Genomic DNA, 115,343 nt, shown 5'->3' on the forward strand with positions numbered 1-115,343 from the left:
GCTTTCCAGTGTATCCAGTTCCGCCTCCGGAATCGGTGAAGCCAGCAGGATGCTTTCATCGTCGTCCAGAGACTTCTGCTGTTCTTCCGTCAGTTCCGGGAGGTTCACCAGAGCCGTCATGGACGGGCCGTGAATCGTCAGCTTGCTCAACCCCAGCGAAGGATCATTCTGATGACTGCTGCAAAGCGACACTGCCTTCTCGATCCGGGTCAACAGTTCCGTATCCACTTCCAGGTACACATACGGAGCGTCCGTATCGTATCCGCTCGTGGAACGCAGTTGCGCGATGATGGGCATCGTCTTCATGTTTCGTTCTCTTCCTTTCCTGTCAGAGTTACTTGCAGAAGAAGGCGATGACGCCCAGGATCAACAGCACGGCGAGCAGATACGGAGCCACGGCCACCAGAGCCGACAGGATGCCGACGACGACCGGCCCCAGCAGACACAGCAGTACGAGTGCCACCAGGGCGATGAGGAGGTCTTTCATGTTCATGGCCGTGCCTCATGCGGTAACCCTTGCCCGTGATGATCGACGAACCGGAGCGGCGGAGGACACCCATTGCCTGAGCGCCTGCCGTCCGGCATAGGTAATCAGCCAGCAGTCGGGATGAAGCAGGAATTCCTCTTCCTTCGTGCGGATGATGAACTCCCTCCCGGCCAGATCACGGACAGCGTGCCTGACGCTTTCCCGTTCGATGCCACGGCATTCCTCCATGATTTCCTCGTCACTGCGTTCGAAATCGCCGTGAAGGTACAGCAGAATGGACAGCTCCAGCCCGGTCAGGGACGGAGTCCGTCTCATACGCTTCACCCTCGGATGATGTTTTCTTCTCATGATTGTCTCAAGTCAGTTGTTCAGGGTATAGCTGTCAGCCAGATCCCAGAGCTCCCGGTTCAGACGAGTATTGCCGTCGATGCCGTTGAGCGCCCGCAGGGAACGACGACGATAAGCACCTTCCTTCTGTGGCTTCAAGGGAACGCCTCCCCTGATCAGGTTTTCCTGAACCCGGTTGAAGCACTGCCAGACGGTAGCCGGTCCTCCCGCCGTAAAGCCGATGTCGTTCCAACGCCGGGGAGACAGAAGGGCTTCGGGACGTATCCTGTCTTCGTAGGCGTCTCCCATACGCAGCTGTGCCGCCTCATGAACAAAGTCCACCTGACGCTTGTAAGGGAGTTCGACTCCCTGCATCCGGTGAATGTCGTCCATGATTCGGGGTGTTTCTCCGGCCAACCGGAGACTGGCGGCAATCACATCCTCCCCGGTATGGCCCATGTGGCGGATGTTGATGGCGGCGATGTGTGCCCCGACAATCAGACCGTTGGTACAGACCAGCCGGAAGATGCCTGCCATGAGCCGGTAGGAACAGCTGCCGTTGTGGCTGTTGATCATGACCACTTCGATGCGCTGCTCACGGTTGTATTCCAGCACGTCCCGGTGAGCGAAGCGAATCAGGTGCTTGCGGGTGGGAGTGCCGTCAGGTTTTCGTGTGCGTTGTTCCTGGGCTCCAACGACGAGGAACCCGGCTTCTTCCATCTGGTCGAGCAGGGAGTCGGAGGAAACGAAGCGGTATTTCTTCGAACGGCTGTCATCTTCGCGGTGGGCGAAGACGGAGGGTGCGACACGCCGGACCTGGTTTCTATCCAGCGGGCTGTTGTCGCGGTTGCGATAGAGTTCGCGTGTGGATGTATGAGTATTCATGTTCATTGATGATTGGTTTGTTGCAACAAAAAGCCCGCCTCCCGGAACAAAGCCGGGAGGCGGGCACTGGCAGGAAGCAGAGAATCTACTTCCTCATGGATATATGACGCGGGGAGAGAGGGTTTTTCAGATGAGTGTATTCAAAAATGGATACTTATTTTATTGTGCAATAACGGCGTAATGCATCAAAATAACCGTTAAGTGCCCTTAACGAGGTGATCGTTCCATTAGACTGAGTTCTGGATGTCGATGTTTTGCAGGGTTTGAGAACTCTATCCATGAACTGCTGGCTTTAAGTAGCTTGTATCGGAAGACAGGTTCAATCGGTTTTTCCTGATTTTTCCAAGCATCGATCCACTCTGGCAGCATGGCTTTGAGTCTTTTTCTGCAGGGTGGGTCCATGGCAAACAAGAGTTTTTTTGAGAATTTTGGGCTCTCTTGTTTTCAGAAAATAATTTCTGCTGCGTTTCTCTTTGACGGGCTTTTCTTTTGTCGTGGAGAGAGCTCTGATAATTGTCTTAGTGACTTATGCTAGCCCTTGTCTCCCGCTAATGCTCGTCATTTTTGAACGACATGCTATTGATTTTATTTAACCCACTCAGAAGACAAGGCTTCTGCCTGCTGAAGTACCGTTTGTACCGCAGAATCCTGAAGGTCGGGAGGATAACCATATTTGCGTAATATTCGCCTGACCAAGACACGCATGCGAGCGCGAGCCGATTCACGGTGCGCCCAATCCACTGACACGTTTTCACGTAGACTCGTTAACAATTCTTGAGCGATTAGGCACAGCTTCTCGTCGCCCATCATTTGCACGGCGCTTTCGTTTTGGGCAAGCGCATCGTAAAAGGCGATTTCTTCATCAGACAAACCGGATTCCTCACCTCGCTGACGAGCTTCGCGAATGTCTTTGGCCAATTGGATCAGTTCTTTTAGCACCTCTGCGGTAGTGATCGCGTTGGCATGATAGCGCGCCACAGCGTCTTCCAAACGTTCTGAGAAAGCCTTGGTTTGAACTACGTTGGTCTTGCTGCGAGAGCGAATGCCGTCATTGAGCAATTTGCGTAAAGCTTCCAGCGCAAGGTTCTTTTTCTCCATTTGCTGCACTTCGGCCAGGAATTCGTCAGAGAGAATGGAAATATCCGGACTCTGTATACCTGCTGCAGCCAGAATATCGACAATCTCGGTTGAGACCACCGCCCGGCTGACAATTTGCTGGATGGCCAGCTCGCGCTCTTGATAACTTATTCCGGAACCGGTGCTGCTCTTGACCAGTGCGGCGCGGATAGCTTGGAAAAAACCGACTTCCTCCCGGATTTTCCGGGCTTCATCAGATGCGGATGCCAGGGCGAATGCTTTGGAAAGAGCCAACACGGCATCTTGATACCGACGATGCGCGTTCTTCTTGCCTTCCTCGGTATTTTCCCGTGCGGCCAGTTTTTGTTGCAGGTCGAGTATCCACTCAATAGCTCCGGCCATCATGACTAGTCGCTCCTGGGGGGTTCCATTAAGCGCCGAGAGGTAATCGAAGCCATGATACATATCCCGCAGAATTTCGTACTTCTCCATCATCACCGTGACGGCTTCCGCTTCGTCAACGCCAGTGTTTTCCTGGTCTTTTTTCGAATATTGCTGTAGTGCCGATTTCAGGCTCTGCGCAATGCCGATATAGTCCACAATCAGGCCGGCGGGCTTGTCCTTAAACACTCGATTTACGCGAGCAATGGCTTGCATTAGCCCGTGTCCTTTCATGGGTTTATCCACATACATGGTGTGCATGCTAGGAGCATCAAAGCCGGTAAGCCACATGTCTCGGACGATTACCAGTTTGAGCGGGTCGTTCGGGTCGCGGGCACGTTTGGCTAGGAGGTCGCGCCGTGCCTTATTGCCAATGTGCTGTTGCCATTCCTGCGGGTCACTTGCCGAGCCGGTCATCACAATTTTGACCGAACCTTTTTCATTATCAAGACTATGCCAGTCGGGACGGAGTTTGATGATTTCTCTATACAGATTCACGCAAATACGGCGACTCATGCAGACCACCATGGCCTTGCCTTCCAAGGCAGCTACACGGTCTTCAAAGTGGGTGACCATATCTTTTGCCACCAGGGCAAGACGTTTGTCGCTACCCACCAACGTTTCTACCGTTGACCATTTCCTTTTCAGTCGTTCTTGCTCAAATTCTGGGGAATTCTCTGTGAGTTCTTCAACTTCGGCATCGATTTTTGGCTTTTCATCTTCGTCAAGTTCGATCCGTGCCAATCGCGATTCATAATAAATCGGCACGGTAGCTCCATCCTCAACTGCGCGGCTAATGTCGTACACATCGATATAATCACCAAAGACCGCCGGGGTATTCACGTCGTCTTTCTCAATAGGCGTGCCGGTAAAGCCAATAAAGGATGCGTTGGGCAAGGCATCCCGCATGTACTTGGCAAAGCCATATGATATTTCGCCGGTCTTCGCGTCTACTTTAGCCTTGAAACCGTACTGGCTGCGATGCGCCTCATCTGCGATGACCACGACATTGTCTCTTGTAGTGAGCGGTTCCGCAATTTCGCCAAATTTCTGCAAGGTTGTAAAAATCACCCCGCCCGATGCCCGATTCAAAAGCTGTTGCAAATGTTCACGGCTGTCAGCCTGTACGGGCGTTTGACGGATCAAGTCGCGGCACATGGAGAATGTCGAAAAGAGCTGGTCGTCCAAGTCGTTACGGTCGGTAAGCACAACCAGGGTGGGATTGGCCATGGCCGGATGTTTGACCAGTTGCCCGGCGTAAAAAGCCATGAGCAAGCTTTTACCTGAGCCCTGAGTATGCCAGATGACCCCGACGCGCTTGTCTCCTTCTGGCGCGGTAGCCGCCACCGTGCTGTTAACGGCATGTCGTACCGCGTGAAACTGGTGGTAACCAGCAATAATTTTGACCAATCCTGAGTCCGTCTCACCAAAAACCGTGAAGTTGCAGAGCAGATCAAGGAGACGGTTTTGCTCAAACACACCTTCAATCAATGTAGGAAGTTCCGGTACGCCTTTGGGTGCTACGGATTGACCGTCAGTGGTGCGCCAGGGCATGAATCGTTCAAGATTGGCGGACAATGACCCAACCCGAGCGGCGGTGCCATCCGAGATTACCAGTAGAGCGTTGGTGCTAAAGAGCGCCGGGATCTGCTGCTTGTAGGTTTGGAGCTGATTAAAGGCCCCGGCAAGGGTTGCATTGAGGCTGCCCGGCCCTTTCAACTCAATGACGCCGAGGGGAAGACCGTTAACGAACACAACAACATCGGGTCGTCGGTTGCACTCTCCGCTGATGACGACAAATTGACTTACGGCCAGCCAGTCGTTTTGTTCCGGGTGTTCAAAGTCAAGAAGCTTAACATTCCCTGAAGTCAGGGTGCCATCCTCCGCGTAGTATTCAACATCCACACCTTCAGTCATCAGCTTGTGAATGCGGCGGTTTTCTTCAAGCAGGGAAGGCCGTTCAGATTGGATCACCTTCTGCACAGCATCATAACGGGCCTCTTCGGGCACACCGGGGTTTAGACGGGCAACAGCCTCTTCAAAGCGTTTCTTGAGAATAGTCTCATCATGGCTCTCGCGCTCAGGACTCCTTCCATCAGGGCCGATATTTTCTTCCCTCTCGATACAATATCCTAGGGATTGTAACTGCTCCAACAACACGTGCTCCAATTCAGCTTCCGATAAAAACGTCATTATTCGTCTCCTTTCTCTTGTTCAAACTCCACGTCTACAGGCTTCGCTCCACGTGCGGCATTCAACGCTTCGACATAGGCTTCACGATCCAGTTGGTAAAGCAAGCGGCTTGCCTCAATGTTTAAAGTTATAATATCTGTGGAAGGCAGCATTACTCTTACGATAAGACTTCCTTCCTCGTCAATCTCGCATCCCAATGAAACATGTGAATCAACATGCGCATGCAAATGTTCAAAGCGCTCGTAGGGTTCGCGAGTCCGCACCAAATCCAATTCAGCTTCCAAATACGCCTGATGCAAAAAGGTGACGATAGCATCAGCGGACAATACAGCCGAGCGACGGTGGTGCACAGACAACCGATTCAGAAAGCCATCGCGTCCATGACTGACTGGGCCAGCTGCATTGCGAAGATCACCAAGAGCAGTAGTCAGTTTGTAGTGCTGCGAAACCAGCTTAAGGAATTTGGTATTCTGGCTCTCGCCAATCTTTAAAACGCGTACTGCTGAAGCCACCCATTCGCCAAAGTCTGGACATGCACCTTTGGGTTTTACAGGATTGAGTGGTGAATCTAATTCATCAATTATGACTCGACAAATCACCTCAACGATAGCCTTGGCACAATCAATAGAGGCATCGTTATTCTCCTCCAAAGAGAGCTCCAGAGCCTCAAAAGTTTGCTGTAACATCGGTGCATCACGCCAATGCGCACAAGCTTCGCGAATACCAGGGCACCAGTCCTGAGTCATAATTCACCTCCCAATATACGTTCGACATCTTTGATGCGCAACTCACCGGAGATTAGCTTAGGCAATAACGTGTCACGGAGCTGGGCGAGAGTGCGGGATTGGCGTTCGTTGGCTACAAGTTGTCTGTAAAGCGAATTTGCTAATTTTTCAAAACTCACTAGGACAGGACGAGAAGGAACGATAACAGGAATTGGTCGGAAATTGCTTTTACTGATTTCTTGGAATGTCGAACCGTTCGCATTGCCAATAATCGCATCCATATTTTCGCGACACCATAGAAGCACGAAAACATTAGACAGGATAGCATCGCATTTCATAGCAATAAACCCTTGATTGATTGCCGTTGGAACTTCAGTAATTGCTAAATAGCCAATGGGGGCGCGAGAAGAAAGCAACACTGTTCCTATTGGGAGCACTCCTGAGCTTATTTTTGCAAGGCCAGCATCCGTAATCATTCGGTCTGTATCCAGCAAAACCGGAAATTTCAAACTAGACAGGTCTTTAGGTGTAGCCCAGTGATGATGCCCCCCCTTCCAAAAATCAGGTTCCTTTGTGCTAGGTGTTGAACCACCACAAACAAACACTTCTGCACCGATCGTCGAATGGTTCCACCCCTCTGGAACTCTCCCCAACTCCGAGTCGACCAAGCGATCGGGGAATAGATCGTAGAGATGTGCGGGCAGGCCGGGGAGCGATTGGCCGCGTTGCCAGCGACCGTCGAGCTTGGCGCGCACAGGCTCAAAGTCCACAAACCAAGCCTTGAACAACGCACGAGCCATTGCTTCCAGCGTTTCGTTCATGCGGCGGTTACATTCGATTTTGTCGTCCAGCGTTCCGAGGATATGGGCAATAGCGCGTTGTTCTGAAAGGGAGGGACAAATAATTTCTATTTTGTTGAGATTACGCTGCGTCAATTTGGGCATTACAGCCCCTGTCAGATAACCACTGATATCCATTCCCTCTAATGCGTACATTAAGAATCGAGTATCTGCTTTCTTGTTACCTGTTACAATATGAGCGTGATTGTTAACCCAAAACTTTCCACGTGCCATAAAAGCAATTGGTGTTTGGCGAGTGCGTAAGTTTTCTCCATCTTCAGCGATTAACAAATAGTTCCCATCAAATAAATAACCGTCAACGTAATCGACAATTCCCGAGGCACCATAGTATGGATAATGACCTGGTCGCCGTTCAGATTCTTTTACTGGCTTGCGTTTCCCATCATGATTTATGATTACGCCTCCCAGCTCAACCTTGCTCCATTCACCTCCCATATCCAAGCTCCTTCAAGTTGGCTTCAATCATCGCATCCAGTCGTGCCGCTTCCGCCCGCTGCTCCCGCCATAGCGTTGAGAGACGCAGCATCTTTTCCTCGAAGGGCTCGCCGTCTTCTTCTTGTGCCGCCGCACCCACGTAACGTCCCGGCGTGAGCACATGACCATGCTTGCGGATGTCGTCTAGTAAGGCTGATTTGCAAAAGCCCGGCACATCGGCGTATGCATCAGCTTCTTTTTCTCCCCGCCAGGCATGGTAGGTCTCAGCGATTTTTCCGATTTCGTCGTCGGTCAGTTCACGCCGGGTGCGGTCAACCAATACGCCCATGTTGCGGGCGTCGATAAACAGCACCTCGCCGCGCCTGTCGCGCAAGGTGCGGTCGCGGCGTTTGCCGTTGGATTTGTCGCGTGCCAGCAACCACAGGCAGGCGGGAATTTGGGTGGAATAAAAGAGTTGCCCCGGCAGAGCCACCATGCAATCCACCACATCAGCCTCAAGCATGGCCTTGCGGATGTCTCCCTCTCCAGACTGGTTCGAGCTCATGGAACCGTTGGCGAGCACAACACCTGCCGTGCCAAAGGGCGCAAGATGATGCACGATGTGCTGAAGCCAGGCGTAGTTGGCGTTACCCACGGGCGGCACACCAAATTTCCAGCGCACATCGTCGCGCAAACGGTCGCCGCCCCAGTCGGAAATGTTGAACGGCGGGTTGGCCAGGATGAAGTCCGCCTTGAGGTCGCGCAGTTCGTCTTTGTGAAAGCTGCCTTCATTGTTCCAACGAATGTCCGAGTCAATACCACGCACAGCCAGATTCATCTTCGCGAGCCGCCAGGTCGTGTAATTGGACTCCTGCCCATAAATGGCAATGTCGCCGATTCGCCCGCCGTGCTCCTGCACAAACCTTTCCGACTGCACGAACATCCCGCCGGAGCCACAGCAGGGATCGTAGACGCGTCCTAAATACGGTTCGAGCATTTCGACCAGCACACGCACCACGGAGCGCGGGGTGTAAAACTCGCCGCCACGCTTGCCTTCGGCCCCGGCAAACTGGCTCAGGAAATATTCATACACGCGTCCCAGAATATCTTTGGAACGACCGCTTTCCTCATGCAACGCTATTCCGGAAATTAAATCAATCAGCTCCCCCAGCATTACCTTATTCAAAGCGGGACGAGCGTAGTCTTTGGGGAGTACGCCTTTAAGGGACTCGTTGTCCTTTTCAATAGCTCGCATGGCATCGTCAATGAGCGTGCCAATGGCGGGAAGTTTTGCGCTGGCTCGCAGGTGTGACCAGCGGGCTTCCTTCGGCACCCAGAATACGTTTTCTGCAAGATATTCGTCCTTATCTTCGGCAGCCAGGATATCTTCAGCTAGCAGGGATTTATGCTTGGCTTCGAAGGCATCAGATATGTACTTCAGGAAAATGAGCCCGAGGGCTACATGCTTGTAATCGCTTGGCTCCATGTTGCCGCGCAGTTTATCCGCCGCTTTAAAGAGCTCGGCTTCAAAACCAAGCTGTGCTTCATTTTTTTTGCTATCAAATTTTGCTTTTGCCATGCTTGAATGCGATTCTTGCTAGTTATGCTGGACTGTCTCCCCAAAGAAGTACCAGTTTATGAGTTACTGGTTTGGTGATTATTAATGTTGAGGGTTAATTTTGTCCAGCATAAAGGCTGGGAGGGTTGTTGCCACAGGAGGCGTGAGGTCGCTCTTCGTTGTGTTCCCGTCGCCATTGTTCCAGTCTTGTTTGCAAATGCTCCATGTTGTCAAAGATTTCACGATCCAGCAGTTCTCTACCAAGGCTGGCGTTGAGGTTTTCCACATAGCCGTTTTTCCGCAGTGGCCCATCCAGGCACAACGGATTATAACTGTGAATCGGATCATTCTCGTCAAAATACGGCCAATCTTCTTCCAACGTATCGCCGTTGCGCGTAACGATATTGTCCGGCAAAATGCCGCGCATGACGAGGTTCATGCGGGTAAGGTTGTACGTGTTTTCCTTGAGCTCCTGCATGGGAATAACCTTGATGAGATAGATCAGGTCTCGAATGGTCTTGGCACGCGCGCCGGAAGTGTTCCCCTGCTTGGATAGACCAGTCTCCAGCGTGGTAAAAAGCCCGAGAATATGTTTTTATGTGAAGGGTTGATCAAGCGGTTAAAGGCCAAAAGCGCAGTCATTACATGATCCGCTGAAAAGTCGCTGGCTTTGGCAATCCAGGTAGAGAACAGATGATCATAGGGGATGAAGTAGCCAATATTCTTCCGGACACTCTCGACTGTTTCACTATCCTCTTCCTTCAGATCGGAAAGATATTCATCTGTCCAATCGTTCTCCTTGAGGTGCTTGACCTCCTTGTCTGACAGTAACTTATAGAAGATGAATCCGAGTATGTAATCCTTGTATTCGTTGGCCTCGATCTTGGATTGCCTCTTATTGACGGACTCCCAATTTTTGCAGCGAGTTATTGCTTGTTCATAACGTGTTCCTGATGGATAGGGATACTCCCCATGTTGCTTGATAGCTTTCGATATCGATAGATTATTGCCGACTCAATGTTCGTTGATACGGTGCTGGTTTGCTACCCCCAGATACGACGATCATGAGGGAGCTAAGCCTTCGAATTAGTAGCGTAGACAGGTCATATTATCGAGAACAAAACCCGGAGTCTTCTCTGCAAAACCTCGACCGCATCCGTGACGGTGAGGAGGAAATAAAAGGGATTGCTCGGACAGAGAAGGATGGTAATCTATGACAATTCCTGAGATGAGCCGCCTTCTTGATTCCGTTTATTTACTTCTGCAAAAATCTGTATCTCCCATGTGTCCTAAAGAACTTGCCGCTGCACTCATCCAACGGGGAATGTGGCAATCTCAAGGAAAGACTCCCGACGCTACAGTCGGAGCGCGTATCTATGAGGATATCAAAAAGCATGGAAATCAATCCCGGTTCATCAAGGCGGCAGAAGGGCTCTTTGCGCTTAACCCGAACGTGAAAATCGAATTGCCGGACCCAGGGGAAAAGGCAGGAAAGGCGGTTAAAAGGAAACAACCGGAGAAGTCAGCAGGTTTCTATTCTTTTTCGGACTGTGCGGAAAAAGTCCTCCTTCACTTTTCAGGGAATGCCCCCATGCACTACAGAGATATTACCAGCAAAGCCCTGGAGTTGGGGTGGCTCAAGACGGAAGGGCTGACTCCCGAGGCCAGCATGTACGCGCAAATCCTGACAGAAATCCAGCGAAGAGAAAAACAGGGGAAGATCCCCCGCTTCGAAAAGTTGGGCAATGGAATGGTTGGGTTGACCATCTGGAAATCAACCGGCTTGGAACGTCACATTGATTCGTTCAATGATAAACAAAGAAAAGTCCTGATGGAACGGATGATGCAATTAACCCCGCAGGATTTTGAGGAATTGATTACTACTCTGTTGAGTAAAATGGGATTTTCCGAAGTGAGCAGGACTCCCTATGGCGGAGACGGGGGCGTTGATGTGCGAGGCATTATGACGGTACATGATGTCATTCATATCAAGCTGGCCGTACAGGCCAAACGATGGAAAGCCAATGTGCAGTCTCCTGTCGTCCAGCAACTTCGCGGCAGCTTGGGGACGGACGAACGCGGCCTGATTGTGACGACTTCCAATTTTTCCAGAGGCGCCAGGGATGAAGCGAGGCGCACGTCCTCCCATACCCCCATCGATTTGATTGACGGCGACCAATTGGTTTCTCTTCTTGTGGAATACAATCTGGGAGTCAGAAAGAATCGTTACCAGCTTCTGGAACTGACTCCTTCCTTCTTCTCTGATGAGGAAGAAATATAGATGTGACAGCTAAAAAGAAGCCAGCCACACCTGATGGCAGGCTTCTGAATCGACAGCATCTCCATCCCTTTACTGCCTGCACCACCCGGAACATTCCTTCCTGTACTGGCACCAGGAGCATTGCATCCCGGGCTGGGGATGGAAACGTTCAGTAGTGATGCCTTCACAGGCAATCCTGTACAAGTCGGCGATGCGTTGCTTGCGCTGTTCGTTGGCTGGGTGAATCTTGACCCGGATCACCTGGGGCATCTTCGTCTTGACCAGGTAGATCAGATCCAGCGACGGAGGCGTGTCTCCCGTGGCTTCTTCGATCACCATCTGATAGGTAACCAGCTGGAGTTCGTGGTCAAAGGCGCAGGAACGTATCTTCTTTCTCGTTTCTTCGTCGACGTAGTCCACCGGGACTTCCGTCTTCTCCAGTTCCAGGAAGTGGGCGGAGAAGGTTTTCTCCATGGCTGCTTCACTGCTGTCCTCTCCCCGCCATCGGGCGAGGTTGAAGGACTGAAGTGTGGCGTGGATGGCCTTGCCGACATGCAGGGCGACTGTCGTCGGCTTCCGTATCTGCGCTACCCTCTCGAAGAAAAAGCGCAGGGAACACGACAGGTACGATTTGACCGAGGAGGGAGACAGGTAGTCCGGGCGTATGGCAAGGGGAGAAGAAGCCTCCGAAGGGAACTTCTTCACCAATGCGATAGCCGGGTGCAGGGAGTATGAACGTATTGGCCGGATTACGGGAGCGATCATGGTCAGTACGGGTTGGAGTTACCGGCATAGACCGTAGCGGGACGGCGGGTGTAGTTGTTCCTGCCTGATGCCGAACGTTTGGATGAAGAGCCTGAACGATTCATCAGTTCGTCGATCAGCCCGGAGGCTTCCATGCGGTTGAGCATGGCAACGACCTTGTTGAATCTCCGGGCAGACAGTTCGTTCAGGGCAGTGTCATCCAACCCGGCCTTTCCGGCCAGTTCCAGGATGAGAGACTGTTGCTTTTCCGAGCATTTCCATGCGGGAACGGTTGCAACAGAGGTCTCGGGAGCGCTTGCAGGCGGTGTTTGTTTCACGGATGATGTGGATATCATCTGTGAGCAGGAAGCCCCAAGGACAGGCCTTTGCGTGACCTGTGAGCCGTAATGTTCGTCAGGAACAAATCCTACCTGTTGGATCTGGGCATCGACGGCGGCCTGAAGGGAACCATAGAGCCGTTCTGTCTCGAATGGCAACTCTGATGTGTTGCTGATTTCGGTTTCGATGGATACCTCGAACTGGTGGGAGGAATACCCCGGTAGCCCGAGGCGTTTACTGTAGTTGGCGATGAGTTTGATAGCCATGATGGTGGTTCTTTCGTTGTTGATGGGTGGATATAGTAAAGCCGCCATGCCCCGGTATGGGAACATGGCGACTTTGTGAAGGATGACAGGCAGGTAAGAGCCTGTGTCTGGTATATATGACGGTGAGGGAGGTGTTATTTCATTGCTACTCTTTGGCCCCGGCTTCCCGTAGCAATTTCTCGCATTTCGTACAGTTATATCTGGTAGCCAGCATGAGAGCCGTGTTCCCTTCCTTATCTTCCATATTCACATTTGCCCCGGCCGCTAACAACTCTTTCATGCATTCTCCACGGTCATGGCCAGAATAAGGACCAATCGCATACATGAGAGCCGTACGCCCGTCATTATCTTTAACATTCACGTTTGCTCCCGCTCCCAGCAATGCTTTCACACTGTTTGTAAGCTCATTATAAGTAGCCCTCATTAAAGCCGTTTTTCCATCTTTATCCTTCACGTTTACGTCCGCACCAGCTTCTAGTAATGTTTTCACACAGTCCGGATACTTATCCTCAGTAGCCCACATGAGAGCTGTTCTCCCATCCTTATCCTGGGCATCCACATTTGCTCCTGCTTCCAGCAATGCTTTCACACTGTCTGTACGTCCATTATAGGCAGCTTCCGTGAGAGGCATTTCTCCTTTTTTATTCTTTCCGTTTACATCTGCCCCGGCTTTCAGCAATACTTTTACACAATCTGTATATCCTCTATTAGCAGCCAATATGAGCGCCGTATCCCCATTCTTAGCCTCCATGTTGAGGTCTGCCCCAGCGTCTATCAATGCTTTCACGCATTCCGTATGCCTACTATCAACAGCCCATATTAGAGCTGTATCCCCATCTTCTCCCTTCGCATCTACACGCGCTCCGTCCTTGATCAATTCCGTTACCCAATCGATATTCCCCTCTTTGACAGCTTTCATGAGAACCGTATTTCCTTTCGAATCTCTTTTATTGGCTTCGGGATTATCGGTTTTTCCACATGAGGAAAGGAGTAAGGTGGGAATCAACGCAAGAACGGCAACGCGACCGATTCGATATATTTTTGTATTCATATGTTTATGTGTTAGAATCTTTTCTTTCTGGTTACCACTTCATAGGAAAAGGAGACGTTTCGTTATACTTTCTATGATAGTAAACCGGGTTTGCCAGCCACCATATGCCTTGAATGAGAGCAAGGATGAATTCGGAAATCCATAAAATCCCAAGCGCCGGATTAGGATTAATGAATGCAGCAACAATGATCACAATATATATGATCCCCCACCCCCAGCTTCCATTGTAGAATTTATGAGCGCCAACGGGCCACAGGAAAATAGCCAGCAAACCTGCAATGATACTGCTTTTATGTCGCCCATGAGCATGGAGGACCGAACGGGTGCAGCCTGTGTTTCTCCTCCTTTCGCTCTGGAATGCTTCCGGAACGATCCAAAGCTTTTGAATATAAAAACCGCACCTATTAACATCAAAGGACCCAAGAATTTCGCTTTGGGCCATAAGTTGATGCAGATCACGCAAATCACCATTAAACCGGCTCCTATTGCCATATGTAACCATGCATCCTGAAGGAAGGGAGAGGTTTTCCTTTCCTGACCATTGTTTAGTGCAATGGGCAACGGAGGAGGCGTTGCTGTTGGTGGGGGAGAAGGGGGGGCCGCACACCAGGAGAACGCATCTTCGCAAGCTTTCCATGTTGCCCAGCCGGGAGTCCATACCAAGGAATTCGGCGGAAGCTTCCTATCCTGATATAGTTTCTTCAATTCTTCTTCCGAGAACGGTCCTTCCTGCGTGCCATCGGGACGTGTTATATGATAATCGTTCATGATTTTGTCAGAGTTTACCAGCCGCTTCCCTGATAAGTGCCGTCATTGAAACGTCCCGAATTCCGGGATCGTGGTACTTCACCAGCTCCGCCACATTGCGGGCAAGGCATGCGGTATTGATTTGATTCCGTTCGATTCCAGAGAGCCCTTCCGCTGCCCGGCGTTACAACTCCGCTTCCTCCGCATTTTTTGCAGATCTCCATGGCATTGTTTTCGTAAAAGTTATTGGCCGCACGAATCATTTGTTGCAACTGATAGTCCGAATTGTCGCCCCCACCCATACTGTTCTGTATCCACGCATTTGATTCATACTGGGGAACAGCGGGCTTCTTCGCACCAACCGAAAGGATGATGATCACCAGCATCAGTCCAATAACACAGACAGTATAATGGTTTATTCCGTACGTTTGCCCTTTTACCTGTAATGCCCGCAATCCCCATCGATGGATCTGATTCAGAATTTCATGGTTCTGCATCCAATCTGACAAGGACCTGTATTCCTTTGCCGTCGATGCCTTCATTTCATCTGGAGAAAAGGATTTCTCATGTTGTTCCGCATGAGCAGACGATGTGTTCGAATGGGATGCCGTACCTTCTGAACCGGGATGTGGAGGAAGAGGCGGCAGCTTGGCGCTGGAAATAAACCATTCAAAGGCGTCTTCACAGGGACGCCATTGATCCCATCCTTCTGTCCAGACGTAAGACCCGGGGGGAAGAGTCCGCTGATGATAGAACCCTTTTAGCTCGTCTTCGGAAAAAGGTCCTTCCTGTGTGCTGCCCGGTCGAGCAAGGTAATAGGAAATCATAAGCATCAAAGTGTAGATTCATGAACTGAACGAGAGAAAGCGCATCAGAAGAATAATGGCAACAGTCCTCCCAGAATGAGTATTGAAACAAGCATGAGGCCCAGGATGGCAAAGGAACGTTTCCATGAGCATTGGAAATTCCGGGCGACTACAAGGATGACCAGGATTTCAACGAAGAGAAAGAGCCATGACTGATTCACCCAGTTGCCAAGCATATCGAAGATGGCCAGACCAACGCACCACGGGATCAATGTTTTCCGGTTTATTGTAGCATCCTTGGGAGAAAGCAGCACAATATACCCGTACAACAATAGACCGGAGATGATGCTGATGAGGAATGGAAACGCCTCCCCAGGAGAAGAACCTTCCACGGTTTTCATGAATGCGTAGTATTCATCCAGTTCTCTCTGTGCTCTCGTATCCCCGACATTAGCTTTCTGCTGTAAATGACCTATCGACCATTCATTGTTGCTCTGAGCCATAGCAAGCTGCTGGCGCAACGCATTAGCCTGGGCCGTATCTCCTTTTCCCTCAGCTTCAGCAATAGCATTTTCCATCCGTAGGACTCCTATAGCACATTCCTTGGCTGTAGTGGCTCCTCCCATGTACTGCTGGTAAAGCTGCTGTCCATATCTCTGATTAGCCTGCGCAATACCTTTCTCCATATCTTCAGCCAAACCAGACTTTTTCGGAGGAGAACCGGGCTCATCTTGAGAAAACGCCTCAGGAGTATAAAAAAGGAAGCAAAACCCCATCAGCAGAGCAGTAAGAATGCTCCTTTTTATCCCAAGTCTTTGTCTTTGGCGTACTGTATTCATTGTTATGTTTGTATTTGTGTTAATTGCCTCCCGGCAGGATTTTGCCTGCATGATAAGATGTGAAAAGAGTTAGAGCCAAAATACTGAAAAGAGTAACGTAAGAACGTCCCCAAGACCATTTAAAGTCGCAAGCAGTCCGAATTTCGACCAGAATTCCAAGGCTTATCATTAAGAATGAATACCACACTCCCCAAGGGAAATTGAGTGATCTGTCAAGGATTCCCCAGAACCTGAATTCATGGATAAAATACGGTATCCAGCCACCAAATGTTAAATTGCAGCACATGTCAGCTACTGCTATCCCGGCACTCCATAGAATAAGTCTTTTGTATCCACCATTTTTCCCGACAGCTGAAAACACGGCAATAACTACAAACATTACCACTCCCAGAATTATGCTGTACAAAAGGCTTATCCATAGCCAGTCTCCTCTGGCGCCTGCTCTTTTCAATATCTTCACGATATTATCGTGATCTTTATCCAAAGCCAATTTGAGGGCAGTCTTGCCAAATTCATTTTGTGCTTCTAGATGAGCTCCCGCATCAATCAGTATTCGGACTACTTGTTCATGGTCGTTGGCCGAAGCTATCATCAGGGGAGTTGTTTCTTCGAATCCTTTGACATTAATGTCGGCTCCTGCATGAATAAGCATCTTTACAATTTCAGCATGACCTTTGGCCGAAGCTGCCAGAAGAGAAGTGATTTCATGTCCGCTACTTGTTGCGTTAACATCTGCCCCTGCCAGAATCAACATCTGAACGATGGTATCATATCCCCATGTGGCGGCCAGCATGAGAGCTGTTGTACCTTTTGCATCTTTCGCATGAACATCTGCCCCGGCATCAATCAGTATCCTGGCAATTCTATCATGTCCTCCCATCGAAGCCCATATAAGGAATGTTCTGCCTCCCTGGTCTCTGGCGTTAATATCAGCGCCTTCCTGTATCAGTCTTAGAACCTCTTTGTCCTGGCCTTTCGATACAGCAAGATACATGAACCTGGACAATTCATCGATCGTGTAGTGAGGGCCCAAAGTGTCTCCCCATCCTTCATTAACTCTTATATCCCCGCCTCCGCTGTATATCTGTGAGGAAGCATTGTAGGTACTGCAGAGACACAACAAGGCTGCCATCAGAATAATGACCTGGGGAAGCCGAATTTTTCGTCTGTGGACTCCTGTTCCCATTATCCTTTATCGCGTTTATATCTCTACACCCAAAATCACTGCTGCCAGAATTCCCCCGACAAGAGAAATTCCCATACTGATGCCTAATACCCCGAATGATTTACCCAGTGTGAAATTCAGAACTTTATGAGCAACCAGGACAATGGCCGCCAATTCCAGCAAAGCAAGAAAACCGGAGTCTATCACGGCAAGGATGAGATCGACCACGGCGAATACAATGGCAATCGTCTTGAAGTCCTTGATTGCAGCCGGTTCTTTATGCTCGGACAACCAGTAGAGCGCCAGGAAGATCGAATAACCAAACAATCCGGAGCAAATCAACGTAAACAGAATCTCCCTGCCTGGTTCAGTTTTGCTAAGCTCCCGAGCGCTCTTCCCGACAAGGATGGCGCAGGAGGACAATAGGGAGGTGGTCACAATGGCCAGTCCAGTCGCTAACCCGATTTTATATATTTCATTTCTCTTCATGTGATCACATGTCGTTGGTTATTGATTGCAGAACATGTCTTTTGACCCGCTTCCAGTTGCGGCAGGCCAACGTTCGAATCCCGGAATCCGACTGGCTGATCAGGATGCCATGCGCTGCCCGTTCACGTTCCAGAACGGTGCGGCGTTCCTTCTCGGTGAGAGTACCGGGATGAACGACCTCGACGATCACAGGCGTCATCTTCCCGTCGGGGAAACAAACCATGCACCGGTGTTCTACCGTTTCCATCCCGTCCGGCCAGGTAATGACTCCGGCGCTTTGCACCTCCTTCAGGGAATGCCATTGAAACCCTTCCGATGAATCATTCCCATGGCAATCCGGATGACGGCAGTCCGCGCAGCGATATCCCAATGGTTCCCCGCACAAATCATCCACCAGAACCTTGTGTCCGACAGCCAGCCCGCTCTGACGATCGGCCTCCAGACTCTGGACGACATAACGGTGCATAGCCCGTTCGACGAGCATCAGTTGATGGCCTCCGCATCGGGGACAGGTGAACTGGATGATACTTTTCATTGCCGGCATCTCGTTTACATTGCCTGTATATCTCCTTTTTACGATTTTAGTCAACCTGAAAATCTCAGTTTAATCTCAAAAATAGGGATGTTATATAACCGTATTGCCATTCCTGAGCGATAGTGCTACATTCCGAAACATGGCGGGAGCGAATCAGGATGAGCTGAAAATGAATGTCAAGCTGTGGCTCAAGGCCAACGGTTTCGACTACGCATGGCTCGCCGAACGATGTTTCGTGACGGAAGCGACCGTCCGCAACTGGATGGCGAAAAAGCCCATTCCCGCCGCCAAGGAACACATCATCCGGGAACTCATCAAGCAGCTCCCGTTGACCCTTCCGAGCCGGGTGCAGGTGGAAGAGGAGACGCTGATTACCCTGAAGCTCGATCCGGATACCCGCAAGGTCCTTGAGAAAAAAGCCTTCTCCCAGGGCAAGACCCTGAAGGAGTTCCTGGCCGACGAAGTGCCGAGGCTCGGCAATCCCCCGCTTGCCTGATTGTATGGACGCCTCCGGCTTCGCATTGCCTCCGGGATCTCTGCTGGGCAATTACAAGTTGCTCAAGGCGCTGGCCCAGGGAGGCTTCGGCATCACCTACATTGCCTGGGACAGCCAGCTCAGGCGCAACATTGTTCTCAAGGAATGCTTTCCTCTGGGATTGTGCAGCCGGGATTCGGATACGGGAGAGATCATCCCGTTGCCTCATACGTCCCGGCAGGCTTACCGGACGGCTATGGATTCACTCCGCAAGGAAGCGCAAACGCTGGCTTCCCTGAACCATGAACGCATCGTCCGGGTCTACGACGTCTTCGAGTCCCATGGCAGTATCTTCTATGTGATGCCGTGGCTGGAAGGCGGTTCGCTGCGGGAACGCATGGACGAAGCCGCTTCCGGGAAGAGCACGATCACCCCGGAGCAAGCCGCCGAGTGGCTTCTGCTCCTGCTGGATGGGCTGGACTATCTGCATGGCAAGGGGATTTATCATCGCGACATCAAGCCCGGCAACATCCTCTTTGATGAACGGGGGTTGCCTGTGCTGATCGACTTCGGGGCGGCGCTCAACAAGCCGGAAGTGACCTGTACGATTACTCAGGGAGAGTTCTCGTATGCCTATGCCTCCCCGGAACAAATCACCGGGAAAGGAGCAATCGGCCCATGGACGGATTTCTATGCGTTGGCCGCTACCTGGTACGAGTTGATCTCGGGAATTTCTGTTGAATCGGCCGACAGGAGGCTGATGCGGGATGATGTCGCCCCGCTCTCGGGCGTGGCTCTTTCCCAGCCATGGCCCCGGGAACTGCTGGCATCCATTGACCGGAACCTGCGGCTCAGGCCTGAAGAGCGTTGCCATACAGCCGGCCAGTGGAAGGAATGGCTGCAACAGGGGAAACCAGAAAAGCTACACAAAGGAAATTCACGGAAAAATACTCTGATCGTTGCTTCCCTCGGTTTACTGGTGGTTATCATCATACTCGGAATATGGACGATAACCCGATTATCCGCCGATAAGGCCGAGCCTCCTGATCAACTTGTGTCAGAAACAACAGGAGGTAACGGCATACCATCTACTCCACCTTCCACGCCTGAAATTGATCAAGGAACATCAGATTCTTCTGTCCAGAAAATAAAAAGCCCTGCCATGGGTATTCCTCCATTAAGCAAGGACGCTTCAGCAATATTACCAAAGGTGCTGGATTATTTCCAATGGGAGGAACAAGAAAAAAGGCTTAGAGGCCAAATCAATAAGGCATCGCAGGACGATAAGAAATTCAAAGAGTTTATTCGACAAGAGGTTGCAACAAGAAAGCAATATATTGACCAATTGAAGCTTCCACCGTGTATCATGGAAGAAGTGATCGTCGATAGCCAGCGAAAATATTATTCTCCCGTATGGTATGACTCCGTTCTACTGAAATCTTGTCGGGACTCATGGCAACATGTCGCCAACAGCCTGAATGACATGATTGCAAAAATAGCTCAATGGCAGGAACTTTACCCTTCTACTTCTATCCAGGAACAAAAGCTCGTGCAAGAAATCGCATCACATGAAAAGCGGAAATTGCTCATGGAACGTACCAATCTAAATAAACAGAAGGCCTCTGTCAGTGATTACCTAAAGACATCAGAGAAGGAAATCAGAGATTACGCCTATGAGATAGGCAGAAATTATTATGCTCAACCGATTGCAACGGAAGAACGGCAGGCTCGCGAAAAGTATAAAATAGATGCTGTTCTCTGCGAGATGGGACAATCTAAACAGAAAGTCATTCAACAAGCAGCAGCGCAAATTGATAAGAAGAAACTTTTTTTTGAGAAGGTGGACAACATAATTTCTTCATTCAAGACCCGTCAAGAATTAAGGGAATGGTCTGAGGGAAACGAAATTCGACAACTGGAACAAGAAGGGAAGGAGCTCGATAAGGAATATGACCGGATCGCTGAAATGGAGCAGGAGTACCTTGAAAAGGGAGGAGATTATCTCAACTCATTTGATCGCATCAAAATACTTGTTCCTGCCAACGAAGTCGGTTGGATAGACAGCTTTGCAAATGAACTTTCTGCCCTTGTCAACTGGCCTACAAAAGGGATTAAAGGATGGGAGCAGGATGCCAACAATTACCTTTGGCGAAAGATTCGTCATGCTTCCAAAAGTTTTTAACGGCCTGGAATTGAAAATTACTTGCGGCCCTTCCTGTTCTCCAGCTTTTTGATATCTCGCTCCAGTTCTTTCACATAGTCCTGTTCCGCCTGGTGTTCAGCCTCCAGCCTGCGGCGCTCCTCATAAAGCCGGTATTGCCCCCGGACATGTTCCCGAGCCTGTTTCATTGACCGGTTTCCCTTGCCTTTTAGTACACGCCTTCCCATGAGACGAAGCAGTTCGTTAAGCTTGTCTTCCCACTCATGCAGAAATATCTCACGGCGGTTCTTTGCCTGATCCTCGACAAAGTCCAGACACAGGGAGGTCAAACGATTGAAATCGCTGATTTCTTCCTCGTTAAGGTAGTTCTTTGCAACAGTGATATCACTGGCATGGATTCGGTCTCCAACCCAGCTGGTCAACCCCATGTTGGGCGCTGATGCGTCTGCCCGCATCATCATCAATTCCGCAGCACTGTGTCCGGTAATGGCATAGTGCAGTTTGTTCTGAATCGAGCTGAAAAACTCCGTCGTTTCCTTTCCGGACGGCACATAGTCAGCCGCCATGGCAAAAACATCCTTGATGCGCAGGTACATGCGCCGTTCGCTGGCACGAATGTCCCGAATACGCTCGAGCAATTCATCAAAATAGTCCGGCAACGGTGTCGTTCCGGGAATCGGCGGGTTCTTCAAGCGTTCGTCATCAATGGCAAACCCCTTGATCATGTATTCCTTCAGGCGCTGGGTCGCCCATATGCGAAATTGAGTGCCCCGTATGCTATTCACCCGGTAACCGACGGAAATGATCATGTCTAGGTTGTAGAAGATGACAGAACGTTTCACCTGTCGTTCTCCTTCCAATCGAACTGTAAAGAATTTCTTTACAGTTCCATCCTCTTGAAGCTCACCTTCTTGCAGGATATTCGCAATATGTTGTCCGATGTTCTGTTTACTTGTCTGAAACAGTTCGGCCATCATCTGCTGGGTCATCCACAATGTCTCATCATGAATGCGAAGATCCAGACGGATGTTGCCATCCGGAGAAGTATACAATAACAGCTCTCCGGGAACCGGGGTTTCGTCTTCTGTCGGCAGATGGGTCATACCTTGTCTTCTTTTCGATCAATCCATATTGCAACCCGAATAACGGCAGTCATTCTGGAACAACAAGCCCAATGGAGCATAGCAAAACCGGCATGCATGCAAAGCTCAAAGCTCACATCATCCGACGACTTTCATCAAAAGGCATCGCTCCCATGGGAACATTTCTCGAAATAACTACAGCCGCTATTTTAGGAAAACGCATAAACTTGAAATAGTGGAGATAACACCATTCATGTTGTGGGCTATCTAAAAGAAAGCCCTCCATTCGGAAGACTTCCTGATGTTGCCAGTCCTACACCTGCCACACATCTTCGGGGGGAGGAGTCAGAGATACCCCGTCTCCCGGCATGGACATACTGACCGTGCGGACACTCCGGCTCAGCCATGCGAACAGTTCCGGGAACTTCTGCTCATTGACATGCATGGGCGGGCGTCCCGGGCTGATGCAGGAAAGCTCCAACAGATCGGCACGGCCGATACCGAAGACAAACACGCTGAGCTTGCGGGAAGCCGTCAGTACCTTCAATCGTTCCTCCAGCTCCCGGTGCCGGGCGCTGGTCGGAACCCCGTCCGTCATCACGACAAGCCAGGGCTGGTAGAATTCCACCCCGTGTGCCCGGTAGGTACGCTTGCGGCGGTCGAGTTCGTCCAGAGCCAGTTCAACGGCTTCACCCAGAAGCGTTTCATTCTCCTGTGACGTAGAGATCTTCAGGCCTGAGTCAGATTCCCGGATCGGACCGAACTCCTTTACTGTTGCTACCGTCCGGGCGAAAGTCATCACTGCTACATCGGCAGCCAGCTTCGCCAGAGGATCGGCAAGAATGTCCCTGACGAACCGCTGAAGCCCGACGTTGAGCTCGTCCATCCGGGTGACGATATTGTCTCCCGTGACGATATTCCAGTTGATCCCGTCGGAGTGCTCCTGACGGAGGATGTGTTGGTTGTCGCCCCGGATAATGCCGTTCATACTGCTGCTGGCATCCAGCAGGAAGAGAACGGGAAGCCGGGCGTTGGTGTTGTTGCCGAACTCGCGCATGGCGGCGAGCTGTTCCTGTCTGGTTGGGTGTGTTGATGATGATATAGACATGGTTAATTCAAGTTAATAGTTGGTGGTTGGATTTCGGGTTGCCTGATTCAATGCGCTACGACGCCGTATGCAGAGCCTGCACAGGGGACGGGCATGAGACTGCCGTAAACGCCGTGCGACATCGTCAGGAGCCTCCCGGAAGAGAATCCCGCAGTCCGCACAGATGTTGGATGTCATCTGTACCAGCAGACTGTGGGGCGGACAGGGACGGTCATGCAGAAGATCCCGGTACATGGGATGATCCCTTCCGCCTCCCGGCTCCATATCCCTGAGGTATTGCTGCAAACAACGCGCCAGATACCCCGGCATGGCGCGTGGACACAAATCCCGATGCTGGACACAGGTGAGGTTGTGACCGAGAGCATCGCGGAGCTTGCGGGGGAGATACGACCAGACATAGCGCCCGGGCGTATCGGGCGGGTAGAATCCCGCCGGAGGCTTGTACGAAGCAAACGGGTACGGCAGTACTCCCTTCCTGGCGGCTTCCCGCATGTCTCCTTCTCCCCCTTGACGGGCGAAGGGAGACAGGCCGAGCGTCAGCGTCATGAAGAGCAGGACGGACAGGGCGTAGGCATCGTGGCTGCGGGTGCGGAGGAAGTCTCCGAAGTTGCCGTGAAGCTCCGGTGCCCGGAACCGTTCCGTGCCGACGGAACAGGGATAGTCTTCGATCTGGAAACTGTCGGCATCCACCCAGCAGACGGAGCCTTCGGGAGAAACCATTACGTTACCGGGATGAAGATCCCCAAGGATCACACCGCAACGGTGTAGCGTGTGGACGGATTCCGACAAGTTCAGGCATAACCTGGTCAGATCGTAGCGAGTCCATGAGGGGAATTGTTTCTTCAGCAACTCCGCATGAAACGCGAACGCCCCGAGCGGAACACCGTCCGCCCGGGGCATCAGTACGCCGACAAAGCGCCGCAGTTCGTCGTACAGAATCTCGCGCGGCCACGCCACGCACGGAGAACGAATGGGGCGGGAACACATCAATCGAAGCTTCTGCTCACGCCAACGCATCCGTTGCGTTGGATGATAGAGCTTGGCTACGAGTGGCGAGCCTAATGCCGAATGGGTAACAAAGACCGATCCTTCACCGCCTTCCGCGATGGGTTTTCCCAGAACGATTCGTTTCCCACGGTCTGAGAACAGAACATCTCCGGTCGAGTACTTCCTGCCATTGCCGCAGAGTTCTTCATCCAGCCGTCTCACCTGATGGCGGAGTGCATAGAATGGAGTCATGGGTACATGACGGCAGGTAATAAGCCGTCACATATAGATGACGCGGGGATGGAAAATATTTCAATTATGATTGATAAAATTATTTGACTGGACTATTTTATCAATCGTAAGGAGAAAAAAATGACGACTCTTATTCCGCGCCCCCAGTATACCGAACGCATTGCTCCGTTTATCGGCAAGAACATCATCAAGGTTCTTACCGGACAGCGTCGTATCGGCAAGAGTTTCATTCTGCGACAGGTGATGGAGGAAATTCGCAGGAAGGAGCCGGAGGCTCACATCATTTCCATCAACAAGGAGCTGGAACAATTCCGGGATATCCGTACCCATGAGGATTTGTCACATTATCTGGAACCTTTGCTGAGCAAGCCGGGGCCCCATTACCTGTTCATCGATGAGGTGCAGGAGATTGAGGGTTTCCAGTTCTGCCTGCGCAGCCTGCTGGCCGAGGAGAAGTGCGATATTTTCTGCACCGGCAGCAATGCTCAAATGCTTTCGGGGGAACTGGAGACCCATCTGGCAGGGCGTTCCGTAAGTTTCGATGTTCACAGCTTGAGTTACCGGGAGTTCCTGACCTTCCACCGTCTGGAAGCCGGGCAGGAGGAGAGCCTGAAGAAGTATCTGACGTTTGGCGGTATGCCCTATCTGGCTCATATCGGATTGGAAGCCGATGTCCCGTTCGAGTATTTGCGTTCCGTCTATTCCACCATTCTGTTGAAGGATACGGTGGCCCGGGAAAAAATCCGCAATGTGCATTTCCTGGAAGATCTCGTGGCCTATCTGGCCGACAATATCGGCAATCTGTTTTCAGCCAATAATATCAGCAAGTTTCTGAAATCGCAGAGGGTGGATCTGTCTCCCCAGGTGACGCTGAATTACCTGCGGGCCTTGAGCAATGCCTATTTGATTCACCGGGTTTCCCGCGCCGAAGTGGGCGGCATGAAGATTTTTGAGACAGGAGAGAAGTTTTACTTCGAGGATATCGGCATCAGTCATGCCATTCGAGGCTTCAATTTCCGACGGGATGTTCACAAGGTGATGGAGAATGCGGTTTACCTGCATCTGATTCAGCAGGGGTATTCCATTCATGTCGGACAGCTGAAGGAGCAGGAAATCGATTTTGTCGCCGACAAGTCGGGAGACAAGCTCTATATCCAGGTGAGCCTGAGTGTCGCCGACGAGAAGACAGCCGCCCGGGAATTCGGGAATCTGCTGGCCGTTCAGGACAATTATCCCAAGTATGTGGTGACGCTCAACGATATGATTCTGGGCGATAATCAGGAGGGTATTCGCCACATGAATCTGGAAGAATTTCTTTTGAATGAATTATAGAGGCAAACATCAGCTGGCAGCCAAGGCCGGCAAAACACCGTAGTTCGTCGTACAGGCTCCCGCGCGGCCATGCCACGCACGGGTAACGAATGGGCCGGGAATACATCAGCCGAAGCTTCTATTCGCACCATCGCATCCGTTGCGTTGGATGATAGAGCTTGGCTACAAGTGGCGATCCTGATGCCGAATGGGCAGCAAAGACCGATCCTTCACCTCCTTCCGCAATGGGTTTTCCCAGAACGATTCGTTTCCCTCGGCCTGGGAACAGAACATCTCCGGTCGAGTACTTCCTGTTGTTACCGCAGATCGTTTCATCCAGCCGCCTCACCTGATGGTGGAGTGCATAGAATGGAGTCATGAGTACATGACGGCAGGTAATAAGCCGTCATATATAGATGACGCGGTCAACAGCGTTATTTCATCGTTTCCGCAGCCTGAAAAAGGCATCCCAGAAATGCCATATATACTTGCTATGAGTATATTATATCATTCACAACAATGTCCTCCTGTTATTGCCTGCATTCTTTCAATTGAATGTTCCGGACTAATAGGAGATGCCCCTTATGCTTATGTAGAAATGCAGAATCTGCATATGGATTCCCTTTCATCCGTCCGATTGAAAGTCATCCTTCTTGATTCTCTTCCACTTTTAAGAGGAAAGAATTCTGGTAGGATACTCCGTAAGCAGGGCAGCCTTCTTCTTGACAGCCCTTTATCAAAACGTGACCTCAAGAAGTTGGTCTCTCCTGGGCAAGTAGAACATGCCGTGCTGAAAGTCAGTCACAAGAAAATCATATTAACGGCACGAAGTGTACGTGGGGATGATTCCTACTGGGGAGACCTCACCTATGCCCTTAGTCAGAAATATTTCCCTGGCCACTGATTTCAGGGAATCACATCAACATCATCGCAGGGGTAACTCTACGGTGATGTTTTTTATCTGCTACCAGACTACTGAATAGAAATGGTACCTATTGTCAGAAAATAGTCAGAAAAATATATTCCTTTTTGTGCCGTTTTAGGCGCTTTTCAGGGTAGCGAACAGATATGGAAGAAGGCTGATACAGATAAAAGAAAAGAGCCTCAATCCTTTCGGAATGAGGCTCTTATTAGTGGCTCCCCCGGTTGGGCTCGAACCAACGACCTAGTGATTAACAGTCACCCGCTCTACCGCTGAGCTACAGGGGAGTTACGTCCTTGAACGCGGAGCGTTTATATACGTATTCGTGTTTTTTGCCAAGAATAATTTTGTATGAGAGACGTTTTTTTTGAGACAAAGGGTGTAAATCCTTCTGAATACCTTTTATTATCAAAAAGAAAGGGCTACCATTATGGTAGCCCTTTCGAAGTCAGATTGGATAAGGAAAGCCTTAGAAGTTCCAGGAGAATCCGGCTTCGATTACATGATAGGGATCGGCATCCTGAATCTTCAGCATTTCGTAGCCGATTACGAAGTCGGCGGAATCGCTGATGGAGAATTTGAAACCGGCGTTGGCAGTCCAAGTAAACTTGGTGTCGGAGTCCGTGTTGCTGTGGCTGGAACCAGGCGACTTGAAAGTAAGTTTATTATCGGTGAAGGATACGCCGCCTTTGGCTCCGATGTAGAACAAGGTAGAATCGGAAAGGGAGACATTGATGTTGTATCCGAGCAGAACCGGGATGGCGGTCAGGCGGGATTTCAGGGAGTCAATGCCGGGGAAGTTTTTGGTAGAGACGTTTTCAGAACCTCCAAGCATACCCGTCGTCAACGAAATTTCATGAATGATCTGGTCACCTTCGATGTAGTTCTGAAGGCCGATGAAACCACCTGCGATGTTGGGAAGTTCGTCATCGGAAGCCCAACCATAAGCGCCTTTAATGGTCATGCCGAAGGTGGAATCGTACTTTTGGGTGTACTGACCGCAGGAAACTCCGGTTCCGGAGTCGGTGTACTTGGGGACGGGAACGGCAGCCTGTGCCGGAACGAATCCCAGTGCGAGGGCAAGGGAGGAGTAACGGAGGAATGACATGGTATTCATTTCGTTGTCTGGTTAGTAGTGTTTTTCTGGAGAGGGTGTCTCGTTATGGTGATTGACCTGTCACAACCTGAGGTATCGCCCAGTTGCCGAAAAGAACGGAATGTCAAGGACGGCAAATTAGCTGGTGCTTATGTCTTGGTTGGGGGTAAGGTCAATGACAGGGCGCCTGCCAGATGGAGTTTTTGCTACGCAAAAACGCAACAACCTCTCACAGGCGGTTATCATATACTGCATCATTACTTGCAGGGGGCGGTCTTGTCCATAAAAATTTTCCGTTTTGAGAGGAGAATTTGCTGATGAAGGGCCGGATGCCCGCTGAGAGGAGTACTACGACGGTTGCGAAGCCACTAAGATGGGAGGCTCTTTATAAAAAAGTGAGAATGAATACCAGAAAGAACAAAGATCAATGTTGAAGGATTAGAAAAAGGAGATCTTTGTCAAAATCGTTGAAGCTTTCCATCCCGGGAGCCCTTACAAGAAACCCTCTTCAAGTATTTCACTTAAAGAGGGTTATATGGTACGCACGAAAGGACTCGAACCTTCACAGGGTTGCCCCCACTAGAACCTGAATCTAGCGCGTCTACCATTCCGCCACGTGCGCTTTTAGTTGGTAAGACGTGAGGAGTTAACCACGAGGGAGTATGTTTGGCAAGTATTTTCCTTCGTTTTTTTCGATCATGGATGAGAATGGAGGATGCGGGATGAACGAGAAAGCCCCACGTACGGGGATGCGAGTGGGGCTTTCTATTTAAGGTGTTGATTGTGTTAGTATTGCAGTGCTCCTTCGAGGACGAGCCGTTCAAAATCTGCGACATTGATGACTTGTCCGGTTAGGCGTGCGTGTTCCATGGCGAAGGCCATGACGTGGGAGTGGGCGGACTGGGTGATGGAGGTTTTCATGTCGGCCGGGGTGGGGACATTGACCATGTCGTCGTACAGTTCGTTGACGAGTCCCCAGTCGCCACCTCCGTGGCCGGCGTAACCTCCGTCGGCTTCCGGGACTTCAATGACGCGGACGGGACCTCCGAAGTGATCCTGGACGGTGATTTCTCCAGGTCCGTTGTTTTTGTAAAAGACACCTGCGCGGAGTTTGCCCTTGGTGCCGTAGATTTCAATGTGGCGGCCTTGTTCGAAAGCGGTCATGGTGAATGTACCGGTCATGCCGCCTTCGAAGCGCATGATGCCGACCTGGTGGTCCGGTTGGTTGTTGTCGCACTGGAGGTAGTCGCGGCCCCAGGGACTGGTGCGGAGCCATTCGTAGATTTCTTCTTCGGTGGCTTCGTCGGCTCGGTCGTAGACCATCCGGAGCCAGCGGCGGGCTTCGGCGTCGGTGGCGTATTTGCGGGCGTCCCAGGGATCTTCGCCGACGGGGGTGGTCCAATCGACACAGCGTTCGGGACGCGGGCTTCGGAGGGTTTCCTTGCGGAAGAAGGTGAGTTCTCCGAAGCTGGCGATGGATTCGCATTTGCGGCCGAAGAGCCAGTAGAGGATGTCCATGTCATGGCAGCATTTGGCGACGATCATGGGAGTGGAGGTATTGCTGTTACCCCAGTGTCCGCGCGCGAAGGAGTGGGCGAAGTGCCAGGCTCCGACTCCTTCGTTGGCGTTGAATGTGATGATGTCGCCGAGTTCTCCGCTGGTGATGATGTCGCGGATGGTGTTATAGAACGGGGTGTAGCGCAGGACGTGACAGACGAGGACGCGGCGGTTGAGTTCTTCTGCCAGATCGCGGAGCTGGAGGGCTTCCCTCAGGGTTTGGGCGATGGGTTTTTCGAGCAGGATGTCGTAACCGAGGCGAAGGGCTTTTTGGCAAGGGATATAGTGGTAGTTGTCCTGGGTGCCGATGATGGCGACGTCGGCGAGTTTGGGTTCGGCCAGGAGGGCTTCGGCGTTTTCAAAGAGACGGACGGAAACCTGTTCGTCCGCGGGGGCGTAGCTGCGGACGGCTTCGGCGCGTTCGCGGACGGGGTCGGCCGCTGCGTTGATTTTGTAGCGTTCGGGGGTTTCCATTGCCAGTTTTGTATAGGTGCGGGTACGTGCGCCGCAGCCGATGCCGGCAAGGCTGAGCCTGTGTGGAGAGGTCATGGTGTGGAGTGAGTAATTGTTTGTTAAAGTGTTGAAATGAAGCTGAAGGGGGTTCAGGCCTGATGGATGCCGCTTTTGATGAGGAGGGCTTCGGCGTCGGGGTCGCGTCCCATGAAGTCGCGGTAGAGTTCGGCGGCTGGTTTGCTGTTGCCTTTGGAAAGGATGCAGCGGCGGAAATCCCGGCCTGTTTGCTTGTTGAGGACACCTTCCTTGAGGAAGCGGGAGAAGGCATCGGCTTCCAGAACTTCCGCCCACTTGTAGGAGTAGTACCCGGCGGCGTATCCGGTTGGGTCTGCAAAGATGTGGGTAAGGCGCCGGGCGACGGAGTTGCCTTTAGCTGTCATGGGAACGCGGTAGTCGCTGAGGATTTCATCGTCTACTTCTTCAATGTTGCGGCCCAGGTAACGGTCGGTATGGACGTGGAGTTCAAGGTCGAGCTTGCCGAAGGTAAGCTGGCGCATGAAAGCTGTGGCGCTCATGTAATTGCGGGCGGCGCGCATTTTTGCGAAAAGTTCGTCGGGGATGTCTTCGCCGCTCTGGTAGTGGGAGGCGTACATGTTGACGGATTCTTTTTCCCAGCACCAGTTTTCGTTGATTTGGGAGGGAAGTTCGACGAAATCCCAAGCGACGTTGGTACCGGAGAGGGATTTGACTTCCACATCGCTGAGGAGCTGATGGAGCAGGTGCCCGAATTCGTGAAAGATAGTTTCTACTTCCCGATGGGCCAGCAGGGCGGGTTTGTCGCCGACGGGCTTGGTCATGTTACCGATCATGAGGCCGAGGTGAGGGATGCGGGGCTGGCCGTCCATGGGGGGCAGCCCGTAGCTGAGGCAGTTCATCCAGGCGCCCCCGCGTTTGGAGTCGCGAGGATGCCAGTCGGCATAGAACGAACCGAGGTGTTCTCCTGTCTCGGTGTCGCGAATTTCGTAGAAGAGTACTTCGGGGTGCCATACTTCCACGGCGTCTTGTTCTTCGGGGGTGCGTTCACGGCCCTCAAGGCAGACGGTGGGTTTCTGGATGACTTTGATACCGTAGAGGAGGGAGTATATGGCAAACATGCCCTGCATGACTTTGTCGACAGAGTAGTAGGGACGGAGATCTTCTTCGTTGAAGGCGTAGAGTTCCTGTCGGCGTTTTTCCGCCCAGTACGATGTTTCCCAAGGGCTGAGTTTGTCTGCCTGTTCACCGGTTTTAGCGTTTCTGTAGGCGAGGAGTTCGCTCATGTCCTGGATGAAGCAGGGCTTGACTTTATCGTGCAGGTGGTTGATGAAGTTGAGGGCATTGTCTCCGGATCCGGCCATGCGGCGCGAGGTGGTGTAGTCGGCAAAAGTGTTGAAGCCGAGCATGGCGACTTTTTCCTGACGCAGGCGGAGGATGCGGTCGATGAGTCGGGAATTGTCGTATTCTCCGGTACCGATTGTCGTGGAGCCTTCCCAGAGCCGGCGTCGCAGCTTATCGGATTCCGCGAATTGGAGGACGGGGCTCATTGAGGTGAATTGCTGGGTGAAGCGCCAGGCCGGGGACTCTTCCGTACCGTGTCCTTTGGAAAGGGCATCGAGCCGGGCGGCTTCGCGGGCAGAGTCCGGAAGTCCGGCAAGTTCGGCCTCATCGGTGACGATGAGTTCCCAGGCGTTGGTGGAGTCCAGCACGTTTTCCGCGAATTTTTTGGTGAGCTGGGTGAGTTCCGCCTGGATTTCGGCAAAGCGGTTTTTGTCTTCTTCGGGGAGATCGGCTCCGCTTTCACGGAAGTCGGCCAGAGTTTCTTCGATGAAGCGTTTTTTCGTCGGGGAGAGTTGTTCGACCCATGGGCATTCGGCTGCTTTTTTCAGGACGTTCCAGAGAGCGGGATTGAGGGGGATGGATGCGGAGAAGCGTGACACTTCGGGCAACATGTCGGCTATGGCTTCTCTTTGCGCCGGGTTATCCATGACGGAGTCCAGGTGCATGAGGCGTCCCCAGCCAAGATTGAGGGCATCTGTGGCCTGTTCCAAGGCGCCGAAGGTGGATTCGTAGGTGAGACGGTCAAGGGGCTGGCTGCAAATGGACTTAATGTTCCGGGCGGCTTGTTCCATGGCGAGAGTGATGTCCGGTTTGACGCATTCTGGCTTGAGTTGCGACCACCGGACTTGGAAATCCGGGTTGAGGAAAGGATGGGGATCTTGTTGCATGGCTATTTGGATGATGGTGTGGACGTTCGTTTGGAGGATGAAGAGGATTTTGTTTTTCCGGTTTTTTTACCGGGGCGGGAGGATGATGAGGGGAGAACTTGTCCAGGGTTTACTGCTGCTTGCTCTGCTTTTTGCAGGAGAGCCAATAAAGCGGCATGGTTGGGAAAACGCCGGAGACCTTCCTTACAGGAATTTTTGCAAGAGACCCAGTCCCGTTTACGGGCGTGCCATTGGGCGAGCCGCAATTCGGCCGGATAGGGCAGGACAGGGGGCATGAGGAGGGAGGAGAATCGTTGCTGTTCCACGTCGGATTGGAGCCAGATGGGGGCGGAATCCGTGTAGAGAAGGGCTTTGCATTCCAATCCGAGGCGGTCATTTAATTCCAGACTGCGTACCCAGTGAGAAACGGCGCCTTCTTCATCGGCTTTGGGGCCGCTTTGGGCAAGGGTGGTACAAATTTTTTCCAAGTTGGCCAATCTGGATGAAAGATCCTTTTTGTTACCGTTGACGAGAGCTGTTTTTCCTTGGGCAGCCTGGATACAGGCTGCTGTGATGCCGTCGCTGAGAGAAGGTGGATTTATGTCCAGGGTTTGGGGTGTGACGGATTCGATTTCCCGGGATCCCTTCCAGGGATATCGTGAGAGAGCCAGGCGCATGGGCAGCGTGCGGGTTTCCCAAAGCTGCATGAGCGACCCTGTTGCACGGGGACGGGATGTGTCGACGGGGCGGGAGGCGAGTTTGGCTGCTTCCCGGATGGCTCCGTTTTCATCTCCCCGGCAGAAGCGGGCCATTGCCTTGTAGGCTAGTGAACGGAACAGTCCTTCATTGTCCGCTGGTGAAAGTTTCTCTTCATTTTGCCACAAGGTATAAGCATCTGCCGCACGGGCAAAAGAATCTTCAGAGGCTTTGTAGTCCCCCCGGCGAAACTGGATATGTCCCAGAAGGTGAAGAGCTGGCGGATAGCCGGGTACTAGTTCCAGAGCTTTTTGTACTGCCTGCAGGGCATCCTCTCCCATGGTGGGGTTTGTTTCCTGTAAAAGGGCTTTCATGAACCAGGCCGCCGGAGTGGATGGGTGAGCGGTCAGATAGGCATCCAGCAGGGTTTGAGCCTGTTCCTGCCCGGGCTTGGGGGAACCTTCGTCGGTGAAACCGTCGCGCAACATCATGGCGGCGAAGAGGGGCGCCCATGGGTCGCGTTTCCAATTGTCTGCAATATCCAGAAAAACCTTGGCGGCATCCGGAGAACCGTTTTTCAACAAGGTTACGAGGGCTCTCCCGTATTCCAATTCACGGGAAGGCAATTGTCCCAATTCCAGCTGAAGCCTGATGTTCTGCAAGGCCTGTTCCTTCCGGGCTTCGTGCTCGTGATGGGGAGTAATGCAACTAAGCGCCAGTCCCCATTGGGCCATCATGCACGAAGGATCCAGTTTGATGGCTTTCCTGAATTCCCGGTAGGCGGCGTCATCCCAGAATGTCAGGAGACAGGCAATGCCATTGAGAACATGACGCTGTGCCTCCGAGGATGAGGTTGCGACGAGCATTGTCAACCCTCCGCAAGGATATGTAGCCCATTCTCCCGGGGCGGGCGCAGCCGGAACTCCCATGTTGCCCCCTGTGAGGTTGGCCGCTCCCGGGGGCTGGGGTGTTTCCTGCTCCGCCCATCCCGGGCAGATGGGGAGTACCGCGCAGAACAATGGCAGCAAGGGGCGGAGGAAGGAGATCATGGCGTTTTGTTACATACGATCCGGTACCTGAATGCCGAGGAGTCCCAATCCATGTTGGAGAACACGGGCCGTCAGCTCGCACAAAGCCAGGCGAGAGTGCCGGGTGACGCCTTCGGATTTGAGGACCGGACAGGCTTCATAGAATGAATGGAAGGCGCGAGCCAAATCGAAGAGGTAGGCGGCTAGAATGTTCGGACGGCAGTCGTCCAGAACCATCGGCACTACTTCCGCATATCTGACCAGCATGCGTGACAGGTGGATTTCCGCAGGCTCCGTCAAGGTTATCGGAATCGACCAATCGAGCGTTTCTCCGTCCAGTTTGCGGAAGATGGAACGGACCCGGACATAGGAGTTCTGGAGGTAGGGAGCCGTGTCGCCCTGCAGGGCCAGCATCTTGTCCCAGTTGAATACATAGTCCGTCATGCGGTTCTGGGAAAGTTCGGCAAATTTTACAGCACCGATACCGACGATGGTCGAGACGCGGGATTTTTCTTCAGCGGCCATGTCCGGGCTCTTTTCTTCAATGACTTTGCCGGCTCGTTCGATGGCTTCGTCCAGAACGTCCTGGAGGGACACCGTATCGCCGGAGCGCGTCTTGAACGGACGGCGGTCATCCCCAAGGATGGAACCGAATGCGATGTGACGGAAATCGCCGGTCATGCCGCGGCGGCGCTGGACATCGAAGATTTGGCGGAAGTGCAATTCCTGCGGGGCTCCTACAACATACCAGATAGAATCCGCGTGCCATGTTTTGATGCGGTAGTCCAGAGTGGCGAGGTCGGTTGTGGCGTAGAGGAATCCGCCATCGGCTTTGCGGATAATACAGGGATTGGGTCGCCAGTCATCCTTGTCGCGGACGAGGAAGGGGCTGTCTGCTGATGGTTCCTTACCGTCTTCCTCGAATACGCAAATGGCGCCATCGCTCTCGCGGGCAATACCCGATGCGAGCATATCGTCAACGAGAGGGGCGAGGGCATCGTTGTAGAAACTTTCACCCAGCCAGTGATCGAAGTGGATGTCGAGCCTGTTGTAGATCTTTTCCAAGCCGGATTTGGATACTGCAACGCAACGTTGCCAGATATCCAGGTTTTCTTGGTCTCCGCTCTGCAGTTTGACGAGTTCAGCTTTACAGACATCGAGGAGTTCCGGCTTTTCCTTGCACATGGCATTGACGTCCTTATACACGCGCAGAAGTTCGTCAATCGGATTGGCCTCCAGCGCCTGCTGGTCGAGGATGTTTTTCCAGCCCCAGAGGATCATGCCGAACTGGGTGCCCCAGTCACCGATGTGATTGTCGGTGATGACCTGGTGACCTAGAAAGCGGGAGATCCGAGCCAGGGAATCGCCTATAATTGTCGAACGGATATGGCCGACGTGCATGGGCTTGGCCACATTGGGAGCCGAAAAGTCAATGACGATGGTTTTTGGGGAAGCTGTTGCTTCTACACCGAGGCGGTCATCCGCCAACATGTCCAAAACTCCGGAAGCGAAGAATTCGGGGCGAATTTTGAAATTGATGAAACCCGGACCGGCGATATCCGTGGTACAGATATCCTGATTGCCGATTTCATCGACAATCTGCTGTGCCAGGGCGCGCGGATTCGTGCGGGCCTGTTTGGCGAGCACCATGGCTGCATTGCTTTGGTAGTCTCCGAAACGCAAGTCGGCGGCTGCGGTGACGGTCGGTTGGAAGCCGGCGGGGATCTTGTCGCCGAGAACTGTGACCAAGGCATCCGTCAATTTCTTTTCAAGTAAAGCTGGTATCGTCATGTCTTGGTTCTGATGGACTACGAATATGGCCTTCGAGTCAAGGGGCAACTCGTGTAAGACGGAATTTTCTTACAGCCAAAGGCTCTCTCTCTGCTTTTCCATTTCTGTGAAAATCAGTTGGGACGAAGCCCATGTCGTCTAAATCAACCAGGTTCATTCATTTCAACTTGACAAAAAGCCTCAATCCGTGCTTACTCACGTGGCAAACCTTCCAAGGCCGGCTTGGCGGAATGGTAGACGCGCTCGACTCAAAATCGAGTTCCAAAAGAGTGTGGGTTCGAGTCCCACAGCCGGTACCAATTTCTTTTTTTAAAACACTGGCTTTCTATGAGTTGGTGTTTTTTTAGGTAAAAAATCTGAAGCTAAAGAGGGTAGCTCAACACCAAAACCGGCGGGGAACGATGAAAATTGTCTGTTTGATTGAGAATACATCTACCCGGGATGGACTACAGTGTGAATTTGGTCTTAGTTTCTATGTGGAAACCGAGTCGCGTAAAGTTTTATTCGACATGGGGCTCGGAACAGGGGCTCTGGAAAATGCCAGGCGTTTGGGAATTGATCTATCGTCCGTAGATGTGGCAATCCTTTCCCATGGACATTACGATCACGGAGGTGGACTCCGTGTTTTTCTGGAAGTCAATGACAACGCTCCCGTTTATGTTCAGGAAGAAGCGTTCGGCGATCATTATTCCAGAACACAACAAGGTTATGCCTACATCGGGCTTGATAAAAATCTGGAAGCCGATTCCCGCGTGATTAAACTCCGTGGAGATTACATGTTGGATGGTGAACTCAGGCTTTTTACCGATGGCCGTGGCAGGAAGGAATGGATCCCCGAAACGAATGCTACACTGCTTGTGCGCCGGGAGGAGGGAGGTTATGTACGGGACAATTTTCCTCACGAACAGAATCTTCTGATTTCATCCGGTGGAAGCCATGTGCTTTTGACAGGTTGTTCTCACGGTGGTATTGTCAATATCATGGAACAATGTGAGCGTGTAACGGGCATTATCCCGAAAACTGTGATCGGAGGCTTCCATTTGTGCAACCCCCGGACGGGCAAGAGTGCCGACATATCCCTCTTGCGGGATTTGTCCGTCCAACTGTCACGCTGGCCTTCCACATACTATACCTGTCATTGCACAGGCCAAGAGGCGTACGAATCTCTATGTTCCCTCATGCCCAACAGGATTCGCTACATCAGTACCGGCGATGAACTGGTTTTGTAAATGAATTTCTGTTAATAGACGGCTTCCATATAGGCAACAAGGAAACAGGGGAGTGTCCTGTCTGTGACTGGAGGGGGAGTTCAGCGAAAACCGTTGGGATAGGTTAGATGGACGGGCTGGTGTTGACCATGTTGCGGTATCGCATGGGGCGGTAGCCGAGGGATTGGAGGTAAGAGGTATTGAGAGAGTGTTCGGCGCATTTCCAGACGGGCAGGGGGCCGGCTTCGCGGGCTGTGAAGCCGGAGTGGTCTTTGGTGTCCCAGGCAATAAACATGAGAACGTGTTGGCCGGGGATGATCAGGATGTCGCCGGGTTGCAGCTCTTCCCATGAGAAGAGGGGATTACAGAGCTTGGGGAGTTCCCGGGTAGAATAGGGGCGGTCCAGTCTCCAGCAGCGTGAGATGAAACCGGAACAATCAATGCCGGCGGCAAAGCGGCTGACGGCATTGTCTCCAGCTTTCTGTTTGTCAGCAGTACCCATGTCCCCTGCAGCGGTGGGAATGCTGCCGGAGGGAACAGATTGGGTTAGTCGTTCGGCAAATTGGCGGGGGGTGTCAAAGCCTCCCCATTTGTACGGCATTCCCCGGGAGAGGGTACCGGGGCGCCACCAGCTACCCCGGAGAGGATTGGGTGAGACGGCATCAGGTGTGTCGATGCGGATGCCATCAGGATCCAGTCCATGGCGGATGTTGTCGGCCTTTCCTTTCCATGTCATTTCCGTGTAAGCACTGCTGATAGCGAGGGATTCAGATCTGGTGACGAAGCTATACGGTCCGGGGATGTCCCGGGTGCAAGGACTGCATGCTACCAACAAACAGGCAAGAATGCCGCAAATGAGAGGAATGCGGAGAGACATGGATTTTGAGAAAAAATGGATGCGGCAAGGGCACTTATGACCGGGTTGGCGCGGATGGGTTAACGGAGAATTTCAATCCCGGAAATTCACGAACTTTGATGATGCCCGTTTTATCGCTCCACTGGATGGGAACGAAAGTGAACATCCACCGGCGTGCCGAGTTGTTGACGGGGCTTTTGACAAGAACGGTATTCCAGCCCTTGTTGAGACGGATGTCGACGGGTTTTCGGATGTAGTAGTTTTCATCCTTCATAGCTCCATTGTTACCGGGCTTTTGCCATTTGGGAGGAGCTATTTCCTGACCGTTGACCCAGAATTGAGGGTCGCAATGGAACCATTTGCCAGGGACGCTGACGGGGCCGTTTCGCCAGTCGGAGGACGCCCATGTCTGGCCGCTGATCCAGAAGGGAACGCTTTGCGTTTTGGGGGAATAGATATAGGTGAGGGCATACCATGTACTGTTTTTATGGGGGAAAGCTCCCATTTTGCCACCGTTGAAGAGCGTGGGGAAGTCACAGTAATGCTTGAAGATGAGAGTACCCCCCGAGTAGGTTTCCGGGTCCCATGAGTAGGTTTTGCCCTGGAAAGAGTAGGAAGATGCCGCTTTGCCGGTTTTGATGATTTGTTCGGGAGGGAAGACGGTGGCTGTTTTTCCTTCGTTGGGGAATGGACCGATTAGTTTCCAGGGAATGTTGGCTTGCCGGACATAGGGAAAGTAGCGTTTGGTGAAAAAGCGGTCCCGGATGGCGAGGATGCGGTTTTCATATTCAGAGAAGCCCTGAAGCAATGGATCTCCCTGAACGGGGAGGTTGGAGAAGTATTTCATGTATTCGTCAGAGTTCGGGTTACCCTGAACGGGCTGGTGAGGGTTGTTCCAGAGAGGTTCGCTGACAAAGGCAATGCCGGAATAAATGGGAGAGACGGATTCCTGGGTCAGGGGATCTTCGATCGGAAGATCCGGCCACGAACAGAGGAACATGCCCAGGCCGTTGGCTTCCTGGAATGGGCACGGCCGACGAAAGTAGAGTGTCATGGCTGCTTCGAATGGGTCGATGTGGTTCAGGTAGGTTTCCAGGGAATCGATGTACGAGGCTCCTTTGGTGGGCCAGGCTCCGCGGGCCTGGCGCCCGGACCAGAGTTGCTGGACGGCTCCGTTGTAGCCTTTTGGTGAGAGACCGGGTTGCCAACGGATGGGGGTGGCTCCCAGCTTTTCGACGAATTGAAAATATTGCTTGAGCGTGTTGTCGTCTACGTGTGTTTCCTTTTCCCTGGCTTCGTCGGTACCGATATGGATGTAGGGGAGATGGCCTTTGGGTACGAGGTTGTACATTTCCTCGATAAGTTTGCCGAGGGTTTCTGTGGCACGGGGATCGTTCATGGATTCGATACCCATGGCTTTGCGGAAACAACGCGAGTGGCCCGGCATGTCCATTTCCGGAACGAGCGTGATGTTGCGTTGGCGGCAGTAATTGACCAGATCGCGGAAGTCGTCTTGGGAATAGAATTCTCCGGGTCGGCGAGTGAAGTTTTTTGGGCCGTTTAGTTGGGGAAACAATTTGCTTTCCAGTCTCCACCCTTCATTTTCCGTGAAGTGGAAGTGGTATACGTTGAGCTTCATGTCGGCCATGGAATCGATGACTCGCTTGATCATGGGAACGGGCATGAAATTGCGCCCTACATCGTTGGTAAACCCGCGGATGGGGAAGTCCGGCCAGTCGGAGATGGAACAAAGAGCCAGGGTTGTTTTTCCATTGCGCCGGATGATGAGCTGTTCCAGGGTTTTCATGCCGTAAAAGAACCCTCGGACATGGGTGGCCCTGATGGAGATCCCTTGTTCCGTAGCCTGGACGTGGTAGGCTTCTTCCGCTATTTCAGGGGATCTCATATGCTCCCGTAGTTTATCGGGCCATGTTTTTTCCCGGACGAAGGTGATGCGAAAGGAGGCCTCCGGGGTGACGGTAACGTTGTGTTTGCGAAGGAATGATGTTAATTCCCCCTCGATCAATTTCTGCCGGGATTTGTCATCGGTACCGGTGGCCGGGGGAAGGTCGATACGGACGGCTGACAGTGGGATGGCTTTGTCCCGCCAAGTTAATTCCTGTGGTTTGGGGACGAGGGGGGGAGCCGCATCGGGATACAGGCGGTAGTTGGCACCGTTGGCGGGATATTCCGGGGATGTGTCGGCGGCTATGCCAGTCCATGCCGCAAGGCAGCATAGCCCCGTTGAGAGCAGGAATGAAGTGATCGTGTTCATGGGAGTCTTGAGGAAAGAAGCAACGCTTGTTCCAAAGTTACTCAAATGAAAATATCACTTCCTGCAAATTACACAAGATCCCGGCGTTATGTAATGCCTGAATGTCACCGATTTTTAACGGACACATTGAAGTTTGATCCCCCATCCATCGGGATATTGGCCAACCCGACCGAAGCGTCCGGCTTTTAACAGAACGGTGTTATTTCCCTTTTTAAGAGTGACGGGAATAAGGTCCGCCCCTTGATATTCGACATCATTCGGTTGTTGGATGGTGTGGATTTTCCTGCCGTTGAACCATATTTCGCATGCATCTTTGGCGTTGACGGCGAGGTAGGCGGGACCTTCGCTGTCTGACTTGATGGAAGCGCGGGCGTAGGCCAGTTTGCCGTTGCCCCCCAGGAGGCGATCCATGTTGACCAGTCCGGAGGGTTCCGGTGCGATATCTTTCCAGCTTGTCGTTTCTCCGGTTTCCGGTGAGTAAATTTGGTCTTGGATCGGTTTGCGGATGTCGTACGGATAGGCGGGGGAAAGCTGCCAGTCCGAGACGGGCAGGAGTGTCCGGTTGACGCATTCGGGGAAGTGAGTCAGACGCAGCCGTGTAGCTCCGTAGGGGGTGAGGGTGATTGTTTCTTCCTTGCCGTCCGTCGTATAGGCGATGGGGATCAACGGGGTGAAGCGGTTTTCTTCCAATTTCCAGCCGGGGATGCGCTGGACGGGCACCTGAAGGGCGGAAGCCCCGTCCCCTCCGTCAAAGGGGTAGGCATCATTCTTTTTGGGAAGAACCCGGACGCGTTCACGGAAGTTCGATTCATCCAGAGCGAGAGCGTAATTCCATGGAGCGGCCGCTTTCAATGAGAGAGTAGGGAACTGAGAATTGCCGGTTTCTCTGGAGTTGATGTCGACTTGCTCAGGAATGGCGTAGGAATAGAGCAGGGGACCGCGCTCCAGACTTAGAGAATTTTGATAGCGATTGAGGTGCAGGGGCATGGGGAATCGCAGAGTGACGACATCTCCATTCTTGAAGGTACGGTTCAGCTGGGCAAAGGAGCCGGAGCGGAAGTCGCCTGTGACGGTTTGTCCGTTGACGGCTATTTCCGGGCTGGCACACCAGGCCGGGATGCGGAAACGGAAGGGAACGGTCGTTTGTTCATCCGTTTCGAATTTGAACTCAACGGTGTCCGAGAAGGGGTAGTCCGTTTTTTCATGAACAGTGACCGTCCGTCCGCTTTGACCGAGAGGGCCGGAGATCGTAGAGGGACCATACAGGACGGCGGTGAGAATACCGTCGGAATCGGTCATCCACATGCGGGAAGCGAAGTTGGGCATCAGCCTGTGGACATTGCCGGGACAACATGCCGGTTCATGGTGGGGACTGTAACTCATCCAGCGTGTACCCCGGTGAAACTTGGAGTGTGTGGAATTGTCGGTGGCGATGAACTGGTTGTCGCCGGACATGTATTGAAGGTTGGTGAAATCCTTGGAAACAGCTCCAGGACCGGCATTGAAACAGGCTTTTTCGATCATGTCGGCGTATTTGGCATTGCCGGTTGCCATGAGGAAGTAGCCGAGAGTCCACGTGAAGTCGGAACTGACGCAGGTTTCATGGGGTTGGGAAGGATCGCGGGTAGATAGATATTCCGTGCTGGACGGGACTCCGCTGGGGCCCATGTGATCGCGTTCCAGAACGCGTATGGCGTTTTCGGCAGCCTGGAGATAGGAGGGGTCACCGGTATAAATATAGAGGATGGCGGGGAGTTTCAGTTCCTCGCTGAAGGTAACGCCATGCATGACGATTTTGTTGTTTCCGGCTGTGGCGGCCATGGTAAGGCGTTCTTCGGTAGCCGGTTGGGTGTTGAAGATCTTGTAGGCATCGACGGCTTTGTCCTTCAGTGCGGTATCGCCAGTCCATTCATAAGTTTTCAACAGTCCTTCTATGTTGGTTGCGTTGCGGAATCCCAGACCGATATCCTTGGCCGTCGTCAGGGAGAAATGCTTATGGAACGCATCGACGATTTGCTTGTCGCCCGTTGCCATGTAGTAGGGGATGACGGCCTTGAAGAAGACGCCATTGGGCCAGAGGGATTCGTTTTTCCTGAGGCTTGTACCGATCAGTCCCCTGGAGTTAGGATGTGTCACCACCCACTGGATGTTACGTTTGAACGTGTCGATTTTGGCCTGGTCATTCAACAAAAGCCCCAGTCTCACCATTCCGTCCAGATAGTAGGCAGTTTGCTCGTAGGGCCACCAGCTGTTGCTTTTATTGTTAATTTCACCTTCCCAGAGTTGAGTGTTAAACGGGAATCCATGTTCTTTCGGGTGGCTGGTTAGTCCTTTTTGCTGGCGGACGAGATATTCTTTCAGCCATCCTTCGGGCTTGATGCATGTAGGGGAAATCTCCCGGAAGCGATCATAGCGTGGAATGGATGGGGAAACTCCTGGCGATTGTGTTCCGGAAGCCGATATCCCCAAGAAAGAGAGGAGGCACGCGATTCGACAGGAATAGCGGGATAAGAAGTGAGCAATCAAAGACATGGTAAAATTACGAAAGTGCCGCGGGCATCATTTCATGTATCATCTTGTTTTTTGGACAAGATGTACAAAATATAAAAAAATTCAGTTGGATGATTTTTTCGCCTTCGAGGCGACGTATTCTGAATGATGAAAGCTCTTTTAATTGGAATTTGTTTTTTGACTGGTTCGTACTCTGTAATGACAGCATCCGGTTATGAGGAACGTGCGTATTTGGAACGTTCGGTTGATGCCTCCGGTCTCAGGGAAATATTGAAAACGGATCGTTCCTGGGTACCCTATCCCGCCTACGCTGACCGCAGCGGCTGGGAAAAATTAATGGGTGACAGCCGCGAGGAATTAATCCGGCGTGGGGAGAAAATGCTTGATTATCCGTGGCAGGTGATCAAAGCGACGGACTACCTCGAGTTTGAACGCAGCGGCAACCGCGAGGTGATGCAGCGTCCTCATGCGGCCAATTGCAACGCCTTGAAGGATCTTGTACTGGCGGAACTGGCCGAAGGCAAGGGACGATTCATGAACCAGATCGGCAACGGAGTTTTTTATTTTAGCGAAATGACAGCGTGGTCTCTCTCCGCCCACCTGACGGCACAGAAGAATCACCGTCCCCTGCCGGATGACCAGGAGCAGATCATTGACCTGACATCGGGGGAAATCTCCTCCATTCTCTCCTGGACTCACTATTTCTTGAAGGATGAGTTGGATAAAATCCATCCCCTCCTGGCGTCCAGATTGAAACGTGAACTCTACAAACGGACGATTGAACCCTATTTAACCCGTTCTTACCATTGGAGTGCCCTGAACCGCCCCAAAGGTTGTTTTGTCAATAACTGGAATCCATGGTGCAATACCAACGTGCTTCAGACGATGCTATTGATGAGCGATGATCCTGCCGAAATGTGCGAAGGAGTACGCCGGACAATGTTGTCGGTGGATTGCTTTATGAATTATGTCAAAGGCGATGGAGCTTGTGAAGAAGGTCCGTCCTACTGGACCCATGCAGCCGGGAAATTGTATGATTATCTGACACTTATTTCCATGGCAACCCAGGGCAAGGTCAAATTGTTCGATAAGCCCCTGGTACGTCGCATGGGGGAATACCTTGCCGATTCCTATGTCGGTGACGGCTGGGTTGTCAATTTTGCCGATGCTTCGGCAAAGGGAGGCGGAGACCCCGACTTGGTGTACAGATACGGAAAGGCAGTGAATAGTCCGGTGATGACGGGGTACGCGGCATCCCTCATGGGGAAAGCCGGCAAGAAAGCCGGAGCTCCACGGGGTATGGACATGTTCCGGACGCTGGAGTGGTTTGCTTCTCACAAAGAGTTGATGGCAGAGGAGCCGTCTATAGTCCGCAACGATGTGTCCTGGTACCCGGAGACGGAATTCTGCTACCTCTATGACAAGGGGAATGGATTCTTCGTTGCAACGAAAGGAGGCAACAATGGAGAAAGCCACAACCATAATGATGTAGGCACCTTCTCCCTTTATGTGCGGAACATGCCCGTCATCATCGATGTCGGCGTAGGTACTTATACGCGCCAGACCTTCAGCAACGAGCGTTATTCCATCTGGACGATGCAGAGCGATTACCACAACCTGCCGGCAATCAATGGAGTTTCCCAGAATCCGGGGGGAAAATACCGCGCCTCCAAGACTGCATGTGATGTCGGTCGTAAGACTTTTTCGACAGATATTGCCGGGGCTTATCCTGCCGAAGCGAAGGTAAAGAACTGGATTCGTACATGTACCCTAGGTAAAGACGGGTTGGATGTGACGGATACCTTTTCTCTGGAAGAAACCGTGACGGCTCCCAGTCTTCATTACATGACTTGGGCGGAGCCCGATCTGTCGATACCGGGAAAAGTGGTTTTGGACAAGGAAGGCCGCAAGGTGACCATGACTTACGATCCTTCGCAGCTGGAGGCTTCCGTCGAGAAGGTTTCGTTGACGGACAAGGCATTGACCCGCGTCTGGGGCGATGCCGTATACCGCCTTGTCCTGAAAGGCCGTCAAACGGACAAGGACGGTTCCTATACCGTAAAATTCCGGTAAATATCCGTCCACAACGACCAATCACAATGCCAGTCCCGATGATAACCGTGGGGCTGGCATTCTTTTTTTCAAAAATGGGACGAATTTGATTTATTTTCTGACAATCTATCCTATCTTAAGAAGGAAAGGAAAAGGTGCTCGAATGATCGCCTTATTTTTTATTCCATTCCCAGGCAGAAGACATGCTCAAGCTTTTTAGTGATATGCCATCCAGTTCGGAAAGCAGTTCTGCAAGTTCCTCGGTACTGAGTAGCAGTTCTTTGTCACAATCAAGCTCGGGAAGTGGTTCCAGCTCCTCATCCAGTAGTTCTTCTTCATCCAGCAGTTCCACATCGGCTTCGCCTTCAAGCGGCCCCATTGAGGAAGGTTGTCCTTGCCCCTGTTCTTGCGACTGCGATGAAGAACCCGACCCCGACGACTGCAACAAAAATGGAGGTGCTAATTCCGCCGGTAACTTCCCCATCGGATCCAATCCGGACGATCCCGATGATTGCGAAGGGGAATTGGGCGTCGGTGGTGAAGGCAACAACTCCGGAGGCGATAGGAATGCTTTCGCAACCTTTAGCTTCCGGGCCGTACCGGAAAGTACCATCGGTGTCCGTTACAAGCACCCTCTGGAATGGACATCAGTCTGGAATGCCTCGGAGCGGAACGTGACCGTCATGCGGCCCACCGGCAGCGCCATCAGCTTTCATGCAGGCACCGGCAGCGCGGAAGCCGTTCCCGTCGGTACCTCCCGTAAGCTCAACTACCGCGTCCGGCTGGTCTCGGAGGACGGACAACCGTGTCCCTCGGGTTCCCCCGCTTTCCTGGACATGGTGCAAAGTAACGGACGCATCCTGCGCTTTTCCGCTTCAACCGGGCGGGTTTCCTCCCTCATCTCTCCGTCCGGTGTCGAAACCACTGCGGAACAATACGCTGCCCAGCTGCAAGTAACGCGGAATCCGGAGACGGGCGCTGTCGAAAGTGTCTGGTCGAAGTCTCAGGGCCTCCTGCAAACCATTCCTGCGGGTAACAAACTCACCCTCGCGTGGTTTGCTCCCGGGCAAGTCCGACGGAATTCTCTCGGCCTCCTCTCCGGCATGGGACTTCCATGGAAAACCGTTACCTACGAAACGACGGAAAAGGACGGTGTCCCCGTCATGCTCATCGACGAACAAAGGGAAGGCATGCCCGCTTTCCACTCGGAACGCTACGTCAAAGGCAATAACGTCACCATCATCACCGGAGAAGGCGCCGAACGCATCGTGCGCACCATCGAACGCGGATTCCTGCCCGGTGACAAATGGGAAACGATCGAGACCTACCGCCGCATGGATGCCGACGGCAACATCTCGGACGATCCCCCCGCCTCCTGCGTCCGCACCGTCAAGAAAAACACGGAGGGCGGATGGCTCACCCTGAGCAGAACGGTCGGGTATGGCACGCCCGAAGCCCAGACCACCCTCTACACCTACAACGAACAATTCCGCCGCACCCTCGTCATCGAACCCAATGGCAGCTATACGCGATACGAATACGATGAACGCGGGAGAACCACCCTGGAAGCAAGGCCGTGGGCCGGAGGGGGAGAACAGGCGATGCGTACAACCTACGCCGATCTCCGCTTCAACGACTTCCGTCCCGCCTCGGAAACGGATCTCATCATCGATGAAGACGGCGAAGAAACCGTCCTGGCTCGCCGCGTTTATACCTACGAAGACTCGGACGAAGTGAATCGTACGACCGTGACGGAAACCGCCCTCGGCTCCGTCAATGTCCATACGTCCGTCTCGGAAACCAACGGCCCGGCAGCCGTCTATCCGTATGCCCGCGGACGCGAACGCTTCATCCAGGGGGTCGACGGTCGCCAGACGCTGATTGAATACGCCCCGGCAGATTCCCATGGAGCCATCCATATGGTGACAAGAACCAGTATGGTCAACGGAGACATCGTCTCCGGACAAAGTTCCCGTGAAGTGGAATATATCGCCGACAACGGAACCGTCACGCGGAACGAACGCTACGTCCACACCGGGGAAGGGTGGTCGCTGGTAGCGGCGGAAGATTACGAATATAATGTCGAGCTCAAGCGTACCCGGGTTACCCGTGCCAACGGACGGGTGAGCACGACGGAATGGATGTGCTGCGGTCCTCTGCGGGAAACCGACGAGGACGGCATTACGGTTTCCTACGGCTATGACACGGCCAAACAACTCGTTGAAAGTATACGCTCGGCGACCGAAACTACGCCGGAAACAATCGTCTCCTATGTGCGTGATGCCGAAGACCGCGTGCTCGAAATGCGCCGGGACGTCGGCCCGATGACGACCGTCGAATCCTCATTCTACGACTCCATCGGACGGGTCACCAGTACCACGGATGTTTTGGGCCGCACCACATATACAGATTACAGCGAGGATCTACTCGTGACGACCGTTACCTCCCCCTCGGGCGCCACTTTCATTACCGAGGTCTATTATGACGGTACTACCGTGTTGCGATCCGGCACAGGGCAGAGGGAGATAGAAACGCGGATGGAATTGACCCCGGAAGGTATTCTGACAACGCGCCTCACGGGCAATGTCATTCTCTCCCGTCAATTGTCCAACGGATTCGGAGAAACCCTGCGGGAAGACACGCCCAACACACTGGGAGGCTTCATCTCAACCCATCATACCTACAACGGCAAGGGGCAGCGCACCCGTTCACAGACGGAGCAAATGGCTCCCACCCTGTACGAATACGATGAGATGGGGAATATGGTGAAACAAACGCTTGCCCTGTCGGATACCCCCACGCCGCTCAACTCCCGGATCACGGAAAAGTCTCAATCCTACGCCGTACGGGAAGATGGAATCTATCAGATTCAAACGACAATTGCCTACAATGCCTCTGGTCAACCCCTCGTCCAGATGACGGAGACACTCGTTTCTTCCCTGAGTGCAATCTTGGAAAGCAGGAGCCGGAGTCAGGACATCTATGGTCAGGTGTCCGAATCGTGGTCGGAATATACCGCGCCAACGAAGAGAACGCAGTACGCCAAGATTCCAACCTCGGTGTTGATTGCTTCTGCCATCGTTGTCGATGGCTTTGTTCAGCAATCGACAGACAATACCGGCATCACCACAACCCAAAGCAGGAGTTATACATCCAGCGGTCAGAAGGTCACACAAACCGATGGGCGAGGTAACACGACAAGCACGGAAACCGACCTGGCCGGGCGCATCATCAAAGAGCCTGATGCCGCAAGGGCGACGATCACCAGGGTTTATGACTCGCGGTTTGATCTGCCCTCTTGCGTCACCAATGCTCTGGGCGATACGACCTGTTACGCCTATGACATTCGAGGGCGTAAGATCGCGGAATACGGTACTGCCGTTCAGCCCGCCTGCTTCGGGTATGATGAGGCGGACCGCATGATTTCATTGACGACCTTCAGAATCGCGGATGAAGAGATTACGACGGATCCGAGTGAACGCACGGATGGCGATACGACCAGATGGACCTACGAGGAAGCTACTGGTCGCCAGTTGAAAAAAACGTATGCAGATGGTTCCGAGGTAATCGACACATACGATGCCATGAATCGCCTGAGTACAAGGACGCTGGCGCGAGGTATCGCCACGAGCTATTCTTACGATCCTTTGACTGGCGAGACAACCCAGGTTCATTACAGTGACGAGACACCTGATTTCACGTATGAATTCAATCATTTGGGGCAAATCGTCGCCATTACCACACAGGGGGAAGAACATCCCTATTCGCTGACGTACAATGACTACGGAGTCATGGCTGCAGAAGGCTACTGGATGGGGTGGCAGGAAAGCCATGTGAAACGCACATTCGACGCATTCGGTCGGCCTTCCTCGTCCGGGATTGAATTACAGAATGAGACACCCATTGAATGGGAACAGATTTATGACGAATGCGGTCGTATCTCCTCCTTCCGCCTTTTGGCGAATGAAACCCGGGGATTCGAGGAAAAGACTTTCCAGTTCAGTTATCTGCCGGGAAGTAGTCTCGTTTCAAGAATCGACTGGAGCAACGGCCTTTGCCTGGAATACACCTACCAATCGTGGCGTGACATCCTGACGGGGATCCGATGCGGAACCTCAGACAAGACCTATACAATCGCCGAGAAAACGAGGGAACTTGATCCCTTGGGACGTCCGGAAAAGGGTCTCAGAACGCGTCTTGGAGAAACACACGACGATTATTTCAGCTACAATTTACGGAATGAACTGACCGGGGCCATGTTCGGAGGAGGCCCGGTGTTCGAGTATGCATACGATAACATCGGCAACAGGGAACAGTTCCAGGTACGGGCAACACAGACAGATTACGAGAGCAACGAGCTCAACCAGTACTCGCTTATTACCCCGTCATACGCGCCGGCATTTACACCGACTTTCGATGCGGATGGGAACCAGACACGCATCCGGACCACGAGCGGCATCTGGAATGTAATCTACAATGCCAACAACCGTCCCATTCGCTTTGCAAGCGAGGACAACGAGACTGTGGTTGAGTGCCGTTACGACCACATGGGGCGCCGCGTCACGAAAAAAGTCAGTGTCGGTGGAATCGTGACGCAGCATGAAGGCTACCATTATCTGGATTATGTCCAGGTAGCGGCAGTCGATTTGTTGGCGAACAACGAAGTGCTCCATGCCATCTTGTGGAATCCTCTCGAATCCGTAGCTACCCGTCCGTTGGCTCTTGTGCGAGGTAGCAGCATCTACTACAGTGCACACGATTTCGTCAAAAATATCACGGAATGGATCAACGAACAGGGAGAAATAAGTGTCAGTTTCGACTATACCCCCTACGGTGAAGTCATATCGGAAACAGGAGATGTAAGCCTGAACGTGATCGGCTATTCGAGTGAAGTAATGGATCGAGAATTAGGCCTGGTGTATTACAACTACCGCCATCTCAATCCACTGGATGGCAGGTGGATTAGTAGAGATCCTATCGCAGAACAAGGAGGATTAAATCTATTTACCTTTGTATCCAATTCCATTGGAATAATTATTGATTTTTTGGGAGAAGCTCAAATTAATCTTCCAACTCCCGATGAACCAATTTTCATACACCCGTATGTAGATCCTGATACGCATTTACCATTGGTAGGGTATGTAACTCAAGAAGAAGTAAATAGATTTTATAAAGCGGCTATTGAGCTTTCATTAAAACGTAAAAACAATAAAAGATGCTATCAAGTATACATTCACGCAAAAGGTCTAGCGACTATTGATGATGTAAAAAATAAAAAATGCGATATAAAATTTATTATAGGCCATGGATGTAAAATAGATGGAAAGGATTATGTAGTAATGAAGGACGGTCAAATTTGCATTAATTCGCTTAACTCTAATGGTGTTCAAACCGTGGGATTTGGATGTTCTATAGGAGATAATAAAGGAATAGTACCACAATGTTATGCTGCAATTCAATTATCTGAAGCAATTGAAAAACTTGTAAAGAGTCCTGATTGTCCATGTAAAAAAGTATGTATTTTTTCTGGACCTGTTAATCAATAAGTAAATAATAGCCTATGAATAAAATTATTAAAATAATTTCATTTTTTCTGTGCATAAATTGTTATGGGCTAGATATTGAAACGTCCGAGATTCATAATATCGAATCAAAAATTAATGAAGATACGGATTCTTTAAATTTTATAATAAATTCACCTGTTTCGTGGAGCGATTTTTCAAAAATATTACATAATGCATATGCAAGAAATATAACGAAATTTTATATTTCTAAAAATTCTAAAAAGATAGATATTTCATCTAATTTTATTGAAAATGAATTCAGAGTAGCACTTCCAAATGCAAGTAAAAAAAATAGGAATCTATTTATATTTAAAATCGATAAAGTCGAATCTGAAAAATCCGGAGAATTTCTATATGCTGTTTGGAGTCTCGAGGAAAATGATATTTCCTGTCTGGATTTTTTTTGCAGGAGGATATCAAGAATAAAATCGGATAAAATAGCATTAAACCTTGCACTTAAAATAAATTTTGATATTTCTGATGTATTTAACATTATTGAATATATTCAGAATAATATTGGAGACAAGAAAATAATAGGAATAATGTTTTCAATGGAATAAAATGTATCGTGATTATCTAAACGTAAAATTCGTAATCTATTAAAATAAAAGAGTGGCAAAAATAAATTTCCAATTGCTGGTTATATTGTTGGTATCCTGTTACAATAACGACGTTGTTCTCGACAAGGAAATCAAGATGAAAATATCTACTATTAATGTGAGTAAGATAGAATCATTGAATGATATTTTGGATAAGCTCAATATCAATTCTGAATTTTCATTCTGTGGCGAACGAGGAAATCGTGAAATCTTCCAACTTGAAAATGGATTGGTGATCGATTTGATACCCAGAGAACCACAACCTATCATCCCTTCCAATATAGATAATCTTCTGGCAGACAATAAATCGACGGCAGGTAAGAAATCTTGTGAATCAAGAGATGAATATAAAAAATGTCACAACGAATACCGATGTGTTAATATTTATAGTCATGGAATACTAATGACTACGAAACATATTTCTTTAAATTAATGCAAAATCAATCCATATGGAAAATAGTTTGCAATCATGCATAAAATATTATTTATAATATATTGTTGTATTTCGACAGCATTAGCATTTTGGGTCCCTCCGGAGTCATTTGAGGATCTTGTGAATAGTTCGGAACTCATTGTTACGGCAAAAGTTGGTCGTGTGCACATTGAAGAGAATAACAGCTACGTTCTATTAGAACCCATTGATGTATTATATGGTATCAATATACCGGAAATTCGGTTGGTGATTGATGTCCCAAAATGGGATAGCCCCATTGATCTTGGCTTCTATTATGACGGAAAGTATATTTGCTACTATGATGGGAGAAAATATTATGATGGTGATGGGATTGTAAAATATGAGAGCAATCTAGAGGATGTTTACTATATTATTCAAGAGGGGAAAAAATATTTGTTTTTCTTTCATTTTTCACGATGGCCTCGACCACCGTCATTTGGACTTTTAGACAAAGTTGAAGATTTTCCCCGCTCTTTTCTTCCATCTAATCCATCACTGGATTGTGTAATAGCTCGTCTTGAGGGAGATAAAATTATCAATTGGCCCTTTTCCATTGAGGGAAAAGTTATCACTGACGATAACCTACAATATCCGCCATTGGATTTTCAGGAAGTGAAAAGACAACTTATGTTGACTATTGATAAACAACATAAAAATGCTTTGGAAATGGCGAAAATGGGTGACCAGATGGCTCAATATTTGATGTTTTATTATTCGGCCATGGGTGTAGGAATGAAACGCGACTTGCAACAAGCGTACTATTGGATGAACAAAACACCTTATGACCCTTATCTTAAAGCTCAAATGGAAGAAATTAGAGAAACTCCGGAAGGGAATGAAAAAGCAATCAGTTACTACAAAGAGTTAGCCGATGATAATAATCTTCTCGCTCAATATCATTTAGCAAGGGCCTACTATGAAGGGAAAATGCTTCCACGAGATGATCGGAAATCTTTTGAATGGCTTTATTCGGCAGCACTTCGAGAATTACCTGCTGCTCAATTAAAATTATCGGCCTATTATGCCCACGGAATAGGGACAAAAATTAATCTCATTCATTCCTGGCGTTGGCGCCTACGCGCCATGAAAAATGATTATCTTCCAGCCCTATATATGCCTTATCCGGCCTATGAATTATCCTCATTTAAAAATTAATATAATATAAAAAGGTCAGAAAATTACGGTTGCATATTCCAAATTAAGAATGACTAGAAAAAATAAAGTGTGTTAACACTCAACATTCTTATTATGTTGATACAATGAGTAGTAAAAGATATATTACAGTATTTGTTTCTTGTGTCTTCCTGCTTGTAAAGTCTTACGTCGATAAAACGATCATAGTATCTCACACAGAATCAATTGATGAAATGGAATGCATCGCTTGTGATTGATTCAATTGTTTTATGTGTATTAAAGAAATTTCGCTGCCTATGGTTTAAATTTATATTTTACTAAATATGTTTTTAGCATTATATTCATGTCTTGGTGTTCTTGGTCTGTCTATCAATAATGACCTCGTTTCGGTTAATTCATCAAATGATTTTTCTGTTTGTGTGTATTGTGAAAAATTTGATTTAGGAGACTTAATAAAATATGTAAAACAGCGATTTGTATTAAGAGATAATAAAATAAAGCACTATTCGACAATATTTATATTTTATTATAAAGGTTGCAATTCTGGAGTAACTGAAATATTTGTGCAAAAAAATGAATATGGAAATCATATCATACAGTGGGATTATTCCAAAGCCAAGAGTGTTAGAACGACTACAACAGAAACTAGTCCATGGCCATGTGGAGTCAATTTCTATACCTATGATAGAATTAAATCCATTTTAGAGGCACAATTCATTTATCGGACCAAATGGTATTTTATAAATAGTTTAAAAAGTTTTTGTGAAAATTATTGAATTTGATGGAATTGTTAAAATCTAATCGAAAAATAAATTCCCAATATTGTATTACAAGCATTGAATGAAGTTTTATGAATATTCCAAATGATGATATATCTGAAGATTTAAAGCATGAATATATTTGTAATTCAGGATGAATTTAATTTTTAATAGAATCATTATGAGTAAAGTGGAGAATTTCGCAGGTTTGTTAAAATGAGTAGTAAAATATATATTAAAATATTTGTTTTTTGTGTCTTCTCGCTTACAAAATCTTACGCCGATAAGGCGATTATAGTATCTCACACAGAATCGATTGATTCATTTGGTGATGACAAGGTAGCTATGATTTCCCGTGAAAACAGGAAGAGAGAATTTGAGGAAAGAGTTATTGCGTATGAAGAAAAGATTCCGCATGAATTGGGAAGACAATTTGATCGCATACCTGATGGAAAAGAAGATTATTATCCACTAATGCCGAAGGAAGATCGTGTTTTTTGGATTGACGTTTTCAAAAACTATACAAATTATAGTTTGAATGAAAAGCCGACTAGACCGACATTTCTTTGCGACAAGGTTTCGGAAACAAATGTTTGGAAAGCGTTCCTGTATTCACAATTTCCCGACTTGGATCTATGTCTTTATCTAAAACGTGGAGACAGTCCCATTCCTGTCTTCGTGATACTCAATCAAGGTCATATTATCAGCCTTCATTCTGATCAATTCAATAAATCCGGGACGAGAGGCAATCTGGATTCAATAGACTATGCAATTAATCAAGGAGGTGATTTGATCATAGTTTTACAAATAAAAAACCCTCAGGCTCGTAAACATACCGAATAGTGGAAGTACTACTGCTGAGGGCGTATAAATTGTTCCTGAGGCTTTTCCTCCAAACAACTCATTTAGTAATATAGGAAGGCTTTTCTGTCAAATTTTATTGTGTCATCACAGGCAAAAGAACTCTGATACTGGCTGTCGTGGGAGGTTCCCCAGGCGAGGCCGGCAAGAAGGGAAAACCTGTTAGTCAGTGTGCCTGGTGATGCTGTGCGTCTTGCGTTGTTCGGTAGTATGAATAGGAGAAGCTGCCCCATGGGGATGAGGCAGCTTCTGTTGTGAGGGGGGGGTGTTTGTGGGACGTGGGCAGGATCAGGATACTTTGGCTTCGCCGAGGTTTTCGTTTCTGGGGCCTTTGTCGGTGTTGGGCAGAGGGACATTGCCGTATTCCTTGGCGAGTTCCTTGTATTTGCCGAACAAGCGCCGGACGGTTTCGAGCTCGTCGCCCTGGATGACCGGGGTTCTGGCTTTGCCGGGGGTCTTGACGAAGTTTTCTTCCCATTGGGCGAGTTCCTTGTAGAAATCATTGGCTCTCCAGGCTTCGCGTCCGTGAACCATGGGGAGTTTATCCTCGTTGTAGTCGGTACCGTCGTCGAGGTGTTTCCGGAGCATGTCGTAGAACATCTGCCAGCGGTGCCGGTAGAAACCTTCGATCAGGCCGCTCCATTCGCGCCAGCTGTAGTCGAAGATGATGGGATCCCCGGCGGTGCCTTCACCCCAGGAAGTGACTAGGGATGTCGCATCACGTTCCAGAAGTTCCTTTTCCTGCGGAGTAGTGCCCCAGGCGGTGGCTTCCGTAAGCCAGCGATCGAAGTTGAATTCGCGGCGGGTACGCAGAAGAACATCCGTGTCGGACAAGAGTTCGAGGAAGCGCGTCGAGTGCTTGACGAATTCGGCTTTATCTTTGTTCTTAAAGGCTTCTGCGGCTTTGGCATGGATGGCCTGCCCGAGGTTGGATTGGATCTGGCGCTGGACGTCGACGATGTCGAAGAGGTAGGGTTTGGAGTTCTTCATCTTGTCGGCATCCTTCAGGAGGTTTTCCTGGGCACGATAGAGCAATTCGGTGGGGTAGGGGATATGGAATCCGGCGTTAGGGCCTGACTTTTTGGGGTTGAGCGCCGGACGGGCGGCGATGATGGAGCTGTTTTCCGTGCCGTTGGTTCCCTTGCGGTAGGGGCCTTCGAGCAGAAGCATCCATGCTTCTTCCGCGGCTGGGGATTGGGTGCCGTAACGGCGTTCCGCATAGTCTTTCAGCCATGTTTTGAGATCGACTGCGTCCTCGTGGAGAGGCATTTCGAAAGTCAGATCGTAATAGACCGGGTTTTGTTCGATTCCTTCCATGAAGAGACCGGAACCGCAGGCGTTGGGGGCTTCCTTGCGGGCCTGGGCGTATTGATTGGAGGCGATGAGGGGGAGGTCTCCGTGCATGTTGATACGCCCGCCGAAGTTGTGGAGGTTGCCGGCGATGAAGGGGTGCCCCCAGAAATTCTGATGTTGTTTGCGTTTGGAGCCGTTGAGGTCGAGCATGATGAGGTTGTTGACCGGGACAGCGTCGACGATGGGCTTGTACATGCTCCAGCATTGCATGGCCCAGACGGAGCCGGGGTGGAAGGACTGGAAGAGTTCGTGAATGGCCTTGCCGACGGCGGGCAGGTATTCCGGGGTATGGACGGGAGGACTGCTTTCATGGAAGGGATCGGCGGCATAGACGCCGTGGGCTCCGAAAAGTTTTTTCTGTTCTTCCAGGAAGGTGCGTCCGATCTGGGCGAAAAGCGGATCCAGGGGATCGAGCTGGGCGGCACCGGGGAAGCCGCACCATCTGCCCTGGAGGCTGATTTTGGCTTCCGGATATTTGTCCTTGAGTTCGCGGGGGACGAAGCCGGTGAACCCTTGCTGGATAGGCTGCATGCCAAGTTCCAGCTGGCGTTCCATGATCTGTTTTCCGAGGGTGATGTGGCTGTCGATCCAGGACTTGGGCAGGGGGCCTCCTACTCCCTGAAGGTTTTGCATCCATTGCCAGGCGAAGTGTCCGGGGCCGGAAAGGAAGCGGCGGGCTTCCTCATCGGAGAACTTGAACTTGAGGAGGGTGTTGTACCACACGGCTTCCAGTCCCACAGGAGACAGCGGCATGTTGATGCCGTTCATCGCCATGAAGTTGAGTTCTCGCTCCCAGCGTTTCCAGTCCCACCAGGCGGCGGAGTAGCTGACGGTGCAGTAATTGAGGTAGGCGCGGAACTTCTGGTCGATGACTTTGCGTTCTTTTTTGTCGGGAAGAGGGAGGGTTTGGGGCAGGTTCAATTGATCCCCGAACCAGGAGAAGTGTCCTTTGGCCGTATATTTGATGTATTGGTTGAATGCCATGGCCAGCGAGACGGGGTTATTGCCCCTCAGGACGATTTTGCCGTCACGGGTATCGATTTCAAATACATCCCGATCCTGATCCCGGGGGATGATCTCCAGTGTGAATTGCCCGGAATATCCTGGCAGAACACGGTTGATTAGTTCTGTGGCTACACGGATTTGATGGTCTGCCGTGACGGGTTGCGATGGAGATGCCGCGGCATGCAGCTCTTCCTGTGCTTCCACAAAGGGGGACAAGGCGAGCAATGCCAGTGGCATTAGGGAACAAAGAAAAGGAATTTTCATATCGTACAGGATACGCATACAATTGGGGGATCTTTCTAAAAATTGGTAGTTTGTGAAGAGAAAAGCATCTAGGGAGAATCGGAATGCTCCATGGTTCGTTCCTGGCGAGAGCCCGGAAGTCCTTTTTCTGGAAGCTTTCCTCCCTGCCCGGCTGGGAAAGGCGGGGGCTGGCGGCAGTTATGATTGCGTCCCGGAAAAAATGAATTATAGATGAGCGCATGAATTTGAAGTCGGCACTGGACTGGTTGTACTCGACGCAGTTGTTCGGAATCAAGCTGGGGCTTGAGGGTACCCGCAGGCTGTTGGAGGCAGCGGACGCCTATCCGTCGGAGGATGTGTGCGTCGTACATGTGGCAGGAACCAATGGCAAGGGATCTGTCTGTGCCATGCTGGAGGCTTTGGGGAGGAGTTCGGGCTTGAAGACTGGGATGTTTACGTCTCCTCATTTAGTAGATTTCAGGGAAAGAATCCGGGTGAACGGAGTCATGATTCCCGAGGATGCGTTGCTGAGGCTTTTGGTGGAGGTGCGGGATTTGGTGGCGGAGTGGGATCCTCATCCGACGTTTTTCGAATTGGCTCTGGCTGTTGCGTTGAAATACTTCAAGGAATGCGGAGTTAAGTTTCTGGTTTTGGAAACAGGCCTGGGGGGGTGCCTGGATGCGACGAATGCCGTTCCCAAGGATCTGGCCGTGCTGGCTCCTATCGGCATGGATCACCAGCAGTATCTCGGCGATACGCTGGAATTGATTGCTGCGGAGAAAGCCGGAATCATTGCCGCAGGGCGGCCTGTCGTTTCCGCCGTTCAGGAACCGGAGGCTGCTGGCGTGATTGCCCGCCGCGCGGCGGAACTGGGCTCTCCTCTGGCCATTGCCGGGCATACGGATGGGGTTCCCCAGCCTTCTTTACCCGGTGCCCACCAGAGGAGGAATGCTGCCCTGGCTCTCCTGGCGATGAAAACGCTCCATCTTCTGCCTTCCCGTAGTGTGGCGGAGGCGGCGTTGTCCTCCTTGTCCTGGCCGGGTAGATTTCAGGAACTGGAAGGAGGACTCATGGTGCTGGATGGCGCCCACAATCCGCATGCCGCCCGGGTGCTTGCAGAGACCTGGAGGGAGCGTTTCGGCGATGACAAGGCTGCTCTTGTGTTTGCCGCATCCGCAGACAAGAACATTCACGGTGTTCTGGAACTGATTGCTCCTTTGGCGGGAGAATGGCACCTGGTTCCGTGTACGTCACCCAGGATTTTGGGAGTGGGCGACATGAAATGCCTGGTTGAGGCCTTTTCGTCGGTTCCGGTTATCTGCCATGACAGTCTTGAAACCGGTTTGAAGGCCGCCCGGAACAGTGGATGCCGCGTCCTGGTGACGGGGTCCCTGTTTTTACTGGGTGATGTCCTAGGGCTGTTCGCCGGGGAAGGCCGCAGAGCGACTGTTCAATGATTCCCCTTCTCCCCCCGGATTTTTACGAGAAAAACAGGGGGAGAGGAAAAAGCTTCGATGGGGTGACGCCGGAAGGTTTATTTATCTTCCTTTGCTTCTTCCGGCACGATCAGGGGAGAAAGGAGCTGTTTGAGCTGCCCGGCAATTTTTTGCGTGATTTCATCCGGGGACTGTTCCAGTTTTTCAACGGCATCCATCAGGGATTTGACTTCGCTCTGCTGGGGCTTTTTCTTCTGTTCCAAGGCTTCGATCTTCTTTTTGATGCCGAGGAGGCGGGGGATGTCCTTGTTGGCTTTGAGGGCGGTTATTTGCTCGTCAAATTCCTTGACGGACGGAACGGCCTTTTTCAGCCGCAGCATCATGGGAAGGGCGTTGAGCGGGTCTTCTCCGAAGACTTCTTCAATGGAGGCTTTTTCGTTGTCAAGCCATGCATCGTATGTACTGCAAACTTTTTGCGCTTCTTCATCGTCCTGCTTATTGCGCAGTGGTTTGATTTTGGCTTCGATGTTGGTACCGTCGGAGACGAGATCCTTGGCAAGTGCCTTGTATTTGTCGAGTTCAAGCCCGTCCAGGATCGGGGTTCCCTTGCCGACGTTGCGGAGTTCTTTTTTGATCAGGTCATACAGTTCGCCGGGGTATCCCTGGGCGACGACTTTGCCATTGGCTCCGACGAGGACGGCAAAGGGCAAGCCTCCGGGACAACGAGCTTCCGGCAGGGAGACGAACTGGTACACCGGAAAGGTCACTTTAGACTTTTTCAGGAAAGGTTCGATTTTATCCGATGGCCTTTGACTGTGGCTGGCTACAATGACAAGCCCTTTGGATTTATACTGGTCGTACAATTTAACGAGGTGGGGGAAACTGGCGATGCACGGCGGGCAGTTGATACCCCAGTATTCGAAGAAAACGACTTTTCCTTTCAGGTCGGAAGCCTTGATTTTCGGTCCGTACAGGTGTGCGGAGGCGGGGAATTGGGGGAATGTGACTTTAACTCCCTTGGGGTGTTCCAGCCCGGATGATATTTCGATGGAAGCCATGCCGAGGACAATGGCCGCTGCAATAGAAAAGAAGCATTTCATACTGGCAACTTAGATGATGGAGGTGAATTGTCAAGAGACTCGCTAAAATTCATTCCTACCGGGTTAATGCTTTGACGGTGCGGATTTCCCGGAAATCATCTGACGACAGGCCATACGATGCCGACAGGGTCAAAGGGAGCTACTTGTCCTTTGATTGTCGCGGGATCGGGAAGAGAGTAATTTGTCCTGAATAACGGGAAGATGGGAGAACCGTATTTTTGATCTTTATGCACGACGGGGGCATCTACTTCTTCGATCATCAGGGATTCACCGAACTGACCTCCATTATCGCCCAGAAGGATCTGGATAGGGTAGGTTTTTCCGGCTTCTACAGTGAAGACGACCCCAGCCGCATACCCCCCTGTGTTTTGGCTCCAGTGTTCTGTGTTCCCGTATTTATACAGAGTAACGGGAGGGACATTGATTTTGGATTGCCTGAGTTTCCTGACCAGGACTTCATCGGCTCCCTTGACATTTTGCAGGGCATCGTGCCAGGCTTTTCCAACGGCATAACTCTGGTTGATGGAGACTTGAGACCATCCAAAGTCAAAAACGTTTTTCCCGTTGAAGTTGACGACGAGAACATCGTCTGCGGCTCCCACAAACCGGAATTTGCCGGACTTGGGGGCGACGACATTGCCTTTGTACACGGCTGCCCAGAAGCTTCCCTGGACGCGGTCGCCACATTGATAGGCTTTGGGGGCATCTTCCGATGGGGAGTTCGGGATATAGAACTGGGATGCGTAGAGCTTCGTTGGAGATTTGAAGTATTTGTTGAGGATGGATCTGTTCCAGTTTTTGATGAATTGATTGAAGACATTGATGTATTCCGCATAGGTCATGTTCGTACTTTTCCCTGCGGGGGTTTGCTTTAAATCGTAGAACGTTCCCTCCAGAGCGCTGCCTCCCGGTTGGTCAGAGCCGAATCCGGTTCCTCCCTCCCCGAGATCTTCTCCGACTCCGGCACCGAAATCCACTCCCAGTTCCAGGCTTTGCCCAAGATCGGAAATGTCCGGGGTTTCCAGGTCAACCGAAGCGATGGCGACATCGCTGACGGCATAGGACGTGATGATGCTGGCATGGTTTTGGACGGAGGCGGTGGGGCGTGTTGTGATGCGTTCCGGCGTTACTGGGGAGTCCTGGGGCGGGGCATCCGTATTGTTGGCGACATAGGCCACGATTTCCGGTTTTCCCGTTTTTGAGACAACGATGACAGCGGTGTACAGAAGGAGTCCGGCCAGAGCCGTTGACAAAACGGCTGTTGCCAACGCGGCCAGGAAGTTGCGCGTCTTGGCTTTCTGGAGAGCCTTGTCGGCTTCATCGGTCATTCCAATATGAAGGCTCATTGGTGTTGAGGGAGTGGGGAGAAGGGCTTTTCAACCATGAAATCGGATGGGGTATCTATCCATCAGCATGGATCATGATTAAAATATGATCCTGGATAAAGTGATTCAATGTGAAATGGTTATTATTTGTTCTTTAACTCGATTCTAACGATTTTCCCGTTTGATTCTGTGGGTGGGTGTATTTTTTCGGTCTGGTTTTGCCCTTGACGGGAGATGGTCTCTTGGCGAGTGTACGGACATGAAGCCCGATCCGTCCTGTTGCCCTCCTTTGTCCCGAGGCGATTTGAGCCCGGAATTGCTGGCTCCTGCCGGAAACTGGGAGTGTGCCCGTGCGGCCGTGTGCAATGGGGCGGACGCCATCTATTTCGGTCTGGAGCAATTCAATGCCCGTCTGCGGGCCGACAATTTTACGCTGGAGGATCTCCCCGGGCTGATGAACTATTTGCACGGGCATGGAGTCAAGGGATTTGTGACGATGAATACGCTGGTGTTTACGGGGGAGATGCCTGCCGCGTTTTCCTATCTGGTATCTCTGAACGATGCAGGAGTGGATGGAGTAATCGTCCAGGACATGGGATTGGCCCGTATCCTGACTCTCTGGAAGCGGGAGCGTCCTGAAGTGGCATTGGAATTGCATGCATCGACTCAGATGACATTGTCGTCGCCGGATGGCATTCGTTTCACGGAACGGTTTTTGGATTTGGAGCGTGCCGTTCTGGCACGGGAGTTAAGCTTGAAGGATATCGAATGTTGTGCCCGGGAATCGTCCGTGCCGCTGGAGGTTTTTGTCCATGGAGCGTTATGTGTGTCGTATTCCGGCCAATGCCTGACGTCGGAGAGCCTCGGCCAGCGAAGCGCCAACAGGGGAGAATGCGCTCAAGCGTGCCGCCTTCCCTATGCTTTGGTTGTAGACGGACGGCTGAAACCTATGGGTGAGAGACGATACTTGCTGAGCCCTCAGGATTTGTGCGCTCTGGACGATATACCGGAGCTTGTACGCATGGGAGTGAAAAGCTACAAGATCGAAGGCCGGCTCAAGAGTCCGGAGTATGTAGCTGCCGTGACATCGGCCTATCGTAAGGCTTTGGATGCTGCAGTAGGAGGAATGGAGGCGGATTCCCTCGTGACGGATGCGGACCGGTATGCGTTGCAGATGGTGTTTTCCCGGGGTTTTTCCCATGGATGGCTTCATGGTTCCGACCACCCGACGCTGACGCACGGGCGGCACGGCAAGAAACGCGGGGCTTTTGTGGGTGTTGTATCGGGGGGCGGCAATGGCTGGGTAGATGTCAATTTGGAGGGAAATGTCCCTCTGGCTCCCGGTGATGGCTTTGTGTTTGATGCCGGAGAAGACCGTAATGAAGAACAGGGCGGCCGTATCTGGAAAGTGCAGAGGAACCGCTTGTTTTTCCATGGCAAGGCAAGCCGGGTGGACTGGACGCGCGTGCGTCCCGGGCAGAAGGTTTGGAAGACGGATGATCCGGCGTTGAACACCCGTCTGCGTCAGTCATGGGTGCATGAACGCGCGGAGGAAACCGTCCCTCTGGAATTGCATTGTACCGGGAGAGTCGGGGAACCTTTGGTTGTGAATTGCCCGGCGTGGGGTGTTTCCGTCCGGACGGATGTTGCTCTGGTGCCCGCAGTCAATCGTCCGTTGACTTCCTCTACACTTTGGGAAAAACTGGGAAGGCTGGGTGGTTCCGGCTTCATACTCAGGGCTTGTACGGTGGATTTGCCGGAAGGATTGATGCTTCCCCTGAGCGCATTGAACAAGGCCCGCCGGGATTTGGTGGAACAATTGAACAGACTGGATAAACCCGTCCAAAGGGCTTCTTCTCCTTTTTCCATACCGGAAATCATGGTCAAAACGCGTGTATGTCCGGAGACGGCACCGGCGGAACTTTCCGTTTTATGCCGGCGTGAAGAACAGGTCGAACCCTGCCTCCGGAGCGGCATCAAGACTCTGTATTTGGATTATGAGGATATGAGGAGGTATGGAGCTTCTCTGGAGAAGATTCGGTCCATGGCTCCGGATGTTTCCGTATTCCTGGCTACTCCCCGTATCCAGAAACCGAAGGAGGAAGGGTACTTCAAGCTGATGGTGCGTCAGGCTCCGGACGGGATTTTGATCCGCAATTGGGGAGCTGCGGAATATTTCCATGATTCGGGGTTGAGGCTTGTAGGGGATTTTTCCCTCAATGTCGCCAATCCGTGGTCGGCGGATGTGTTGCTGGAATTTGGACGGTTTGAGAGATTGACAATTTCCTATGATTTAAATGCGTCGCAGGTACTCGACCTCCTTGCCGGGATGCCAGGAGACAGGCTGGAGTTGACGCTTCACCAGCATATGCCCATGTTCCATATGGAGCATTGCGTGTTTTGTACCTTCCTGTCCGGCGGCGGCCATAATGACAGGGACTGCGGGCGGCCATGCGAACGCTACAGTGTCCATTTGAAGGACAGGGTGGGACAGTTGCATCCCCTGTTTGCCGATACGGGGTGCCGCAATACCTTGTTCAACGGACGGGCTCAGACCGGGGCGTGTTTTTTCCCGGCTTTCCGGGATGCCGGGCTTGTGCATTACCGGGTTGAATTGCTGGACGATTCTCCCCGCAAGGCGTCTTTGTTACTCCGGGAATACGGGCGTTTGATTTCCGGCGAGGTTGCAGCGTCGTCTCTGGCTTCCTCTCTGGACTTGTTGGAACAGCTCGGCACGACTGTCGGTACGCTGGCCTGAATGGAACCTAAAATGCTGTTGATTCGGGATTGAGCAACCGTGCTGTCATGCGTGCCAGGCCGTCGACAACTTCGGCGAATTCACGATAATCCAGCTTTTCTGCCGTATCGCTCGTTTCATGGTAGTCGTCGCACCGCAGAAAGGCCGTATCCGTGACGGCGAATGAGGGAATGCCCTCTTTCATGTAGGACCAGTCATCTGACCAGGCGACGGCCTTGGTATAGTACGGAAAGGATACGACGCGGACCGGAAATCGGCATTCGCTTGTAAAAATCTCTGAGCAGGATCGGGAGAAATCCTTTCCCGTGTTGGTGGACATAAAAGCCACATAGTCGCAACGGTCCGGGAGTCCCGCCAACCCGGCTACGACGGCACTGGCCCGTTTTTTGTTGACCCTGGGGGAGTAGCATCCCAGCGTTTCCGGCGTGAACATGCCCATGATATGTTCCTTGCCTGGATTTTTTGCAATGCTCCGGGCATGGACTCGGGAACCCATGGCATCGGTTTGGAAGAAAGGGGCCTCTTCGTTGGCGTAAAGAACGAAGATGATTCCGTGTTGTGTAGGAAGATGGCGGAAGATCCGAGCCAGTTCCAGAACGGTGGCAACTCCCGAACCGTTATCATTGGCTCCCGGCGTCCCGGTTTTGGCAGGGATGACCGGACCGTGGGAATTCCATGTTTCCATCCCGGCCCGGGTATCGTAGTGGGCTCCGATAATAAGCCAGGGAGCATTCGGGGTTGTACCGGGTTTCCGCACTTCAATGTTGTATGCGGTCTTTCCGGCAGCTGAACCGAAGCTGGTTTTTCGAGGGACGGATACGGGTTGGAAGACAGGGGTATAACCCATGGTTTGCAACTCGTGTCTGATGTAATCGACAACCATCTTCATGTTATCCTCCCGGTAGAGGTTGCGTTCTCCGATTGTTGTGGCGAGTATGGTCACATGGCGTTTTAAATGAGCTTGGATGGAAACCGTATCCGGAATGCTGCCCGTTCCATGGGGCTGGCGGAGCTGAGTACACATTGTCAACGATAAGCTGACGAGACCGAATATTCCCACCAACACCAGAAACAGTTTCCTTATCATTTTAGTTCTCTTAACAAGAAATCTCAGGCCAGGCAATTGAAAACAAGGCTTGAGTTGTTGGCTCGTTCTGAGGTCCCCTGCTTGTATCGAGCAGGGTTTCCGGAAGTGACGCCCCCTCGCTCCAGCATTGCATGGGGAAAATATTCTTCCCTTTGAAAGATCTTTTCTCTATATCTGGCATAAGTAAATGGAACTGGATTTGAGACAATTAGTGTTTGACCCGACCCGGTATAAACCGAGGGAAATTGAGGAATGCCTGGAAGATCCGTTTGGCATTCGCCTGTTGCCTGATGAGGTGGAATGGACGGCAGAGGCCCGGTACTTTTGTCTGGGGCGTACATTGGAGGGACGAGGGTTGTTTCTTGTATTCTGGAGTGACGGTAAAATTGCCCGTATTGTTTCCGTCCGGGATATGACGGATGGGGAATCCATGTACTACAATCGTAAATACGCGACGCTCAACTGAACGGTTTAACGGTCTTTTTGTTTCTTGATTAATTATTTATGGATATTCTTTCTTCTTGGCAGCAGGTTCCCGTTTTTTCATCTCCCCAGGAGGAGGCCCGGTTTTGGGAAGAACATGAATTGGCTCCCCGATTGATGGAAGCAGCCCTGTTGTCCAGTGACGGCAGGGAGTCCAGTTCCATTACACTCAGGTTCGATCCCCGCATGCTGGCCCGCATCAAACGCGTAGCAAGAAGCCGGTATCTGAACTACCAGAGCATGATGAAGCAATGGTTGGCAGAGCGCCTGGATGAAGAGGCACGCATAGAAATCCCTGAGAATAATCATGAATGATGCCTTGCGCCTCATCTTCATAACGGGCACGACCGCTTCGGGAAAATCAGCCCTGGCATTGGAATTGGCTCGGCTGCTGGATGCCGAGATCGTGAGTGCCGATGCCTATCAGGTGTATCGCGGCATGTCTGTTCTAACGGCGGCTCCAACTGCGGAAGACAAGAAGAAAGTGCCTCACCACATGGTGGAGTTTCTCGATCCTTCGGAGTCTTGGGATGCTTCCTCTCATTACCGGCGGGCCATGGAGTGTATTCGAGACATTCATGAACGGGGGAAGAGGGCGATTGTGGTCGGAGGATCCGGGCTTTACTTGAAATTCCTGTCACACGGTATTTCCGATGCTCCTCCTGCGGATGAGATGCTCCGCAAGGGGTTTGCCTCCCGCGAATTGGCGGATTTGGTTGACGAATTGAAGCGGCGCGATCCCGAAGGCGCTGCTATGACCAGTCTGGAAAACAGACGGTATGTTGAGAGGAATTTGGAAATTGTGATTTTGGGAGGCAAGCCTCTCCGGTTTTGGAAAGAGAACTGGCAACGTCCTCCTGCCGGTCCCGGTTATGTAATTTCACGAGATCCCGAGGATTTGGAACATCGTATCCAGGAACGAACCCGGCAAATGTTTGCAGAAGGAGCGGTGGATGAAGCTGCCGCGCTGGGTTCTTGTTCCTTGACGGCGGAGCGTACGCTGGGGCTACCGCAAATCCGTGAATTATTGCGTGGGAACATGGGGATTGAAGAATGCATCCAGGCTGTTGTCCTGGCTACCCGGCAATATGCCAAACGGCAAAGGACCTGGTTGAGGCGTGAGACATGGTTGCAGAAACTGTTTGCATCCGAAAATTCTTCTTCCTTTAGCCTTGCGGCTGACGTAAAATACCTCCTAGAAAGCTTTATTCGGAATGGCGGTAGTTGAGGAACTGCGCCATCAGTTCTTAAGGCTTTTTTGAAAGAGCTATTTTACATACCAATATTATGGAAAACTCGAAAAGAAGACCAAATTCCGGACCGTATCTGATTGTCATTGCCCTTCTGGCTTTGGCCTTGGTTATCTGTATTGTCCTTATCGTCCGCAAAGATGCTGATACTGTGGCTGCTCCGTCTGTTCCTACCGCTTCGGCAACGCAGACATCAGCTCTGCCTGATGCTACCGCTTCGGCAAATGCTCCGGCTGCTTCCGGTACTGCAACCGGACAGCAACAGCAGACAATTGATCCGGAATCCGTTCTCGGTAGAGTAGCTCTGGCGGTGAATGGTTACTATTCCGCCAAAACTCCTCAGGAAAAGGCCAAGTTCGTGCTGGAAGCCGATACGATGCTTCCAAAAATGGAAAAGTATTATGAAGAGCATACCATCAAAAATCCTGGTGCCAAATCGGTGGAACCTCCTACGGCATTTGCCCTCGGCGGTTTGTCCTACTGGCGCACTCGGGTGCTCCTGAATGATGGTACCGTCGGCTTTGTTGCGATGCGTATCATTGACAAGGAACCCAAGATCGACTGGGAAAGCGAGGTGCGTTATTGTTCCTTCGACTGGGACAAGTGGCTTGCCGACAAGAGTAAGGAAGCCGGAGATTTCCGTGTGTATGCTGTGGTCGACAAAGAGTACAAGGCTCCCTTTAACGATAATACCCACTACCTTTGCCTCAAGGTGAAGACAATGGACTCCGACAAGACCATGTTTGCCTATCTGGATTTGACCGACTTTGATCAGCGCGAGTTTGCCCGCCAGTTGATAGAATCTGGTAACAACCCCATCGAATGTGTTCTGACGCTTCAGCAGGTTGATTCCAAAGAGAGCGATTCTCCGGTCGCCAAAGTGCTGAAGGTTGTGAGTCCGTCCTGGGTGATTCCCTACGGAGGGATGTAATCCATGTATTTTTTTCAAAAAAGGAGGTCCCAAGGTGTCAAGAATCCTGGTAGGTCTCTCCGGCGGAGTCGATAGCTCCGTAGCCGCGGCCCTGCTCAAAGAGCAGGGCCACGATGTTGTCGGGGCTTACATGAAAAACTGGGTGAACTCCGAGGAAATTCCCGGAGAATGCCCTTGGGAGAGCGATATCGAAGATGCTCTTGCCGTGGCGCGTACACTCGGCATTGAATTTCGCATCGTCGATTTAGTGGACGAATATCGTTCCCGTATCGTCAATTATCTGATTGAAGGCTACCGGGCGGGTTATACTCCCAATCCGGATGTTTTGTGCAATCGGGAAATGAAGTTCGGGGTCTTTCTGGACTATGCTCTCGAACAGGGCTTTGAAATGGTAGGGACCGGTCATTATGCCCGCCGTGCCGTCCGTTCCGACGGCAGGGTTGATTTGCTGCGCGGTCGGGATCCCAACAAGGATCAATCCTACTTCCTTTCTTTGATGCGTCCGGAGCAGATTGAACGGGCCTGCCTCCCCTTGGGAGATCTCCTCAAGCCTCAGGTGCGTGAACTTGCCCTTAAATATGGTTTGCCTACTGCCCGCAAGAAGGACAGTCAGGGCATTTGTTTTATCGGTCAGGTGAAGATGAGCGACTTCCTGCAACACTATGTGCCGGACAAGCCCGGCGACATTGTCGATACGCAGGGCAAGAAGATGGGGCGCCATCGCGGTCTCCATTTGTTCACGATTGGCCAGCGCAAGGGCCATGGCGTTGCTTCACCCAGGGAAGGCGTGGCCTACGTTGTCGTGGGGAAGGATGTCGCCAACAATCGCCTGATTGTCGGCTACGAAGACGTAGCCACGCAGGGATTGTACGCGCGGAAGGCCATCGTCAGTGGCATCGAAAACACGCGGGAGCCTCTGCCCGGACGCGTTCTTGCCCAGCCGAGATACCGCGCCAAAGCCGAACCCTGCACTTGCGTGTACATCGGAGAAGGCCGTGTAGAATTGACCTTTGACCACCCGTTGCGAGCCCTTGCCATTGGGCAGGTATGCGCCTTCTACGACGGAGGCCGCGTACTGGGCGGTGGTTTCTTTGAATCCGTAGAATCCTGAATCATGATCGGAGAATCGACGATTGCCTCACTGGCAAGCCCCGTTGGGCAGGGAGCCCTGTCCGTGATCCGCATGAGCGGAGGCGATAGCCTTGCCGTATTGCGCCGCTGTGCCCGCCTGCCGGAACAGGTGGAAGCCCGCCGCGTGATGCTGACGGATATTCGCGATGAACAGGGCGATTCTATCGATCAGGTGCTGGCCGTCTGGTTTCGTGGGCCTGCCAGTTACACCGGAGAAGACCTCGTTGAAATCTCCTGCCACGGCGGCATGCTGGTAACGCGCCGCGTGCTGGAACGCCTGTACTCCTGTGGAGCCATTCCCGCCGAACCGGGAGAATTCACCCGCCGTGCCTTCATGAACGGCAAGATGGATCTTACGCAGGCGGAAGCCGTCATGGATGTAATCTCCGCCGGGAGTGACCTGGCCCTCAAGGCGGCTCGCGAGCAGTTGGATGGAGCCATCGGGCTCGCTGCTACAGCGATGATGGACAAATTGATCCACGTGACTGCCCACGTCGAAGCCTACATCGACTTCCCGGACGAAGATATATCCCCCGATACCGTTGATTCCCTGACGGGCAGCCTGAAGGAAATCCGCGAAGGCATGGAACGCCTGCTCCGCACCGCCGATCAGGGGCGGCTTTTCCGTGAAGGAGTCCGCACTGCCATCGTCGGCGAACCGAATGTCGGCAAATCCAGCCTCTTGAATGCCCTGCTGGGCTACGAACGCGCCATCGTCAGCGATGTGCCGGGGACAACGCGCGACACCGTCGAAGAATCCATTCAGGTCGGCGGCCTTGCCCTGCGGCTCATCGACACCGCTGGCGTCCGCGAATCCACCGACGCCATCGAACGCGCCGGTATCGAGCGCACGGGACGCGCCGTGTCTGGGGCAGATTTGATTCTGGAAGTCGTCGATTCCTCCCGTCCTGCAAGCACAGCTGATATCGTGCAAGGCGGAGAAGGCATCCCCCGCATCCTCGTCCTCAACAAGTGCGACCTTCCGGAAGATCCGGCATGGTCCGGCGTGCCGGGCGTCCGTTTCTCCTGTACCTCCGGCATGGGTCGCGACGACTTGGAACAAGCCCTCTGGCAAGCCTTCGCCGACCGCCTCCCATCATCTGAAGGCGCAGGCCTGGCTTCCATCAATGCCCGCCACCAAAGCGCCCTGAAACGCAGTGCCGAAGCCCTCTCCCGCGCCGAATCCTCCCTGTTGGCCGGAGACAGCCCCGAATTCACAGCCGTCGAACTGCGCGATGCCCTCGACTCCCTCGGAGAACTCACCGGCCGCGTCGATACCGAAGACATCCTAGGCGCCATTTTCTCCTCCTTCTGCATCGGGAAGTGATCCATTATCACCCTTCTGTCTCGCTACAATAACAACTTCCTATCGTGTGCCTTGGTGTGTAAGCTTGTTTACAATGAAGATGGATAGGATAATAAGAAGACATAGAAGAAAAAGGATTCAAGTAAACGCGATTAGCAATACACGAGGATGTTTAGGTAAAGTTAAGTACTGCACTTTTCGCAAAATATATTCAGCTTCAGAAGTGAGACATTAACACGATAGTGCCAATAATGCTAGTAGCTTTTTCATCGCTTAAAGATTAGAAAATTAAGAATATATGCGTCACTACTACCACAATACAATAACAGCATTCCTTAATCAACCGCTTGATGCGATTTGGTTACAATTGACTGCTGTTGGGCGTGGAGATTTGCTCAATACTCAAAAGCAAGCCTGGGCGGAGCAGATAAAAATACTTAAAACGCATCTTACCGGATTCACAGGTGATATATTCTTTGAATATTCAATTCCTCGTATGGGGAAACGTATCGACGCCGTGCTGCTGATTGATGGGATTGTGTTTGTGGTGGAATTTAAGGTTGGATCCGAGGAGTTTACTGGGGCAGATATTAATCAGGTTTGGGACTATGCACTCGATTTGAAATACTTTCACGAGGAGAGTCATCACCTACCAATTATTCCGATTCTTGTTTCTACAAATGCTAAGGAGAACGATATTTTACTCTTTCAGTATGATGACCAAATAGTACGTCCAATATTGAGTAATGGCGACAATATAGCAACCATTATTCGACAGTCGCAATTGGTTTTCCCTCCGACATACATAGACAACTATTTGTGGAGTATTAGTCGTTATGCACCAACGCCAACAATTATTGAGGCAGCACAGGCTCTCTATAAAAACCACTCAGTGAAGGATATTTCACGCTCCGATGCAGATAATCTCACTAATACGAGTGATTATATTTTTAAGGTAATTGAGCGGGCTAAGGCCGAACATAATAAGGTTATATGCTTTGTTACGGGGGTGCCCGGAGCAGGCAAAACACTTGTTGGGCTCAACATATCGACTCAAAGTGCAAGTAAAGAGGGTGTAAATGCGGTCTATCTGTCGGGTAATGGCCCATTAGTGAAAATTTTGGTTGAGGCATTGACTCGTGATAAGATTCGTCAACTCAAAGAGAAAGGTGAGAAGTGTACAAAAAAAGAGGTAGAGCAAGAGGTAAAATCTTTTATTCAGAATGTCCACCACTTCCGTGATGCTTGTTTGGAGGGTACAATTATTAAGAATGGTGAGATTGTTGCCGATTTGGAGTATTTTCGGAGCGAGAAAAATAGAGATAAATCATACGCTCCGATTGACCACATAGCGATTTTCGATGAGGCGCAACGTGCTTGGACCAAAGATATGACGGCTGACTTTATGCGCCGTAAAAAGAATCGTCTGGGCTTCCCATATTCCGAGCCGGAGTTCTTGATTTCGTGTATGGATCGCCACAAAGATTGGGCGTTGATTGTTTGCCTTGTTGGTGGCGGTCAGGAGATCAACACAGGTGAGGCAGGTATTAGCGAGTGGATAGCATCAATAAATAATCACTTCAAAGATTGGCACGTGCATATCTCTTCACGTTTGACGGACAAAGAGTATGCGGAAGGCGAATCGTTAAATCTACTTGCTGATCATCCAAATGTATATATAACTGATGAACTACATCTAGCCGTTTCGCTACGCAGTTTTAGAGCCGAAAAGCTATCGCTGTTTGTACATCAGCTTTTGGATATGGACAAGGAGGGGGCTTCGGAGACACTCAAAGAGCTAACTAAATATCCGATAGTGTTGACACGTGATGTCAAAAAAGCCAAACGATGGATCAAGGAGCGTGCTCGAGGAAATGAACGTTATGGTATTATCGTTTCGTCACAGGCTTATCGTTTGCGGCCATTGGCAATTGATGTACGTGTGAAGCCTGATCCTGTGCACTGGTTCCTATCTGATAGAGAAGACATCCGTTCATCATATTGCATGGAAGATGTTGTAACGGAATTTGATATTCAAGGTTTGGAATTGGACTATACTTGTGTCGTATGGGACGGAGATTTTCGCTTTAAGCATGGTGATTGGGGGACATATTCATTTGTGGGTAACAAATGGCAAAATATTAAGAAAGAGGATCGCAAGATGTACCTAAAGAATGCCTATCGAGTTCTGCTGACTCGTGCTCGGCAAGGGATGGTTATCGTAGTGCCACATGGCGATCTGGAAGATCACACGCGCAAACCAGAATATTACGACTCGACGTATAAATACTTGAAATCAATAGGATTAGAAGAAATTTAATTTCATTGATTGTATAGACAAGCGAACTTAAAAAATATCGATTGTAAAAACAAGATTTTTCTAATTCGATAACTTACTGTTAAATGCCAATTTTTTTTATGGTCGACAAACTATACACCAATTCGTGGTTGCCATGAGTTGGTGAGAACTGTTACCCTCATCCCATTATGAATATTGAAGAAAAAGCGGGTCAGATCGTTGCGGCGGCTCAGATTATTACGGTGGCATCTATTGACGAAAATGGCTATCCGCGTCCGGTTGCCATGGTGAAACTGAAGGTTGAGGATGGCGCCATTTATGTGTCAACGGGAGCCAGTTCTGCAAAAACGGCTCACTTCAAGGCCAATCCCAAGGCCGGGATTTCGATTGTGCATGGCGGCGACAGTATCGTTTATACGGGCAGGATGGAGATTGTGGCGGATGAGGCTGTGAAGCGTTCGCTTTGGGGGGACTGGATGCTTGAGCATTTCCCCGTGGTGTGGAAGATCCTGAGTATTGCGTGCTTAAATTTACGCCGGAAGCAACGACGTACTGGATTGATAATGTGTTTATGAAGGGGCAGAAGTATTTGAATCTGTTCTGCCAGAGTTGCGGAATGCCCATGCATTCTGCCGACCAGTTCGGAACGGATAAAGACGGTTCCGCCAATCGGGACTATTGCTGCTATTGCTACAAAGACGGAGAGTTTGTGCAGGATTGTTCCATGGAAGGCATGATCGAACATTGCATCAAGTATCTTGATGAGTTTAACGCTTCCAGTGGTACTCAACTCTCAAAAGACGAGGCTATTGCTGAAATGAGAAAGTATTTTCCGCGGCTGAAAAGATGGGCAAAGTAAACAGTAGCTATTGAAATATGGAGATGATCAGATTTTGATGTAGATCTTCCTTTTGTCCATCCAGGCGAGAATGAGCCACTTGATGAGGAAGGTGGCGAGAGCGAGGATGGGCCATTTCATTGCGGGCCAGATATCGGCAATGCCGATGAATAGATGGTTGGCGATGGAGTTGAAGTTGACAAGAGACTGGGCCAGGTAGATGAAGAGGGCGTTCATGCCGACGACTTTGAAGGGGTAGGCCAGTTTGTGCCATTTCAGGATGTCGAAGAGGAAATAGGCTGTGGCGAAGGCAAGAAGGCTCCAGCCGCTGGCGATTAGGTCGAAGCTGGAAGACCAGATGGATTTGATCGCCGGGTAGAAGCTCCAATGCATGGCGTAACCGGCGATCAGGCAGATGGCTCCGGCTCCGAGGAGGCTCCATGCTTTCTTACCGGGCTTTGCTGAGGAGTTGACCAGGAAGTTGCCTACGAGGTAGCCACCCAGGGCTACGGCGATGGCGGAGACAATGCACAGGAGGCCTTCGGGATCCATGACTCCGCCGTGGAGGGAGCCGGGAAGAATAGCCCGGTCGATGATGGCGTTGATGCTTCCTTCGCGGTCAAGGGTGCCTATGTTGAGTTGGAGGCAACCGATGAGGACGAGGATGCCGGCGAGAATGCCTGCAAGCCACGGTATTTTTTTCACCCACAGGGCAAGGAGTCCGGCGCATGCTCCGGCAATGCCGATGAGGCCGAGGACGGAGGCAAATCTCCAGTCTGAACAGGGAAGTTCAAGAGGACCGTTGACGATGATGCCGAGACAGGCCAGGATGAGGGCACGTTTGATGAGGTGCCATGAGGCCTTTTTTCGCGAGGCTCCGTTTTGGTGCATTTTCCGGATGGAGAAGGCCATGGAGATGCCGGATATGAATAGGAATAGTGGGAAAATCAGGTCGTAGGCATGGATACCCTCCCAGTGGCAGTGCCGGAATTGCGTAGCCAATGTAGTCATGGCGGAGGCTCCGTGAAAAACGGGGGCCAATGCGTGCACAATGGCGTCCAGACCGATGATGCACATCATGTCGAGTCCGCGTAAGGCATCTAGTGAAAGAAGACGTTGTTGACTGGATGTCTGTTGCGTATTTTTGTCGTTCATGCCGGCGTGGAGTTTTCTATCGGAGAGCGGAATAGAGGAGGACATCGTGTGTAATGTCCTAGGGGAGGGTGATGGAGTGAGGGATTCCTTCCTTCCTGGTTTGATCGTAGAGACTGGTACCGTTCATATCTGAAACAAGAACTCGGATGCCGTCCTCGGTGCGTTCCAGAGCGATATTGAAGGATGAGCCGAAGGCTTTGATGTTGCTCAATGCAGCTTTATTCCAGGTTTTGGGCAGGCGAGGCAGGGAGGAGAAACTCCGGAATCCTGTCGGAGTTATGCCGAAGAGTCCTTCCGTAAAGATACGGCAGTAGAGGCCGCTTTCCGCGGAGAGGTGGCTTTGGTTGGCTTCCGGCCAAGCCTCAATGGCGTAGGGAACGTGTTTACCGAGAAGTCGTTCGCGCGAATAGTCGAGGAGTTTGGGCAGAGCCCGATCCTGTAGGCCGACGGCGAAAATCCCTCGGAACGCGTATAGGGCGGAGCGATCCCAGTAGGTTGTGGTGCCGGAGGCGGTCAGCATGCCGTTGCCGAACCAGAGGCGCGGGGAGAAGAGGGCATCGACAGTTGCCTCGGCTCTGTCATCCATGCCGATGACGAGAGGCATGCAGATCCAACTTCGTAGAACATCGTTTGTCTCGTAGTATTTGTAGGTTGCAAATCCTTCTACGGTACCTTCAAAGTATTTTTTGATGGCTTGTTTGAGTTCGGCTGCTTCCCGGTTGTATTCTTCCGGCTTGGGAGAGGATGGGGCGATGACTTTCCAAAGGTTGGCTGCGGTGATGAGGGCGTCGTAGTAGAGGATATTGGTGCAAAGGTTGGCCTTGCCGCTGGGAAAACGGCCTTCCAGTTCGTCGCTGTCGGAAGTAACGACTCCTTCCGGTGTTTTATGGCGGCGGCAGTATTCCAGGCTCCAGTCGATTAGGGGGAGGAGTTCCTTCCCCCAGCCTTTGTTGCCGGAAGCCAGGGCGAACCTGGATGCTCCATAGGCGAGCATAGCCTGGTCTCCACGGTCTCCGGCTCCGTTCCAAGTGCCGTCTCCCTCGGCGATGATGGAGGAGGGAATGCTTTTGAATTCCGGATTCATGTATTGAGCGAACATGCGGTAGCACGTCATGGCGCTTTCATTGCCTAGCATATTGCCCAGAAAGGGGAAGAACGGGTTGACGTATTCCGCTTGATCGTTGGTCCAGATGGCGGCCAGAAATTTGTTATATCCTCCGGGGCCGTGCATGAGGCCGCCGCGTGTGCTGAAGATACTCTCCGTGGCACGGATTTTGGCAAATTGAAACATGCCGTCAAGGATGGGTTCCGGAGTCTTGAGGACGAGGGATTTTCTCATTTCATCCAGGAAAGCGCGGCGGGCGGCCAGTTCCGATTCGGGATTGTCGCAGTAGGGGGCTTCTTCTGCCAGTCGTGCCGCCCGAACCAGTGTGTAGATGCGTTTCCCTCCGGGCGCCAGAGTGAACTCTCCTTCTCCCAGGAGGGATTCTTCAACTTTGTAAATGCCGCGCGTTCCCGGTTGACTGTCCTGGGATTTACGCCAGGCAGGGATGCTGAGGAGGATGTTGCGGTTGGCCGTGTTACGCAATTCGATGATCTCAATGACGGCGGGAGCGGAAGAAGCGGGGAGAATTGTGCGTGTCGAAGCAATACCTTCCGGATGGCTGGATGTGACGGAAAAGATACCGTCGATACGCGTTTGGCTGACTTTGCCGGGACTGAGTGTTTTGCCGTCAATGAGCGGACGCGCTTCCGGAGCTTCCTTGAATCGCATATTGAAGGAAGCATGCGTGTTGTTGGGAATGGTTCGGAGCATAGGCCAGCGGATCCATTGAACGGAATCGAACGAACCGTCTTCTCCGACAGACCATTCCAGAATGAGATCGACAGACCTGCCGGACATGGCAAAGTGGTCTTTTCGACCGGGTTCCGGTGCGAGACTTATAGAGTCTCCGTCGAGCGTCCACTGGGAAGGAGCGGATTCTGCCTGTGCCGGAAGCAAAAGGGTGCAAGAGGTGATGATGGCAAGGACGGATGGGAAAAATTTCATAGTTACGGCGGGGTTCCAGAGAAGGGTAAAATGTAAGTAATAATACGTACATTCACCGTGGTACCTTGCAAGATACCGTAACTTTATACGGGTAATTTTTTAAAGGAAGTTTACCGGCTTGCGATATATTCCGGATGGCGTTTCAGCCATATGGCTGCATAGGAACAGGAACCGTAGGGAAGAAGTCCTTGATCCAGGGCATAGTCGTATGCCGCTTTAACGAGGTCGGCGGCGATGCCCCTGCCTTCCAGGGGGGGAGGAACCAATGTGTGGACAATGTCCAGATAGCCATGGCCGATTTCGTATTCCACGAAGGCAGTGGTATCTTCCTGATGGAGCTCGAATCGATGGCGGGAAGGAATATGGATGATGTCTGTGTTCATGGGTCAATGTTTATTCTTGAACGGCCTTTCAGACATTCAGCGGGAAAGATCTTCCTGGTAGAGGACTCGGATGCCGCTTGTATTAAGCGTGGAACGGGCGAAGACGGGGTCTTCTACATGGATGGCAACCATGGAAGTTCCGTCCCTGAAGGGGAGTAAAGGATAGAGGAAATCGACGTTTGTTTCCGCCCGGAACAGGGATTCGAGGCAGTTACGGAGATCGATTGCTCCCCGGCGGAGAGCCACGACAATCATTTCGCAGGAGGTGAAACCGATTCCACGTTCCAGAAACAGGGCAACGGCATGTTCCGGATCGCTGAGGATCATGCGGATGATCGTGACTTCCTGGCTGTCTACCGTGCTGCATCCCAGGCAGAGGATACCGTGGGATTCCAGCAGGCAGAGCAGGGCGGAAAACGTGCCAGCCCTGTTGTCGAGCATGACTGAGAACTGGCGGACGGGATTTCCGGGGAGTTGAACCATAGGATCGTCAATCATGGAGGGTTGGGGCGTTGAGTTTAGATGAGATCAGATACCGAATTGTTTGAGTGTTCTCCGGATGATCGATAGAGCTTGCTCCACTTCGTCGTCGGTGACGTTGAGAGGCGGTAGAAGGCGTACGGTACTGGGACCGGCCGGAACGGAGAGGAGTCCTTCTTTTCGCAAGGCTTCGACAACGATGGCCGCAGGTGTTTTGCCTTCTTCGGCGGGGATAATATCCGTGTTCAAGCCGATGCCGATGAGTAGTCCGAGACCCCGGCTCTCCGTGATAATGGGCAAGTTCCAGGATTCGATTTCATGGCGGATTTCATCTCCGAGCTTTTTAGCCCGTTCGGGCAGGTTTTGCCCGATGATTTCTTTCAGTACGGTAAGAGCCACCGTGGAACAAAGGGGATTGCCTCCATAAGTGGAACCATGGGAACCGGGATCCATGATGGAGGAGAGTTCCGTGCCTTTTCCGTCCATGATGCGGTCGCTGATCCAGAATGCGCCGATGGGGACACCCCCTCCAAGAGCCTTGGCCCAGGAGACTCCGTCCGGTCGGACATCGGGGTTGACGGCCCGCCAAGCCATGATGTCTCCGCAGCGTCCGAAGCCGCACTGGACTTCGTCTATGAGTAGGAGCAGGTCATGTTCCCGGCAGAGGTCGGAAATCCCTTCGAGGAACTCGGGGGTGCAAGGGTTGACTCCGCCTTCTCCCTGGACGGGTTCCAGCAGGATGGCGACGGTTTCCTTGCGGATGGCGTTGCGGGCGGCTTCGAGATCGTTGAAGGGCAGGTAGCGGAAGCCGGCGAGCATCGGGTCGAATTCCTTCTGGATTTTTGCTTGTCCAGTTGCCGCCATGCTGCCGAGAGTCCTCCCGTGGAAGGATTGGTGGAAGGTGAGGACCTCATACCGGGGCGAGCCGTCGTCCGCAGGTTTGCGATGGCCATACCGGCGTGCAGTTTTGATTAGTCCGTCGTTGGCTTCGGCGCCGCTGTTGGAAAAGAAGACCTTGCCCGGAGTTTGCGTGCACTTGTTGACAATGAATTCAGCGAGATCGGCCTGCTGGGGGATACGGTAGAGGTTAGAACAGTGAACGAGGGTTTCAGCCTGTTTTTGAAGGGCTTTTGTGACACTTGGGTAGCAATGCCCCAGGGCGCAGACAGCGATCCCGGCACAAAAATCAAGATAGCATTTGCCCTCACTGTCCCAAAGTCGGGAGCCTTCTCCGCGAACGATGGACATGGGAAATCTCCCATAGCTGTGCAATACGTACTTGTCGAATTTTTCTTCAGTGTTCATAGGATCGATTAGAGTTCGTTAGGTTCAAGGAGGGATGAAGGTCCTGAATGTTGTGTAAAATCAAAAGTTAGAACCTTTCAATGCGAAAGTGGGTCAGTGAGGCATCGGGCATGGCTGGATGACGGACGATATCGTCAATGAGGCGAGCCAGGCGGGATTCAGTTGCCAGCTGCCTCAGATATTGTGACAGGGCCGTTTCCGGACCTTGGACGAACATGCGAACGGTGCCGTCGGGTTCATTGCGTACCCAGCCGCTGATTTCCGGGAATGAACGCGCTATCTCATACGAGGTGTAGCGGAATCCTACTCCTTGAACGATTCCATGGAAGACAATTTCCAAAGCCTGGATTGATCCATCGCTCATGGCTGGGTGTGGGAAAGAGTGGCCTTGACGAGTACGGGACGGTGATCCGATGCCACGGGTTCGGTGATGACTTCTGTCGATTCGACCTTGCAGGTTACGTCTTTGTGGGTAAAGCAGCAGATGTAGTCGATAAGCTCTTTAGGGGCGTTGGCCGGGAAGGAAGGAACCTCTGTGGAATTGAGGATCGTGAAGTGGCGGGTGAGTTCTTTTCCTTGGGGCGAGCCGGGGTGCAGATTCAGGTCTCCCGAGAAAATGACGGGTTTGTCGTACGTTGCCGCTTCGCGGGCTATTATCTGGAGTGACGTGCTCTGATCTTCCGGCGTCAGGGATAGGTGCGTGGCAAACTGGACGAAGTCTTTGAATTCCAAGATGAGCAGAACGCGTTTCTCTTCACGTCCAGGCAGCGGGATGCGCCGTACGCCTTGCGGTTGTTCCTTGGAAAGAACGCCGATGCCGTAGGCTCCTCCCTGGTAATCGATGGCTTTGGCGTAGGTGGGATGCAAACCGGTTTGTTCCGCCAATTCCTGCAGAAAGTCCCGTTGACCGTTCCTCTGTGTTTTGCAATCCAGTTCCTGAATGGCAATGACGTCGGGATTGGCCTTTTTGATTGTTTCGGCAATACGGGAGGGTTCCGTTTTGTTGTCGAGTCCCCGGCAATTCCGGATATTATAGCTCATCAGGGAGACGACGGATGAAGAGGCTTCCGCATAAGCCCCGGTTAAAAAAAGACCGGTGATCAGGGCAAGAATGGGAACAATTGCTTTTTTCATGGAAACTGGGCATTTATCATAGACTTTTTTTAGCAGAATACAGCCCAAAATTTATACTTTTGACGATTTAAGACGTTTTCTTATGACTAAGGGTGTCATGATGGCGGAATTCGCATTTGCTGAGGTTGATGCGTCAGAGTACTTTGCCCCGCACCGTTTCATGAAATCTTTGATCCACCAAGTTGTGCTGCTTTTGGCGGGGCTGTTGTTTCTGACAACTGTTTTTGCGACGCTGAACACGATTGTTCCTCTATGGCTATCGCATGATTCCATTCCGACCTGGCTGATCGGTATGGTAAGCGCTTCGTTTTTTGTTGGCAACTTGGCGGGGACGCTGCTTGCTGGGGAGATGATACCCCGGATGGGCTACAAGACCAGTTTTGTGATTTCCTGTCTCCTTTGCTTGGGGTCGACGGCGTGCCTCATTCCCGTTGGCGGTCTGGCCGGCTGGATGTCAGTCCGCTTTATTGCGGGCATTAGCTGTGCTTTGGTATGGGTTGTTGTAGAAAGCGCGTTGCTCCGGTTGGGGACAAACAGCACGCGGGGAGGTCTTCTGGCCGCTTACATGGTGGTTTACTATATAGCTACGGTATTGGGACAGTTGCTGGTAACGGTACTGCCTGACGACCGGATGCGGGCGTCTTTGTGGATCGGTGCGATTGGAGTTGCTTCCCTGTTACCTATCGTGGTGTTGCGCTGCGGTCCTCCGGATCCTCCGAGGCCTTTCGCTACGATATGGGCGATGCTTTTTCGCAAGCGTCCTCGCCTGAGTGTACTGGGAAGCGTTATTTCCGGTATTGTTCTGGGTTCGATCTACGGATTGATGCCGCTCTTTCTCGTCCACAAAGGGATGTCCAACACGTGGGTCGGATACTGGATGGCGTTGCTGATTGGTGCCGGCATTGTCGGACAATGGCCTTTCGGGCGCATGGCTGACGTCAAGGGCAGGTACTATGTGTTGAAATTGCAATCCTGGTTGATTATTGCGGCGTGCCTTCTTTTGGCCCTGGACATCTGGCTGGGGGTAGCGCTGGTCATCCTTGGATGTGCGAGTTTTTCCCTTTATCCGGTAACGCTGACTCTTGGTTGCGACCGTCTTCCCAAGGAATACCTTGTGCCGATGAATCAGACCTTGTTGCTGAGTTTCACGGTGGGAAGCCTTGCCGGTCCGATGGGGACGTCATCCATGATGGAGCAGTTTTCCGATGCTATGATGCCGGTTTGCATGGCTGTGATGGCAGGATTGTATCTGATGATCCTGATTGTCCATGGGCGTCGGCAGGGAAGACCGGCTTTGCCGGCCTGGTTCAAGGGGATTTGGATGAAACGCCGTCATGGGATGCCATAAGGCAGGGGAGATACTGCCAGCTATGGTGGTGCGTGGTACTTATATTTACTCCGGATGGATACCTGTAATTTGGGGAATTGAAACGCCGCGTGTTTGTAAACGAGAAAAACCGTTCTGCGGACAAACCACAGAACGGTTAAAAAGCTAGGCTTGGCAAGGCGCCTCGGCAGGGTCTCGCCCTGAAAATCAGAGAGCCTTGTAGTACTGAAGATGGACGACAGGATTGATGCGGAGGTGTTCGCGGATGGGGCGAATGGCAGAGGGCTCGGCATCGAAGGTATAGGTGACGTACTGACCGGCCTTGAGGTGGTCGGACTCGTAAGCGAATTCGCGGCGGCCAACATTCTGGGTATCGGTGATTTGAGCCCCCAGGGAAGTCATTTCGCTGGCGATGTTCTTGATAAGTTCTTCAACCGGGAGTTCGGATCCCTTCATATTGAAAACGATAAGAGCTTCGTACTTTCTCATGATATTGTCGTTGTAAAATGATACGTGCAGATTCAAGCGCGTCTTGCGGTCGCGCAGGATGCACTTATTCAGGCGATAAGGCAAGCCCGTTTTTAAAAAATTTGACTGAAATACGCCGAAACAGCAAAGTTTTTAGAGGATTAGAGTGCCTTGAGGGCGATTTCGGCCGCACGGCAGGTGGCGTCGATGTCTTCTTCCGTATGGGCAAGGGAGATGAATCCTGTCTCGTAAGGGGAAGGGGCCATGTAGATCCCTTGTTCGAGCATGTTCCAGAAGTACTTTTTGTACATGGCTTTGTCGGCCATCATGGCATCCTGAAGGTTCAGGACGGGTCTGTCGGTGAAAAAGAGGCAGAACATGGAGCCGGAACGATGGAAGGTGAAAGAACGTCCGGCTACCTGCATGGCTTTCTTGAAACCTGCTTCAAGCCTGGCTCCCAGTTGTTCCAGGCGCACATATCCGTCCGTGCGTTCCAGTTCGTGGAGCTGGGCCAGCCCGGCGGCCATAGCGACAGGATTACCGGCGAGCGTTCCTGCCTGGTACACGGGGCCGAGTGGGGAAATGCAGTCCATGATGTCCGCTCGGCCTCCGAAGGCGCCGACGGGAAGCCCTCCGCCGATGACTTTGCCCATGCAGGTGAGATCGGGCGTGATTCCGTGGATTTGCTGGGCTCCGCCGGGGGCGACGCGGAAGCCGGTCATCACCTCGTCGAAAATGAGAACGGTACCGTATTCTTCCGTGATCGTACGGAGGAATTCCAGAAATCCATGTCGAGGCAGGTAGAAACCTGCGTTACCCGGGAAGGGTTCGACGATGATGGCGGCAATGTCGTCGCCGTACCGGACAAAGGCGTCTCGGACGGCCTCCCGGTCATTGTAGGGAACTGTGAGGGTCAACTGTGCGAACTCGCGAGGGACACCGGCGCTGTCGGGCTCGCCGAAGGTGAGGGCGCCGGAACCGGCGGAAACCAGAAGGGAATCGACATGCCCATGGTAGCAACCTTCGAATTTGAGAATTTTACGGCGTCCGGTATAGCCGCGTGCCAGACGGATGGCAGACATGGTTGCTTCAGTCCCGCTATTGACCATGCGTACTTTTTTGACGGAGGGGAACCAGCGGGTAACGGTCTCCGCCATATCCACTTCGATGGGAGTGGGGATACCGTAGCCCAATCCGCGATCGACAGCTTGGTGGACGGCGTCGAGGACGGCTTGAGGAGCATGGCCCAGAATGGCCGGTCCCCAGGTGCCCACGTAATCAATGAGATCCCGTCCATCGGCATCCGTGATGCGGGATCCTTTTGCGGAACGTACGAAAAACGGATCTCCGTCTACATTGCGGAAAGCGCGGACAGGAGAATTGACGCCGCCGGGAATGACGGCTTTGGCGCGTTGGAAAAGCTGAGCGGAATGGGTCATGGCAGTGAAAAGAAGATTCCCGAGAAGGGTGAAAGGAATGGGCGAGGCAGTCAAGAACGATTCCCTTCTCTGTGGAAAGGAAGCATATTTCAGTTTTACTGACGGATGGAGATGCCGATCATGGAGAGGGGGCGGTCGGTCCGGTTCCAAATGGAGTGAGGGATGTGCCCCGGTACGGTGAAAGACGAATTCTGGACGACGATGGTTTCCTTCCCGTCCAAGAGGATGGTGGCTGTGCCGTCAACAACGATGAACAGGTGGGAGTGGAGGTGTGTATGCGGCGTATGGGGGCCTCCTCCTCCGAGGGAAATATGGGCAATGGCTCCGTCAATGATCTCCCCCTGTTCTCCGAAAAGTCTCTTGGCCAGGAAATGGATGTGGTCGGGCGGTGTTGTGTAGGTTACCGGATTGTCACTCATCATATTGACGACAAAGATGGATTTATAGAGGCGGAGACAAAAAACAGAACGAGGACACCGCCGAAACGGTATCCTCGTAAAATTTTTGCCTGTAAGGCGGGATGGTTCTCCCGACCAGAGTCGGATTTAACCTTCGATGGGGGTGGTAGGAGCTTCGGATTCGGCGGGGGCTTCTTCGCGATTGCTGAAGCGCCATTTCACTTTGTAACGCTTGGCAGCGGAACGGGCCTTGCGGCGTTTTTCATCCATAGGGGTTTCAAAAGCACGACGGCGGCGCATCTCGTCAAGAATGCCTTCAACGTCGAGCTTGGTCTTGAGGCGCTTGAGAGCGCGATCGATAGGTTCTCCTTTTCTTACGGTAACTTCACGCATGATTAGTTCTTCCTTTTACTGATTGGTCGGGAATGGACGAACCGCATATCCTTTTCTGGTTCGTTGGTCAAGTTTTTTATGCTGTTGTGATGTAAATTTTTATAAGGCTGCGACGGCAGTCGGAGCGTATCCCAGGACTTCCAATTGCCAGTTAAGCAAGGCTTTTTTTCCGTTGTCTTCATTGTCCGCCATGGCTTCCAGGATGGAGCGCGAGGCGATGAAGGACGGCTCGATATCAAGTTTTTCAGCAACGGCGTTGCGTTTGGCGATCAAGCGTTCCAGGCGGGCGTCGAATTGTTCGCATTTCTGGCGTCGGGGGGCAAAGATTCGCTGCGGGTATTCATCCTCGTCGAGGAGGTAAAACTTTTGAACGGCGTCGATGAAGCGGGCTCTCCTGTGGCTGTGGAAGCGGGGGTGTGGCTGGACGGGGCTTTGATTCTGGAGTTCCTGGCTCCAGCGGATCAGGTCGGCGTTTGAGCAGACCATGAAGCTGGGTTTGTCCCAGACGGAGGCTTCCGCATCGCGCCACTGCCAGAGTTCGCGCAGAGCGGCGAGACCGCGACGGTTGAGTTTTCCGCATCCCTGGATGCGCCAGGGTTCCGGGTTGCCGCTTTTGAAGCGTTCCAAAGCACGATCCATATCGTGGCGGCATGTTTCCAAAAACCATTCGTAGCGTCCTTTTGCCTGAAGGGCTGCAGTGAGCTTGCCTGCCATGTCGAGCATGTAGTTGACGTCGTTGAGGGCGTAATCGAGCATGTTCTGGGGGAGCGGACGTTTGCCCCAGTCGGCTTTTTGCGAGGACTTGCTGAGTTTGACGTTGTAAAAATGTTCCACGAGGGCGGCAAGGCCGAACTGGCGGAAACCGAGCAGCCGGGCTGCAGTCTGGGTATCCAGGATCATGGCTGGAAGCGTGTTCCAGGCCTGGAGAAAGAGAGACATGTCGTAGTCGGCTCCATGCATCCAGACGGTAGTCTCCTTCAGCCAGTTGGAGAAGGGAAGCATGTCTTCGATCGATAGGGGGTCGATCATACACGAGTAGGAACTGTCCGCATACTGAATCAGGCAGAGTTTCTCGTGATAGCGATGGAGGCTGTCAGCCTCAAGGTCAAGAGCCACCTTGCCGTCAGGCTGCTGGAGGGCTCGTTCTTTCCATTCTAATAGCGCTTCCTTGTCAACGATCATTGTTCCGTACGAAGGCGCATTCAATCACGTCCCGCCTCCATGATCAATAAGGAAATTCCCGGAAGTTGGGATGGGGTGTTATTCCGGGTCGAGACTTGCGGTTGCAGAGGAGAGAATGTTGCGGATGAGCTTTTGCCGTTCATCTTTGGAGTGGGGCATTGGCTCGGGGTACGAAAATGGATCTCCCTTGTAGTTGCGCAGGGAGATGCCCCGAGCATCTCGGTCAAGGATGTAGTCGGGGTTGATGGGGATTTTCCCCCCCCCGCCGGGACCGTCGATGACATATTGCGGAACGGCGTAACCCGTTGTGTAACCGCGCAGCCGGGAAATGATATCGATGCCGGTCTGAAGGGAAGTCCTGAAATGGGAGGATCCCTTGATCAGGTCGCACTGGTAGAGATAGTAAGGCTTGACTCGGCACATCAGGAGTTTGTGGACGAGCTCCATCTGGATTTCCGGCGTGTCGTTGATGCCGCGTAGAAGGACGCTTTGGTTGCCCAGAGGGATGCCGGCATCTGCGAGCATGCCGGTTGCCCGGCGCGATTCCGCCGTCAATTCGCGCGGGTGGTTGGTGTGGATGGAGATAAACAGCGGTGCATGTTTCTTGAACATGGAACACAGGGATGGCGTAATCCTCTGGGGCAGGAAAATCGGAACGCGGGAACCGATGCGCAGAAACTCAATGTGAGGGATGGCACGAAGTTCCGTCAGGATGGCATCGAGTTTTTCTTCCGGCAAAAGGAGGGGGTCCCCTCCGGAAAGCAGGACGTCGCGTACTTGGGGAGTCCTGCGTAGATAATCCAGTGCTGCGGAAAGATCCAGAGAGAGGTGGTCGGGACCTACTCCCGAGACTCCGCGGGAACGGGTGCAGTGGCGGCAGTAGGACGCACAACGGTCAGTGACGATCATCAGGGCGCGGTCCGGATAGCGGTGAACGAGTCCCGGTACGACCATGTCATCGTCCTCGCCGCAGGGATCCTCCATTTCAGAAGGATCGGCGATGGCTTCATCCACGCGGGGGATAACCTGCCTCCTGATGGGGCACTCCGGATCATTCCGGTCGATGAGGGTAAAGAAGTACGGCGTAATGGACAATGCCAGGCGCGAGTGGGTGGCAAACAGGATGCCCGCACGTTCGTCGTCCGTCAGCGGCAGGAGTTCCTCCAGTTGGCGGAGGGTGCGGATGCTGTGACGCAGTTGCCATGTAGCATCATTCCACTGCACATCGGGAACATCTGCCCAAATTCCTCTCGGAAAGGATGGGAAACGGGCCGGTTGGGGTGTGGAAGGGTCCTGCGTCATAGGCAATTACACTGGCTATGGGTAACGATGTCTTGTTGGTAAGTCAAATATCCGTTGCGGCTTGTTGAATTGCTGACGGGGTCTCTGGCGGAAAAAATTGCGTTCACGTTCGTATTCGGGATTGATCATTCGTGCGGTTTCAGGCACTTAGCGGGCATGGAAGACGAAATGAATGAGGTGGAACGTAACCATGGAGACCAGCCCTTGCTCCTGCTCATGCAGCAGTGGGGGCTCGACAATCACGATCTTGTGACGGCTTCCATTGAGCAGCTGACTCATAAGCAGGTGCAACGTGCCCGTCAAGGCCGCCAATTGACCCTCAAGATGATGCAGAAGGTGACACGCGCCCTGAACGTGGCCATTTGGTCTCGTCTTTCTGCGGCTCAGAAGGAGGAGTTCATGGAATACATGCATAAGCATCTCTTCAACTATGCCAAAGGCTATGATCCGGTCTGGCAGGATCCGAACGATGAACTGAAGGGCTGAGTCCACTCTTTTCCATGGGGTGTCGCACGCGTTGCGGCAACCCCGAATGTTCCCGGTATTTCAGGAACGCAGGCTTTTCTTAACCTGTTGCCAGCAGGCTTCCATAGTGTCGAGGTCCGCCTCTCCGAGAGGCGTTCCCTGTTCGTTGAGTACATCCTCCATGAGGTTGAAGCGGGTCTCGAATTTACGATTGGTGGATGTCAGGGCGATTTCCGGATCGACACCGCGCTTGCGGCACAGGTTGACGACTGAGAAGAGAAGGTCTCCCAGTTCTTCCTGAACGCGGGGGTCATCGTCGGGATAGGCGAGGGTTTCTTCGCTTTCGGCCAGCTCCTCCCGGATTTTAGCGATGACGCCGTCGGTGTCCGGCCAGTCGAATCCGGCTTTGGCGGCTTTTTTTTGCAGCTTTTTCGCCTTCAGAAGGGAGGGAAGTCCCTTGCCGACGCTGTCGAGGAAGTGTGCTTTCTCCGCCTTGCGCTCCTGGCGCTTGATCTGGTCCCACTGCGTTAACACTCCATCCGTGTCGCGGACCTGGCTGGCGGCAAAAACGTGGGGATGGCGTCTGACGAGCTTGTCATTCAATTCACAGGCGATGTCATCCAGATCGTACAATCCGTCCTCCCGGGCGATTTGTGCGTGGAAAACCACCTGGAGAAGGACGTCTCCCAATTCTTCCCTTAGGTGATTCCAGTCACCTTGCTGGATGGCATCGACGACTTCGTAAGATTCTTCAATCATCTCACCGATGATGGATTCGTGGGTCTGTTCCGCATCCCAGGGGCATCCTCCGGGCTCGCGTAAACGTTTCATGATGGAGCGCAGGCGTTCAAGTTGCCTGGCGGGTTCCTTGCAGGAAATTATTTCATCATCTGTCATGGCGGAATGTATCCTGCCGTGAACCGTTGCCGTTGCCCAGCAAAAATTCCTCTTTACCAAACGGCATTTGCTACGCAAAGTGTCTGCATGGAAGCCCACACATGGAAAGATAGGACGGAAGACGGCGTATTTGTTTACCGTGCCTGCCACCACGCCGGGAAATGGACGCTGGAATGTTCTCCGAAAGTCGGTCGCTCCCTGCGCGACGACGTCGAGTGGGTTCCCGTAGAAATGACCCGGGAACATTGGGAGACCCTGCGTGATATTCTATGGCGAAAATACCAGCGCAAACGTTGTCCCTGGGAATTTATCGAGAAGATCGACAAACTTCTCGAAGACATGCCCGGCACGCACGATGGCACCGGGATTACTGCCGTGGAAGACGACGAATATTAGCTTTTCAGCAGTCTGGAATGATGCCTCAGGGCGTATTCATGCAATGGGCGGACGGGATTTGGCAGGATGTCTGCGGTTGGTTTTTCCCTTCGGTTTGTGCCATATGCGGCGACGGTCCTCTGCATCGGACATGTCTGTGTTCTTCCTGCCGAGCTTCCCTGTCTATGGTCGAGGCTCCGATTTGTCCTCGTTGCGGGGAGCCTCTTGCCGGGTCCGTGGGAGAGGTCGGCAACTGTCCGTATTGCGGAGGCGGCAAAGTCCACTACGATTTTGCCAGATCCGCTTGCCTGAACAAGGATCACCTCAGGAGCCTCCTTCACGACTTCAAATACGCCGGGAAAATTCATTTTGCCGGAACCTTGGCAGGATTGATTGACGATCTATGGCACACATGCGACGACCGTCTGGCAGGGGAAGACTGGCTTTTGGTGCCTGTGCCCCTTCACCGCAGGAAATTGAAAAAACGCGGTTATAACCAGGCGGAAGAATTGGCCTTGATCTTGTCCCGCCTTCGTAAACTGCCGGTTTTGGATGCCCTGATGCGAGGGAAAGATAACGTCAGTCAGGCGAGCCTCGGCAGGAAGGAGCGCCTCCGTCACGTTCAGGAGCTCTATCACATGCGCCCGTCCGTCCTGCGCAAGGAACTCGTCAAAGACCGCGCTGTCCTCTTGATCGACGATATCATGACGACCGGGAGTACCGTGGACGTGTGTTCCCGCGTGTTGAAAAAAGAAGGCCGTGCCCGTTGCGTCGGCGTCTTGACTGTTGCCCGGACGGTTAACACATGACTTTGCATTGACGCACCGGACTCTGAAGGTCATGATGAATAGATGAACAGGGAACCTCTTAACCTGACGACGCGGAATGAAGTCATGTTTTACGATACCGACTGTGGAGGGGTCGTTCACAATCTCGCCTACCTGCGCATGATCGAAGAATGCCGGACCAAGCTGGGGAGCCTTCTTGGTATGAATTACCGTGACTTGGGGGAGGAACAAACTTTTACCGTCGTTGTCCGGCATGAGATTGATTACATCCGTCCCGGAGTCATGGGAGATACCATTGAGACCAAAGGCTGGGTTAGTGCTATGGAAAAAGCGTCCTTCTGGTGCGATTTCGAGATGAGACGAACCTCCGATGGGGCCCTGCTTGTCAAAGCTCACCAGAAACTTGCCCTTGTCCGTATGCCTGCCGGACGACCGACTCGCATCCCTGCGGAATGGCGGGAAAAGTGCGGACTGATAGACGAATGACCGGATTTTTTTTGGTTTGGAACAATTAATGCTTGCCAAATAGCCCATTCCGGTATTTATTTTCTCCCGCTTCTGGCACCAGTGCTTGGGTAGCTCAGTTGGTAGAGCAGTAGACTTTTAATCTATTGGTCCCGGGTTCGAGTCCCGGTCCAAGTACCATTTATAAAGCCCCGTCAGTCTAATGGCTAACGGGGCTTTTCCATCGTTGAGAACAAGTCGTGGTCAAGCCCGGAATAGAGGGAATGCCGATTCCGAGGCAAGCCAAATCCTAGTCTGCGTTTTTACAATCGCTTTTGATCTTTTCCCAGGATTGGATGAGGTCGATGTAGAACTGCCTCATATTGTCTTTCCACGGAGTGGTAGTGACCTCGAACATGAAGGGCCCCTGGTAGCCGTCCGCCTGAAGTTGCCGGATGAGGGGAACCCATTGAATGACCCCTTTGCCGGGGATCCAGTGGCGTTCGTTGATCCGGTCATAGTCGGAGATGTGGAGGGTGGCAATGCGCTTCCCCACGACTTTTGCGTAATGTTCCTGGTTTTCTTTCAAGAGGTGGTTGACGTCGAAGCAGTTATCGATAAAAGGATTGTCTTGGAACAGTTCCGTTGCTTCTGCGGAATCATTGATCAGGCAGGTGCGAGGGAGGCACTCGATGGCGAGGCGTACCTGATAGTCCTTTTCAACCTGGGGAGCCAGGGTTTGCAGGGTCTTTTTCAATTGGCGGAGTTTGGCTTCCCGCTTATCGGCGGGAATAGGTTCAAAACTGGGATGCAGGATAGCCTTGTGGTAAGGACCGATGCGGCGGGCCAGTTCCAGAGAGGAGATGATATTGGAGACGCATTTCTCGAGTTTGGCCTGATCCGTTTCCGAGGGGTCGAAGTCGGGACCGAACGGAATGTGGATTGACCAGATTTTTAAACCGGCTTGTTTGGCAGCTTTCGCGTAGGTATCGATTTGTTTACGGACGGTTGCCTGGTCGTCGATGTCGCAGGGAGTCATGTCAAGTTCCAGCCATTTGAAGCCGGCTTCCCCCGCCCAGGCAATGTTTTCTTCCAGATCCTGATTGTTTAAGGGGATAGACACGCCAGGTTCCCAGCTGGGTACGCGATCCGTTTCAGCCTGGCAGCAGAGAATGGCGGCCAGGGCAGTGATGAGTGAGCATAGAACTTTCATATGAACAGACTACGTTTGTATGTTCCAATTATTTTCACATGAATGCAAAATCCTCCCATCCAGCCTGTTTTTTCTGCCGGATGGGAGGAAAACCCAAAAGAGGAGAAGTGTTTATTTGTTGTGGAAACGGCGGGTTGTTTCGTCGTTCTTCTGGTCGGCGGGTTTGATATGGGGATCTCCGAATATGGAGTCGAGCTGGGCGATGCTTAGTTTCGAGGCAGGAGAGAAACGGTCGCTGCCGACGTATTGCCGGATGGAATGGAGTAATTGGCGCGTGGCTGGCCGTTTGTCCATGTCTTTGTCGATATCGACGCAGAAGACGAATAGTTTGCCCTTGCCGACATTGGCTTCGAAGGCAATACCGAGTTTCCTGTTGAATTCGTAGGTATCGATGCTCTGGATGACAGGAGTCAGGGCACGGGCATCCGTGAGATCAAGGGCGCGGGCGTTGTTGAGGATATCCCACCACTGCCAGTCTGCGTACTTCTCCGTCGGGAATTCGGCGAAGGCTGGGTTGTCCTTGTGAATCAGTGTTCCGATAATGAAGGGATCCCATCGGAACATGATTGGATTCCAGAAAAAGCTGGAGAACTTCGTCTTGCGTCCCTTGATGTCCTTGGGTACGAGAAGGACTGTTTTACCGTCGGCGAGCGCCTGCCTGGCGGAATCGTCCCAAGAGCGGGCCAGGACGAAATTATCGGCTGTTTCCTGTTTCTGTGAGGCGGGATAAACCCAGATGTCCCACGAGTTTCGCAGGCCGTCTTCGCGGTTGACATTCAGAGTATATTTGCCGGGAGCAGCCACTCCTTCCAACGGGATGGAAAGTTTACCGATGGGATCTACCGTCGAGCAGGGCGTCTCCTTCATGTCCAGAGTGCCTTCGCGGACGGCTTTTCCGTCCTGTCCTGTGAGTTGCCAGGCAAGTTTGTTAGCTGGCAGCGGGGTATTGCCGAAGTGATAAACTTCCAGTTCCGATTCGAGCGTATCTCCCTGGGAATAGACGCGCTGGGGGATGCGGCAGAGAAGGACGCTCGGCGCACAGAATTCGCGGAATTGTTCCGGCGATATCAGCCCCTTGCTTTCCCAGAACGAGTCCAGAATGCCGACGAAAGCCGTTCCCTGGCCGGGGTAGTCGTTCAGCCCAAGCATTTGGAAGCCGCCGGATTTCGAGGAGCGCAAAAGGGCTTCCACGACTTCCTTGTATTGCAGGACGGTGTGGGCTCCCGTGGCTTCAAAGAATTCCTGTGCCTGTCCCAGCATGCCGTTGTCGGCGAGGCGTTCGCGGAAGATTTCAAAATTCCGTGGCAGGAGGACTCCCGTGTACTTTTTCATTTCGTCGAAGTTCGGGTACATACAGCGCTGTCCGGCTTCGTGGGCGATGACGGGTACGTCGAAGTCGGATTCTTTGTTGCGGTCCCACATAGTGGAAGGCTTGCCTTCGTACACGGTGATGGAACCCTTGGGGGTGACGTGGGAGGTGTAGAATTGGTCGGATGGGACGTGCTTGCGTGCCGTGGCGACGGAATAAAGGTGGCGCGAGTCATGAGCCTGTCCCTTTTTAATCAAGTCTTCCAAGACATTGTAATCGCCCATCAGTTCATTGCCGTTGCACATGAGGAGGAACGAGGGATGATTGCCGTATTCGTCCAGGATGGCATATAGTTCCTTTTCGAAAAAAGTGCGGCGGTCCGGGTGCTTGCCGATATCCCTCACCCACAGAGGGAGTTCCGCTTGGAGATAGATACCGATCTTGTCCGCGGCCTCGAATGCGGCCCGGGGCGGGCACCAGGAATGGAAGCGGGCATGATTGAGACCGTAGTCCTTAAGGGTTCGGAAAATCCTCTCCCATTCCGCCGGATCGGCGGAAGCATAACCCGTGATGGGGAAGGTAGCGTTGTCTACTGTACCGCGCAGATGGATGTCGCGCCCGTTCAATTGGACATGATGCTTGCCCTGAGCTACTTCGCGCATGCCGAAGGTGACGGTATGGGAGTCCTTTTTGCCTTCCGGGCCATTCCAGGTAACGTCGAGGTCGTAGAGATTGGGGTCGATGTCGTTCCAGAGCTTGACGGAATCTCCGAGAGCCACCGTTCGGGTGACTGTGGTCTGGTCGCTGTTGGCAGTCGTGACATCGAGCTCGTTGTTCGCGATACTGTGCCCGTCTTTATCCTTGACCGTGAATATAAGTTTGCCCTGTGCCTGCTCTTTGTCGGCATTGGAGAGCGTGGTATCGATGCGGATGGATTTGTCGGTGACGTTGGGGGAGACTTTAACCTTGTCGATGTGGAGTTTTTCCCGGGCGGTTAGCGAGATTTCCCCGACAATCCCGTTCCAGTTGGTCTGGGTGTTTTCCGTGACGGCATGGCTCCATGCCTGATCCATCGGATACTTCATCCTGTTGTCCATGCGGATGGTGATCGTGTGATTCCCCGGCGTGAGCTGTTTACCGAGCTTGAACCTGTTGGGCGTGCTAAGGCGGTCATCGGCTCCTGCCGGCTCCCCGTCGACATATACCTTCGTATCCCAGTGGCAACATTCCAACGTCAGTGTGATGTCCTTGTCTTTCCATTCTTCGGGAATGAAGACTTCCTTCTGGTACCAGGCGGGACCGACGTATTCGAACTTCCTCGTCAGGCGGTCGATGTGCCGGGCCGGATTGTCGATGCCCTTGCCTGCCTGATCCGTCGTGCCGGGAAGCTGGATCGTGTCGTTCAATTCCCGTTTGTACAGGGCGGAAACCTTGTATTGACCGTAATCGGCAATATCGAGCTGGAATTTCCAGGTACCCGACAAGTCCATTGTTGCCGGAAAGCTGGCGCCCATGGCTCCGGAAACAAAAAAGAGAGATGCCCCCATCAGGGCTGAGAGACGAGTAGACATGATAATTCTTGTACGTGAATCCGGGTAGATATCTTACAGAAAGAAACCGAAGATTGGGTTTTACATGGTGGAGGTGCAAAGAGGTATACGGAAGTGGAACAGGAAGAATGGAAGAAGAGTCCGTCTGGGGAATTCTCTGTTGACTTCATGGCATTTTGACAGTAAGTCTTACGAGTTCTTAACTCTTATCTTTTATGCAAATTTCTTCTATGATTTTGTTGACGGCATGCCTTTGCCTGTCTGCCGGAGCTTGTCCGTTGGCATGGGGTGGCGATGTGTCGGCGAATGTTTCTTCTGCGGGTGAGTCCGTGTCGGTCAGGGTTGATTGGCCCTCTTATCTGGGTGCACGTGACATGGTCTGGAAAAAGGCTCCGACAGCATGGGACAATGCTCCTTTTCTGGGGAACGGACTTGTCGGGATGCAGGTCATGCGCGATTCAAAGAATAAAAAAATGCTTAAACTGTGCCTGGGACGCATGGATGCCCAGGAACATATGGAGATCGACGACGGCAAGGATGGTAAAAAAACGGGAGATTGGACATACCACCGCTATCGCGTGCCGATCGGGTATTTTTCCTTCGAGATGCCTGACGAAATCAAGCATTGGGACTTGAGACTGAGACTCTGGGATGCTGAACTGACCGGAACGGTGGGCACCGATGGGGGCAAATATGCTATTCGTGCCTATGTACATGCGACGGCTCCCGTCCTGGTGATGGAAATGACGCCGGAACAAGGTGCTCCTGTCCCGGTCTGGAACTGGAATCCTTTCGGGGCGGACAGTCCGCGTATGAACAGCTGGAGTAAGAATCTCTGGAAGAAGGAAGCTCCCGATTTGGAACTTGCCCGGAAAGGTGAGGCCGTCTCCCTGGCTGGAGGCATCAAGGGTTGGCGGCAGCCTTTGAGACCGAGTGGTGAAGTGGGTACGGCTTGGAAGTTTGTCTCCGGGGCCAAGGGGAAACAGACTTTGTATATCAGTATCGACCATTCTTTCCCGGGCAACACGGCAACCGCCGAGGCCTCTTCCTGCGTGGGGAAGGCCGTGGCAGCTCCTGCCGGTGTCCTCGAACAATTGCACAGGGATTGGTGGCACAAGTTTTACCCGGAAGCCTTCCTGTCGATTCCGGATAGTTACTGGGATTCTTTCTACTGGGCTCAGATGTACAAAATCGGCTCGGGGATGCGAGCGAATGGTCCGGTCCTGGATTTGCAAGGGCCGTGGACGGCTTTGGAGGTCAATTCCTGGCCGGGCGTGTGGTGGAATCTCAATGTCCAGCTGACTTATTGGCCGTGCTACACGGGTAATCGATTGGAGGCGGCCAAGTCGTTATCCAATACGCTGAAGAAGTACCGCACGAATTTGATCAACAATGTCGATGAACAGTATCGATCGGATTCGGCGGGGATCCCCCGTGCTTCCGGGCCGGATGCCAGTCAGCCGACCGGGAAACCCAATGGTGGCCCCGGCTCGAAGTCCGAGGTGGGCTCTCTTGCCTGGACGTGCCACAATCTGTTCACTCAGTACCGTATGAGCATGGATGACGCCTTCCTGAAGGATGATGTCTATCCTTTGCTGAGGCGGGCAGTCAATTACTACATCCATTTTCTGGAACAAGGGGAAGACGGTAAGCTTCACCTGCCGCCGACACTGTCGCCGGAGTACGGTATTGCCCCGGATTGCAACTATGATCTTTCCCTGTTGCGCTGGGGGTGCCAGACTCTGATCTGGACGACGGATCGCCTGAAAATCAAGGATCCCCTTTTGCCGAAGTGGAAGGAAATTCTGGCGAATCTGACAGACTACCCGCAGAATGAAAATGGCTACATGATTGGGAAAGGCGTTCCCTTCAAGCATTCCCATCGTCACTATTCCCACCTGTTCATGGCCTATCCTCTGCATATCGTCGATACGGATGATCCGGAGATGGCCAAGCTGGTCGATAAATCCGTCCGTCACTGGCACAGTCTCAAAGGAGGTTTGCAGGGCTATTCCTTCTCCGGTGGGGCAAGCTTGTATGCAACTCTCGGCTGGGGGAATGACGCTTATGAGATGCTCAATGGCCTCAAACGTTTTATCCGGCCCAATACACTGTACAAGGAAACCTTCCCGGTGATTGAAACCCCGATGTCCGGAGCGGCCTCCATCCACGATATGCTGTTGCAGAGCTGGAATGGCCTTATTAACGTGTTTCCGGCTGTTCCCGATGCCTGGGGGGACGTAGCGGTGCATCATCTGAGAGCGGAAGGCTCCTTCCTCGTCAGTGCCGTCCGCAAGGATGGCAAGACTCAGTGGGTACGGGTCGTAAGCCTGGCCGGAGAACCTCTCCGTTTACGGGTGCATATGGACGCCGCCGCCGTGTTGTCGGGGTCCGGCAGTGCTTCTTTGAAAAAGAATGCCAAGGGCGACTGGGTGGGAATCCCTGCCAAGGGTACGGAGGTTCTGCTTGCCCTTCCCGGAGTCAAGCCGATGGTTGCTCCGGTGGCGACTCCCGAAGTCCCCAAGAACTTCGGAATGAAGTAAGGGAGGATTGCTTACTTGGAGTTGGGGCTGAGAACCCTGATCCAGTTGGAAAGATCGGCTTTCAGAAAGTATATTTTGCCGTCATAAGGGAAAAGGATGCGTTCCTCTCCCTTTTCTTTTCCCTGAGTAATTTTGAAGATGAAATAGCCGCCTGCAGGCGAGGACCGGACATATTGGCCTTGTTGTTCGACTTGTCTGCTTTTGGTTCGTACGATCATGGTGCCGGAATCGTTGAAGTCGTAAGCCAGGATATTGGATGAATCCATCCACGCTCCTTTGAGACAGCTCGGGGAAGCGGAAGACGATCCGAGAGGAGAATTCTTCAGGGTATCGGTATATTGTTTGATTTTAATACAGTCATCCAGTTTTCCGTCGATAAGCGCTTGTTTCTGTATTTTCTCAAGGGCAGTGATGAACTTTGCCGTTAATGGTGCCGTTGCTCTGGCACATGACATTTGATACAACCGTTCTGCATCCGCCAGTTTACTGCCGATATCGGAGGATTGAGGAGATGCGCTTAGAGGGATCAGTTTTTCGACACACGTATCGTGATGGCAGATTTGGACAACGTCCCCGTTTTCCATCTTGAGCCATTTACGACCGAGACTGCCTGCGAAGATGACGGCTTCGGGCATGCTCTTTTCCATATCCACCTTGTCGGTCGCAGAACGATATTCTTTGTCGCTGGGGGGCCTGTGGTAAAACTGTCCATCAGAAGTAATTTTGTGAAGCCATTTGGATTCCGTTTTCAATTCGATATCGACCAGGGACTTCCACATGGACGGAGGAGGGATGTCGACAGAATTGCCCGTTCCTTGTTCCAAAGCTTTTTTCAAGAGGAGGGCATTGTCAAAGTCATTGCGAATAACGCATTCCTGTTGTAATGAAGCCAGTGTATTGAGATAGACTACTCGTGCCGCTTTTGTCCGTTGATTACATGCGGTCTGGTAGGATTGGTACAAGCTATCGGGAATGCAGGAAGGAGGAGTTTGTTGGGAAAAACATGGAATCGATAATATTGCCAAAATAAAAATGAGTTTCAATAGGAGTGTCATTATTCCGACAATGTTTCACGAGTGGTGTAATTGCAAGAGGAAATCATGATTTCCGCATATTTCATACCATGGGAACGCTTATTTGGAGCGAGGCTTGAGAATCCGGATCCAGTTTGAATAATCTCCTTTCAGCAAGAATATTTTTCCGTCATAGGGGAAGAGGATGCGTTCCTCTCCTTTCGCCTTACCCTGGATGATTTTAAAGAAGAAATAGTTACCGGCAAAAGAAGCGCGGACATATTGGCCTTGTTGCTCGATTTGTCCGTTTTGTGTTCGTACGATCATCGTACCGGAATTGTTGATATCGTAAAGAGTGCCGGAGGGATCCTCCCAGGCTCCTTTGAGGCGGCTTGGTGAGGCTGCCACTGTACCGGAGGAGGTTTTCCGCAAGGCGTCGATGTATTGTTTGATTTGGATACAGTCGTCCAGTTGTTCGTTGGCGAGCGCTTGTTTCTGTATTTTCTCAAGGGCAGTGATGAATTTTGCCGTTACCGGGGCTATTTCTCTGGCACATGAGATTTGGTACTGTTTTTGAGCTGTAACCAGTTTGTCGTTGATATCGGGATTTTGAGGACTATTACCCTTGGACATGGGAACCAGGTTTTCGACATGAGTGTCGCAGTGGAAGAGCTGGATAACGCTGCCGTCTTCCATGAGTAGCCATTTACGCCAGAGATTACTATTGAAAATGATGACGTCGGGCATGCTTTTTCCGGTGTCTACGGTATCCGATGTGGTACGGTATTCTTTTTCTCCGGGGGACATTTGAATGAATTTTCCTTCAGGAGTAATTTTTTGTTTCCAGTTGGATGCCGCTTTCAATTCGACGTCGATCATGGAAGTCCAGGAAGATCCCGATTCCGGGACGATGGGATTGTTTTTCGCCTGTTCCAGTGCTTTTTTCAAAAGGATGGCATGAGCGAAGTCATTGCGTGCGATACATTCCTGCTGTAATGAAGCGAGTGTGTTGAGATAAACCGTCCGCGCTGCTTTTGTTTTCACATGGCATGCATCCTGGTAGGATTGGCACAATTTAGCGGGAATACAAGCCGGCGGAGCTTGTTGGGAAAAGCAGGGAAATGTACCTACAACCGCAATTAATGCGATTTCATGCAAGTATTTCATCGTTTAATAGTGCTCTACGGATTATGAAATTTCAAGAGGAAAGCACCTCGTTATGATGCTGCTTGCAGGAATGGGCGGATCGTTTTACAAGTGGGCATGGATACGTCAGTTTGTTCTCGGCCTCTGAATTGCGCTCAGGCGTGGATTGCAGGCATTGTACGGAAAGGAGACCGCGTTGTGGATGCAACGGCGGGGAATGGACACGATACACTGTTCTTGGCGCATTTGGTGGGAGAAGAGGGAAGCGTAGATGTATTCGATATCCAGCAGGAGGCTTTGACTGCTACGGAGAAACGCTTGCGAGAGGCAGGGTGCCTGTACCGGGGGGTACATTTTCATGCGGAGTCTTATGCGCGAATGCGGGAGTTCGTTGCTCCCGGGATTCGTGCGGCGATGTTTAATCTGGGTTATTTGCCCGGTGGAGACAAGAGCGTCGTCACGTGTATGGAGGATACGCTTCCGGCGCTGGAGGCGACTCGGGATTTGTTGGAGCCGGGAGGGGTTTTAACCGTCGTCTGCTATCCCGGTCATGAAGGCGGAGATACAGAGGCCTCTTGTGTTTCGGAATGGATGAAGACCCTTGACCCGCATGAATGGCGGGTGGCGGAGTTGTCCCACTGGAACGCTCCGGGGAAAGCTCCCTTTCTGCTTGCCGGGTTTCGGTTGAGGTAGGGTAATTATAGCCCGGAAAGGCTGATGTGGTGGACGGAAGGCCAATCGGGTGGCATTTCCAGAAAGTTCTGTGCTGCTGCGAGCAGGGTTGGATTCCCGGATTGGAGCGCGATTGCCGCATAGCGGATAGGATAGGTGGCGAGCAGGAGGGCGATGTGTTCATCCATGCGTGGCCAGGTGTGCCCGCCATGATGGCGGTAGACATCAAGGAGCCGTTTCAGGCTTGCAGTTCCGTATCCCATGAGATGGAAGAAAAAATCTTCCCCGGGATCTCCGGTTCGGCAGGATGCCCAATCCAGGATCGCGGTGATTTCCCCGTTTTGTACCAGGATATTGCCTTCATGCAGGTCGCCGTGGATGAGGGTCGTGTACGGTGCCCACGTGTTTCCTTCCAGCAGACGGTGCGCTGTATCGGCAAGATGACCGGGCAGTGTGAAGGCAGCGTGTACGGTTTCAAGCATGGAAGCAAGAGATGTGCAGGGATCTGTAGCTTGGGGCAGCGGCAGGGAATTCGGATCCAGGTTGTGAAGCTTGGCGAGCAGACTGCCCAGTGAGGTTTCATAGGAAATCAGAGCCGAGTTGTCTTTCTGCGGGTTTGGTGGATTTCCGGGAAGAAGTGGATAGGAAAAAAGTCCGTCCGGGCTTTCCTGCAGGCAAGGGATGGCGACATCCAATTGGACAGAAAGCGAAGAAGCCAGAGAACACAGCCTTCGCAGAATAAGTCGGGTTTCGGAAGTTTCCGCGCGTTTGACGACGCGGTGCCTGTCTTTCTCAATCCATGTGGTACAGCCGGGGGCAAAAGTCGGCTGGATTTGTGCGGAGGATGACGTGGACCCGTGACGGCTCATGCCGGAACAGGGAGGACGTTACAGGGTGATGCCGAGTTGCTCCGGAAGAGCAATCCTCGGGCGTTCCGTCAGGATGAGCGGTGCTCCGTCCGTGATGGCGATCGTATGTTCGAAATGGGCGGAAGGCTTACCGTCTGCCGTGATGACTGTCCAGCCATCGTTCAGAATGCGGACTGATGGACGGCCCAGATTGACCATCGGTTCAATGGCGATGACCATACCGGGTTTCAAGCGCGGAGTTTTCCACGTAGGGCGGTAATTGGGGACTTGAGGCTCTTCGTGCATGCTGCGTCCGACACCGTGGCCGACGAAATCCCGGACGACGGAGAAGTGGCGGGGGCGTACAAAGGCCTCGACGGCGGCGCACACGTCAGCGAGCGGAACGCCCGGACGAGCGCAGTCAATAGCTCGGAAAAGAGATTCTTCCGTAGCGGCCAGAAGTTTGAGTACTTCGGGATCAACCATCCCAACGGGAACAGTCATGGCATTGTCGCCAACCCAGCCGTCCACGATCGTGCCGACATCCAGGCTGACAACGTCACCGTTTTCAATGCGGCGATCCCCGCCGATTCCATGAACGACTTCTTCGTTGACGGAGATGCAGATCTGACCCGGATAGCCGCGATAACCGAAAAAGGCATTTTTACATCCTTCCCGGCGGAAAAGTTCGGCAGCGATCTGGTCGATCTCACGCGTTGTGCGTCCCGGCTGGATCTCTGCTCCCAGGTCCATCAGGATACGTGCAGCTACTTCACCGGCTTTCTTGAGCTTGGCAACTTCGCCCGGCGATTTGAGAATGATCTTGTGGCTGGACATGAGAGGTGGAGGAGGATGAGGATTGATGGGACGGAAGCTCCGGATGCAGGATCAGTCCTTGCTTTCCGCGTAGACATTCAGTTTCTCGGAAAGTTCACGGGAAACGTCGCAGGCTTCGCGTTCTTCCGTGACCGAGATTTTCACGACAAGGCCGCGGGATTCGTAGTAGCGGGCGACGGGAAGCGTCATGGATTCGAAGTCTTTCCAGCGTTTGGCGAAAGCGTCGATGTTGTCATCCTTGCGCGTTGTCATGGTTCCTCCGCACTTGGGGCAGATTTCCAAAGTACTGTTCTGAACGACAAAGTTGCAGGACGAACATTCGCGGCGCTGGAGGATGCGCTGCTCGATCAATTTGCGGGAAACATCCATCCAAACGACGACATCGATTCCCAGTCCGCGCTGGGAAAGGAAATTGTCGAGCGTTTCCGCTTGGGCAACAGTACGGGGATATCCGTCGAGGATCCAAGAGGAATCGTCGGCATCGGCGAGCCAGGTACGAACGATGTCGTTGACAACTTCGTCAGGGACGAGCTTGGCCTGGTCCATATAGCTTTGAGCTCTCCTTCCTAAAGCCGTACAATTTTCGATTTCCCGGCGCAACAGGGCTCCCGTACTTAAAGTCTCCAGTCGGAACGTGTCGGACAGGTATCTGCCTTGAGTGCCTTTTCCCGATGCGGGACCGCCAACCAAAATGAATCTCTTGAGTTTTTTCATTATGAAAAGGGGGGAGTGAGGGGAGAAATCCAGGGACGGGATTGACCCATGTTAGAATTTTGTAAATACGTAGGCGGCAATGGCTCCTCCCAGAAGAACGATTGCGATGACGACCCAGATGATAGTTACGGTCGTACTGTTGGCAGCTTCGCCCGTACCCTGCAGGTGGTTGTATTTACCGCGGATCTTACCTTTTTTAAGGAACCCGTCGTAGTTGCGCTGCAACAGAGTTGTTTCGACCTGACGCATGGCGTCAAGCAGAACACCGACGAGAATCAGAAGGCTGGTACCGCCGAAGAACTGGGCAACGATCGGGTTAAGAGCCCCGGATGCCTGAAGCATGGAGGGAACAAAGAAGATAAGGGTCAGAAACAGGGAGCCGGCAAACGTCAATCTCTGCATTGTTTGATCCAGAAAAATGGCCGTGGGAGGGCCGGGGCGGATACCGGGGATGTAGCCGCCGTTACGCTTGAGATCTTCTGCAATCTGGGAAGGCTGGAACATGGTAGCTACCCAGAAGTAGGAGAAGAAGAAGATCATGAAGGCTGAAATGATGTAGTAGGGGTAGCCGTTCGGACTCATCCAGTTGTTGATAAGCATGGCAATCCAGCTGGAAGGCCAGATCTGCATGATCAAAAGCTGGGGCAGGGACATGATGGCCGTGGCGAAAATGACGGGCATCACGCCGGAGTAGTTCAACTTCAACGGCAGGTACTGCGTCGGGGCATTGAACATCTTGTTTCCGTTTCCGGCAACGCGCTTGGCGTACTGGACGGCAATGCGGCGCTGCGCTTGTGTAACGGTGACGACTAGTGCGATGACGACGATCAGGAAGGCAATGAGTGCTACCAGGGCCAGAGCTCCGGTGGGGTTGATTTGGTTGGGACTTGGATGGACGAGTGTTTTCCAAGCCAGGGTCAAGGCACCGGGCAGGGAGTGGATGATGTTGACGCAGATGATCAGGGAGACACCGTTGCCGATGCCCTTTTCCGTAATCTGGTCACCGATCCACATCAGGAACATGGTGCCGGCCACAATCGTCAGAATCGTGGAAATGACGAACATCGGTCCGGGGAACATGACCAGGTCACCGAATTTGTCAATGCCGGAGAGGAAGTTCAAACGTTCCGGGTGTTCCAGAGAGACGACGAGGAACCACCCCTGGACGATGGCGATGCCAATGGCGATGCCGCGCGTCCACTTCGTCATTTTCTGGCGTCCGCCTTCTTCGCGCACCATCTTGCTCCATTGCGGCACGACGGCCGTGAGGAGCTGGGTCATAATAGAGGCGGAGATGTACGGCATGATCCCCAATGCGAAAATACCGAGCTGCTGGAGGCCGCCACCGGAAAAGATCGTCAGCACGGAGGCAAGACCTCCTATGCCGCTTTCATCCGAGGACTGGTGCTCGATCCACTGCTGCAGGACTTCGACATTAACGCCGGGCAGCGGAAGATGGACACCGAGACGGACGATGATAATCATCGCCAGTGTGAACAAGATCCGGTTGCGCAGCTCCGGAACTTTCATTGAATTCGCAAATGCGGAGATCATATATAATAGGGTATGTGAGAAAATTGACGTGCAGCTGCATCTTGCGTGAACCTCCGCAATGCCCTCAGGCAGTCTGGGCAATTGTTGACACTCCCCGGAGGGAGAAGAGGATCTTGAACGCGCATCAACGAACCGGGCGGAGCTGCGTCACACCCGGTTCGCGGAAGAATTTCATCACCCGGATCAGGCTTCGCTCAGAACGGTGAGAGTACCACCGGCCTGGGTGACCTTTTCGCGGGCGGAAGCGCTGACGAAATCAACGGTGACGTTGAGTTTCTTGGTCAGTTCGCCATTGCCAAGAAGTTTGACGGCGTCGCAGTTCCCCTGGACGAGGCCAACGGAACGCAGCGTGTTTTCGTCGACAATTTCACCGGCTTCGAAGAACTTGTCGAGCTGGGAAACGTTGACGGCGACGATAGTGTCACGGAAACGCTTGTTGCTGAATCCCTTCTTGGGAAGACGGCGGTGAAGGGGCATCTGACCGCCTTCGAATCCCGGACGGATGGTACCGCCGGAACGTGCTTTCTGGCCCTTGTTGCCCTTGCCGCAGGTTTTGCCGAGGCCGGAGCTTTCACCGTTGCCGAGGCGCTTTTTGCGGTGCTTGGCTCCGGGATTGGGCTTAATCGAATGAAGTTTAAGCATCTGTCTAAAATGATAGGTTGATGGTGAAATAGGGAGGAACCGGAGCTCCTCCCTTCAAGGATTAGATGGCCTTTTCCTTCTTCAAACCGCGCTGGGAAAGAACCTGGTCGCTCGTACGCAGGGAAGCGAGGGCATTCAGGGTGGCTTTCACGACGTTGGCGTGATTGGAGGAACCGAGGGACTTGGCGATGATATCGCGGACACCGGCAGCTTCAAGGACGGCACGGACGGTGTTGCCGGCGATCAATCCGGTACCGGGGGAGGCAGGCTTCAGCAGAACTTTGCCGCCGCCGAATTCCGTGTATACTTCATGCGGGATGGTGCCGTCGACGATAGCAACAGGGCGCAGGGCATGTTTGGCGCTTTCCGTAGCTTTGCGGATGGCGTCGGCCACTTCGTTGGCCTTGCCGAATCCGTAGCCGACGCGGCCTTCCTGGTCGCCACTCACAACGAGGGCGGAGAAGGAGAAGCGACGACCACCTTTGACGACCTTGGCGCAACGGTTGATGAAGACAACCTTTTCCATGAGCTGGGGGCCTTCTTCTTCAGGGGCCTCGGCTTGGGGACCACGGCGTCCGTCACGACGGGGAGCACCTTCGCGGCGGGGACCACGGGGACCGCGGGGGCCACCGGGGAAGTTACCGTTACCACGGCCACGGGGAGCTCTGGTGGAAGCGGGCTGCTGGGTTTCAGCGGGAGCGGACGCTTCGGGAGTTGCCGGTACGGAGTTTTCCGTTTCGTTATTCATTGTTGGGGAATCTTTCTCTCAATTAGAATTTCAAACCAGCTTCACGGGCGGCGTCGGCCAAAGCCTTAACCTTGCCATGGAAGGAGAAACCACCGCGGTCGAAAACGACTTCAGTGATGTTGGCAGCCTTGGCGCGTTCGGCAACGAGGGTACCGACTTTCGTGGCGGTATCGCTGTTGGCGAGTTTAGCGGGAGAGGCGATGGAAGCATCAGCCGTTGAGGCGGAGCAGAGGGTGACGCCCTTCACGTCGTCGATGATTTGAGCATAGACGTGACGGTTGGAGAAGTGAACAGCCAAACGGGGACGGGAAGCGGTACCGGTAACCTTTCTGCGGATGCGGCGATGGATCCTTTCGCGGATGGCCTTGCGATTGATAGTACTCATATTCTGTGAGTTTAATGCAAATTGTTAGCGAATTACTTGCCGACGCTCTTACCTTCCTTGCGGCGGATGATTTCACCGGCATAACGGACACCTTTACCCTTGTAGGGTTCCGGCGGATAGTAGGCGCGCACTTCGGCGGCGAACTGTCCGACTACCTGCTTGTCGACACCTTCCACCTTGACCTTGGTGTTGTCGGTCACGGTGACCGTCAATCCCTGGGGAATGGGGTGGTTGATGGGGTGGGATTTACCGAGGTTGAGGTCGAGGATGTTACCCTTGACAGCGGCACGGAAACCGACGCCGATGATTTCAAGGTCCTTGACGAAGCCCTGGCTGACGCCCGTGACCATGTTGCTGATCAGGGAACGGCTGGTGCCGTGGAGGGCGCGGTGCTTGCGGCTTTCGCTCGCACGGGAAACGGTCAGTTCCGTTCCTTCAAGCGTAGCGGTGATACCTTCGGGAAGTTCCCAGGAAAGCTTTCCCTTGGGACCATCGACGTTGATGGTGGAACCGTCGATCTTCACCGTTACCTTGTCCGGCACAATGATGGATTTTTTACCAACTCGAGACATTGTTCGTGTAAAGTTTCAGGGTTTACCAAACGAGGGCGATGAGTTCACCGCCGTAGTTCTGCTTGCGAGCCTGCGCACCGGTCATCATTCCGTGAGAGGTGGAGACGATGGCGATACCGAGTCCGCTGAGGACGCGGGGAACTTCAGAAGAGGCGATGTATTGGCGGCGTCCGGGCTTGGAGCAGCGCTTGACGTCCGTAAGAACAGGTTTGCCCTGTTCCGTGAACTTCGTCTTCACCTTGATTTCTTTCTGGATGCCTTCACCTACGATTTCGTAGTTCCAGATGTAGCCTTCTTCCTTGAGGATGCGGGCGATTTCAGCCTTGATCTTCGAGAAGGGAGCGGAGAATTCCTCTTTGCGGGCGTTGCTCGCATTCTTGAGGCGGGTGAGGAAATCCGAGATGGGGTCAGTAATAACGGCCATTTGATGAAAAAAGTTAAGCGTTCGCGTTATGTTTCTCAGGCCTTCTTCTGTTCGCGGAAGGGCACGCCCAGTTCGCGGAGGAGATCACGACCTTCTTCGTCCGTATTGGCGGACGTCACAAAAATGATGTCGAAGCCGATCTGGCGCTTGATCTGATCCAGTTCGATTTCAGGGAAAATGGACTGGTCGGAGATACCGACGGCATAGTTGCCGCGACCGTCGAAGGACTTGGCGGAAAGGCCGCGGAAGTCGCGAATGTTCGGCGAGGTGATATTGATGAAGCGGTCCAGAAATTCCCACATGCGGGTTCCGCGCAGTGTGACGCGGGCGCCGAGGACTTCCCCTTCGCGCACTTTGAAGTTGGCGACGCTCTTGCGGGCGTAGGTCATGGCCGGCTTTTGGCCGGTGATTTTGGCAATTTCATTGACGGCATCCTCGACTGCTTGCTTGCGGTCGGGTTGTTTGCCCATGCAGGAAGTCACCACGATCTTTTCCAACTTGGGGATCTGGTGGACGTTTGCGTAGGCGTGCTTCGCTTGAAGTGCCGGAGCAACTTTTTCGCGGTAGTATGTCTGTAACGTTGGTGTACTCATTGTTTTAGCGGGTCAGCTCTAATGATCGTTTTGTTAACGGCTTAAGCGCAGGGTAGGCATTGCCTAGCCAACCTTCTTCACATTGGAGATATGAATTGGGGCGTCGATCTCTTGAATGCCGCCTTCGGGGTTCTGTTCGGTCGGGCGCACAGCTTTTTTGGCTTTGCGGGCGCCTTCTACGATGACAGTTCCCTTGGCTGCGTTCACCGAGAGAACGGTGCCGCGCTTGCCCTTGTGGTCGCGTCCGGCGATGATTTCTACTTCGTCGCCTTTTTTCACGTGGGTCTTCATGGTTCTGTGTATTACGCAGTTGCGTGGTTTTTGATGCCGCCAAACAATATGGCGGGGCGCAAACCCTACTACGGCTCAGGGGTTTTCGTCAAGCCCGCATTCGTTTTTTTCAAATTTTTCCGTTTCCGGGACCCCTTGAGGCATAAAATTTTAGATTGCGGAGGGATCGAGTATCCCTTCGTTTTCGATTGGGAATATTGCCTGAATTTCTCCGGAGCGTCATGCCTGGTCCCAGGGGAGTTCTGCTCCCTGCCAGCGTAGTTTGGCGCGGAGAAGCTGGCCGAAGTTGTAACCCGGCATGTGGACGAGGAGGAGTTTTTCCTCCGCTTTGCGAATGACGAGGTGTTCTCCGACATCGATGCTTTGGGTGTCGCGCCCGTCGGCGGAATACTGCATGGAATCCGCTCTTCCCCGGCGTGCCCTGGGCCGAAGGCGGATGGTTGCCTGGTCGGGAAGGACGACAGAACGGTTAGTCAGGCTGTGCGGACAGATCGGAGTTACGCAGAAAACGGAGGATTCCGGCCAGATGAGCGGACCTCCTGCGGAAAGCGAGTAGGCGGAAGAGCCTGTCGGCGTGGCTACGAGGATGCCGTCGGCGTGATAGCGGTTCAGAAGGCGGCCGTCGACTTCGGCGTCCAGATCGACCATTTTCCCGGTCTGATTTCTGGTGAGAGTGATTTCGTTGAGAGCCAGTTTGCGCTGGCTGCGGGGCTCTCCATTTTCTCCGACGGGGTAGGTTTCCAGCATGGTGCGTGCTTCCACGGAACACGTCCCGTCGGCCAGGGATTGGACCAGTGCATCGATTTCGTGAACGGAAATTGTCGTCAGGAATCCGAGGCGCCCCAGATTGACTCCGGCCATCGGGATGCCGAGCATGGCCGCCTTGGAGGCGGCGGACAGCATGGTGCCGTCTCCCCCGAATGTAATGATCAGGTCCGTTCCGGCGGCATCTTCTTCGAAGGATTTGCGACTCCGGATGGAAATGACGCGGATACTGCGGCTTTGGAAAGCCTTGCGGGCGGCTTTGATGGCTTCCGGGACACCCGGTTTGTCGGCGGGTGCGATCAAGCCGACACATTGGGGAACGAACATGTCTCGCTATATACACAACCGGAGGGAAAACTCAACCCCGCATTCGGCGGAATATCCGGTGAATGGTCATTTTTTCTCCTCCGGAACCGCTGAAATGTCAGGAAATAATAAGGAATCGAACTTATTCCTTTTATTTCTCGAAGTGTCGATTAAAATACTCCGGCATTAATTTTGTTATTTCCTGCATTATGAAAATTTGGCTAGACGGCAAACTGGTTGACGAAACGGAAGCGAAGCTCTCCGTGTTCGATCATGGCACTCTTTACGGCGACGGCATTTTCGAAGGCATCCGTTTTTACAATGGCCGGGTCTTCCGTCTGGAGGATCATATCGTCCGCTTGTTTGATTCGGCCCGGTATCTTCTTCTGGATATACCCTATGCCTTTGACGAAATCATCCGCGCTACCTGCGAAACCGTAGCGGCTTCCGGTCTGTCGGACGGCTATATCCGCCTGGTGGTGACACGCGGCGTCGGCAATCTCGGGTTGAGTCCTTTCAACTGCAAGAATGCGTCGGTGTACATTATTGCCGACAAGATCGCCTTGTACGATCCCTCCGTGTATGAAAACGGATTGGCTCTCATCACCAGTTCCGTGCGCCGCAACCGTCCGGACATGGTCTGTCCGCAAGTGAAGTCGCTCAACTACCTCAATAACATCCTGGCCAAGATGGAAGCCGTGCGGATGGGTGTTGCCGAGGCCCTCATGCTCAATGAAGCCGGCAATGTCGCCGAATGCACGGGCGACAACATTTTCATCGTGAAAAACGGCACTGTCTTTACTCCGCCCGTGACCGACGGTGCGCTGGACGGTATTACCCGCCGTGTCGTTCTTGAAATCTGCAACGAACTCGGCATTCCCGCCGAGGAACGTACGATGAACCGTTACACCGTTACCTGCGCGGACGAATGCTTCCTGACGGGTACTGCCGCCGAATGCGTGCCGGTGACGAAGATGGACGGTTATGTGATCGGCTCCGGCAAAATCGGTCCTGTGACGGCCCGGTTGCTGGCCCGCTTCAAGGAACTGACTGCTACGACGGGTACTCCCGTTGCATAAAAAGGCTTCTTCTCTCCCTGAACCGGTCCCGGGAGCGTGTCTCCCTGACGTGCCCGTGGCCTTATTGCGAGTGGCAGTCGGTATTTGCCCGCCGATCCTGCCTCTCGCTATCCCCCCATACGACCATGCACATCAGAACCACGTTCTATAAACTGCTCTCGGCAGTAGTCCTGCTTTCCGCTTGCGCCCTGGCGCGCGAGGTGTCTTCTTTCAACGACGGATGGGCCTTCAAAAAAGGCCCGTTTCCGGAATCTCTCAAGCCGGATGCCAAGGAATTGGCCGATGGCTGGGAGGCCGTCGAGATCCCGCATACCTGGAATGCCCAGGACATGCAGACCGTAAAAAACAAGTTCTACCAAGGCAACGCCTATTATAAGAAGAACTTCAACCCCGGTACCGACCTGGACGGCAAGCGCGTCTTTCTCCGCTTCCAGGGCATCGGTTCCGTGGCGGACGTTTTTGTCAACAAGCAATTTGCCGGTAATCACAAAGGAGCCTATTCCGCCTTTGCCGTCGAAATTACCGACCTGATCAAGCCGGGGCAGGACAACGAGATTCTCGTTAAGGCCGACAACAAGGCCCGCCCCGACGTTATTCCTGTCAACCACACTCTCTTTGGTGTGTATGGAGGCATGTATCGTCCTGTGGAATTGATCGTGACGGACAAGCTCAACATTTCCGTGCTCGATTACGCCTCTCCCGGAGTTTACCTGCGCCAGCGCAACGTTACCCCGGAATCCGCCGACGTTACCGCTAAGGTGAAGCTTGAAAACAAGTACCCGGAAGCCAAAAAAATCACGCTCCGTACGACGATTTACGAAGCGGACGGCAAGACGGTGAAGGCTAGCAAGGAAAGTCCGGTTGAAGTGCTGCCCCAGGGCCGCCAGATCTTCGAACAAGAGTTCAAAATCGAAAAACCGCATCTCTGGCAGGGACAGGACGATCCCTATATTTACGAGGTGGTTACTCAGCTCGTCGATGGCGACAAAGTGGTCGATGAACAGACCCAGCCCCTCGGACTCCGCCACTTCGAATTAAAAGCCGGCGACGGCATGTACCTCAACGGTAAAAAAGTGCCGATGTACGGCGTGTGCCGTCACCAGGACTGGTTTGGCCTCGGCAGTGCCCTGAAGGACGAAAACCATGATGCCGATCTCGAAGTCATCAAGGAGATCGGAGCTACGACGATCCGTTTCGCCCACTACCAGCAGGCGGAACGCATCTACTCCCAGTGCGACAAGATGGGTTTCATCATCTGGGCGGAGATCCCGTTCGTCAATACGACGACTACTCAGGAACGCGACAATGCCAGGCAGCAGCTCACGGAGCTGATCCGCCAGAACTACAACCACCCGTCCATCTATGTCTGGGGGCTTCATAACGAAGTGTACAACCCGGCCAATTATGTACGTTCCACGACGATGGAGCTCAACGACCTTGCCAAGACGGAGGATCCGGACCGCTACACCGTTTCGGTGAATGGTTTCGGCAAGATGGATCACGCGGTCAATCTCAATGCCGACATCCAGGGCATGAACCGTTATTTCGGCTGGTACGAAGGCCGTATCAACGGCATTGAAGCCTGGGCGGACGGTCTTGCCAAAAAATTCCCCGGCTACAAAGCCATGCTTGCGGAATACGGTGCGGAAGCCAATGTGGACCAGCATGATGAAGACACGGGAGATTTCGGCGAATTCTTCGGACAGTTCTACCCGGAGGAATTTGCGACCAAGTTCCATGAGATTCAGTGGGGAGTGATTGCCAAACACCCTTGCCTCCTGGCTTCCTATATCTGGAACACCTTCGACTTTGCCACGCCCGTGCAGATGCAGGGTGGTGTCCCTGCGCGCAACATGAAGGGACTAGTGACCTTCGACCGTACGATCAAGAAGGATCCCTTCTACTGGTACAAAGCCAATTGGAGCAAGGAACCCGTCCTTTACATCACCCAGCGGCGTGCGGTGGAACGCACGCACCAGAAGACGCCCGTTACCGTCTATTCCAATGTCGGGGAGCCGGAACTCTTCGTCAACGGCAAGAAAATGGCCTCTCCGCGTCAGGGAACGACGGATGTTCATTTCATCTTCGACGACATTATACTCCGCGAAGGCGACAACGAAATCATGGCCCGCGTTTCCAAGGACGGCAAGTCCTACGAAGACCAGTTTGTCTGGACCTACGACAAGAAAAACGAAGGTAAAATCCGCGGAGGCAAGAAAGCCAAGCAAGTCCGCGAGAAAGAACACGGCGGCCTCTAAGGCCCCAATCCTCTGACCATTTTTCGCTTTTTTTTCATTCTCCAGCTCGTGTTCGTTTAGCGACGCGAGCTGGAGAATTTTTTGTGCCGGTAGACACGCGATCAATCAATTCTGGGTGATTCGATCCGGGAGAAAGAATGAACGTTTCATCCTAATGTCCAAAATTGGAATAATCATAAAAAATGTTGCATTTTTTTATTTTTGGATATGATGACAGATGCTATGAATTACCGCTTGGTCATGATGTGGTGTTTTGTGGGCGCCATAATACTGGGGATCGTTCAATTCGCTATGGCTGTGAGTTGTTTTATGTTGAAACCTTTCATGGCGGGAAAAGCCTCTTTGATTGAGAATGGCTTCTATGAGATCGGATTTTCCTGTCGGGGAGGTAATCCTAGTGGAAATACTGTTCATTTTCTGTTGGGTAGATATTATAAATATCGCCAAGCAATGATCCGGAGTATGATGATGTTATTTTTGAAGTAACTATAAAAATAGATGGAGATGAAAAAAGTAATTGTATCATTGTTGTTTCTGATAATTTTAGTTTTATTTGTTTTGTTGCCAAGTAGTAATCATAAAACAGATATTTATCCGGCTATATCAGATAGTTGCAAAATTGTATCTTATTATGATGGAGATGTTTTTGCCGGAGAGTTTAATATTGCAATTTATTCGTACTTTGATGAAGCAAAGAAAGAGTTTTCTCCTCCTGTATTTTTTGTTCATGGACCGTCGGAATATTTCTTTTCGGTCAATTCTACTTTACCGACATCAAAAGGATATATCAAAGATAAATTTATTTTCAAATCAAGTGTTTTTGATTCTAAAATATTTCCTGTAGATGGACATCTAAAAACAGTATGTGACGATAATGGAGGTATTTATTATACTGAAGATTATTGTTTGGTTTATGATATTGTTGCAAAATACGTTGATTATGGAAAAGACAATTTATATATATCTGACTACCATATGCCAGGAATGAAGAAAATAATATTGAAATATAAAAGAAAAACAAATTAACCGATATGAAAATATTTATTGGTTTGTATTTTATATATGCCATCGTGCTTTGTTTTGTTCTTGGAGATAATAAAATATACCCCAATGCTGAAATATGCTCTTTGCCGTCGGAAGAAGATAAGAGATTTCTCAAAAAGTTGATTGTAAATAAATTTGAAACGTGCGACGGAAAAATAAATATTACAAATTTCAACATATATTATTCTTGTGATGATTGTAATTTGTCCGACATGTCTAAAGGATATATAAATTTCGACTCTTTTCTGTCGTACCAATTATCAATAAATGGAGAATCAGGTAAATGTGTGAATTATGTAGGGCCTGAAAATTATTTATCTAATCCATTTTTTATAAAAATACGTATATCTGATCATGTCGAATCGAATTCGGAAAATAATAGAATTCTAAGTGGGGATGAAAAAATAGGAAATATATCATCGATTTCCATAGATAATATTAGAATTGATCCACAAGATTATAGAAAATGTATTGTCCGATATGTTGATGGTGTTTTATTTTGGGAGGCTAAAGTTTTTGTTCTCTATGATTTGGATATTTTGTTTCATAAAGGTGAAGAAATGGGGAGAAGAACTATTTTTAATAGACGGGTGGAAATAAAAATTCGCAACCGAATATCTATTTGAAATTTTATTTAAGCAATCTTAAAATTTATAAACATGGGTATATCTTGCTCCATGAAAATTGTTGTATTGATTTTATGCTGAATAGTGAAGTGTAAGAAAATACCATACAGGCAGTAACAGTCGAAATAAATACTCTTCCCATAACAAGACCGTCAAATTCTAATGCCGAGAATCGAATGGTTATGATGCCGGGAGTATGAAAACATCTTGTGTTTAGTAATATTCGGAGGTGGGTACAAGATGATGCCGTTAGCCCTTTCCTGTCTTTATATTCGTCGATTTGTCGATGATGTGTCGCTGCGGAGGAAGGCGGAAAACAATCATGTTCCAGTGATGGAGTATGATCTGTAACCGGAAATTTGACTTTCTTCGGAAATGGTTTTGATATAATATTATTCTATTCAGGTAGAAGGACGGTTGTTTATGAGAAATAACCTCAACTTCCTTGGACAGAACATCAAAGATAAGGCGTTCTATCATGGATCAATGGGAAATATTTTCGTGTTGTTTGGCTGCTGTGTGTTTGGGGGGAGTGGTTTCTCGCAGCGAGGGTGCGGAAGAACATGGGAATCGTGCTGCGACCACGGAACGAAAGCCTGTTGTGAGGAATTTAAACCTGCGGGAGAAAACGGCTGTAAAACTTGCAGAAGTAATTCTGGAATCTGTTTACGGCGAAAATGTTTTGAACCAACGTCCGTGGAATGTCACGGATCTCGGGGAGAGTTTCCGTATTGTAGGAACGTTTCATGGGGATGGCGTCGGCGGTGTGGCCGAGATCGTCATCAATAAAGCCGATGGAAAAGTCATTTCATATACACACGGCAAATGAAACGCCCGGACGAAGATAGTTTGGAAGAGCCGGAGAGGAAAGGGACCGTTTCTGTCTTAACCAGATCGAATGCGGTACAGGTAGATTTATTCGTCAGCTTCCGGGGATGATGCCTGGGCATCGGTATCGCGGATGGCTTTGACGCGGTCGAGTTCAGCCTGGGCCTGCTGTTTGTGCTGGGAAAGAGTCTCCTTGGGGGAGTGAATGTCCATCATGACCATGGGAAGGAGTTCCCCGGTGTTGGAATAGTATTTGTAAGTGACGCCGGTACCGATTCCCAGGACGAACATGATGAGGGCGTAGAGGATCATGGCCGGGTAGTTGCTTTTCGGTGCGGGCGGCGCGTAGCGGCGGGGCAGCGGGGCTGCCTGTTCGTCTTCGTCCGGAGTGGCTCCGTAGTGAAGCTGTCCGTATTCGGGATGGGCGGGGTCTGTGGAAGGCAGGGCAATGCCGTGGACGGTTTCCGGCTGGGGAGCGGACGAGATCAGGGTTTCGCGTTCGGGAACGACGGTGTCGGAGGGCTGGTCGTCTTCCAGATTCAGGTCGGATAAGTCGACAAAGTCGTCGTCTGCGGCGGGTGCTGCGGGTTGTTGTGCGGGAGTTTGCCGGCCGGAAGCGGCTTTTTCCGCCTCGAGGATGGCTTTTTCCTCATCGGAGGCAAGTAGTTGGACGGAGGCTTCGCCGAGCAGGACTTCTCCTCCGGGGGAAAGGGGGGCCTGGGTGAGGAGCTGTCCCCGGTAGATGACGCCATTCGTAGACCCCATGTCTCTGACTTCGTAGCCTCCCGGTACGCGGACAATCGTGCAGTGCATGGAAGAAACGGAGCCGATGGGCAGGCAGATGTCGGCCGCTTCCGACCGTCCGATGGTGGCGGAATAATCCTTGTCCATGGACAGGTGTACGGGCGGTAGGGACAAGCCGGGGGCGGTGATTTCTAATGTCGGCATGGCGTAAGTGGTATGAATAATGGCTTAATTGCCGGTAAAATCAATCTTAAAGAATTGGTTAGGACACAAAGCTTCCGGGGTGGAACTTGCTATTTGCCGTAAATCCGGTAAAATATGTTCATGTTTGTTGATCACATTCGCATCTTTGCCAAAGCGGGCAAGGGAGGAAACGGTTCCGCCAGCTTCTACCGGGGTAAATTCAACCCCAAGGGCGGGCCGGACGGAGGAGATGGCGGAGACGGAGGCAGTGTGATCCTGGAGGTGGATCCGCATACGAATGACCTGCGGAAATTTTTCTACGATCCCAAGTTGATTGCTACGGAAGGCGTTGGCGGCAAGGATTTTAAAAAACACGGCAAGAATGGGAAATCCGTGATTGGCAAGGTGCCTCCCGGTACGCGCGTGTACAGGACGAATGCTTCCTCTATGGCGGAGGCTACTTATCTGGACCGTTCCGATGAAGACGCTTTGGAGATGGAACTCGTTGCCGACCTGACGGAAGTCGGGGATAAGTTTGTCTTGTGCCAGGGCGGCAAGGGAGGACGGGGAAATTGGCATTTTCGTTCTCCTACCAATCAGGCACCCAAGGAGGCCGAAGCCGGAACTCCTGGCGAGGAAGGGGTGTTTTATTTTGAACTGAGGCGAATTGCCGATGCCGGACTTGTGGGATTTCCCAATGCTGGCAAGAGTACGCTGCTGGGTGATATTTCGTCCGCGAAACCGAAGGTGGCCAATTATCCTTTCACGACGCTCCAGCCTATCGTCGGCGTGGTGGAGTTCGACAACCACCGCCGTTGCATTGTGGCCGACATTCCGGGCTTGATCGAGGGGGCGCACCAGAACCGCGGTCTCGGCCACGAGTTCCTGCGCCATATTACGCGCTGCAAGGTGCTCCTGTTTGTGATTGATATGGCGGGCAGCGAAGGCCGCGACCCGATCGTCGACCTGGAGCAGCTCCGGACCGAGATCAAGCTGTACGACGAGGAACTCGCCAAACAGCCTTGGATGATTGTGGCCAACAAAATGGACTTGGAAGGTGCGGAGGAAAACCTGGAACGTTTCCGCATGCGTTTCCCGAAACTTGATATTGTTCCTATTTCCGCGATGGAGCAGACGGGGCTCGACTTGCTCAAGAGTAAGTTGAACGACCTGGTTGCCTATCAATTTGCCCGTTAAGGGGTGTTTCGAACTATAAACTTTAGAGGTCAAGATGGAATCTGTTCCGACGAATCAAACGAAGGTAGCCGACCGGGTTCTGGCCCGGATTGCCGAGATTGGAGATATGTTTGCCATCGAGGGCGAATTTGTGGATGGCAAGGAGATCCAGAGCGGGCACATTAATACGACGTATTGTGCGACGTATCGTAAAAGCGACGGGACGGAGGACAGGTACATCCTCCAGAAGATCAATAGCAATGTCTTCAAGGATCCCCGTGCCGTCATGCGCAATGTGGAGAAGGTGACGCGCCATATCAACTGGAAGGTGCTGCGCCGCCGTACGGATTCCGCCGGACAGACGCTGAATTTGTATCCTGCCCGCGGGGGCCGCAACTATATCGAATTGCCCGGCGACGGGATCTGGCGCTGCTACAACTACATCGAAGGAACCCACACGTACGACATTGCGGAGAATACGCGCCAGGCCTATCAGGCCGGCTATGCTTTCGGGTCTTTTCAGGATTTGATCAGCGACATGAATCCTTCCGACCTAGTCGAGACGATTCCCGGATTCCATGATACGCGCAAGCGTTTTGACCGCCTGATGGAAGTGGCGAGACTGGATCCCGTCGCCCGTCTGGAGTCGTGCCGGGAGGAATTGGATTTTATCCGGCAGAGGGAGAAGGATGTCGATGTTTTGCTCGACCTGCAGAAGGCAGGCCGCCTGCCTGTCCGCATTACGCATAATGATACCAAGATTAACAACGTCATGCTGGATGAGGAAACCGACCAAGCCGTTTGCGTGATCGATTTGGATACGGTGATGCCGGGGCTGGTGCTTTACGATGTCGGGGATATGGTTCGGACGGTAACGACTCCGGCTGCCGAGGACGAGGAGGATCTCTCCAAAGTCCGTTTCCGCATTTCCATGTTCCAATCGATCATTGAAGGTTATCTGGATGCGGCCAGCGGTTTCCTGACTCAGGAGGAGATCGACTTTCTGGCGTTTTCCGGGAAGCTGATTACGTTGGAAATCGGAATCCGCTTCCTAACTGACTATTTGGAAGGCGACGTATATTTCAAGACATCCAAGCCGGATCACAAT

The 115,343-nt window shown here is 52.0% G+C and carries 102 protein-coding genes, 4 tRNA genes and 1 pseudogene (2 of these 107 cut by a window edge); 40 read left to right on the forward strand and 67 right to left on the reverse strand.

The genetic code is table 11. The features are described 5' to 3' along the window. The 10 genes and pseudogenes from QET40_RS09375 to QET40_RS12550 all read right to left on the reverse strand — a co-directional run. Positions 1 to 306, reverse strand: partial view of a hypothetical protein gene (locus tag QET40_RS09375; protein WP_154301911.1) — the 5' portion only. Its footprint begins 177 nt before the window's first position; the window shows 306 of its 483 coding nt (coding positions 1-306); its start codon is at positions 304 to 306; its stop codon lies beyond the left edge, outside the window. 28 nt (positions 307 to 334) lie between these two features. After that, the gene (locus QET40_RS09380) at positions 335 to 493 is read right to left on the reverse strand and encodes a hypothetical protein (protein ID WP_154301910.1); all 159 of its coding nucleotides are present in this window, start codon (positions 491 to 493) and stop codon (positions 335 to 337) included. Between the two features lie 9 nt (positions 494 to 502). After that, a complete protein-coding gene (locus tag QET40_RS09385) occupies positions 503 to 835 on the reverse strand; it encodes a hypothetical protein (protein WP_280126913.1) in 333 nt (110 codons plus the stop codon). Positions 836 to 847: 12 nt separating this feature from the next. Continuing rightward, positions 848 to 1,699 carry a DUF932 domain-containing protein gene (locus QET40_RS09390; RefSeq protein WP_280126914.1) on the reverse strand — a complete coding sequence of 284 codons (852 nt, stop codon included), beginning with the start codon at positions 1,697 to 1,699 and terminating at the stop codon, positions 848 to 850. A 585-nt stretch (positions 1,700 to 2,284) separates the two neighbouring features. Continuing rightward, complete coding sequence (locus tag QET40_RS09395) at positions 2,285 to 5,410, reverse strand: type I restriction endonuclease subunit R (protein ID WP_280126915.1); 3,126 nt, start codon at positions 5,408 to 5,410, stop codon at positions 2,285 to 2,287. Then, on the reverse strand, positions 5,410 to 6,156 hold the full coding sequence (locus tag QET40_RS09400) for an abortive infection family protein (protein ID WP_280126916.1): 747 nt from the start codon (positions 6,154 to 6,156) through the stop codon (positions 5,410 to 5,412). The genes QET40_RS09395 and QET40_RS09400 overlap by 1 nt, the downstream gene beginning before the upstream one ends. After that, positions 6,153 to 7,430: a restriction endonuclease subunit S gene (locus tag QET40_RS09405; protein ID WP_280126917.1), complete on the reverse strand. Its 1,278-nt coding sequence runs from the start codon at positions 7,428 to 7,430 to the stop codon at positions 6,153 to 6,155. Before QET40_RS09405 ends, QET40_RS09400 begins: the two co-directional genes overlap by 4 nt. Continuing rightward, entirely contained in the window at positions 7,420 to 8,988 is a 1,569-nt protein-coding gene (locus QET40_RS09410; RefSeq protein ID WP_280126918.1) for a class I SAM-dependent DNA methyltransferase, read from the reverse strand. The genes QET40_RS09405 and QET40_RS09410 overlap by 11 nt, the downstream gene beginning before the upstream one ends. A 94-nt stretch (positions 8,989 to 9,082) precedes the next feature. After that, positions 9,083 to 9,253, reverse strand: coding sequence for an integrase core domain-containing protein (locus QET40_RS12545; RefSeq protein WP_343160560.1), 171 nt, complete (start codon positions 9,251 to 9,253; stop codon positions 9,083 to 9,085). Between the two features lie 24 nt (positions 9,254 to 9,277). Beyond that, positions 9,278 to 9,908: pseudogene (locus tag QET40_RS12550) on the reverse strand (type I restriction-modification system subunit M N-terminal domain-containing protein); the annotation flags it as partial. 287 nt (positions 9,909 to 10,195) lie between these two features. Between QET40_RS12550 and QET40_RS09425 the strand changes: the two are divergent. Beyond that, positions 10,196 to 11,248 carry a restriction endonuclease gene (locus QET40_RS09425; RefSeq protein WP_280127162.1) on the forward strand — a complete coding sequence of 351 codons (1,053 nt, stop codon included), beginning with the start codon at positions 10,196 to 10,198 and terminating at the stop codon, positions 11,246 to 11,248. Positions 11,249 to 11,317: 69 nt separating this feature from the next. Here the strand turns inward: QET40_RS09425 and QET40_RS09430 are convergent, their stop codons facing one another. From QET40_RS09430 to QET40_RS09470, 9 genes are all read right to left on the reverse strand, one after another. After that, a complete protein-coding gene (locus tag QET40_RS09430; protein ID WP_280126919.1) occupies positions 11,318 to 11,992 on the reverse strand; it encodes a PD-(D/E)XK nuclease family protein in 675 nt (224 codons plus the stop codon). A 2-nt stretch (positions 11,993 to 11,994) separates the two neighbouring features. Then, positions 11,995 to 12,624: a hypothetical protein gene (locus QET40_RS09435; RefSeq protein WP_280126920.1), complete on the reverse strand. Its 630-nt coding sequence runs from the start codon at positions 12,622 to 12,624 to the stop codon at positions 11,995 to 11,997. 97 nt (positions 12,625 to 12,721) lie between these two features. Next, the gene (locus tag QET40_RS09440) at positions 12,722 to 13,627 is read right to left on the reverse strand and encodes an ankyrin repeat domain-containing protein (protein ID WP_280126921.1); all 906 of its coding nucleotides are present in this window, start codon (positions 13,625 to 13,627) and stop codon (positions 12,722 to 12,724) included. A gap of 31 nt (positions 13,628 to 13,658) precedes the next feature. Then, positions 13,659 to 14,264 carry a TM2 domain-containing protein gene (locus QET40_RS09445; protein ID WP_280126922.1) on the reverse strand — a complete coding sequence of 202 codons (606 nt, stop codon included), beginning with the start codon at positions 14,262 to 14,264 and terminating at the stop codon, positions 13,659 to 13,661. Positions 14,265 to 14,409: 145 nt separating this feature from the next. Then, positions 14,410 to 15,201 carry a GYF domain-containing protein gene (locus QET40_RS09450; protein ID WP_215435251.1) on the reverse strand — a complete coding sequence of 264 codons (792 nt, stop codon included), beginning with the start codon at positions 15,199 to 15,201 and terminating at the stop codon, positions 14,410 to 14,412. A gap of 44 nt (positions 15,202 to 15,245) precedes the next feature. Further along, entirely contained in the window at positions 15,246 to 16,070 is an 825-nt protein-coding gene (locus QET40_RS09455) for a hypothetical protein (RefSeq protein ID WP_280126923.1), read from the reverse strand. Then, positions 16,039 to 17,151 carry an ankyrin repeat domain-containing protein gene (locus QET40_RS09460; protein WP_161981351.1) on the reverse strand — a complete coding sequence of 371 codons (1,113 nt, stop codon included), beginning with the start codon at positions 17,149 to 17,151 and terminating at the stop codon, positions 16,039 to 16,041. The genes QET40_RS09455 and QET40_RS09460 overlap by 32 nt, the downstream gene beginning before the upstream one ends. Before the next feature lie 69 nt (positions 17,152 to 17,220). Then, positions 17,221 to 17,673 carry a hypothetical protein gene (locus QET40_RS09465; RefSeq protein ID WP_215435253.1) on the reverse strand — a complete coding sequence of 151 codons (453 nt, stop codon included), beginning with the start codon at positions 17,671 to 17,673 and terminating at the stop codon, positions 17,221 to 17,223. A gap of 4 nt (positions 17,674 to 17,677) precedes the next feature. Further along, positions 17,678 to 18,208, reverse strand: a complete 531-nt coding sequence (locus QET40_RS09470) for a hypothetical protein (protein ID WP_280126924.1) — start codon at positions 18,206 to 18,208, stop codon at positions 17,678 to 17,680. A 139-nt stretch (positions 18,209 to 18,347) separates the two neighbouring features. Between QET40_RS09470 and QET40_RS09475 the strand changes: the two genes are divergently transcribed. Continuing rightward, a complete protein-coding gene (locus QET40_RS09475) occupies positions 18,348 to 18,704 on the forward strand; it encodes a hypothetical protein (RefSeq protein ID WP_280126925.1) in 357 nt (118 codons plus the stop codon). A gap of 4 nt (positions 18,705 to 18,708) precedes the next feature. Then, positions 18,709 to 20,865 carry a protein kinase gene (locus QET40_RS09480; protein ID WP_280126926.1) on the forward strand — a complete coding sequence of 719 codons (2,157 nt, stop codon included), beginning with the start codon at positions 18,709 to 18,711 and terminating at the stop codon, positions 20,863 to 20,865. A gap of 17 nt (positions 20,866 to 20,882) precedes the next feature. Here QET40_RS09480 and QET40_RS09485 read toward each other — a convergent pair whose 3' ends face one another. The 3 genes from QET40_RS09485 to QET40_RS09495 form a co-directional block, all read right to left on the reverse strand. Next, entirely contained in the window at positions 20,883 to 21,947 is a 1,065-nt protein-coding gene (locus QET40_RS09485) for a virulence RhuM family protein (RefSeq protein ID WP_280126927.1), read from the reverse strand. Between the two features lie 292 nt (positions 21,948 to 22,239). Then, the gene (locus tag QET40_RS09490) at positions 22,240 to 23,034 is read right to left on the reverse strand and encodes a VWA domain-containing protein (RefSeq protein WP_280126928.1); all 795 of its coding nucleotides are present in this window, start codon (positions 23,032 to 23,034) and stop codon (positions 22,240 to 22,242) included. Between the two features lie 12 nt (positions 23,035 to 23,046). Next, complete coding sequence (locus QET40_RS09495; protein WP_280126929.1) at positions 23,047 to 24,273, reverse strand: hypothetical protein; 1,227 nt, start codon at positions 24,271 to 24,273, stop codon at positions 23,047 to 23,049. Between the two features lie 120 nt (positions 24,274 to 24,393). Here QET40_RS09495 and QET40_RS09500 point away from each other — a divergent pair, with 120 nt between their 5' ends. After that, the gene (locus QET40_RS09500) at positions 24,394 to 25,605 is read left to right on the forward strand and encodes an ATP-binding protein (protein ID WP_280126930.1); all 1,212 of its coding nucleotides are present in this window, start codon (positions 24,394 to 24,396) and stop codon (positions 25,603 to 25,605) included. A gap of 187 nt (positions 25,606 to 25,792) precedes the next feature. Beyond that, positions 25,793 to 26,488 carry a hypothetical protein gene (locus QET40_RS09505; protein ID WP_280126931.1) on the forward strand — a complete coding sequence of 232 codons (696 nt, stop codon included), beginning with the start codon at positions 25,793 to 25,795 and terminating at the stop codon, positions 26,486 to 26,488. Between the two features lie 230 nt (positions 26,489 to 26,718). Here the strand turns inward: QET40_RS09505 and QET40_RS09510 are convergent. The 7 genes from QET40_RS09510 to argS all read right to left on the reverse strand — a co-directional run bounded on the left by QET40_RS09510 (position 26,719) and on the right by argS (position 35,370). Then, a tRNA-Asn gene (locus QET40_RS09510) sits at positions 26,719 to 26,793 on the reverse strand. A 182-nt stretch (positions 26,794 to 26,975) separates the two neighbouring features. Beyond that, positions 26,976 to 27,614: an outer membrane beta-barrel protein gene (locus QET40_RS09515; protein ID WP_280126932.1), complete on the reverse strand. Its 639-nt coding sequence runs from the start codon at positions 27,612 to 27,614 to the stop codon at positions 26,976 to 26,978. Between the two features lie 524 nt (positions 27,615 to 28,138). Continuing rightward, a tRNA-Leu gene (locus QET40_RS09520) sits at positions 28,139 to 28,224 on the reverse strand. A gap of 164 nt (positions 28,225 to 28,388) precedes the next feature. After that, entirely contained in the window at positions 28,389 to 29,708 is a 1,320-nt protein-coding gene (locus tag QET40_RS09525) for a Gfo/Idh/MocA family oxidoreductase (RefSeq protein ID WP_280126933.1), read from the reverse strand. A 53-nt stretch (positions 29,709 to 29,761) separates the two neighbouring features. After that, positions 29,762 to 31,876 carry a M3 family metallopeptidase gene (locus QET40_RS09530; protein ID WP_280126934.1) on the reverse strand — a complete coding sequence of 705 codons (2,115 nt, stop codon included), beginning with the start codon at positions 31,874 to 31,876 and terminating at the stop codon, positions 29,762 to 29,764. Between the two features lie 2 nt (positions 31,877 to 31,878). Further along, positions 31,879 to 33,600 (reverse strand): tetratricopeptide repeat protein, encoded by a 1,722-nt coding sequence (locus QET40_RS09535; protein WP_280126935.1) that lies wholly within the window; start codon positions 33,598 to 33,600, stop codon positions 31,879 to 31,881. 9 nt (positions 33,601 to 33,609) lie between these two features. Further along, on the reverse strand, positions 33,610 to 35,370 hold the full coding sequence (argS, locus tag QET40_RS09540) for an arginine--tRNA ligase (RefSeq protein WP_280126936.1): 1,761 nt from the start codon (positions 35,368 to 35,370) through the stop codon (positions 33,610 to 33,612). Between the two features lie 216 nt (positions 35,371 to 35,586). On the opposite strand from argS, the gene QET40_RS09545 reads away from it, so the two are divergent. Further along, positions 35,587 to 35,669 (forward strand) — tRNA-Leu (locus QET40_RS09545). Positions 35,670 to 35,771: 102 nt separating this feature from the next. After that, entirely contained in the window at positions 35,772 to 36,599 is an 828-nt protein-coding gene (locus tag QET40_RS09550) for an MBL fold metallo-hydrolase (RefSeq protein ID WP_280126937.1), read from the forward strand. A 103-nt stretch (positions 36,600 to 36,702) separates the two neighbouring features. Here the strand turns inward: QET40_RS09550 and QET40_RS09555 are convergent, their stop codons facing one another. The 3 genes from QET40_RS09555 to QET40_RS09565 form a co-directional block, all read right to left on the reverse strand. Then, a complete protein-coding gene (locus tag QET40_RS09555) occupies positions 36,703 to 37,455 on the reverse strand; it encodes a hypothetical protein (RefSeq protein WP_280126938.1) in 753 nt (250 codons plus the stop codon). A 34-nt stretch (positions 37,456 to 37,489) separates the two neighbouring features. Next, on the reverse strand, positions 37,490 to 39,709 hold the full coding sequence (locus tag QET40_RS09560; protein ID WP_280126939.1) for a family 20 glycosylhydrolase: 2,220 nt from the start codon (positions 39,707 to 39,709) through the stop codon (positions 37,490 to 37,492). A 114-nt stretch (positions 39,710 to 39,823) separates the two neighbouring features. Continuing rightward, positions 39,824 to 42,241, reverse strand: a complete 2,418-nt coding sequence (locus QET40_RS09565) for a beta-L-arabinofuranosidase domain-containing protein (protein WP_280126940.1) — start codon at positions 42,239 to 42,241, stop codon at positions 39,824 to 39,826. A gap of 177 nt (positions 42,242 to 42,418) precedes the next feature. On the opposite strand from QET40_RS09565, the gene QET40_RS09570 reads away from it, so the two are divergent. The 7 genes from QET40_RS09570 (at position 42,419) to QET40_RS09600 (ending at position 53,624) form a co-directional block, all read left to right on the forward strand. Continuing rightward, positions 42,419 to 44,293: a heparinase II/III family protein gene (locus QET40_RS09570; protein WP_280126941.1), complete on the forward strand. Its 1,875-nt coding sequence runs from the start codon at positions 42,419 to 42,421 to the stop codon at positions 44,291 to 44,293. Positions 44,294 to 44,475: 182 nt separating this feature from the next. Next, on the forward strand, positions 44,476 to 49,818 hold the full coding sequence (locus QET40_RS09575; protein ID WP_280126942.1) for an RHS repeat-associated core domain-containing protein: 5,343 nt from the start codon (positions 44,476 to 44,478) through the stop codon (positions 49,816 to 49,818). Between the two features lie 14 nt (positions 49,819 to 49,832). Further along, positions 49,833 to 50,396 carry a hypothetical protein gene (locus QET40_RS09580; RefSeq protein ID WP_280126943.1) on the forward strand — a complete coding sequence of 188 codons (564 nt, stop codon included), beginning with the start codon at positions 49,833 to 49,835 and terminating at the stop codon, positions 50,394 to 50,396. Positions 50,397 to 50,532: 136 nt separating this feature from the next. Then, on the forward strand, positions 50,533 to 50,868 hold the full coding sequence (locus QET40_RS09585; RefSeq protein WP_280126944.1) for a hypothetical protein: 336 nt from the start codon (positions 50,533 to 50,535) through the stop codon (positions 50,866 to 50,868). 36 nt (positions 50,869 to 50,904) lie between these two features. After that, on the forward strand, positions 50,905 to 52,044 hold the full coding sequence (locus QET40_RS09590) for a tetratricopeptide repeat protein (RefSeq protein ID WP_280126945.1): 1,140 nt from the start codon (positions 50,905 to 50,907) through the stop codon (positions 52,042 to 52,044). Positions 52,045 to 52,346: 302 nt separating this feature from the next. Continuing rightward, positions 52,347 to 52,799 carry a hypothetical protein gene (locus QET40_RS09595; protein ID WP_280126946.1) on the forward strand — a complete coding sequence of 151 codons (453 nt, stop codon included), beginning with the start codon at positions 52,347 to 52,349 and terminating at the stop codon, positions 52,797 to 52,799. Positions 52,800 to 52,997: 198 nt separating this feature from the next. Next, the gene (locus QET40_RS09600; protein ID WP_280126947.1) at positions 52,998 to 53,624 is read left to right on the forward strand and encodes a hypothetical protein; all 627 of its coding nucleotides are present in this window, start codon (positions 52,998 to 53,000) and stop codon (positions 53,622 to 53,624) included. A 306-nt stretch (positions 53,625 to 53,930) separates the two neighbouring features. On the opposite strand, the gene QET40_RS09605 is transcribed toward QET40_RS09600, so the two are convergent. Next, complete coding sequence (locus QET40_RS09605) at positions 53,931 to 56,237, reverse strand: alpha-N-acetylglucosaminidase (RefSeq protein WP_345783073.1); 2,307 nt, start codon at positions 56,235 to 56,237, stop codon at positions 53,931 to 53,933. A gap of 245 nt (positions 56,238 to 56,482) precedes the next feature. On the opposite strand from QET40_RS09605, the gene QET40_RS09610 reads away from it, so the two are divergent. Further along, the gene (locus QET40_RS09610) at positions 56,483 to 57,700 is read left to right on the forward strand and encodes a folylpolyglutamate synthase/dihydrofolate synthase family protein (protein ID WP_280126949.1); all 1,218 of its coding nucleotides are present in this window, start codon (positions 56,483 to 56,485) and stop codon (positions 57,698 to 57,700) included. Between the two features lie 77 nt (positions 57,701 to 57,777). On the opposite strand, the gene QET40_RS09615 is transcribed toward QET40_RS09610, so the two are convergent. Further along, positions 57,778 to 58,779, reverse strand: a complete 1,002-nt coding sequence (locus QET40_RS09615; protein WP_280126950.1) for a TlpA disulfide reductase family protein — start codon at positions 58,777 to 58,779, stop codon at positions 57,778 to 57,780. Between the two features lie 95 nt (positions 58,780 to 58,874). Then, positions 58,875 to 60,125 carry a hypothetical protein gene (locus tag QET40_RS09620; protein WP_280126951.1) on the reverse strand — a complete coding sequence of 417 codons (1,251 nt, stop codon included), beginning with the start codon at positions 60,123 to 60,125 and terminating at the stop codon, positions 58,875 to 58,877. A gap of 238 nt (positions 60,126 to 60,363) precedes the next feature. Here QET40_RS09620 and QET40_RS09625 point away from each other — a divergent pair, with 238 nt between their 5' ends. Then, positions 60,364 to 62,862 (forward strand): U32 family peptidase, encoded by a 2,499-nt coding sequence (locus QET40_RS09625; RefSeq protein WP_280126952.1) that lies wholly within the window; start codon positions 60,364 to 60,366, stop codon positions 62,860 to 62,862. A gap of 7 nt (positions 62,863 to 62,869) precedes the next feature. On the opposite strand, the gene QET40_RS09630 is transcribed toward QET40_RS09625, so the two are convergent. Then, a complete protein-coding gene (locus tag QET40_RS09630) occupies positions 62,870 to 63,886 on the reverse strand; it encodes a M28 family peptidase (RefSeq protein WP_280126953.1) in 1,017 nt (338 codons plus the stop codon). 250 nt (positions 63,887 to 64,136) lie between these two features. On the opposite strand from QET40_RS09630, the gene QET40_RS09635 reads away from it, so the two are divergent. The 9 genes from QET40_RS09635 (at position 64,137) to QET40_RS09675 (ending at position 72,208) form a co-directional block, all read left to right on the forward strand. Beyond that, positions 64,137 to 64,415 (forward strand): BrnT family toxin, encoded by a 279-nt coding sequence (locus QET40_RS09635; RefSeq protein ID WP_280126954.1) that lies wholly within the window; start codon positions 64,137 to 64,139, stop codon positions 64,413 to 64,415. Between the two features lie 38 nt (positions 64,416 to 64,453). Next, positions 64,454 to 64,747 (forward strand): CopG family antitoxin, encoded by a 294-nt coding sequence (locus QET40_RS09640; protein ID WP_280126955.1) that lies wholly within the window; start codon positions 64,454 to 64,456, stop codon positions 64,745 to 64,747. Beyond that, positions 64,740 to 65,660 (forward strand): tRNA (adenosine(37)-N6)-dimethylallyltransferase MiaA, encoded by a 921-nt coding sequence (gene miaA, locus QET40_RS09645; RefSeq protein WP_280126956.1) that lies wholly within the window; start codon positions 64,740 to 64,742, stop codon positions 65,658 to 65,660. Before QET40_RS09640 ends, miaA begins: the two co-directional genes overlap by 8 nt. A gap of 59 nt (positions 65,661 to 65,719) precedes the next feature. Further along, entirely contained in the window at positions 65,720 to 66,613 is an 894-nt protein-coding gene (locus QET40_RS09650; RefSeq protein ID WP_280126957.1) for a hypothetical protein, read from the forward strand. Between the two features lie 34 nt (positions 66,614 to 66,647). Next, positions 66,648 to 67,724, forward strand: coding sequence for a tRNA 2-thiouridine(34) synthase MnmA (gene mnmA, locus QET40_RS09655; RefSeq protein WP_280126958.1), 1,077 nt, complete (start codon positions 66,648 to 66,650; stop codon positions 67,722 to 67,724). Between the two features lie 3 nt (positions 67,725 to 67,727). Next, on the forward strand, positions 67,728 to 69,071 hold the full coding sequence (gene mnmE, locus QET40_RS09660; protein ID WP_280126959.1) for a tRNA uridine-5-carboxymethylaminomethyl(34) synthesis GTPase MnmE: 1,344 nt from the start codon (positions 67,728 to 67,730) through the stop codon (positions 69,069 to 69,071). 277 nt (positions 69,072 to 69,348) lie between these two features. Next, the gene (locus QET40_RS09665; RefSeq protein ID WP_280126960.1) at positions 69,349 to 71,370 is read left to right on the forward strand and encodes a DUF2075 domain-containing protein; all 2,022 of its coding nucleotides are present in this window, start codon (positions 69,349 to 69,351) and stop codon (positions 71,368 to 71,370) included. A 167-nt stretch (positions 71,371 to 71,537) separates the two neighbouring features. Further along, on the forward strand, positions 71,538 to 71,924 hold the full coding sequence (locus tag QET40_RS09670; protein WP_280126961.1) for a pyridoxamine 5'-phosphate oxidase family protein: 387 nt from the start codon (positions 71,538 to 71,540) through the stop codon (positions 71,922 to 71,924). Next, entirely contained in the window at positions 71,921 to 72,208 is a 288-nt protein-coding gene (locus QET40_RS09675; protein ID WP_280126962.1) for a zinc ribbon domain-containing protein, read from the forward strand. Before QET40_RS09670 ends, QET40_RS09675 begins: the two co-directional genes overlap by 4 nt. A 27-nt stretch (positions 72,209 to 72,235) precedes the next feature. On the opposite strand, the gene QET40_RS09680 is transcribed toward QET40_RS09675, so the two are convergent. The 7 genes from QET40_RS09680 to QET40_RS09710 form a co-directional block, all read right to left on the reverse strand. Further along, positions 72,236 to 73,342 (reverse strand): DUF5009 domain-containing protein, encoded by a 1,107-nt coding sequence (locus tag QET40_RS09680; RefSeq protein WP_280126963.1) that lies wholly within the window; start codon positions 73,340 to 73,342, stop codon positions 72,236 to 72,238. A gap of 58 nt (positions 73,343 to 73,400) precedes the next feature. Further along, complete coding sequence (locus tag QET40_RS09685) at positions 73,401 to 75,392, reverse strand: hypothetical protein (protein WP_280126964.1); 1,992 nt, start codon at positions 75,390 to 75,392, stop codon at positions 73,401 to 73,403. Positions 75,393 to 75,502: 110 nt separating this feature from the next. Further along, the gene (locus tag QET40_RS09690; RefSeq protein WP_280126965.1) at positions 75,503 to 75,775 is read right to left on the reverse strand and encodes a GNAT family N-acetyltransferase; all 273 of its coding nucleotides are present in this window, start codon (positions 75,773 to 75,775) and stop codon (positions 75,503 to 75,505) included. A gap of 36 nt (positions 75,776 to 75,811) precedes the next feature. Beyond that, positions 75,812 to 76,273, reverse strand: a complete 462-nt coding sequence (locus tag QET40_RS09695; RefSeq protein WP_280126966.1) for a hypothetical protein — start codon at positions 76,271 to 76,273, stop codon at positions 75,812 to 75,814. A 30-nt stretch (positions 76,274 to 76,303) separates the two neighbouring features. Continuing rightward, entirely contained in the window at positions 76,304 to 77,560 is a 1,257-nt protein-coding gene (locus QET40_RS09700) for an acetylornithine/succinylornithine family transaminase (RefSeq protein ID WP_280126967.1), read from the reverse strand. Positions 77,561 to 77,627: 67 nt separating this feature from the next. Beyond that, positions 77,628 to 77,924, reverse strand: coding sequence for an acylphosphatase (locus QET40_RS09705; protein WP_280126968.1), 297 nt, complete (start codon positions 77,922 to 77,924; stop codon positions 77,628 to 77,630). Beyond that, positions 77,921 to 78,694, reverse strand: a complete 774-nt coding sequence (locus tag QET40_RS09710; protein ID WP_280126969.1) for an endonuclease/exonuclease/phosphatase family protein — start codon at positions 78,692 to 78,694, stop codon at positions 77,921 to 77,923. The genes QET40_RS09705 and QET40_RS09710 overlap by 4 nt, the downstream gene beginning before the upstream one ends. 160 nt (positions 78,695 to 78,854) lie before the next feature. Between QET40_RS09710 and QET40_RS09715 the strand changes: the two genes are divergently transcribed. Next, the gene (locus QET40_RS09715; protein WP_280126970.1) at positions 78,855 to 80,042 is read left to right on the forward strand and encodes an MFS transporter; all 1,188 of its coding nucleotides are present in this window, start codon (positions 78,855 to 78,857) and stop codon (positions 80,040 to 80,042) included. A 186-nt stretch (positions 80,043 to 80,228) separates the two neighbouring features. Here QET40_RS09715 and rpsF read toward each other — a convergent pair whose 3' ends face one another. The 6 genes from rpsF to QET40_RS09745 form a co-directional block, all read right to left on the reverse strand. After that, positions 80,229 to 80,594 (reverse strand): 30S ribosomal protein S6, encoded by a 366-nt coding sequence (gene rpsF, locus QET40_RS09720; protein ID WP_280126971.1) that lies wholly within the window; start codon positions 80,592 to 80,594, stop codon positions 80,229 to 80,231. A 56-nt stretch (positions 80,595 to 80,650) separates the two neighbouring features. After that, the gene (hemL, locus tag QET40_RS09725) at positions 80,651 to 81,928 is read right to left on the reverse strand and encodes a glutamate-1-semialdehyde 2,1-aminomutase (RefSeq protein ID WP_280126972.1); all 1,278 of its coding nucleotides are present in this window, start codon (positions 81,926 to 81,928) and stop codon (positions 80,651 to 80,653) included. 95 nt (positions 81,929 to 82,023) lie between these two features. Further along, positions 82,024 to 82,350, reverse strand: a complete 327-nt coding sequence (locus tag QET40_RS09730; protein WP_280126973.1) for a cupin domain-containing protein — start codon at positions 82,348 to 82,350, stop codon at positions 82,024 to 82,026. A gap of 123 nt (positions 82,351 to 82,473) precedes the next feature. Next, positions 82,474 to 82,719 carry a 30S ribosomal protein S21 gene (gene rpsU, locus QET40_RS09735; RefSeq protein ID WP_280126974.1) on the reverse strand — a complete coding sequence of 82 codons (246 nt, stop codon included), beginning with the start codon at positions 82,717 to 82,719 and terminating at the stop codon, positions 82,474 to 82,476. 99 nt (positions 82,720 to 82,818) lie between these two features. After that, positions 82,819 to 83,901 carry a hypothetical protein gene (locus QET40_RS09740; RefSeq protein WP_280126975.1) on the reverse strand — a complete coding sequence of 361 codons (1,083 nt, stop codon included), beginning with the start codon at positions 83,899 to 83,901 and terminating at the stop codon, positions 82,819 to 82,821. A gap of 78 nt (positions 83,902 to 83,979) precedes the next feature. Next, entirely contained in the window at positions 83,980 to 85,203 is a 1,224-nt protein-coding gene (locus QET40_RS09745) for a KamA family radical SAM protein (protein ID WP_280126976.1), read from the reverse strand. A 156-nt stretch (positions 85,204 to 85,359) separates the two neighbouring features. Between QET40_RS09745 and QET40_RS09750 the strand changes: the two genes are divergently transcribed. Further along, positions 85,360 to 85,689, forward strand: a complete 330-nt coding sequence (locus tag QET40_RS09750; RefSeq protein ID WP_280126977.1) for a hypothetical protein — start codon at positions 85,360 to 85,362, stop codon at positions 85,687 to 85,689. A gap of 60 nt (positions 85,690 to 85,749) precedes the next feature. Here QET40_RS09750 and mazG read toward each other — a convergent pair whose 3' ends face one another. Further along, complete coding sequence (gene mazG, locus QET40_RS09755) at positions 85,750 to 86,565, reverse strand: nucleoside triphosphate pyrophosphohydrolase (protein WP_280126978.1); 816 nt, start codon at positions 86,563 to 86,565, stop codon at positions 85,750 to 85,752. Between the two features lie 87 nt (positions 86,566 to 86,652). On the opposite strand from mazG, the gene QET40_RS09760 reads away from it, so the two are divergent. The 4 genes from QET40_RS09760 to QET40_RS09775 all read left to right on the forward strand — a co-directional run bounded on the left by QET40_RS09760 (position 86,653) and on the right by QET40_RS09775 (position 88,373). Next, entirely contained in the window at positions 86,653 to 86,961 is a 309-nt protein-coding gene (locus tag QET40_RS09760; RefSeq protein WP_280126979.1) for a hypothetical protein, read from the forward strand. Positions 86,962 to 86,999: 38 nt separating this feature from the next. Continuing rightward, a complete protein-coding gene (locus tag QET40_RS09765) occupies positions 87,000 to 87,749 on the forward strand; it encodes a ComF family protein (RefSeq protein WP_280126980.1) in 750 nt (249 codons plus the stop codon). A 42-nt stretch (positions 87,750 to 87,791) separates the two neighbouring features. Beyond that, positions 87,792 to 88,214 carry a thioesterase family protein gene (locus QET40_RS09770; RefSeq protein WP_280126981.1) on the forward strand — a complete coding sequence of 141 codons (423 nt, stop codon included), beginning with the start codon at positions 87,792 to 87,794 and terminating at the stop codon, positions 88,212 to 88,214. A gap of 83 nt (positions 88,215 to 88,297) precedes the next feature. Continuing rightward, positions 88,298 to 88,373, forward strand: a tRNA-Lys gene (locus QET40_RS09775). A 109-nt stretch (positions 88,374 to 88,482) separates the two neighbouring features. On the opposite strand, the gene QET40_RS09780 is transcribed toward QET40_RS09775, so the two are convergent. Together QET40_RS09780 and QET40_RS09785 are read right to left on the reverse strand one after the other, a co-directional pair. After that, a complete protein-coding gene (locus QET40_RS09780; RefSeq protein WP_280126982.1) occupies positions 88,483 to 89,385 on the reverse strand; it encodes a sugar phosphate isomerase/epimerase family protein in 903 nt (300 codons plus the stop codon). Between the two features lie 111 nt (positions 89,386 to 89,496). Next, positions 89,497 to 92,265 carry a sugar-binding domain-containing protein gene (locus QET40_RS09785; protein WP_280126983.1) on the reverse strand — a complete coding sequence of 923 codons (2,769 nt, stop codon included), beginning with the start codon at positions 92,263 to 92,265 and terminating at the stop codon, positions 89,497 to 89,499. Positions 92,266 to 92,459: 194 nt separating this feature from the next. Between QET40_RS09785 and QET40_RS09790 the strand changes: the two genes are divergently transcribed. Continuing rightward, positions 92,460 to 94,787 (forward strand): glycoside hydrolase family 95-like protein, encoded by a 2,328-nt coding sequence (locus tag QET40_RS09790; protein WP_280126984.1) that lies wholly within the window; start codon positions 92,460 to 92,462, stop codon positions 94,785 to 94,787. 11 nt (positions 94,788 to 94,798) lie between these two features. Here the strand turns inward: QET40_RS09790 and QET40_RS09795 are convergent, their stop codons facing one another. Beyond that, complete coding sequence (locus QET40_RS09795) at positions 94,799 to 95,749, reverse strand: hypothetical protein (RefSeq protein ID WP_280126985.1); 951 nt, start codon at positions 95,747 to 95,749, stop codon at positions 94,799 to 94,801. A gap of 171 nt (positions 95,750 to 95,920) precedes the next feature. After that, positions 95,921 to 96,844: a hypothetical protein gene (locus tag QET40_RS09800; RefSeq protein ID WP_280126986.1), complete on the reverse strand. Its 924-nt coding sequence runs from the start codon at positions 96,842 to 96,844 to the stop codon at positions 95,921 to 95,923. A gap of 219 nt (positions 96,845 to 97,063) precedes the next feature. On the opposite strand from QET40_RS09800, the gene QET40_RS09805 reads away from it, so the two are divergent. Further along, on the forward strand, positions 97,064 to 97,639 hold the full coding sequence (locus QET40_RS09805; protein ID WP_280126987.1) for a class I SAM-dependent methyltransferase: 576 nt from the start codon (positions 97,064 to 97,066) through the stop codon (positions 97,637 to 97,639). Positions 97,640 to 97,644: 5 nt separating this feature from the next. Here QET40_RS09805 and QET40_RS09810 read toward each other — a convergent pair whose 3' ends face one another. The 12 genes from QET40_RS09810 to QET40_RS09865 form a co-directional block, all read right to left on the reverse strand. Next, positions 97,645 to 98,487, reverse strand: a complete 843-nt coding sequence (locus QET40_RS09810) for a phosphotransferase (protein ID WP_280126988.1) — start codon at positions 98,485 to 98,487, stop codon at positions 97,645 to 97,647. A gap of 18 nt (positions 98,488 to 98,505) precedes the next feature. Next, complete coding sequence (map, locus tag QET40_RS09815) at positions 98,506 to 99,303, reverse strand: type I methionyl aminopeptidase (protein WP_280126989.1); 798 nt, start codon at positions 99,301 to 99,303, stop codon at positions 98,506 to 98,508. A 51-nt stretch (positions 99,304 to 99,354) separates the two neighbouring features. Next, positions 99,355 to 100,017: a nucleoside monophosphate kinase gene (locus tag QET40_RS09820; RefSeq protein ID WP_280126990.1), complete on the reverse strand. Its 663-nt coding sequence runs from the start codon at positions 100,015 to 100,017 to the stop codon at positions 99,355 to 99,357. 51 nt (positions 100,018 to 100,068) lie between these two features. Continuing rightward, the gene (gene secY / locus QET40_RS09825; protein ID WP_280126991.1) at positions 100,069 to 101,547 is read right to left on the reverse strand and encodes a preprotein translocase subunit SecY; all 1,479 of its coding nucleotides are present in this window, start codon (positions 101,545 to 101,547) and stop codon (positions 100,069 to 100,071) included. Positions 101,548 to 101,754: 207 nt separating this feature from the next. Continuing rightward, positions 101,755 to 102,213, reverse strand: coding sequence for a 50S ribosomal protein L15 (rplO, locus tag QET40_RS09830; protein ID WP_280126992.1), 459 nt, complete (start codon positions 102,211 to 102,213; stop codon positions 101,755 to 101,757). Between the two features lie 61 nt (positions 102,214 to 102,274). Beyond that, on the reverse strand, positions 102,275 to 102,961 hold the full coding sequence (gene rpsE / locus QET40_RS09835; RefSeq protein ID WP_345783068.1) for a 30S ribosomal protein S5: 687 nt from the start codon (positions 102,959 to 102,961) through the stop codon (positions 102,275 to 102,277). 22 nt (positions 102,962 to 102,983) lie between these two features. Beyond that, positions 102,984 to 103,346, reverse strand: a complete 363-nt coding sequence (gene rplR, locus QET40_RS09840; RefSeq protein WP_280126993.1) for a 50S ribosomal protein L18 — start codon at positions 103,344 to 103,346, stop codon at positions 102,984 to 102,986. Positions 103,347 to 103,378: 32 nt separating this feature from the next. After that, a complete protein-coding gene (gene rplF, locus QET40_RS09845) occupies positions 103,379 to 103,918 on the reverse strand; it encodes a 50S ribosomal protein L6 (RefSeq protein ID WP_280126994.1) in 540 nt (179 codons plus the stop codon). Positions 103,919 to 103,940: 22 nt separating this feature from the next. Next, the gene (rpsH, locus tag QET40_RS09850; RefSeq protein WP_280126995.1) at positions 103,941 to 104,342 is read right to left on the reverse strand and encodes a 30S ribosomal protein S8; all 402 of its coding nucleotides are present in this window, start codon (positions 104,340 to 104,342) and stop codon (positions 103,941 to 103,943) included. 35 nt (positions 104,343 to 104,377) lie between these two features. After that, on the reverse strand, positions 104,378 to 104,935 hold the full coding sequence (rplE, locus tag QET40_RS09855) for a 50S ribosomal protein L5 (RefSeq protein ID WP_280126996.1): 558 nt from the start codon (positions 104,933 to 104,935) through the stop codon (positions 104,378 to 104,380). Between the two features lie 63 nt (positions 104,936 to 104,998). Beyond that, positions 104,999 to 105,226: a 50S ribosomal protein L24 gene (gene rplX / locus QET40_RS09860; protein WP_280126997.1), complete on the reverse strand. Its 228-nt coding sequence runs from the start codon at positions 105,224 to 105,226 to the stop codon at positions 104,999 to 105,001. Positions 105,227 to 105,445: 219 nt separating this feature from the next. After that, positions 105,446 to 106,318: an NAD(+)/NADH kinase gene (locus QET40_RS09865; RefSeq protein ID WP_280126998.1), complete on the reverse strand. Its 873-nt coding sequence runs from the start codon at positions 106,316 to 106,318 to the stop codon at positions 105,446 to 105,448. Positions 106,319 to 106,506: 188 nt separating this feature from the next. Between QET40_RS09865 and ilvE the strand changes: the two genes are divergently transcribed. From ilvE to QET40_RS09890, 5 genes are all read left to right on the forward strand, one after another. After that, on the forward strand, positions 106,507 to 107,376 hold the full coding sequence (ilvE, locus tag QET40_RS09870) for a branched-chain-amino-acid transaminase (RefSeq protein WP_280126999.1): 870 nt from the start codon (positions 106,507 to 106,509) through the stop codon (positions 107,374 to 107,376). Between the two features lie 125 nt (positions 107,377 to 107,501). Then, a complete protein-coding gene (locus QET40_RS09875; RefSeq protein ID WP_280127000.1) occupies positions 107,502 to 109,634 on the forward strand; it encodes a glycoside hydrolase family 2 TIM barrel-domain containing protein in 2,133 nt (710 codons plus the stop codon). Between the two features lie 504 nt (positions 109,635 to 110,138). Further along, the gene (locus QET40_RS09880; RefSeq protein WP_280127001.1) at positions 110,139 to 110,660 is read left to right on the forward strand and encodes a hypothetical protein; all 522 of its coding nucleotides are present in this window, start codon (positions 110,139 to 110,141) and stop codon (positions 110,658 to 110,660) included. A gap of 5 nt (positions 110,661 to 110,665) precedes the next feature. Beyond that, a complete protein-coding gene (locus QET40_RS09885) occupies positions 110,666 to 111,304 on the forward strand; it encodes a hypothetical protein (protein WP_280127002.1) in 639 nt (212 codons plus the stop codon). Between the two features lie 478 nt (positions 111,305 to 111,782). After that, positions 111,783 to 112,133: an NTF2 fold immunity protein gene (locus tag QET40_RS09890; protein WP_280127003.1), complete on the forward strand. Its 351-nt coding sequence runs from the start codon at positions 111,783 to 111,785 to the stop codon at positions 112,131 to 112,133. 86 nt (positions 112,134 to 112,219) lie between these two features. Here the strand turns inward: QET40_RS09890 and QET40_RS09895 are convergent, their stop codons facing one another. Then, the gene (locus tag QET40_RS09895) at positions 112,220 to 113,080 is read right to left on the reverse strand and encodes an FHA domain-containing protein (RefSeq protein ID WP_280127004.1); all 861 of its coding nucleotides are present in this window, start codon (positions 113,078 to 113,080) and stop codon (positions 112,220 to 112,222) included. Between the two features lie 120 nt (positions 113,081 to 113,200). Here QET40_RS09895 and obgE point away from each other — a divergent pair, with 120 nt between their 5' ends. Both obgE and QET40_RS09905 read left to right on the forward strand, forming a co-directional pair. Further along, the gene (gene obgE, locus QET40_RS09900; protein ID WP_280127005.1) at positions 113,201 to 114,256 is read left to right on the forward strand and encodes a GTPase ObgE; all 1,056 of its coding nucleotides are present in this window, start codon (positions 113,201 to 113,203) and stop codon (positions 114,254 to 114,256) included. A gap of 34 nt (positions 114,257 to 114,290) precedes the next feature. Continuing rightward, positions 114,291 to 115,343, forward strand: partial view of an aminoglycoside phosphotransferase family protein gene (locus QET40_RS09905; protein ID WP_280127006.1) — the 5' portion only. It continues 102 nt past the right edge of the window; 1,053 of the gene's 1,155 nt are visible here — the first part of the coding sequence; its start codon is at positions 114,291 to 114,293; its stop codon lies beyond the right edge, outside the window.

Source organism: Akkermansia sp. N21169 (genome assembly GCF_029854675.1).
In the GTDB taxonomy this organism is placed as follows: Bacteria; Verrucomicrobiota; Verrucomicrobiia; order Verrucomicrobiales; family Akkermansiaceae; genus Akkermansia.

Bases quoted from the DNA above. Each gene is read 5' to 3' on its own strand.
- QET40_RS09380 (WP_154301910.1), bottom strand. From the start codon at position 493: ATGAACATGAAAGACCTCCTCATCGCCCTGGTGGCACTCGTACTGCTG.
- QET40_RS09385 (WP_280126913.1), bottom strand. From the start codon at position 835: ATGAGAAGAAAACATCATCCGAGGGTGAAGCGTATGAGACGGACTCCG.
- QET40_RS09390 (WP_280126914.1), bottom strand. From the start codon at position 1,699: ATGAATACTCATACATCCACACGCGAACTCTATCGCAACCGCGACAAC.
- QET40_RS09395 (WP_280126915.1), bottom strand. From the start codon at position 5,410: ATGACGTTTTTATCGGAAGCTGAATTGGAGCACGTGTTGTTGGAGCAG.
- QET40_RS09400 (WP_280126916.1), bottom strand. From the start codon at position 6,156: ATGACTCAGGACTGGTGCCCTGGTATTCGCGAAGCTTGTGCGCATTGG.
- QET40_RS09405 (WP_280126917.1), bottom strand. From the start codon at position 7,430: ATGGGAGGTGAATGGAGCAAGGTTGAGCTGGGAGGCGTAATCATAAAT.
- QET40_RS09410 (WP_280126918.1), bottom strand. From the start codon at position 8,988: ATGGCAAAAGCAAAATTTGATAGCAAAAAAAATGAAGCACAGCTTGGT.
- QET40_RS09425 (WP_280127162.1), top strand. From the start codon at position 10,196: ATGAGCCGCCTTCTTGATTCCGTTTATTTACTTCTGCAAAAATCTGTA.
- QET40_RS09430 (WP_280126919.1), bottom strand. From the start codon at position 11,992: ATGATCGCTCCCGTAATCCGGCCAATACGTTCATACTCCCTGCACCCG.
- QET40_RS09435 (WP_280126920.1), bottom strand. From the start codon at position 12,624: ATGGCGGCTTTACTATATCCACCCATCAACAACGAAAGAACCACCATC.
- QET40_RS09440 (WP_280126921.1), bottom strand. From the start codon at position 13,627: ATGAATACAAAAATATATCGAATCGGTCGCGTTGCCGTTCTTGCGTTG.
- QET40_RS09445 (WP_280126922.1), bottom strand. From the start codon at position 14,264: ATGGAAAGCTTGCGAAGATGCGTTCTCCTGGTGTGCGGCCCCCCCTTC.
- QET40_RS09450 (WP_215435251.1), bottom strand. From the start codon at position 15,201: ATGATTTCCTATTACCTTGCTCGACCGGGCAGCACACAGGAAGGACCT.
- QET40_RS09455 (WP_280126923.1), bottom strand. From the start codon at position 16,070: ATGCAGGCAAAATCCTGCCGGGAGGCAATTAACACAAATACAAACATA.
- QET40_RS09460 (WP_161981351.1), bottom strand. From the start codon at position 17,151: ATGGCAGCCTTGTTGTGTCTCTGCAGTACCTACAATGCTTCCTCACAG.
- QET40_RS09465 (WP_215435253.1), bottom strand. From the start codon at position 17,673: ATGAAGAGAAATGAAATATATAAAATCGGGTTAGCGACTGGACTGGCC.
- QET40_RS09470 (WP_280126924.1), bottom strand. From the start codon at position 18,208: ATGAAAAGTATCATCCAGTTCACCTGTCCCCGATGCGGAGGCCATCAA.
- QET40_RS09475 (WP_280126925.1), top strand. From the start codon at position 18,348: ATGGCGGGAGCGAATCAGGATGAGCTGAAAATGAATGTCAAGCTGTGG.
- QET40_RS09480 (WP_280126926.1), top strand. From the start codon at position 18,709: ATGGACGCCTCCGGCTTCGCATTGCCTCCGGGATCTCTGCTGGGCAAT.
- QET40_RS09485 (WP_280126927.1), bottom strand. From the start codon at position 21,947: ATGACCCATCTGCCGACAGAAGACGAAACCCCGGTTCCCGGAGAGCTG.
- QET40_RS09490 (WP_280126928.1), bottom strand. From the start codon at position 23,034: ATGTCTATATCATCATCAACACACCCAACCAGACAGGAACAGCTCGCC.
- QET40_RS09495 (WP_280126929.1), bottom strand. From the start codon at position 24,273: ATGACTCCATTCTATGCACTCCGCCATCAGGTGAGACGGCTGGATGAA.
- QET40_RS09500 (WP_280126930.1), top strand. From the start codon at position 24,394: ATGACGACTCTTATTCCGCGCCCCCAGTATACCGAACGCATTGCTCCG.
- QET40_RS09505 (WP_280126931.1), top strand. From the start codon at position 25,793: ATGGGCAGCAAAGACCGATCCTTCACCTCCTTCCGCAATGGGTTTTCC.
- QET40_RS09515 (WP_280126932.1), bottom strand. From the start codon at position 27,614: ATGTCATTCCTCCGTTACTCCTCCCTTGCCCTCGCACTGGGATTCGTT.
- QET40_RS09525 (WP_280126933.1), bottom strand. From the start codon at position 29,708: ATGACCTCTCCACACAGGCTCAGCCTTGCCGGCATCGGCTGCGGCGCA.
- QET40_RS09530 (WP_280126934.1), bottom strand. From the start codon at position 31,876: ATGCAACAAGATCCCCATCCTTTCCTCAACCCGGATTTCCAAGTCCGG.
- QET40_RS09535 (WP_280126935.1), bottom strand. From the start codon at position 33,600: ATGATCTCCTTCCTCCGCCCCTTGCTGCCATTGTTCTGCGCGGTACTC.
- argS (WP_280126936.1), bottom strand. From the start codon at position 35,370: ATGACGATACCAGCTTTACTTGAAAAGAAATTGACGGATGCCTTGGTC.
- QET40_RS09550 (WP_280126937.1), top strand. From the start codon at position 35,772: ATGAAAATTGTCTGTTTGATTGAGAATACATCTACCCGGGATGGACTA.
- QET40_RS09555 (WP_280126938.1), bottom strand. From the start codon at position 37,455: ATGTCTCTCCGCATTCCTCTCATTTGCGGCATTCTTGCCTGTTTGTTG.
- QET40_RS09560 (WP_280126939.1), bottom strand. From the start codon at position 39,709: ATGAACACGATCACTTCATTCCTGCTCTCAACGGGGCTATGCTGCCTT.
- QET40_RS09565 (WP_280126940.1), bottom strand. From the start codon at position 42,241: ATGTCTTTGATTGCTCACTTCTTATCCCGCTATTCCTGTCGAATCGCG.
- QET40_RS09570 (WP_280126941.1), top strand. From the start codon at position 42,419: ATGACAGCATCCGGTTATGAGGAACGTGCGTATTTGGAACGTTCGGTT.
- QET40_RS09575 (WP_280126942.1), top strand. From the start codon at position 44,476: ATGCTCAAGCTTTTTAGTGATATGCCATCCAGTTCGGAAAGCAGTTCT.
- QET40_RS09580 (WP_280126943.1), top strand. From the start codon at position 49,833: ATGAATAAAATTATTAAAATAATTTCATTTTTTCTGTGCATAAATTGT.
- QET40_RS09585 (WP_280126944.1), top strand. From the start codon at position 50,533: ATGAAAATATCTACTATTAATGTGAGTAAGATAGAATCATTGAATGAT.
- QET40_RS09590 (WP_280126945.1), top strand. From the start codon at position 50,905: ATGCATAAAATATTATTTATAATATATTGTTGTATTTCGACAGCATTA.
- QET40_RS09595 (WP_280126946.1), top strand. From the start codon at position 52,347: ATGTTTTTAGCATTATATTCATGTCTTGGTGTTCTTGGTCTGTCTATC.
- QET40_RS09600 (WP_280126947.1), top strand. From the start codon at position 52,998: ATGAGTAGTAAAATATATATTAAAATATTTGTTTTTTGTGTCTTCTCG.
- QET40_RS09605 (WP_345783073.1), bottom strand. From the start codon at position 56,237: ATGCCACTGGCATTGCTCGCCTTGTCCCCCTTTGTGGAAGCACAGGAA.
- QET40_RS09610 (WP_280126949.1), top strand. From the start codon at position 56,483: ATGAATTTGAAGTCGGCACTGGACTGGTTGTACTCGACGCAGTTGTTC.
- QET40_RS09615 (WP_280126950.1), bottom strand. From the start codon at position 58,779: ATGAAATGCTTCTTTTCTATTGCAGCGGCCATTGTCCTCGGCATGGCT.
- QET40_RS09620 (WP_280126951.1), bottom strand. From the start codon at position 60,125: ATGAGCCTTCATATTGGAATGACCGATGAAGCCGACAAGGCTCTCCAG.
- QET40_RS09625 (WP_280126952.1), top strand. From the start codon at position 60,364: ATGAAGCCCGATCCGTCCTGTTGCCCTCCTTTGTCCCGAGGCGATTTG.
- QET40_RS09630 (WP_280126953.1), bottom strand. From the start codon at position 63,886: ATGTGTACTCAGCTCCGCCAGCCCCATGGAACGGGCAGCATTCCGGAT.
- QET40_RS09635 (WP_280126954.1), top strand. From the start codon at position 64,137: ATGGAACTGGATTTGAGACAATTAGTGTTTGACCCGACCCGGTATAAA.
- QET40_RS09640 (WP_280126955.1), top strand. From the start codon at position 64,454: ATGGATATTCTTTCTTCTTGGCAGCAGGTTCCCGTTTTTTCATCTCCC.
- miaA (WP_280126956.1), top strand. From the start codon at position 64,740: ATGAATGATGCCTTGCGCCTCATCTTCATAACGGGCACGACCGCTTCG.
- QET40_RS09650 (WP_280126957.1), top strand. From the start codon at position 65,720: ATGGAAAACTCGAAAAGAAGACCAAATTCCGGACCGTATCTGATTGTC.
- mnmE (WP_280126959.1), top strand. From the start codon at position 67,728: ATGATCGGAGAATCGACGATTGCCTCACTGGCAAGCCCCGTTGGGCAG.
- QET40_RS09665 (WP_280126960.1), top strand. From the start codon at position 69,349: ATGCGTCACTACTACCACAATACAATAACAGCATTCCTTAATCAACCG.
- QET40_RS09670 (WP_280126961.1), top strand. From the start codon at position 71,538: ATGAATATTGAAGAAAAAGCGGGTCAGATCGTTGCGGCGGCTCAGATT.
- QET40_RS09675 (WP_280126962.1), top strand. From the start codon at position 71,921: ATGAAGGGGCAGAAGTATTTGAATCTGTTCTGCCAGAGTTGCGGAATG.
- QET40_RS09680 (WP_280126963.1), bottom strand. From the start codon at position 73,342: ATGAACGACAAAAATACGCAACAGACATCCAGTCAACAACGTCTTCTT.
- QET40_RS09685 (WP_280126964.1), bottom strand. From the start codon at position 75,392: ATGAAATTTTTCCCATCCGTCCTTGCCATCATCACCTCTTGCACCCTT.
- QET40_RS09690 (WP_280126965.1), bottom strand. From the start codon at position 75,775: ATGAACACAGACATCATCCATATTCCTTCCCGCCATCGATTCGAGCTC.
- QET40_RS09695 (WP_280126966.1), bottom strand. From the start codon at position 76,273: ATGATTGACGATCCTATGGTTCAACTCCCCGGAAATCCCGTCCGCCAG.
- QET40_RS09700 (WP_280126967.1), bottom strand. From the start codon at position 77,560: ATGAACACTGAAGAAAAATTCGACAAGTACGTATTGCACAGCTATGGG.
- QET40_RS09705 (WP_280126968.1), bottom strand. From the start codon at position 77,924: ATGAGCGATGGATCAATCCAGGCTTTGGAAATTGTCTTCCATGGAATC.
- QET40_RS09710 (WP_280126969.1), bottom strand. From the start codon at position 78,694: ATGAAAAAAGCAATTGTTCCCATTCTTGCCCTGATCACCGGTCTTTTT.
- QET40_RS09715 (WP_280126970.1), top strand. From the start codon at position 78,855: ATGAAATCTTTGATCCACCAAGTTGTGCTGCTTTTGGCGGGGCTGTTG.
- hemL (WP_280126972.1), bottom strand. From the start codon at position 81,928: ATGACCCATTCCGCTCAGCTTTTCCAACGCGCCAAAGCCGTCATTCCC.
- QET40_RS09730 (WP_280126973.1), bottom strand. From the start codon at position 82,350: ATGATGAGTGACAATCCGGTAACCTACACAACACCGCCCGACCACATC.
- rpsU (WP_280126974.1), bottom strand. From the start codon at position 82,719: ATGCGTGAAGTTACCGTAAGAAAAGGAGAACCTATCGATCGCGCTCTC.
- QET40_RS09740 (WP_280126975.1), bottom strand. From the start codon at position 83,901: ATGATCGTTGACAAGGAAGCGCTATTAGAATGGAAAGAACGAGCCCTC.
- QET40_RS09745 (WP_280126976.1), bottom strand. From the start codon at position 85,203: ATGACGCAGGACCCTTCCACACCCCAACCGGCCCGTTTCCCATCCTTT.
- QET40_RS09750 (WP_280126977.1), top strand. From the start codon at position 85,360: ATGGAAGACGAAATGAATGAGGTGGAACGTAACCATGGAGACCAGCCC.
- mazG (WP_280126978.1), bottom strand. From the start codon at position 86,565: ATGACAGATGATGAAATAATTTCCTGCAAGGAACCCGCCAGGCAACTT.
- QET40_RS09760 (WP_280126979.1), top strand. From the start codon at position 86,653: ATGGAAGCCCACACATGGAAAGATAGGACGGAAGACGGCGTATTTGTT.
- QET40_RS09765 (WP_280126980.1), top strand. From the start codon at position 87,000: ATGCAATGGGCGGACGGGATTTGGCAGGATGTCTGCGGTTGGTTTTTC.
- QET40_RS09770 (WP_280126981.1), top strand. From the start codon at position 87,792: ATGAACAGGGAACCTCTTAACCTGACGACGCGGAATGAAGTCATGTTT.
- QET40_RS09780 (WP_280126982.1), bottom strand. From the start codon at position 89,385: ATGAAAGTTCTATGCTCACTCATCACTGCCCTGGCCGCCATTCTCTGC.
- QET40_RS09785 (WP_280126983.1), bottom strand. From the start codon at position 92,265: ATGTCTACTCGTCTCTCAGCCCTGATGGGGGCATCTCTCTTTTTTGTT.
- QET40_RS09790 (WP_280126984.1), top strand. From the start codon at position 92,460: ATGCAAATTTCTTCTATGATTTTGTTGACGGCATGCCTTTGCCTGTCT.
- QET40_RS09805 (WP_280126987.1), top strand. From the start codon at position 97,064: ATGGATACGTCAGTTTGTTCTCGGCCTCTGAATTGCGCTCAGGCGTGG.
- QET40_RS09810 (WP_280126988.1), bottom strand. From the start codon at position 98,487: ATGAGCCGTCACGGGTCCACGTCATCCTCCGCACAAATCCAGCCGACT.
- map (WP_280126989.1), bottom strand. From the start codon at position 99,303: ATGTCCAGCCACAAGATCATTCTCAAATCGCCGGGCGAAGTTGCCAAG.
- QET40_RS09820 (WP_280126990.1), bottom strand. From the start codon at position 100,017: ATGAAAAAACTCAAGAGATTCATTTTGGTTGGCGGTCCCGCATCGGGA.
- secY (WP_280126991.1), bottom strand. From the start codon at position 101,547: ATGAAAGTTCCGGAGCTGCGCAACCGGATCTTGTTCACACTGGCGATG.
- rplO (WP_280126992.1), bottom strand. From the start codon at position 102,213: ATGCTTAAACTTCATTCGATTAAGCCCAATCCCGGAGCCAAGCACCGC.
- rpsE (WP_345783068.1), bottom strand. From the start codon at position 102,961: ATGAATAACGAAACGGAAAACTCCGTACCGGCAACTCCCGAAGCGTCC.
- rplR (WP_280126993.1), bottom strand. From the start codon at position 103,346: ATGAGTACTATCAATCGCAAGGCCATCCGCGAAAGGATCCATCGCCGC.
- rplF (WP_280126994.1), bottom strand. From the start codon at position 103,918: ATGTCTCGAGTTGGTAAAAAATCCATCATTGTGCCGGACAAGGTAACG.
- rpsH (WP_280126995.1), bottom strand. From the start codon at position 104,342: ATGGCCGTTATTACTGACCCCATCTCGGATTTCCTCACCCGCCTCAAG.
- rplE (WP_280126996.1), bottom strand. From the start codon at position 104,935: ATGAGTACACCAACGTTACAGACATACTACCGCGAAAAAGTTGCTCCG.
- rplX (WP_280126997.1), bottom strand. From the start codon at position 105,226: ATGAAGACCCACGTGAAAAAAGGCGACGAAGTAGAAATCATCGCCGGA.
- QET40_RS09865 (WP_280126998.1), bottom strand. From the start codon at position 106,318: ATGTTCGTTCCCCAATGTGTCGGCTTGATCGCACCCGCCGACAAACCG.
- ilvE (WP_280126999.1), top strand. From the start codon at position 106,507: ATGAAAATTTGGCTAGACGGCAAACTGGTTGACGAAACGGAAGCGAAG.
- QET40_RS09875 (WP_280127000.1), top strand. From the start codon at position 107,502: ATGCACATCAGAACCACGTTCTATAAACTGCTCTCGGCAGTAGTCCTG.
- QET40_RS09880 (WP_280127001.1), top strand. From the start codon at position 110,139: ATGAAAAAAGTAATTGTATCATTGTTGTTTCTGATAATTTTAGTTTTA.
- QET40_RS09885 (WP_280127002.1), top strand. From the start codon at position 110,666: ATGAAAATATTTATTGGTTTGTATTTTATATATGCCATCGTGCTTTGT.
- QET40_RS09890 (WP_280127003.1), top strand. From the start codon at position 111,783: ATGGATCAATGGGAAATATTTTCGTGTTGTTTGGCTGCTGTGTGTTTG.
- QET40_RS09895 (WP_280127004.1), bottom strand. From the start codon at position 113,080: ATGCCGACATTAGAAATCACCGCCCCCGGCTTGTCCCTACCGCCCGTA.
- obgE (WP_280127005.1), top strand. From the start codon at position 113,201: ATGTTTGTTGATCACATTCGCATCTTTGCCAAAGCGGGCAAGGGAGGA.